Below are 115,343 nucleotides of genomic sequence, written 5' to 3'. Positions count from 1 at the left end.
ATTCCATTTCCGACATACCGGGCTTTACCGCCTTCATGGCTTCCGCGTGGGCGAGACACGATATATCCACCGCCTTGCGGAGCAGTTCCATTTCCTCCGGTGTTTTGATCTGCCTCAATTGTTGGGTCAGTTCGGCATATAAGGCTGCATTGATCTTTGACTGGCTGATAAAATTGATGATGTTCACCACCGCTGCTGAATCTTTTACATTCAGGATCGCCTGCACCAGCGAATCATTCGCATACCGCGGATTATCTGCTGCCATCCGCTGGTAATAATTCAGTAGTTTGGGTCGTCCCGCATCGCCCGCCAGCTGCGGATAATTCGGCAGCATGGCCACATTGGCAGCGATGGTCTCATCATAACTGGCAGGGATACCTGCTTTCTTCCGGAATACCTGCACCAGGTCATAGACATCGTTCCCGTTCTCCGGGTCGTCCGACAGGTTCTTCACGCCCTCATAGATCAGCTGGTCGAACCGGGTGAGGTCGAGCGGAAAGGATTTGAACTCCTGCCCATTATACACGGCCTGGATTCCCAGCTTCTCCCTCACGCCTTCTTTGCCCAGCCGCTTGCCGGTCCACCGTTCATTAGCGGAATCCTTTTCCTGCACGAAAAAAAGCTCGTTGAAGGCCTTACCCTCCCCTGTCTTCTGCTCCTCTTTAAAAATCAGCAGCACCGCTTCCGGTTCCGTATAACCGGAAAAATAATAGAGGTCCGGGTTCGGGTGATACCGGTAATCCACATCATTGGCGAAATTCCTGACCGGTGCGCTGAAAAATACCGCAACGGAATTGGCCGGCATCAGCGCCCGCAGCGCTTCGCGGCGTCCCTTATGAAAGGAAGCGGGCAGATAATCTTTTGGTTGGGGCAACTGCGCCTGGATGGCATCCGGCGTGCATACTGCCACGGCACTTGCTGCCAGGGCAATCATCAGGAATTTTCTCATGTAAAGCTGTTTTAACGTCTATTAACTTCCGGTACCACCCATCCGCTTCCCCCTTCACTTACCGTCTTCTCTTTATACCTTCTCTTCGTACCTTCTCTTAGCATTTTCTCTTCGTTCTTTCTCTTAGCACCTCCTCTTTGCTTCTTCACTCGGCATCTTCAATTAGCAACTTCTCCTTACAACCTTTCGTAAACCCAGTTCAGTGCCATTTTGAGCTGTTGCTCCATTCCGATATGGGAATTGTCCAGCACAATGGCGTCGGCAGCCTGCCGCAGGGGACTCACCTCGCGGTGGCTGTCGATATAGTCCCGCATTTCAAGGTTGGCCTTCACTTCATCGATGGTGATGTTGGGATTCTTTTCGTATAGTTCGCGGAAACGGCGTTCCACGCGGATCGCGTTGTCGGCCGTCATAAAGATCTTCAATTCCGCAGCAGGAAACACGACCGTCCCGATATCGCGGCCATCCATCACGATGCCCTTCTTCTTGCCCATCTCCTGCTGTTGCCGCACGGCAAATTCACGCACTTCCCGCAGGGCCGCCACATCGCTCACCTTTTCTGCCACCACCAGGTCACGGATCACATATTCAACATTTTCGCCATTCAAAAAGATCTCCGACTGCCGGTGTGCCTCATTGTAATGAAATTCCAGCTGGATCTGCGCCAGCGCCTCATGCACCTCCTTTTCGTCGGTCCAGTCCACATGGTTTCTCAGGAAATACAGCGTGATCGCGCGGTACATGGCGCCGCTGTCGATATAGGCGTAGTTCAGCTCCTTCGCGAGTTGTTTCGCCAGGGTGCTCTTGCCGCAACTGCTCCAGCCATCGATGGTAATGATGATTTTCTTCCGGGACGATGTCATAGCCCAAAGATAGGGAAGCAACGGATGCCTGCGCTGCGCTTGGCAGTTGTTTCACGCTGGGCTCGCAGAGGAGCAGGGGCGGATGGAAGAAATTAGTGATCCGTGGTGCGGACGTCATTTCCGTTTGGCAGTAGCCGCGATCAGCACGGCAATCGGCAATAACGTCAGGGCACCTACGAAGATCCAGATGATCCAGTGGTTGGAAGGAACTTTTCCGGTGGTGGCCGAATTGATCACCATCCATTCGATGAAGGCGAACATGGCCGCACATAGGAGTGCGATGATATCGAGAAGAATGCTGTCACCACCGTACATCTTCTCTGCAAGTCCGGGCGTTAAGGTGAAGGGCCGTTTCCGCAGTGCCGGAAATTTGCGGACAGCATACAACAACGCAATCGTGCCAGTCCCTATCACGGGCAGAATAAAGATGGTGGCCTTACCACCCCGGCCATCGATTTCACCGCTGCCATTGAAATGCGTCGGAATGATCTCCGGTAACTGCTGCCATGCAACCAGCGGCAGGATCCATACAATCAGCAACGCAACCACCGTTGCCCCTGCCAGGATTTTTTTTACGCCCTGGTCACCGTTTGCGTTTTGCATAGATCAATAAGTGTTTTAATAGCAACAAAATATACTTTCTTTTCAGATCATGCAGGCAATCAAAACGCGCAAGCAATCGAATTACAAACGGATCTATTAGTTTATTTTTCTACAATTCAGTCTGGTGGCTCATTTCAACAAATTCCACAAATTACCCCTTTCCGAAAAAGCACACCCCTGTTCCATTTCCTATTCTTCTTGCGCCTTTGCTCCTTTGCGTGCTTTGCGCGAAAAAAAGGGAGCGCCAGCGACCGACACTCTCCTACCCAACTCCTTGCATGAAAAAAGCCGCCCAACGGGCGGCTTTAAATATATCAGCGAGCTTTTCTTCTATGCTTCGGACTTCTCTTTCCTTGGCGAGCTTGACTCCTTCATACGGAAAGTCAGCTTGTTCTGCTCCTTATCGAGGTCGGCAATCAGGATATCGCCTTCCTTGATCGTCATGTTCAGGATCTCCTCTGCGAGCGGATCTTCCAGGTATTTCTGGAGGGCGCGGTGCAGGGGACGGGCACCAAACTGAACGTCATAGCCCTTCTCTGCAATAAAGCTCTTCGCCTCTTCGGTCAGTTCCAGTGAGAAGCCGAGGTTGTTCAGGCGCTTCATCACCCCTTTCAGCAGGATGTCAATGATGGAGAAAATATGCTCCTTGGTAAGAGAATTGAAGATCACCACATCATCGATCCGGTTCAGGAACTCGGGGGAGAAGGTACGCTTCAACGCTTTCTCGATTACCGCCTTGTTTGCTTCGTCAGTGCTCGCGGTACGGGCTGCCGTTGCGAAACCAACACCATCACCGAAATCTTTCAACTGGCGAACGCCGATGTTGGAAGTCATGATGATCAGGCTGTTCTTGAAGTCCACTTTGCGGCCGAGACCGTCGGTGAGCTGGCCATCATCGAGTACCTGCAGCAGGATATTGTAAATATCCGGGTGGGCTTTCTCGATTTCGTCGAGCAGGATCACGCTGTAAGGCTTGCGGCGCACTTTTTCGGTGAGCTGACCACCTTCTTCGTAACCCACATAGCCGGGAGGCGCACCGATCAGGCGGCTGATGGTGAATTTCTCCATGTATTCACTCATATCGATCCGGATCAGGGAATCTTCACTGTCGAACAGGTAGCGGGCGAGGGAACGCGCCAGCTCGGTCTTACCGACACCGGTCGGTCCGAGGAAGATAAAGCTGCCGACAGGTTTTTTGGGATCCTTCAGGCCGACACGATTCCTTTGGATGGCTTTCACCACCTTCTTGATCGCTTCTTCCTGGCCGATCACCATGGTACCCATGTCGTCGGACATCTTCTTCAGTTTTTCGCTTTCTGCCTGCACCATCCGTTTTACCGGGATGCCGGTCATCATGCTCACTACTTCGGCGATATCTTCTTCTGAGATCGGGTAGCGTTTGTGTTTGCTTTCCTCTTCCCAATTGTTCTTGGCTTTTTCGAGTTCTTCCTGGAGACGCTTTTCAGTATCCCGCAGGGAGGCCGCTTCTTCGAACTTCTGGCTTTTCACCACGCGGTTCTTTTCGTTCTTCACATCCTCGATCTTGCGTTCGAGTTCCAGGATCTCTTCGGGAACGTTGATGTTTTTCAGGTGAACCCTTGCACCCACTTCATCGAGCACGTCGATCGCCTTGTCGGGCAGCAGACGGTCGGTCATGTAGCGGTCGCTCAGTTTCACGCAGGCGTCGATCGCGTCGTCGCTGTAAGTAACATTGTGATAATCCTCGTACTTGCTCTTGATGTTGGTGAGGATCTGGATGGTTTCGTCCACGGAAGGCGGATCAACCATTACTTTCTGGAAGCGGCGGTCAAGGGCACCGTCCTTCTCGATGTACATGCGGTACTCATCCAGCGTGGAGGCACCGATGCACTGCAATTCACCCCTTGCAAGGGCTGGCTTGAAGATATTGCTGGCATCCAGGGAACCACTCGCGCCACCGGCGCCGACAATGGTGTGGATCTCGTCAATGAAGAGGATCACGTCGCGGTTCTTTTCGAGCTCGTTCATGATGGCTTTCATGCGCTCTTCGAACTGACCGCGGTACTTGGTGCCCGCAACCAGGGCAGCGAGGTCAAGGGAGATCACGCGCTTGTCGAAAAGCACGCGGCTCACTTTGCGCTGCACAATGCGGAGGGCGAGGCCTTCCACGATGGCGGTCTTACCCACACCGGGTTCACCGATGAGGATGGGGTTGTTCTTTTTACGACGGCTGAGGATCTGCGATACCCTTTCGATTTCGTCTTCACGGCCAACGATGGGATCGAGTGCTCCGGTTTCTGCCAGTCGCGTGATGTCGCGGCCGAAATTGTCCAGCACCGGCGTTTTACTTTTCGTATTGCCGGCGGCTTTTGATTTCTGGGCGCTGTATTTCTTTTCTTCGTCGTAGTCGTCTTCGTTTTCGTCGGGATACTCAGCGCGCACATCGTTGCTCTTCACCACACCGAGTTCGTTGCGGAACAGGTCATAGTCCACGTCAAACTGGTTGAGGATCTGGGTAGCGATATTTTCTTTGTTTTTGAGGATGCTGAGCATCAGGTGTTCGGTTTCTACGGTCGGACTTTTCAAAGCTTTCGCTTCGAGTACGGTCACACGAATTACCTTCTCCGCCTGTTTGGTCAGGGGCAGACTGTTGATGTTGGCTATATTCTTTCCGGTTTTGTCCTTGACGGCCAGTTCAACTTCCTTGCGGAGCTCATAAAGGTCGACATTGAAACTCTTCAGAATACGGACAGCAGTATTGTCACCTTCCCTGATCAGCCCCAACAACAAATGCTCGGTGCCGATAAAGTCATTCCCCAAACGCAACGCTTCTTCCCTGCTGAACGAGATGATCTCTTTTACCTGGGCTGAAAAATTGTTGTCCATTTTATAAGTAGTTGTGTGTTATACAATAATAACGAATATTTTTGAGTTTAGGTTTGCCCTCAAACCCACAATATTTACGCCTATGCAGGTCAAAATTGATACCAGGGAAAAATTCCATGTCATAACTGTAGAAGACCCGCAGATCACTGCTAATATGACAGATGGTTTAACGTCCCGTTTAGAGACTTACTTACAAAATGACGTTAAAAACATCGTTTTCAATCTTTCCAAAGTAGAGGGTATGGATCTCGGAGCTGCTGAAGCATTGGTGAAGGTGCAGCAGTATTTCTATGAACATAACGCATCTTTTGTCATTTGTTGTATACAACCTGCCCTCGAAACTTACCTTGATGAGCAGGATCTCCTGGAAGTGATGAGTGCCACCCCTACCGAATCCGAAGCCTGGGATATCGTCCAGATGGAAGAAATCGAGCGGGAGCTCCTCGACGACGACGAACCTGGCTTCCAGGCGGATCTCTCGCAGGATAATTAACCTGCGGGTGTGGCATTTCGCGCAGGTGTGGTTTTTTGCTGTTTTTCGGGGGATATTGTTTCACACAGCTCTTTTTTTGAAGGTTTGCTTTCGGGTGGTCCTGTGTAATGCGGGCTGGTTTCCCGCGGAGATTTTTTTCACGCAATGGCGCCTTCGCCGCCACGCAGAGGGAGCAAAGGCGCAGAGGGTTTAATGGTGGATTAGTGTCGGAATAACCTTTAAAATGTGGCACGAATTGGGGAGGGAAGCGACCGGAGGACTTATTTAACTTCATGCATTTCCCCTATAAATACTTTCTAAACTATGCGGGAAACAACCCCAAACCTCAAACCCCCACCTTCGCTAAAAGCTTCTGTGGGTAAATACAAACTTCAAACCATCCCTTTTTATATTTTTGCCGGGATAATATGTTAGCAGTTACCATTCTTGGAAATAATTCCGCCCTACCGGCATTCGACCGGCACCCGACCGCCCAGGTGGTAACACTGGATGAATTCCTCTTCCTGGTCGATTGCGGGGAAGGCACCCAGATGCAGATGGCCAAGTACAAGATCCGCCGGAGCAAGATCCAGCACATCTTCATTTCCCACCTGCACGGGGACCATTACTTCGGCCTGATCGGCCTGATCACCAGCATGGGCCTCCTCGGCCGGGAGCAGGACCTTCACCTTTTCGCCCCCGCCGCCCTGCACGACATCATCCAGCTCCAGCTGAAAGTGGCCGACACCCACCTGCCCTATCCCCTTCATTTTCATGCCCTGGAAGAAAAATCGCTGCTCGTGGAAAATGACCGTTTCCGGGTAACCTGTTTCCCCACCAGCCACCGGATTCCCTGCTGGGGCTTCCGGTTCGAACAGGTCAAGGCCCCGCGCCGCCTTCTTCCCGAAAAGGCCCGCGAACATGGCATCCCTGCCATTTTCTATGATCGCCTCAAATGGGGAGAAAATTACCAGTCCAAAGACGGTACCCTAATTCAGAACGATTGGGTCACCGAAGCGGCACCCCGTGGAAAATCTTACGCTTACAGCGCTGACACCTGCTACGACGAACGCCTGGTGCCCCATATCAACGGCGTTGACCTCCTGTACCACGAAGCCACCTACCTCAAAGACCTGGCCGACCGTGCCGCCAACCGCTTCCACTGCACCACCCACCAGGCAGCCACCATCGCCCTGATGGGCAACGTCGGCCGACTCCTGATCGGTCACTTCAGCTCGAAATACGAAAAACTGGATCTCTTTGAACAGGAAGCAAAGGAAGTGTTCGGCAATTCGCAGCTGGCAATAGAGGGAGTGAGTTATAGAGTTTAGTAGTTTGAAAGTTTATTAGTTTAGCTGTTGCATTTCTGTATGACGGCAACCACGCTTCAGCACCAAACTTACCATTTGCTTCTACAAACCCATTTATGGACTTACTTTTCTCCAGGAGTTACAAATACACCGTTAAAAAACCAATTGATCGTGTTCTTGTTGATTTTTCAAAAGTTGCCAATAGAAAATGGACAGACATTTCTGACAATATCACCGGGGAAGTAACCGCAGAAAAAAGTTTCGGGTTTACACACAAGTGGACACCTGGATATATTCGGGGAATTTTCGGGAACGACTTTGCCTCCATTAAAGGAACTATCACTGGCGATGGACAAAGAACGATAATTCAAACAACCCTTCGGCCAAACCTGGGTTTGGTTTTCTTTTTCTACCTGATGGCTTTCCTTTTTTTATGTGAACTGTTTGAAATAAAAACAATGTTTAATGGAGCAAAGTCAGATATTTTACTGCTCCTTATATTCTTTGGACTTATCCTTTTTGGAATAATTCTCTTTATGACGAACGGGTTGAGAAATACGTTCGAAAAGGTTTTTCATTTGCGGAGTGGCCTTCAACAGAAAGTATTGTTTAAGCCTGGAAGAAGGTGAATTCCCGGCAGTTTTGAGTCACCGGTTATTGTCCAGGCTGACGCCGACCAGCCAATTTCCTCCGACCAGCTGATTCTTCCAACCAGCCAATTTCCTCCAACCTGCCGATTTCCTCCAACCTGCCGATTTACAACTTTGGCTTCACCGGGAAACACTTTTTATTTATTGTCAGTCACCTGTAGCTAAAATTTCCAATCAATTCGTCCTCCCCGGCAACAACTAAACTTCTAAACCACTAAACACCTAAACATTACCTATACTTCTCTCCTCCCGTAAACAGTAACGACGCGAGGCTCACATTAAAGTTGAATTCAACAAACGTTTCCTTCACGAGCGGATACGTACTGGTACCCCGCTGCCCTGCTTTGATGGCAAAATGATAGTGGTACAAATTGCTGCGGCTCGGAAGGGAAATGCCGGCAGTTCCTGCCACCGACACCACCTGCGTGCCATCGATGATCAGGTAGCTCTGATCGAGATTGACACCAACCGAGTACGTCGGACCATCCATATATCCGAAGATCGTTTTGCGCGGCTGGGTATAACTCAGCCCAGCGGAGTAATTGTTGGAATTGGTGGTCTGGAAACCGCTGCCCTTGTAATTCACGTCGTTCCAGTTCTGGCGGATATAATCTGCGCCGAATTTCCAGTTGTCGTTATACATCGTGAGTCCTGCTGACCACAGCGATGGATAGTCGAAATAGCCGTTCACCGATTCATCTTTCACCAACGTATTCCCCGATGCATCCGTTATCGAGTTGTCGATCGTCTGTGTCAGCCGCCGCTCCGGCTGATAGGTACCTCCCGCGATCCATTTCCACTTGCCCATCCTAAACTGGTACTGCGCGCCGGCATTGAAAACAAAATTGCCGTAATAGGTATTCTTGTCCACCGTCAGTGCACTGGAAACATCCGCATCAACAGTCTCTTTGCGGTTCACCGAGCCGGACAAATAAGTAAGGCTGAGGCCGAGGTTAAGGTGCTTTTTAATGCGCACCCCGTTGGAGAAAAAGAACTGGTTGAGCCCGCCCGTTCCATCGATCTTACTGGTCATTTTAGTATCGGTTCCGATAAGAAAACGACTACCCGAGGTCATATAGTCCACGGTGGAATATTTGCGCAGTCCGAATGCGGTGCCCCAGTTTTTGAAGAGGCTGAAGCCCATGGTAGCTTTCTGGATGGTAAAGTCACCCGCATTCACATTCTGCGTGCTGTTCACATAATTGGCAGTCTTCCCGCCAAAAGACAGTTCCATCATCATCCGGTTATGCGGCAGATAGCCGTAGCTCGCCGGGTTATTTTCATTCAGCGTTGTGATAGAAGGCATTGCCGCGCCAAGCCCGCCCATACCGTAGTAGCCATTGTAGTCGCGCAGTTGCACATCGCCGATGCCGTATGCCGAATAAATGGAATTGAGTCCATTCTGAGCATAAGAAAAGCCCGCAAAACACAGGAAGAAGCCCGCAAGGCACGCCCGAAGAATAAATCTTGCTGGCCGGGCCGATGTAGTTGTCACGCGATGGGTCACTGGTCTCATAATCTGTCAATTTTCACGCGATGCTTTTTCTCGCGATGGGGTTAAAGCCGGAACTCGTTTCCTGATATATTGGCGCTGCCTACCTACGCTAAAGCTCTAGTAGGCGCTGCGCGCCTTTCTCGCTATGGTGTACTTTTTTTCTCGCCAAGCACGCAAAGGAGCAAAGACGCAAAGAATATTTATGTTTTGTTTGTATAATTCCCGAGGTGCCGGTAAAATGTTGTTTATCGAATCAATTGTCCAATCGTTGATGTAGGTCCGAATCATATTTTCATTTACCGCAGGACTGCTGGTATCATTTTCACGTTTCCTCAAACCTCACTTTCATACGACCTACGATCTTTTGCATTTTCATGCCGCGTCTTCCTGCATAACCTGGTCCATTTCTCCTGTACTACTGCTTCCTTTATCCCAGCCATTACCTTCGCCTCATCCACCGCGCCGGATACGACCTTCTTCATTACTTCATGTAATACCAGCTGCCAATCATCCACACCAACTCATACTTAATCAATAACTTCCTCTCTGCGCCTTTGCTCCTTTGCGTGCTTGGCGAGAAAAAAATACACCCGCGTGAAAGGCGCGCAGCGCCTACTAGAGCTTTAGCGTAGGTAGACAGCGCCTGCCATATCATCATCAATGCAAACACCTCGCGCGAAACCCACCTACGCCAAGGCTTCAGCCTTCGCTATCGCTACGGCTGACAATGTCAGCGGGCAATGCACATTACTTATGATACACCAATAAAGAAAGCACCAGCCGCGAGCGATTCTCCGCCGCGAGCAAATCACCCGCGACCAAACGATGCAGCGTGCTATCTCCCCCTTCGCCGGCAATCACCAGCTTGGATGCCGAATAATCATCTGCCGTCAGCGCGCTCGTGATATAGCTGGTGATATCGTAGGTGTAGCGGGTATCCTTGCCGTAAACATTGTCGATAAACAGCGAGCCGTATTGTACACCGGCCGTCGTGGAAAGCGGTCCGTTCAGCGTCCCGTCTTCTTTCTGCTCATACAGCACCACTTTGGGTGGCAGCGGATAGCTCGTGAAAGAATTAAGCGCTGGTCGTAATTCTAGTTCCGCCCCCATCACTTTCACGAATGACGCTGCCTGCAGCAGCTGTTTGATGTCCGGGAATTTCAGCGTGGCGCGCACGCGGTTGGCTTCGAAGAGGAAGAACTGGTTGCGCGTATCGTTGGAGCGGACTTCGAGTTGTTTGTTCATCACGTCAATAGCGGTTCCTGCGAAATTCTGTTTGATCTGGTTGAAGCGGTGCGGGGAATAGTCTTTCTGAAAATCGATGGTCCTCGAGATATTGACCACATTGCGTTCGTGGTAGTGCAGGCGCATCGTGATACTGTCTTTGAATTGCAAAACCATGTTGCTTGCAGAAGAGTCGCCGGACAATTTCAGCCCCTTGAAATAGTCCTGGAATTTATCAAGGGAAATCACCGTGGCGCCACGTTCTCGGAGGAGTTCATAGAGTTCATTTCCCCAACTCTGGCTCAGGCGGATGTGGAGCGTATCGGTGGCTACCGGCCGGATCACCTCGCTGAAGCTTCCGAGCATTTCAGCAGTGGCGAGTGAAGAGGAATTGTAAAAAAGATTTTTGTCGTTCGTGATTGCCTGCGACAGGCGGTCTACCCGCAGGCGGTAGGGCTGGGTACTGTCACCACTCCACGAATGGGTGAGTTTCAAAATGAGTTCGAGGGAATCAAAGACAGCCGTGTTCGGAATATCTTCCCAAACCGGCAACGTATAACGAAAATAATGTGCAGCAAAAACAGAGCCTGTCACCGCGTCTTTCAGGTAACCTGCGGCAGCGTAGGGTTGTGATGACGTCACAAAAGAATCTACCCGTAGCGTGGTGAACGCGCCACCGAAGGTATCTACCTGGATCAGGTAGGGATTATCCGAAGGAGCGATCGTATCAATATACTGGCTGGTTTTGGAACACGCCGCCATTGCTGTAACGATCACGGCTGTCATCACTACCACTACTACTTTGCTGCTGCCTGGATCATTTGCCGTCCCCCTGGAAAATCGCATCATGCCTTCGGATTTGCGGCAAAGAACTTTCATCCATCAACAACCGATGTTTGCATTGCTACGAAATTGCAAGGCTTCGCTACATGCGCAGCGTAATTTCCGACATCTCTTCCGCTTAACAAGTCCTTAACCAAATCTGAAGCTTGTCGGCAAAAATGCGGACATGGTCGCGACAGTCTTTTTAGCTGCCGCTGTTTCCTCAAGTTTTGCGTAAAAATCAATAACACGTGAAAAGATTTACAGCAAGCCTCTTCCTGTGTGCATCGCTCTGGATGGCCGGATGCACCAAGAGTTCCAGCACAGATGATGATAAGATCGGCAACTGGGTGCGGCGCTCCGATTTCGAAGGCGTTGGCCGCAGTGAAGCCGTAACTGCCGTGCTGGGAGGCAAAGCTTATGTGGGCCTTGGCTATGATGGTACCAACCGCCTCAGCGATTTCTGGGAATATGATGGCACTGCAGATTTCTGGAAAAAGAAAGCGCCCTTCCCCGGTTCACCGCGCAACTCCGCCGTTGCCTTTGCTGCGAACAACCACATCTATGTGGGACTCGGCTATGACGGCGTCAACAACCTCAATGATTTCTGGTCTTATGACCCTGCGGAGGACAGCTGGTCACGGATTGCTGATTTCGGTGGCAGTGCGCGGTATGATGCCACGGCTTTCAGCATCAACAATGAAGGCTATGTGGTCGGCGGTTATGACGGCAACTACCTGAAAGATTTCTGGAAATATGATCCCGGCACCAATACCTGGGAACAGCTGGTAAGTCCCGGCGGCAGCAAACGCACCGCTTCCGTCGCTTTTGTGATCGGCAGCAAAGCCTATCTTACTACCGGCACCAACAACGGCGCCTACATCAACGACCTCTGGGAATATGATGCCGAACTCGACAAGTGGACCGAAAAAAGAAAGATCGCCAATATCAGCGACGACAGTTACGACGATGACTATGTGATCACCCGTGCGAATGCCGTCGCATTCACGATCGGGGGAAAAGGATATGTCACCACGGGCACCACCGGCGGACTCACCAGCAGCGTGTGGGAGTATGACCCTGCAACGGATGAGTGGACAGAAAAGACTGGCTTCGAAGGCACTGCCCGCGAAGGCGCGATCGCCTTTTCTATCAACGACCGCGGCTACGTGAGCACCGGCCGCAGCAGCAGCCTGCGCCTCGATGATCTCTGGGAGTTTTTCCCGGCTGCCGAGTACGATGAAAATGATTAGGAAATTGTTTAAAAGTTTGGATGTATAGGAGTTTAGAAGTCGGGCATCGCCTACGACATTGTTGCATGTACCGGCTCATTTCCTTTTTCGACTTTTCTCTTCAATGGTTATCCCACCCGGCGGATCAGTCCCGCCGGGTTTTTTGTGTACACTTCCGTTTTCGCCCACCGTCCTCCCACCGTCATTGTCAGCCGTCTTTGTCAGCTGAAGCGATAGCGGTGATGGGAGCTTTGGCGCAGGTAGTAACTTTAGTGAAAATGGGCAATTCATAAAACTGAGTGAAATGAGCCACCACACTGCGTTTCATAACCGTATGCGTAATACTCGTTTCCGTTAGTGTATTACCCGCTTAGCTGATGTCCTTCTAAAATACATTTCTTAAACGGGTAAACTTTGTGGAAGCTCCGCCAGCAAAATCCAGGGAACTTTGAAAGGAAAGGTCTTCCAGTCGGGCCGGTTAGTCGTTTAGTCCTTTAGTCATTTAGCCGGTTTAGCCGTTTAGCGTAGGCCTGCCTTGCCTTCGTACAATAACAGCATTTAACCGAATAATTTTTTGAAACACAGTCTGGTGGCTCATTTCACTCAAAAATATGAATTCCCCGATTTCAGAAAAGAAGCAACCTTCTACGCCAAGGCTACGAAGGTCAAGGCCCTTCTACGCTTAAGCTTCTACCTCCGCTAGCGCTACGGCAGACAAAGTCGGAGGGCAAAGCCAAGTTCGCCAAAGCAACGAAAGCCAAAGCCCTCCTTCGCAACAGTGAGTTCAACGCTTCAAACCACGGGCCGCTGGAAGCATTATAACGGACTTTGTCCTCCGGGCTTTTATATTTCCCATATAATAGGTTTCTTTATGAAAACCTTATCGCGATGGTGTATGTTTCGATCAGCGATCTCTCCTTGTTTCTGTTAGACATGGTTTCCCGGCTGGCGACCACGCTGCACGACAAAACAGTCACGCTCTCGATCGTCCGGGCAGATGAAGTTCCTTTTTTGTCCGTTGATGGTGATCCCGCTACACTGGCAGAAATCAGCCAATCCAACAGGTTGCCGTTCTCCCAAAACAGGTCATCACTTTTAATCCCACTCAACGCTGCCATCAACACGCCGCCACAAACAAACGCGACACTCCTTTCCGGGTCTGCCAGAATACCAGCTGCTTTCAAAGTGCCTTTGTTTTATGCCGAGATCCGAAAACGGCTCCAGGCGCACCTGACAGATGCCGACAGCCTCGTAACACTTACCAGGGTCTTTGATCCATCCAGTGCGCAATTCCTGAAAAAAGTGAATGAACTGATCGTTGCGCATATCCGTGATCCGCAATTCGACTGCATCCACCTCGCCGACGCACTTCACATCAGCCGGTCACAGCTCTTCCGCAGACTCAAATCCATCATCGGTCAGGCGCCGGCCACCTATATCAAAATCATCCGCCTGCAACAGGCCAAGAAATTGCTGGAGACGCAGGATTACCGCGTCAGTGAAGTTGCCCTCGCCACCGGGTTCGAATCAGCCAGCCATTTCACGAAAGTGTTTACCGAACAGTTCGGCATTAACCCTTCACTGGCTAAAAGAAACAGGCCACGCTTTTGAGATCAGCACCAGTGAGATCCGCTGCGTGTGCAACAAATGAACAATTAATTGCAACGGTTACGCTACCACTTCCCTGCTTCCGGCTCCTACCTTTAAGAAAAAAGTTTATGTACGACAATAACGCTATCCGCAGTTTTGCCAACCGGTACATCAATGCCCTGAATACCTTGCCCAAAACCAGGACCAGCCTCGATCTGTACATGACGGATCAGCACCTGATTGAACACATCCTTTTTTTCGAAAGCGTGTTTCCGCATTACCAGCTGCAGGTAGATGAACTGATTTGTGAAGGCAATAAATTCGTCATCCTCGCCCGGTTCCAGGGAAAACACGAAGGCGATTTCAACGGCCTCACCCCTACTTTCAAAAACGTGGAAATGCCCGTGGCTGTCCGTTACGAAGTGGTGGACGATAAAATCGTGAGTCACTGGCTGCTTGCCGACCAGATCACCCTCCTCGAACAACTGGGTGTTTCCGCTGCGCCGGCCGCTGTCTGACTTAAACAAAGCGCGCAGCGCTTCCCCTGCGTGCTTTGCTCCCTTGCGTACTTTGCGCGAAAACCGGGCATTGGGCGCACTTCAGCAAAAAGTCAAAAAGCGCCAGCGCCAAACCCTCTCGCGAAACACTCGTGTGCCATTCGTATAATCACTCACCTCTCGCGTGTAAGCTCACCGGCTTGCCGATGCTTCCGCGCGGAGATCACCGACTGCAGCAACACCGAAGCAGCCACAAAACTGATCCCCACATAGAAAGCGCCATTCACTTCCTTACCCTCCGCGAAAAACACGAAAGCCATGATGATCGCATAAATCGGCTCCAGGTTGAAACTCAGGTTGACAGTAAACGCCGGGATCCGTTTTAAAGACTCTGCAAAAAGTATATACAGACCTACAGTGCAGAAAAGCGACAACAACAACAACCAGATCGTGTCTTCCAAACCTGGGTACAATTGTGCGGCCGGGAAAAAATAGAGATACACCGGCATCAGCAACCCGAGTCCGATGGTGCCGCCGAGCATCTGGTAATAATTGATCAGCTTGCTGTCGTACCGCTTCACGAGCCGTTCGTTGTAAATCGTGTACAATGCGGCAAAGGCGGACGAGATCACCCCAAGGCCGATACCCAGTTGGTAATCCGCATCAAAATGGAAGATCAGCGCGATGCCCATCAGCGTCAGCAGGCTGAGCAGCAACTCTGACAACACAAACTTTTTCCTGTTGATGAGCGGCTCAAAGATTGCCGTGAAAAAACTCGTCAGGCTGTAGCAGATCACGCCGACGGATATATTCGCATATTTGATACTGCCGTAAAAAAAGACCCAGTGTATCGTGATCAACATGCCCACGCGGGCAATGTTCAGTTGCTCGCGTCCGGGTAGGCGCGTATTCACGTTAAAAAGGCGCACAATCAGCCACAGCCACACAAAAGAGAATGCCACGCGGTACCATACGAGTAGTCCCTCATTGAGACTGATCAGTTTTCCGAAAACGCCTGTAAATCCGGCCAGCAATACGGCCACATGCAAAAAGAGAAATGATTTTTTCATGATGAATTGTCCGTCGCCCCGCCGATCCGTTTAGATCCGGGACAACCAGTTTTAATACGCTTAAAAAGAAAAAAGCTGAAGCTGCATCGACCGCTCCAATCAAAGTCCGATTGGCGGTTACTTTGTCTGTTTTTCCACCGGCATTTCCCAACACCGGGGGCCTGCTTCAGCCAGCCATATTAAAATCCCTTTGGAGGGGACCAACTCATTCGACAATTCATGCAACAAGTGATTTTGCCAAATATAGGAAGAAACTTTTGGAATCCCACCCTGCTTAGTCCTGACGGAAGAGGTGTTGTTTTTAAAAAACGGGGGATTTACAAAACTCAGTGAAATGAGCCACCAGCCTATGTTTCACCAATTTAAACATTTGCAAACGGTTATCGAATATTTTACCAGGACAACCAGTACCAACATACTGCAATCGTTTATTAAACAGAAAAATTGCGTTTATTTTTCTGAAACGCAGTCTGGTGGCTGATTTCAGTAAATTTCACAAATTGCCCCAATCTCCAAAAGCACATACCCACGCCAAATGACAGCCCCGGGCAGCCAAACTTCAAACCGCAAACCCTCTTACAAAATATTATTCCTGTTCACCCTATCCATCAACATCTCCTTGTAATGTTCACTCACCGGGATCTCGAGCTCCCCGATCTTCACGAAACTCTTGTGGATCGATTCTACCCGTTGCAGGGATACTATATACGACTTATGCACGCGGAGGAAATCAAACGGCGCGAGCTTTTCCTCGAGGTGTTTCATGCTCATCCGGGTAATCACGGGTCGCTTGGTCGAATGCAGGTGGATCTTCACGTAGTCCTTATAACCTTCGATCATCAGCACATCATCCACCGCGATCTTCACGATATTGTATTCCACATTTACAAACAAATAACGCGGATCGTCAGCCCCTCCCATCGAACCTCCACCTGCACCTGCTCCTGCTCCGGAACCCGCAGTACCTGCTGCACCAGCAATGGTACCAGGCGTAGCAGCACGCGTTTTAAACAGGTCCAGCGCCTTCATGCAAGCTTCGAGGAAACGATCAAAGGGCACCGGCTTCACGAGATAATCGATCGCATGCACATTGTAACTCTCGAGGGCATAATGGTCGTAGGCAGTCAGGAAGATCACACCCGTTTTGCCTTTCAGGCTAGCAGCCAGCTGCATGCCCGAGAGTCCCGGCATCTGGATGTCCAGGAACACGAGATCAACAGGCGTCTCCTGGAGCAACCGCAGCACTTCCATCGCATTCCGCGCCGTTCCCACCAACTGCAGGAAAGGCACCTGCGAAACATTATCCACCAGGAGATCCAGGGCCAGCTGTTCATCATCTACGGCAATACATTTGAGCATCATGACAGGGTAATTTTTAAAGAGACACTGAATACGCCATCCTTATCGGAGATCAGCAGCGTGTGATCGCTGCCATACAACAGGTTCAGGCGGCGGCGCACATTCTGCAGGCCGATCCCGCTCGTGCGGTCGTCGGTGCGGCCATCGCCACGGCCTTCATTCCGGTTATCGAGCCTTTCCTCGCCGATCAGATCTACATTCGGCTCGTACTGGTTGTTCACCCGGAAATGCAATACGCCTTCATCACTCACCCGCAGCATCACGTCAATCAGCGGCCGGTTCATATAGGACGCGCTGTGTTTAAACGCATTTTCCACGAATGGGATCAATAACATCGGCTCGATATACCAGGGCGACTCCGGCACCTGCAGATCCACCTGCAGGTTCACATCATTGCCGAATCGCAAACTCTGCAATTCAATATAGCTGCGCAGGTATTCCACCTCGCGCGTCAGCAAAACCTTCTTCTCATCCGATTCATACAGCATGTACCGCATCAGCCCGCTCAGCCGCAACAGGCTCGGCTCCATGAGGTCCGATTTCTTGCGCGCCAGCGACACGAGATTATTCAGCACATTGAAGATAAAATGGGGACTGATCTGCGACCGCAGAAAAGACAGCTCCGTCTTCAGTCCCTCGTTCTCCTTTTCCTTCTGGTCCTTTTCGCCCCGCACCTTATCGACGATCAGCCGGTAGGCCAGGCTCCCCGCCTGCACGAATAAAAACGGAAAGATATTCAGCAGCAAAGGCATCGGGAAACGCATAAACGGCTCATGGAGGTTGGTCTTCAGCAACAAGGATACCCCCAGGGAAATCAGGGTAAAAAAGGCGATCTGGCAGAGAATGTAGGAAAAGATCTTCCGATTATAAACGAGTCTCGGGATCAGGTAATACGCATTCAGGTAGAAAAGCACGATCCACAACAGGTTCAGCCCCATCGCGAGATTGCTAAAGAACCCGGGATCCATTTTTCCTTTACCCTCAAATCCGCCCCGTCCGTGACGGTCCCGCTGCGGCCAATCCCGTTGCCCGGAATCCGGCGGCGGTTGAATTATATCACCCGAAGGTGCAATGGCGGAATCACGGCTTTCCCGGTCGCGCCAGTGTCGGGTCCGTTTGTCAGCATAATCGCGGTTGCCATGATCACTGTCGAAGCGGGGCCGCTCAAAACGGGTACTATCCGGACCGAAACGGGCGTCCCGTTGCTCTTCCAGGTAGGTCCGCATGATATACGGCAGGAACAGCGTGACCGTCCAGGTCAGGATATGGTAAAACACCACCGCCGTTTTAGACGTATACCATTGATTCTGCTGCATCCCGCAAATGTCTAAGAAAAGATGTTAAAACGGGCCTTTAAGCGACAAGGGGCCGCTTTACGGCTACCGGCCCGGGCTCGCGAGGCCTGGAGGCGCTGCGCTTTTCACGCTGGTGTATTTTTTTCTCGCAAAGGCGCCAAGGTGCAAAGGCGCGAAGATGGGGTCATCGCCGCTTTGACTGCAGTAGTGTTAGCGTAGGCAGTAGCATTAGCGTAGGCAGGCGATGCACGCCAGTTTTCACGCTGTTTTCTCGCTGTTTTTCACGCAAGTGCGCGAGCTACCTACGCTGAAGCTACGGTAGATGAAGCGCGCCCCGCAAAGGAGGCGCAAAAAAGTAGTTGGATAGTTGGGGTGGTATATTTTTTATCATTACAACACCTAAACAACACATCGAATTCTTTAAATGACTTGATTATTTTTTCATCGCCAGGTCACTTGCCGTCTTTGACTGCCGACTTTATCTGCCGAAGCGTTATTGAAACAGTCACTTTAACACAAACAGTTTGTATTAGGGTAGGCTGTAAGCAATGAAACTTACCATTTGCGCCTTTGCTCCTTTGCGGGGCGCCTGCGCCCTTGCGTGAATCCGTGCAACCAAGCCCCAATACAGCATTGCGTGAAAACATCGCACCTGCGATGCTCCGCGCGCTTTGCCTGCCTTCGCTAATGCTTCTGCCTCCGCTTCGCTTCGGCAGACAAAGTCAGCAGGCGAAGCCTACTGCTTCACGACCTTGCGCACCTCCACCCTATCGTCAAACACCGCCTTCAGCAAATAAACGCCCGCCGAAAACCGCGAGAGATCAAACGAATAGGTATTGCTCGCCGTACCGGAAGCAACTGATATGCGCGAAACCAGCGCCCCCTGGGCATTAAACAGCAACAAAGCTTTCAGGCCGGTCGGCTGCGGATAGAACTGCACCTGCGTGAGCCCATGCGTGGGATTGGGATACACCAGCATCCCCTTCGCCTTCAGGTTCGGGAATACCCGCACCTCGCGCAACTGGATATCATCGAGGTACACATTGTTCTCGAATCCGGCTGTATGCTTAAAGGCGACCAGGATCTGCCCCTTGCCCGCATACGGCGTGAGGTCCACCGAATCCTTCCGCCACTCACCGGGAGCCGGCACAAAATCAGCCTGCCGCCCGCCGGCAACGGTCACGAGGGTCGCGCCCCATTTCTTGTAGAGCGACGTATAGGTAGCGCCGCAATCCGTTGAAACGACCACTTCCAGCGTATCCCAGTTGTTGCCGGAAACGACCGGATCCGTATACGTGGCGGCCGCCACCTGGAAGCTTAAAAAGGCGGAATCGATGCCGGAAGATAAATCGAGTTGTGGCGGGCGGAGCCAGTCCACCGCACCGGGACGATCATATTCAAAGTTGTGCATGCGCACACTCGCAAATCCTGTTTTGCCCGCGCCGACGAACCGCTCCCAGCCCACGCGGCCATCGGGGTTCAGGGTATCCCAGGCGACCGGCGGGAACAGCAGGTCCTCAAAGCTTTCCGTAAAGCCGGTGGTCAGGGCCGGGTAGTACTGCACGGTGGACGTCAAAAAGTTATTAGCCGGATCGCCGTCGTCGGTGACGCCGTTCACGGACACGAGTTCCACATACACCGGGTGGATCCCCTGCAAAGCAGGTATAGCCGGCAGGCTCACCACCACGGAACCGAGACTGGGAATGGAACCGGTGAAATCAGCCGTTGTCCATTCCTCCTCTTCCGTTTTGTAGCGGATCACGGCGGCGGTGATCGTTTGGGTACCACGATTCCGCAGCTGCACCTGCAGCGCGATCGAAGGCGTACAGATCCGCTTGCTGTAACCGACAAAGCTGTACAGTTCGCCATCCAGCGGCACCAGGTTTACGGGCGCGCAGCCCTGGGACTGGGTCAGCGAGAGCCGGTACTGGGTCAGTGCCAGTTCCATCCGCGCGACCTGACCCGACGTAAAGCCGAGCAGGTCCACGTCATCCGTATAATCCAGGAAATTCTGGTACATGATGCCCGGCGCCGTAGTGGTACAGCCGTCGGTCACCACACCCACGCGGAAGCCATAGGTGGCCGCGCCCTGGTTCGGGGTATCGGCCACATCGTCGGAACCGGAGCAGCCGTCCTCATCGCCCCAGATATGGATCAGGTTGAAAAAATGTCCGCATTCGTGTACCAGTGTCTTGCCCTCGTTGTATTGGGGGTTGGTGGATCCGGGCATCGCGTCAGGATCCACCACCACCCCCTGGTTGTCGGGGTCGCCGTCATCGGGGAAACTGGAAAAGCCCAGGATCCCGTTGCTCAGGTTGGTAATCCAGATATTCAGGTATTGATCCGTATCCCAGGCCGCGCTGCCGCCTTTAGACGGATCCTTCATGTCGTTGGTGCCACTTTCGTATTGCGCAATATTGGTGGTCTTCCGCACGATGCCCGTGGCAGGCAATCCATCGGGACCGCGTTGCGCTAAACAGAAAGAGAAATTCGTACTGGCGAGGCGGCTTTTGAAACCGGCCAGCACATTGCGCTGATCGTTCTCGCCGGCAAAACATTTGTTCAGGGTATCCAGCTGCGCCATGATGGTCGCGTCGCTTACACTGGCAGGATTCTGAAGCACGATATGAAAGACGACCGGGATCGAATAGATCGCGGCGCCACTCAGGCGGTCAGCAGAAGGACGGTCCGCCGCGGCGCGGGAGGCCCGTTCGCGGACTACCTTTTCCACCTTATTCCGGAACGCTTCGCGCCCGGACAAAAACCGACGGCGAAAATTCTCATCCTTCGCGAAATGGGCTTTTAAACGGGTATCAGCGGCACAGCGGTTGATGCGCGCGGGTATGCGTTGACTGCCCTGGGAAAACACCGGGCCGGGCAGGGCGAGCAGGGCCATCGTGGCCAGGAGAGAACAGAGGGTCAGGAGAGTCGGTAAGCGCTTAAACATGAAATGGAAAGTAGTAAGCCAAAGTACTACTTTCCATTCAAAAGCGATATAGACCGCGACTTAGTTGCGCAGGTATGCGACAACTTTTTCGCGCAGACTTTCACTGAGCGGGACCATCGGCAGCCGCAGGTTATTTTCTATGAGTCCCAGTTCGCTTAAAAACGCCTTCACGCCGGACGGGTTGTTCTCGGCAAACAGCAGGTAATACGCTTCCAGGAGGGTGTCGTTAATTTCTTTCGCCTTGCCAAAATCGAAGGCCAGCCCGGCGCGCACCATATCGGTGAATTTGCGGGGCAGGCAGTTGGCCGCCACGCTGATGACGCCGTCCATGCCGCAGCTCATCTGGGGCATCACGAGATCGTCGTCGCCGCTTACCACTAAAAAATGCTCCGGGCGATCCTTCAGGATCTGCATGCACTGCACCATGTTGTTGGCTGCTTCCTTGATGCCCCCGATATTGGGCACTTCGTGGGCGAGGCGCAGCGTGGTGGCCGCTTCCATGTTCCGGCCCGTGCGGCCCGGCACATTGTACAGGATGATGGGCTTCGGCGACGCTTCCGCGAGGGCCTTATAGTGCAGGAAGATCCCTTCCTGGGAGGGTTTGTTGTAATAGGGACTCGCGCTGAGGATAGCCGTAGCTTTTTCCAGCGGGTAATGGTGCAGGTCGTGGATCAGTTCCTGGGTATTGTTGCCCCCCACACCGGCCACCACCGGCACGCGGCCGTCCACCTTTTCGTAGGTGAATTGCAGGATATCGATCTTTTCTTCCTTGCTCAGCGTCGGCGTTTCGCCGGTGGTGCCGAGGGAGACGACGTATTCCACGCCGTTCTTGATCACGTAATTGATGAGGGTCTCGAGAGCGAAGAAGTCAATTTTACCACTGGCGTTAAAGGGAGTGACGAGGGCAACACCAGTACCACGGAGCGTTTGTCGGAGCGACATGTATCTAAAGAATTTTGAATTTGAAATTATTAAACAGATCACCAGGTCTCATCATAGGTGTATGATGAGGGACTGGCCTCCTTTGCTTTTCCACAGGTGGTCCTGACAAAAATCAGGTTTTGGAGTGGAAAAGCTTCGAAGGCCTAAGCAGGCAACTCATCCCAGAAGCCCATTTTGCTGAACTTGGAAATACGTTGCCTAACCCGCTCTTCTGCGGGGACCTGTTTTATTTCGGCGAGAGTTTCCTTGATCACCTGTTTAAGGTTGCTGGCAGCTTCGTCGTAGTTCCAGTGGGCGCCGCCGAATGGTTCGGGCACCACTTTGTCGACGAGACCGAAGGAGCTCATATAGTCGGAAGTGAGTTTCAGTTCTTCGGCAGCCTTTTCTTTCTGGTCCCACGAGCGCCAGAGGATGGAGGAGCAGTTTTCGGGGGAGATCACCGTGTACCAGGCGTTTTCCAGCATGAGTACCCTGTCTCCTACCCCGATACCGAGCGCGCCGCCGGAGGCCCCTTCGCCGATGATCACGCAGATCACGGGCACTTTGAGGCGCATCATTTCGTAGATATTGCGGGCGATCGCTTCGCCCTGGCCGCGTTCTTCGGCTTCCATGCCGGGGTAGGCGCCGGGCGTATCGATCAGGGTGACGATCGGCTTGTTGAATTTCTCTGCCAGGCGCATGAGGCGCAGCGCCTTCCTATACCCTTCCGGGTTGGCCATGCCGAAGTTGCGGAGCTGGCGCATTTTGGTGTTGATGCCTTTTTGCTGGCCGATGAACATGACAGTCTCCCCATCCAGCGACGCGAAACCGCCGACCATGGCTTTATCGTCGCGTACGTTGCGGTCGCCGTGGAGTTCGATGAAGTTGTGGGTCATCTTCTGGATATACTTCATCGTATAGGGGCGGTCCGGGTGCCGGCTGAGCTGAACCTTTTGCCAGGAAGTGAGGTGCGAGGTGATGTCCTTACGTTTTTCGATCACCTGTTGTTCGAGGTCAGCGATGACCTGGCTGACGTCGAGTTTGGTGTTCTTCTCGGCGGAGGTTTTGAATTTCTCTATTTCGTCGAACAGTTCTTTGATGGGTCTTTCGAATTCCAGGAATTGTCTGTTCTTGTTTTCAGGCATTGGTCAATAGGTCTTAGTAAACGTTGAGTCTATTGGGTAGACTGTTTTGGTTGAACGGTGTAAAATTAAGGGTTGAAAAAAATTTGAGAAAAGATTTTGTTTGAAGGGTTTAATGCCCTTATCTTTGCCATCCAATTTTGAACAAGGGGTCTGGAAATCAGGCCACTAAGCTCAGAAAAAGGATCGGTAGTTCAGTCGGTTAGAATGCCGCCCTGTCACGGCGGAGGTCGCGGGTTCGAGTCCCGTCCGGTCCGCTTTCGCAAGAAGAATTGCTTCAGCGGATAAGATCCGCAAGAAAAGGATCACCAGCAATGGTGATCCTTTTTTGTTTATTCAAATCAACCGAAAATCAAGCACACGATTTCAACACTTCTATTTGCCTTGCTGTTTGTCCGGGACTGAAGTTTAGATTTGCAGATAATGCCTGGAGACAAAATCTTTTTATCATTGACGATAGTTTATTCATCGCAGCATTTAACGGATTTTCCCAGGAATTTTAGATTTATTCAATTGTACTAATTAATTTAGCTTATTTCAATGGCCGACGTCCACTCATCAGAAAAGAGAAGCTACAATATGAGTAGGATAAAGGGAGCAAACACTAAACCGGAAGTTATAGTCAGGAAGTTTCTATTTGGACAAGGTTATCGATTCAGGTTGCATTCAAAGAAGCTGCCCGGTAAGCCAGATATCGTACTGCCGAAGTATAAAACAGTTATCATGATAAATGGCTGCTTTTGGCATGGACACATTAATTGCAAATATTTTGTAGTTCCTAAAACCCGGTCAGATTGGTGGTTGGACAAGATAAATAATAACATTTCGCGTGACGCATATGTCGAAAAATCATTAAACCAGTTGGGATGGAAAGTAATAAAAATTTGGGAGTGTCAGTTAAAAACCGAAAAGCTGCAAGAGACTCTAAAATCAATAGTCCACAGGTTAGTTCAAAATTAACTGGAGGGCTGGTCTTATCAAGTGCAAAGGTCTATGAGATTGCTGGTAAAATTATCAAAGCTGCCCTTTATGGTCCGGATAACTACAAGGCTGCACTGATCAGCCACTACATAATATCAGAAGACAGAAAGCTAAGGAACCAGGCTATTCAATTTGCAACTGAAATATTGGAAAGTTATCTTCCCGATGAAGATGTAACCAGTTCAGTTGCTGAAGAGGCAATGCAGTTGCTTTTTAAGTTTGATAACATTCAATTTCCGGATCCTGAAAAACCAAAGTTTACTTTTATTGATTTGTTCGCAGGCATTGGTGGATTCAGAATTGCAATGCAAAACAATGGGGGGAAATGCGTTTTCTCTTCGGAGTGGGATAAAATGGCTCAAAGAACATATGCTGCCAATTTTGGAGAAATTCCATTTGGCGATATAACTAAGGAAGAGACAAAAAGCTGGATTCCTGAGAAATTTGATGTTTTATGCGGAGGTTTCCCTTGTCAGCCTTTTTCAATAGCTGGAGTATCCAAGAAAAACAGCCTGGGCCGGAAGCACGGATTCGAAGACGAAAGACAAGGTAATTTGTTCTTTCACATCGCAGATATAATTGAGCAACACCGACCCAAAGCCTTTTTTCTGGAAAATGTAAAAAACCTTGTATCGCATGATAGGGGGAATACATTTAAAGTTATAAAAGAAACACTGGAGGGGCTTGGCTATACATTTTACTCTAAAGTTCTTAATGGGAAACATTTCGTGCCACAACACAGGGAGAGAACTTTCATGGTTGGCTTCGACAAAAAGATTTTTTATGGAAAGGAAACCTTTTCCTTTCCCACTCTACCTGAGCCCGCTATTAAGATCAAAGACATTTTACAAAAGGATCCGTTAGAAAAATATACCCTTTCTGATCTATTATGGAAATACCTGCAGGACTACTCAAAAAAGCATAAAGAAAAGGGAAATGGATTCGGATATGGGCTTGTAGATCTAAATGGAATATCAAGGACATTGAGCGCCCGCTATTACAAAGATGGTTCAGAGATTCTGATACCTCAAAAAAATAAGAATCCTCGTCGCCTGACTATTGAGGAATGCGCGTTATTACAAGGGTATCCAAAGGGTTTTGTAACAGACAAAGTTTCTATGAATCAGGCATACAAACAATTTGGGAACTCGGTCGTTGTGCCATTGGTTCAAGCTATTGGAACTGAAATAGCAAAAGTTCTGAATCAAAAGAAAATACGTGCCGGTAGCTGAAAAAATATCTTCCTATTTTTCCGGAATAGGTGCAAAAAGATTGAGTCGTGTTGAAGTGAAACCAGACAATTCCAATCAGCATGAATTCAATGGAATAAATGCATTTAAGGAATTTTTTGGCTCAGATAAGATCCGTTTTAAAGGCACGTTTATTTTTTTAAGTGATGATCAGGATAAAGTAGACAAGATTGATGGGACACTTACCTGGTACGATGCGCGAGCAAAACACCCAACCAGAAGTGAGTTTAGACTATACTACACCTCAAATATTGTCATTGAAGCTGCCAGTCAGGATGATCTGCTGATAATTGCCAGAACCAAAGCAGACTCCTTAATGATAATCGTTGCTCCCGAAGGTTCGACATCGGAAAAACAACTACTTTGGTTATTTGGTCTGGATGAAGTCGGCGACAAATTCATTACCAGGGACTTTGAATATGAAGATCGCGAACTGGGATTTGCCGGAAAATATATATTGTCAGAATTAGGGATAGAACTTGTTGAGAAGGATACCAGTTATTTTGATGAATTGTTCAACCGATTCGGAAACACATTCCCGACAACAAAAGTGTTTTCAGAATTTTCCAGGTCAACTGTAATTGGCGTATCAGCCATTGAAGAACCAGATAAAACACTTTTGGCTTGGTTAGAACGTGAGGAACTCCTTTTTAAAGCATTGGAAGCTAAAATCGTATCTGCAAAATTAAAGAATGGATTTGGCCTTGTTAGCAGCGAAGTTGAAGAATTCATCTCTTTTTCTCTAAGTGTACAGAACCGTAGAAAGTCAAGAGCGGGCCACGCTTTCGAAAATAACCTGGCAAAAATATTTGAAGTCAATAATATCTATTTTGCCAAGGGAGCAACAACAGAAAGAAGTAACAAACCTGATTTTCTGTTCCCGGGGCTATCCGAATATCAAAACCTGACTTTTCCTGCAGACATGCTCACTATGCTTGGAGTAAAGACGACAGCGAAAGATCGATGGAGACAGATTCTCATGGAAGCAGATCGAGTTTCTTTAAAACATTTGATCACCCTAGAACCATCCATTAGTAAAAATCAAACCGACGAAATGATAGCCCAGAAAATACAATTAATCTTGCCAGAACCCTTATTGTCAACCTACACTCAATCCCAGCAACAAACACTAATTACTCTGAGTCAATTTTTGAACTTTTTAAAGATTCGACAACTTAAGACATTAGGTATTTGACATCCGGCTAGTAGATGTGACCAGAATAATTGCTCCTATTTCATAAACTAACTAATAAGTTCCGCTGCTTGCGACTTCATTCGAATGCAGTAGACAATGGACCTCCTATAATTTGGATGGCATATTTTCGAGTTTCGGAGCTGATGAGCACTCCCATACATCGAATTAGAACAAATTAAACTTTCAGGGCTTATTGGACTTATTTTTCTTCATCTGGTGTGATAAATTCTCTTTTACTGCTTAGGTGCAATCTTTCGCTACAAAAATCATCATTCTAGGTGAAGACACGCCCCAGCGGGGCCTTAATCGCATCATAGATACGCGTTTGTGGTCGTCTTTCTATATTCCCGTCGCAACAACGAAAAAATATACTTCATGCTGTACCGAATCTGAGCATCAGCAATCTCTCACAGCCCTACCCGAAGTGCCTTGTCGTCCCGGACCAGGATAACTCGGCCAACCTCCTTTACTGGCGTACATTCAGATTCCTTTTTATAACATCCTGACTAACCTGCCTGTCGAAGGTTGGGTACCTTCTGTTAGATTTCATATTCTCTTCCTTCCTTTGTCGCAGTTCCAAAACACCCGGCCGCTATACTTGTAACACGTGGCTTCGCTTTCACCCCTGTCTATTAATTCACCAATACCCTACCGAATGCTCAGACTGCTCGATCACAAATATTATCTGCATCTTATTAAACTGTGACTTCTTCATGAACAATGTTGCGAATATTTGCCCCAATTCTCGAAATTCCAACCGACATTCTTAAGAGAAATCAAATTCTCCAATTGCAATCATAACTTTTCTAATTGAATTATTGTATATTAAGGCGTGACTTATACGCTTTATCGAGAACAAAATAATTGGTAAGTTTCCAACTAAATTGTATGCCTAAACTTCCATCCAATGTAACACGCAAAAGAAGCTCCCAATCCGATTGGCAAATAAAGAATCAATTATAAGCCCATTTAAGTATAATGTATATAAAGCACCTTTTTACCAACTACTTATGCCTGATGAACTATCCAGCGTAATTAATTCAGTAAAAGCTAATAAAATCAGCTTTTTCAAATTTGTTAGTGCCAATGACGCCGGCACAACTGGCGGGCATCAGCTTGGTATCTATATACCAAAAAAATCCTTTCCACTACTTTTTGACCAGCCGGGCAAAAAAGGACAAAACATGGAACGTTTTGTTGAAATCAATTGGTTTGATGGAACAGTTTCCAATGCATGTTTTAAATATTACGGCTCAGGAACCCGCAATGAATATCGAATTACAAGAATTGGAATCAATTTTACTGAGAATGAACTTATTGTTATTGTCAAAATAGATCAGGACAGTTATTCAGGATTTAGATTGCAAGAAGAAGTCTCCATTGACCTTTTTTTAAAAGAATTTGGCATTGCTAAAGATAATATGGGATCCTTAATCAATTTGAATTCCGAAATGTCTATTGAGGACAATTATGTTGAAAATAGTCCGTACATCAATCTCGATTTAAGTCAGAACTCAAAATCAATAAGGCAAAACGAAGTAAGCTTCAAGCCAAAGGCACATATACTTACACTTCTCGGAGATGAGCTGATTAAAGACCCTGTTATGGCCATTTACGAACTGGTCAAAAATGGCTACGATGCAGATGCTACCCAAGTAGAAGTATACTTCAATTCAATAACAGAAATTGAAAATGCCAATATTATAATTAGAGATAATGGAACAGGAATCACTGAGGATGTTCTCCAAAATGTATGGCTGGAACCAGGAACAGCATTCCGAAAACAAATCGATCAAACTGGTAAGAGAATTCCAATTCGTAGCCCAATATTCAAGAGGATTCCAATGGGCGAAAAAGGGGTTGGACGCTTTGCAGTTCATAAACTGGGAAGCAGAATACTATTAATCAGCAGACCATCTATTATCGAAACTGATTCGGACGGAACATTCATTAAAAAAACACTACATGATTACGAAATAATTCTTGAAATAGATTGGAAAAGCTTTACACAAGCAAAGTACCTATCTGATGTTAAAATTGAATACAAAAGAAACACCGATCCAGAAAGCTTCTACTTTAAAAATGATTCAGGAACTTTTATTAAAATCTCTGATCTAAAAGAAGTTTGGAATAGGGGAATGGCAAGGAATCTGAAAAGGAACACAATTTCAATGATTTCTCCACGGAAAGTAAACGAAAATAAATTTGAAATCGAACTTAATTTCAACAATAATTGGCTCGACAGATTTCCTGATATAAGCGAGTTGTTAAAACAAGCACCTTATAAACTAACTGCTCATATTGATAGTAGCTACAATCTGATATTCGACTACGAGTTTAGATTGTCAAATAATAGCACAATTGGATCGCGAACGATAAGAAATGATGCTAAATATGATACCAATATCGCTGGAGATATTCGACCGTTGTTTAGAAAGTATTTTGAAGATAAAGGGTATGACATTGTTACAATTGAATATATTCTTGAAAAAGTAACAGCGAAACCATTACCATTCGGAGCTGTTATGTTGGAATTATATTCTTACGATCTTGATAGCATTTCATTGAAAGATATCACTTATTCACCAGATATACTAAAAAGGACATTGCGAGAACAACATGGCATTAAGGTGTTTAAAGACGACTTACGCGTCTATGACTATGGTGAAGCTGGAAATGACTGGCTCGGATTAGATCTTAAAAGAGTCAACAACAAGGAATGGTTCTCAAATAATCAAAACATTGGCTTTGTGTTCCTTGACTCGGAAACTTCTGTTTCATTAATTGAGAAAACAAATAGGGAGGGATTTGTTAATAGTGAAAGTTTTGATCTTCTAAAAATCGCACTTGAATTTATATTAGGACTATTCAAAGTTGAACGACAAAAGGATCGTCAACAATGGATGCAGTTTAATAAAAAAGAAGAAAATATTTCATTTGGTGACCGGGTTACCGACTTTGTCAAAATGATAAACGAGGCGGAAATTGAAGATGAGGAAAAAAGACAAAAACTACTTGAACAAGCTTCTTCCATGGGAGACGAATATGAAAAAGCTCAGGAAACCCTTTTACTTCCAGCGGGTGTTGGGATGACTGCCTCGGTCGCCTTGCATGAGATAGAAAAATTGGTACCCCGAATGGAAGAAACCGTGGAAAAAAGTCCAGTTAACGAAAACATCATTCGCAATCAAGTTGATGAACTTGACGACTACGTATCCGGTATCCTATCGGTACTTAAGCAAGCTGGCACGAAACCGGTTGATGTGCTTGAAACAATTAATCAGGCAATCGGAAACTACCATCTGAAACTTGAAATTAGAAATATTAAAATCGTTGTAGAAGTTGCAAATAATGTAACTACAATAAACTGCGATAAACGATATCTAGTAACTATGTTAATGAATCTTGTTGACAATAGTATCTATTGGCTTGACACTGTATATAAAGATCCCAAAGTGATCCTAATAAAGGTTACCAAGACAGGAAACTCAACGAACATATTAGTTGCTGATAACGGCCCAGGATTTAAGGATTCTGTAAATGAAATTCTCAGACCATTCTTTTCCAGAAAAGAGGGCGGTATCGGAATCGGCATGTACTTGATAGATACCATAATGATGAAATATGGTAAGCTTAAAATTTATATGAACAATAGTAATGCAGAAATAGATTCCTCCTATTCAGGAGCAATCGTTGAACTAATATTTAACAAAAATCAATAATCAATGACTTCTGTTATTGGCCCACAAGTAGCTTTTGTAGACGACATTGAGAGTGAAATAACACCAATAAAAATCGAAATTAATCGACTGGATGCAAGCACAATATTTTTTAATGCAAAACCAGAAGAAACAAAATTCCCACCACAACCCTATGACACTGTAAAAATTCTATTTCTTGATCTCTATTATAAACGTGATTTTGATGCTGAAATATCCGCGCAATGGGTGAAAACCATTATACCAAAAAACTCTGAATACACACTAGTAATATGGTCAAAAGATACACACCATACAACAGAGCTGCTAGAAATGCTCAATAGACTGGATTTGAAACCAACACATGTAGAAGCTTGGCAAAAGACAAATTTTAATTTACATACTCACAATTTCAATAAAGATATTAATCGTCTAATTAACACTATCTCATCCGAAAAAATTAACGAGGAAATTATCTATGGAGAAGTTCTGGAAATTGAGGAAGATGGCCTATTGGTTAATTGCCTACTTGATGTAGATAACCCAGCGTATCAAGTGCGCAGATTTGATAATGAGCTATTTGGAAAAGTTGAAAAAAAAGAAGTTGGGACTTTTGTAAGAATTTGCATTTATACAAAATCCGGATCTCGTTTGATTAATATTTTCGAAGAACAAAGTGATATGAGTGCTGCATTTAAACGTCTAGATTTTTTCAAAGGCCTTGAAGGAAACACCTTTTTTATTGAAGATTAATCTATGAAAATTACTTTTAAGGATGTAGGTCAAGGTGATTCCATTTTGCTTGAATGGTCAGAAAAAGCAATTAATAAAATAATTATTATTGACTGCAATAAGAAAGACAAGCAAAATCCTGTATTAAACCACATTAAAAGTATCTGTCATCAAGAAATTGAATGTATGATACTTAGTCATCCACATAGTGACCATTATTCAGGAATGACAGAAGTGCTCGACTATGCCGAAACTAAAGGAATTATTATCCGACAATTCGCACATACACTTCATTTCCTAGCTAACGACTATTATAAATATCTCGGCGCGGTTGAAATTGACACAGAGGCGCTAAAAGGCCTGCAGGATCTCATCGATACAGTAGATCGATTGAAAAAGAAAGGGATAATAAAAAAAATAGGTTTTATTACTGAAGGATGGCATCTTGACATTTTAGATAATGTACACATCAAATGCCTATCACCAGGTCCTGAGGAAGCTAGAAGATACATGGACCTAGTCGACATGGAACCAATTGCGAATAAATCTGCGGCGACTAGAGCAGCTAATTACCTATCTACAGTTTTTGTACTTACAGTTTTACAAAAGTACCACATACTGACATCTGATTGCGAAATTCCGGTGCTAGAGAGGCTTATATCTCAAAACTCACATACCTTCTTGCATAGGAATTCAATGGCTATTTGTCAACTTCCTCATCACGGTTCTTTAAAAAATCATTTACCAGATTTCTGGGACTTTATCACAGTTAGTGAAAAACCTGTTGCTGTAGTATCCGCAGGATTGCATGAAAAATACAAACACCCTCACTTTCCCGTTCTTGATAGCTTTTACAGGAAGGGGTACTTCATCAAATCAACAAATATTGTATATGGCATGGTAGAGTATGCAGAATACCTCAAAAAACTTAGGGTCACTAGCAATAAACTCGATTCATTTGCCGATTTGGTTAGCTATCATACTGGCGGGGATCAAAGTTTTGACCTTAACTAAGAAAATTAAAAAGAAATATATAGAGTAATGGGTAACCCCTTAGGCATTTTAGGCAATTCCCGAGCTCAATGCCACACTACCTGTGGGAAGAATCGGATAAATTGGCGGTTGGCTTGAGAAAACTGAGAAAATAACTTTCCCATTTCGCGCGCAGTTATTGTTTCTTAAACCTAACACATTGGGATGACCTGCATTCTCCGGGGGCAGAAACCAAAATTTGGCAGGCTGCAATGACAATCCTTCAACGTCAGTCTGGAAATCTAATCCCATGGGCTGCTTAAAAGCAACAACGCGCAAGTCCTCAATTTTCGGTGCCGCACTAACCAGTCTTGCCACATTTTCAAACTGGCTCGCTTCTCCTTCAGCTGTTATACCCAACTCGTTCCCGAACATATCTTCTCCAGAACCGATCTGGAAATACAGGTGATCGTTATACCGGTGCAGCGCAACCAACAAATCTTCGAGCAATTCTTCCCTCCTTTCCTCGATTAGGTTGTCGAGCCCAGAATAGCTGTCCTTATTTGCGATAAACCAATTCCAAAATTGTTTTTCGTCCATAGACCGCAAGATAATCCTCCCGCTCAGTTGCTCCCAAGCAGGCGTCTATCATTTCTGGGAAGGCGTTGAAGCCAATAATAATAAGTAAATCCCGGCGAATACCGCCGTAACATTGCTCCACATTAATGTCGTCCATCAAGTCAACGATACTGAAGCTAATACTCAAAGTTCATTTGGTAGCAACTTTCCTGCATTGCCACAAATTATTATTATACCCAGAATTAAATTCATAGTATTCCACCTGGCCGGATTCAGAAAAATCGATTTTTGAAAAATGAGGCAGATCAGGATTTCTCCCCTCAAATAAATAACTATATACATAGCTATTTATGGCTCGATAGAAATATCGTTCTAAGAATGTAAGTGAACTAAAAAAATTCGTCTTCTCAGCTAATGGGTAATTTACTTTATTATTGTTCAACACACATAAAATTTGTTTCTGTTTAATAAAACCGGAATTCAATGTATCGTTGTAACCGCCAATGACAAAAATGGTATCCTTATTCATAAACAGATAGTCATAAAAGCCTCTGATTAATTGCGCATTGTCATACACCTTCCCGTAATGGTCAAAATAAAATTTCTGTACAATTTTACCCTCCTTAATTACAGGCACCTGTTTTAACGAAGACTCAATAATGCTATCCCCGCATGTACATTTAAACGCTGACATAGAATCTTCCAGATGGCTTCCCTGATTCGCAACCGAACTACTTTTTCAACAAACAAAGGTGAAGATTGTAACCAGTGGAATACAATACAGTCTTACAAGCCTGACCGTTTTACTGATTCCCTGGAACATATTTATCTGGTTGCATTTTTAATTGATTCGCCGCGCGCGGCACCTTGGTAGTTACGACCGTCGGTCATCAAACGACTATTGCGAGACTCTTCACCAGGCCTTCATAATATTGCGCGCCGACGGGGATGTCCTTCTGGCCCATGGTCACATTCTTCTTGTTGACCTTCAGGATGTAGGGAAGTGCAACCGCGAAGGACCGGTGTACCCGGATAAAGAGGTCCTGGGGGAGGTTATTCAGGACGGCATTAAGGTTGCCATTGGCCTGAAAACAAGTGTCGTTAATCAAATGCACTATCGTATAGGCTTTATCTGCCTCAAGCACGATAATATGGGCAGGGTCCACGCCGTGAAGTTCTCTTTCCAGCCAGAAATAGACGAGCCTATTGGTGGTCATTTTCAATAGTTTAAGGTTTATGAATGGTTTAAAATAGCAATTTTTTTCCCTTTTTCCATTCCCTTGCCCGGACCGCCGGAAGCGTACCCCAGGCTCCTTCTACCCCGCTACCGGCCTTTTCACCCCCAATTCACCCTCTGTTCAACCTCGATTCAACCTTAATGCTACCGGGATTCCTGGCCGATTCGTTCGTGGATCCCGGACAGGTATTCCCGTGGGATTGCAATTCCATTGAAGTTTCATTCCAGTATCATTCCGGTAAAAACGGCTTTCATGAGATTTTTTCCCGAAGCCCATGAGATTTTTTAGAGAAGCCCGTTAAGTTTCGCTGAAATTCCGGCGAATCCGGTATCCTGTTTGTTGCTATCCCCGGACCTGCGCTATTGCAGGTATTAAATATTAAAATCAATATCCTATGGCAACAGCTACAGGACTTCTTGCCAGTATGCTCAGCGGAATGATCGGACATGAGCTCGTGTTCCGCAACTGGGAAGGAAAAATGATCGTTCAGAAAGCACCCGGGAAGCGGAAAACCAGGCCCACCCGCGCCATGGCGGTGCAGAACAACAAGTTTAAACAGGGCATGGTCTACGGCGTCAGGATGAACCAGGATACCGATATGAAAGAACTGTATTACCGGAAACGGGCACCCCGCCAGAACGTTTGCAGCCGTGCCCTGCAGGACTACCTGACGGCCCCGGAGGTAACGGACATCAACGTGAGCCAATACAGCGGCAAGCCCGGTGACACCATCGAGATCCGCGCCCACGACGACTTCCATGTTGCCTACGTGCAGGTGGACATCTGGTCAGCCGGCGGGGTCCTGGTAGAACGCGGCGATGCCGTGGTGCAACCCAGCGGCCTGGTGTGGACCTACACCGCAAAGGCAGCCAACCCAAACCTGGCGGGCACGAAAGTGACCGCCTATGCGATGGACATTCCTAACAATGAAGGGACGCTTTCGGTAACAATCGACAAGGCTCCGGAAACGGAGAAACCTGTTGCGTCGGAAAAAAGCATCCCGCCAACGTCTGTGGAAACAGGGGAAAGCCAGCAACGCGTAGCGTTCGGCGGCCAGGGACACCAATCCTGTATGCCGGCGGCGTATAGCCGGAAAATGGCAGCTGATTCCAACTGTGCCTGGTGTGATATCGGTCGGGAGATGCAGGACCTGGTATTCACGGGGCGAACGGAATTGGCAGCATTAAATTGACCGTTAAAGTAGCCGATTAATTTTCAGTTTATCTTGAGTCAATGGCTGCAGGAAAACTGGAGATATTCAAATCGTTGTTCAAAGGCCGCGAGGATGTCTTTGCTATCCGCTGGAAACGTGATGGCAAGAGCGGTTATATGCCTGCCTATGACCTGGACTGGGAACAGTTTAGACTACACCAGGCAAAAGGTAGCAAGTTGAAGGATTTTAAAGAAAAATCTTATGCCCCGCTCAGCGATCAGCGGTTATTGAATCATCTCGCGGGTAAAGAAGTCCTGGGTATCTACCCGCTATTGCCGGACAATTCGTCCTGGTTTATTGTGGCTACGGCGAAGGATATTCCGGAAAATGTAGAAACGTTAGAGGTAACTTTGTAACCCTTCATAGTATTTGATACCCCAGCTATTCCTAGCTGGGGTAAATTGTCTTGTTAGTCGAGCCAAATAAAACTCTACATAACAATAAATCTGTACTTCTAAGAGATCAACGTCTTAATAACAACCTCTTCTAAAACTAGCCATAAGGAACCAAAATTGCTAAAGTTCAGTTACTCCAGGCAACTATCCTCATTTTTCCCAGCAACTTATATTAAGTGTAATGTTCAACTCTGCCATCTCCTTTATAAGAGAAAGGGGAAACTCTATGTTACATTGCCCTTCGTATTCATACATAAACCATATAGCAACACGCCCATCATCGTTATGTGGTAGAATGTTCTTTTCATTCATTGATCTAAGAATATTAAAAGCACTATCAAATGCTTTATTGAATCCCATTTCATCAATATCAAAAAGTACTGACCAAGATGACTCAAATTCTCTCTGGGAATCCTCAAATTCCTTTTTTATTGTAGAAACTACCTCAGAAGTTCCTTTTACTTCAAGCTCTATATAGGTTGACATACTCAATTTGTTAAATAATCTGCTGCCCTTAACTTCCTACTACCTTTTCATAACCTCCCGCCACTGCAATTGCTTTTTGGTTTTAATTACCTTATGAAAAACTATTGCATTATTATTTCTAGTCAAATATGACTCCCTTTGTTAAATTTGCTTTGTTCTTTACCTTTGGTCTCGAACTTAAAAAGGTTTCAAACGCTGAGCCAGTTAATCAGCGTTTTTTATTTCAAATCAGGTCCACGTTTCACTTTCTCCAAGACTTCGTCGTTTCTAGTTGAAAAGCAGCCATTGATGCCATTCAGCGCGACATTTTCACCCCTATCAAATTCTTACCTTTTTTTGAGCTGCACCAGCGGCAAAATTATTCTCGTTGATTTTCCCGTATCCACATTGGTCCAGTGAAGAACAAATGTAACTTCTGCGGCGGCGAGTTGATACCCCTTCTGGTACCACCCCTCCAACGTGGATTTAAATGCGGATGAGAATTTCAACACGGCTTCACCTCTATACGCCAACGCGCCATCGGGCAAAATGGTCAACTGCTGGCCAGATACGATCTGCCGGGTGCGGTGCTCCACGTATTCGAAATAGCCCAAATGCACGTCTTTGTGAGTTAATTGCAGCTGGATAACTGAGGGTGATTCAAGGGCGTCGGGGATAAAGCGATCGGAGCGGTCGGCAACAGGCATATGATTGAAATAAGTGCCGTTGTAATGGACGGACAACCGCCGCTTCGCGCGGGTCATGGCAACATATAAGAGCCGCTTGCTCTCGTCGGTATTGGGATCGAGGTCGTCGAGCAACAAGTACACGTTATCGTACTCGCGGCCCTTGGCCTTGTGCATCGTGCTCAGGTGAACAGCCTGCTCTCCCCTGTCAACAAAATCGGCGAGGCTCACTTCACTGAGGTAGGACTTCCAGTCCGATTTATAGAGGGTAGGCGGATTGCCGGCACGGAACGCATGGATCAGGCGGTTACAGGTATCGAGCAGAGTGCTGGCTTTGTAGTTGTCGCGGATCATGATCAATCCATTCTCCCAGGCCTCTGAAGAAATGGTTGGCCCTTCTGCATAGTCGCAGATGAAATTTGAAAACGACCGCAACTCCGCCAGGTTATACAAAGAGAAGCCTTCATTGCCCTGAATCAGCCGGCAGGGAATGCCGCGCTGTTTCAGCACCGCCTGCACCAGGTAAGCCTCCTCATTGGTGCGGGTAAGGATGGCCGTGGTGCCGTCGCCCAATGCAGCCGGCAGCCGCGCCGCTGCGCCGGAGGCGATGTCTTTCGCCGCGTATTGTAATATGTCTATTTCGCCGGGGGTGTTGCTGTGTGGCTGTATGGCGTCCAGCTTCAGTCGGCCGGATAACTTGCTGATCCACTGGTTGCTGAAATCCACGAGGTTTGCGGCGGACCGGTAATTGGTGAGCAGGTTGAAGATCCGGGCGACCGGCTCATCACACATCGCCCGCATGAAATGATTGTTCGCACCGCGAAAGGCAAAGATGTTCTGATCATCATCCCCTACAACCAGGGTCCGCATGTTCTCATTGTGGTCCAGCAACAGCCGGATCAGCGCAAACTCCTCATCGTCCACGTCCTGCGCTTCATCAATCACCAGCACCTGTTTGGTGATCCGTCCCGGTTCGATCTCCCCGCTCCGGATCTTCTCCAGCGCCAGCTGAATGATCTCCTTCGACTTTTCCAGGTTACCCTGTTTGCCAAGGAGATCAAAGCAAAAAGAATGGAAGGTCTTGATATCGATATAATGTGCAGCATTACCGATCAGTTCCAGCAGGCGCTTTTTGAACTCCATCGCGGCGGACCGGGAAAAGGTCAGCATCAGCAACTGCTCCTGCTTGATGTCTTCCATCATTACCAGGGATGCCATCTTGTGCACCAGCACCCGCGTTTTCCCACTGCCCGGCCCGGCTGCCACCACGATGTGCTGGTGACCGGCATCAATGATCGCACGCTGCTGTTTGTCCAGCGCCCCGAAGATGCGCTCGAATTTCTCATTGCTGACATTGCGCTTGAGCGCTTTCGCCTTTTCTTCCGGAAAATATTTCCGCACAAACTGATCTACCGGAATGCTGAAATAATCTTCCGTAAAATCGATCGCTGCAGCGTTGTCTTCCTGCGCCATCTTCCGCGCGTACTCTCCTACTATATGGATCTGCTGCACTTTCTGTTCGTAATAGCGCGCAAGCGGCGCATAGTCTTCTGCTTTGTATTGCAGCTTGGCATTCTCCTTCAGGCGCTCCAGCTGGATCTTGTTGTACGTCACCATAAAACCACCCTCGATCCGCGCAGCGCCAATGCGGCTCAGATACAGCAGGGCATCTTCGATATCGGGGAGCGTTGCCTTCCACTGGTACAGCGAATGCTGGCTATTAAAGCCATCGCGCAATTCAATGATGGAAACGGTGGATGCAGTGACCGCTTTTTCCACGATAAACCTGCAGATCTCCGATCGCCGTTCGATTTGCTGTTCCATGGTATCCTGATCCAGGCTAAGGTGCAGTTGCAGGTGGTTACGCGAATGCTCAAGTAGGTGCCGTTTGCACCATTTCCGCACCACCCAATAGTTGAGGATGGTCAGCAACTGCTGCATCGGAACGTCCTTTTGCGCCGCCGCTGCCATGGCAGCGATCAGCTCTTTGATGTTGTAGCTTCTGGACTGCAAAGACAGGTTGCGCAGGAGCAGCCGTTCCACCTGGATATGGGCGTGCAGCAGTTTGCTGGCCCGCGCGAGTTCTTCTTTATCAATGCCCAGTTCGATCTCACGGGCATCAGCAACCACCCTTTCTTCCCGCAGCAGATTGACCAGGTCGATGGCTTCATACACGGTGATGCCCAGCCGGTCCGCCAGGTAATCGACACGCGCGCCATTGATCTCTCCGTTGGTGATCTTCCGGCTGGAAGAAACGAGCGACTTCGCCAGGCGGACAGCGTTTTCCTTTTGTGCAGCCGGGATCCTGTCCGACTCATTGATGCGGCGGACGGCCTCGTCTACGTTCCCCACTTCTATACTCGTCGCAAAAACCTGCGGCAGGTTCTGTTTGCGTTTGACGTAATCGGCATTCTCCAGGGCAGCGATGGCCGTGGTTACCCGCGTTTCGATATCGCGCACCTGTTCGTCCCATCCGGCTTTCCGTGCGATCTCGAGCGCCGAATGCGACACCGTCATTTTCTTCTTCGTCAGGTCCTTCACTGCTTTCCAGATCTGGTTGATCTCCACCTGCGTCATGCGCGTCTGGTTGAGGCGGATAAAATGTTTGTCGATATCCTCGGGATTGAACAGCACAAAACAATCTGCCTCGATGTTTTCGTCACGCCCTGCCCTGCCGGCTTCCTGCACATAGTTCTCGAGGGAATCCGCGATATCGTAATGGATCACAAGCCCCACATCCTTTTTATCAACGCCCATGCCGAAGGCGGAAGTCGCCACCATGATCCGGGTATCGCCGCCCAGGAATGCATTCTGGTTGCGGGTCTTTTCCTGGCTTTCCATTTTGCCATGGAAAGGCATTGCCGCGAAGCCATCCTGCGTAAGGCGCGCTGCCAGTTCTTCGGCCTTTTTCGTGCGGGACACATAGATGATCGTGGGACAATCTTTTGCAGCCACCAGGTTGCGCAAACGATCGTACTTGGCTTCTTCGGATTCCACTTCGATGACCTTGTAGTGCAGGTTGCGGCGGCGCACACTGGCCTGGAACAACTGCAGGTCCAGTCCCAGCCTGTCTTTAAAATACTGGCGGATATCGTCGATCACCTGGGGTTTCGCGGTAGCCGAGAAACAGGAGACGGGAATAGGTGCCGGCAGCTGTTTCTTTTGTTGCAGGTTTTTGATGAATTCCCCGATATAGAGGTAATCAACGCGAAAATCGTGTCCCCAGGAGGAGAAGCAGTGGGCTTCATCGATTACAAAGCGGCTGATAGTGCGGCCGAGCAAAATGCGTTCGATGGTGGCGGAGCGCAGCATTTCCGGGGCGATATACAGGATGCCGGCTGAGCCATCTTCCACGCGTTCGAGCGCTTTGGCCCTTTCGATGGGGTTCAGCAGGCCATTGATGGTTTCCGCAGCCGTGATCTGTTTCAAGAGGAGATTGTCCACCTGGTCTTTCATGAGGGATTGCAGCGGCGAGATGACGATAGTAAGGCCTTTTTCAGCTTCTGCGCTGATGAGGGCAGGCACCTGGAAGGTGATGGACTTTCCGCCTCCCGTGGGAAAGATAGCCAGCAGCGATTGGTTGTTGATGGCGGCGTTGACGGCGGACAGCTGCAATGTTTTGCCTTCATAGTTCCGGAAGGAATCGTAACCGAAGAAGCGCCTGAGGGCTTCGTGGGCGTCGAAGGAAGCGGCGCAGTATGGGCAGTGACCGCAGGGTGTTCCTCTAAGTATTTTGATGACCGTTTCAATGGCAGGAAAACTGCGCGTCAGCCATTTCGGGAGGATAGAGTATTTGTCCTGTGCCCGGATAAGCGCCAGCGCATAAGCCAGTTCTATGGGTTGTTTCCAGACCATTTCGGCGAGGGGTGCCTGGGTGCAGATCTCCTGTCCGAAGCAGTTCTTGATGAGGTGGACGGTGGGTAATTGCTGAGCGTCGCTGAATTCGAGGTAGCGAAAGAAGTCCGCATACTTAACATCAGTGGAGAGCAGGCGGAAAAAAATGGCTTTTAGTTCAGACGGCAGCTGGCGGAAAGCGGCGACTTCTTCTAAGAATAGGTCCCTGGCTTTGATGGAATCTGCCAGCGGATTGTTCGGTGCGTCGTCAGCGATCTTATCATCTTTCACGAGGCGGTGGTACGGCCGGGAGGGAAAGAGCAGCGGCGATAGCAACAGGGTATCGATGACCTTCCATTTATTCCAGTCGACATCCTGGAATCTTCGTTGTAAGACCGGCAGGTCGTGTGCGAAAACATTGTGACCAGCGATGAAAGAGCAAGCATTGAGGCCGTCGAAGAATTTACCTGGCGATGCGCCGCGGTATTGCAGGCCATTGTCCGTAACAAAACCGCAGTCCACGACTTTGCGGGATTTGGGATCCACTTCCAGGTCAAAGAAGGCAATGGCGGGCATTCAGGAGAAGGCTGGTTTCCCAATAATAGCAAAAAAAGCCGGCGTAGGCAAGGTTTGAGCAGGAGGCGGGAAACCGGCAACATCACAATGGGTTGCCGAGTTACGCAACTCTACTGTATCCGGAGAGCCAGGGGAAAAGTCGGCAAAGACTCGTCTACAAGCAAAGAGGCGATGAGACTTGCGGGCTGTATGGTCACAGCTACGGCAAAGGATATTCCTGGAAATGAAGGGAAGTTGGAGGTTATTCTGCCATAGTTGATATTGATTACCAAGTGATTTGATTCAATTGCAATCAAATTAAACCGCCCCCGTCAATACTGGCGGGGGCAATTTTAGATAATAGGCGATGTTCAAAACTAATACTGGTTACTTCTTCCAATCCCGATCCATACAACCAAAGTCTATCGGGCTCATCGGAGCATAGTCACCATTCACTAATCTAAATATTATATTGGATCCAGAATCCTTACGAATTTCGTCGCCAACATTTATAATCCCGAATGCATTAGTGGTATCAAAGTCAAGTCTTAACCTAAAATCGATCCCGGACAACTTATCGCTGATTAGGACAATGCGATATGAATGTTGTGAATAGTCAACAAATTTATCTTCAACAACACCGGAAAATTTCACTTTTTTAAATTCATGAAGAAAATTGCATGCTGCTTCACTGTCTGATGTAGCGAAGAACAGAAAATAAATAACCCAAAAAGATAGTACAACTAATACTGAATATTTTCTCATTCACCGATAAAATTAGCACCTCCAGGAAATTTGCAGTTGGTATCTTACTTCTTAATTCGGAAATAAAAACTTCTGTCGCCTTTAATTAATTGGATTGTGTCTGAATTCTGGTTTTTAAAAATCCGATCCCCTTTTCTTGCCAGCTCAAAAGTAAAATCAACGTTTTCTGGTATTGCAGACGAACTCAAAACATAATCATGACTATCATCGGCAATCTTGAAACTTTTTCTATGATACTTTGCAGACAACTGGACAATTTCACCATCTAATGCAGTAGTTGTAATAAGCTTATACTCATATGCTATCCCTTTGTCCATATTTGGAATACCAAAAAAGATGAGGCCTAAAACAAGTAGAAACACAATTCCTAATACTACTACTTTCATACTAATGACCAAAGTTATACTTTCTCCTTTCGGAAATCGTAAATCAAAAATATAATGTTCACACCACCAACAAATTATGCTGACATACCCCTGGCAATAAAATCCTCGACGACTTCTCCATACCCACATTTGTCCAGTGAATGACAAATGCAACTTCGGTTTAAAGTCCAATTTTTACCGTCTCATACCAGACCAAACTAATATTAAATCGCCAAGACTCGGAATCTTCCCGGGCTACAAACACACCTTTTTTTCCATTTCCAACATCCAGTTATCTATACAATCAAAAAATGAGTTAGGACCCCTGCCCTTAAAATAGGTACGACAAAATACTAAAACATCACCACGGCTTACCAGAATTTGGTGGATTGATGTGGTATCATCTGAAAACAATATCTCATTTTCATCGCCCCAATATATCGAACACCCATTCCCATGAAAACGATATCTAACGTTTACGTTTGAAATCATTTCTTCACCAGCCCTGGGAAAATGCTTTCCTGCGACTTTATAAGGAATGTCATTCAGATGGTACTTCTGATCTATATAATCAAATAGTAAGTGAATCCTATTCACTTGTTAAAATAGAAGTTCTTCGAACTCCATGTTACTATTTTAGGCTTTAATCGTTTGGTCGAAGTTTAGCATTGTAACCATAATACTCAATAGTCAACTAACCGCTTCACCGTTATAATCCAACACCTAATTACTATTGCGTTCGAATCTTATTCAAATTAGAAGAAATAGAATTAGGTGAACCAATACCACCACAAAAACGAATAAAGACTAATAACAATTACTGCTGTTAAGAAGAACGATTTAAAATCCCCCTTTCTTTTTAGGCTAACCACCACCAAAGCGATCAAAAGGTGAACAAATACAAATTTTAAAACCAATCGCTTCTGATCTATAACATGTGTCTCATTCGAACCATAACCAAGTAAAAACGAACTCAGGTAACAAGCGGAAGCCGATACAAAAACAGCCAGGACATTACAAAAAACTAATTTTTGCATATCATTCAATCTTTTATCGTTTAATGTCTTTTAACCGGCGTTGGTCCTGCCCTGAAATGGGTGACCAGCATATCCATGGCGATGACGATCATCAGGATATAGTAATCCAGGATAAAAAGTCGCTGCCACAGCCCCTTCAAAGGCAGGATGTTTTGCCGGGAGAGCATAAAAACAAAAACCAGCAGCAATCCGCTCCACCCCACGAAATGAATACAGGCATTCATCCCGGGGAACTCCTGCTTTGGAAACACGCGCCACAGCGATAAAGGCAAAAGCACCAGGGCGGCAACACCGATGCCGCTAAATACATTGTGCAGTTTGCCGGACAGTGTGAGCCCGCTGGCGGTGTGATCGTAGGGGAACAAACCGGAACCTATTCCCTCTCCCAATCCGTAAATGACAATGAGCCAGACGGCTGCATGTTGCCAGAAGCCCTTTTTTTGAAAATATCGTTTTCCGCAAAGCACAGGCATACACTAAAAATAATATACTAAAGGCTATTCCCCATGCTTTCATATATGCCGCTACAGGGCTTCCGGCCCGGCCCAGGTAGCTTTCCGCCTGGTTGAGAAAGTCATATCCTCTGAACATCGCCCCGATGATGAAAGTAACTGCAAAATCGCCGCCGCAGGCAACAATGCAGCTGATGGCTGCAGCTATTACCAATATCGTTGAATGCCTTTTTTCCACCCTGAAAGGGGATTGTTGAAGGCAAATATAAGTCTGCCGACTGGGTTTGCCTTACCTGCCAACTACTCCCACACCCTGATTTGACCCGACCGTACCTGCTCGCCTCTTATAACCAGAATGATGGTATCCTTTAGATGCGGGCTTTTTAGATAGCCCCAGACACTGTTTGAGCTATCAAACTTAACCAGCTGATCTTTCCTGATAAATACACCGAACTTTTCATTTGGTATGATATTGAAACCGAGTTGCCAGGGATATTGGCTGTCAATTAACGGTACAGTCTCTTCCGACGAATGATAGCCATACCGAAACCCCCTTTCCATATAGGGTTTGAAGTCGCCTAATGAGCCAGCAAAACTATCAACCTGGAAATTCAACACCTTCTCAAAGACACCACGACTTTTAGATTCATCAATACTGTGTGTTGCTACTCTATTACGCCATTTTTCATACCCATACCAACCGACATAGGAAGACAAGTAACCAAGCACCGATCCCAACAGTAGCGACAGCTGCAATTGCCAGCAATAGATATCTTCTCATAAATAAAATATCGAATTGAATCCAACCGGGAAAATTGGGCAGCAACCTCCTGCAAATAAATTTTTTTTCCTAATTTAAAGGTGCTGCTTCTCCCAATTAGTTATGAACTGTCTCTCAGCTGTAACGCACAAGCTGGATTGGAGCGGCGCGTTTCCTGGTGATTTTGGCGGCGTTCGATTCCCCGGAGGAATCGTTCGATCAGCCAGGGGTGACTTTGGCGAGCTGTGCATCCAGGAATACCAGGGAGAAGACTATCACTTCTTTTACCAGTTTTTTTCATTCAGGAAGACTTCGTTTTAACCAGTGAGCATTGCAAGCAAGGGCTATATGCCCATATTGTTCTGAATGGAATTGCCGATCAGATCATTTCTCCTGAAGCTACGTTGTGTTCGAAGGAAGGCCATTGGTGGATTGCCCGTGGTCTAAACAGTCCATTGGATACAAGACTGTATGCAGGCAAACATTACCAGGCGCTCACCGTACATTTTACCCCATCCTTTGTAGCGCGGTTATTACCGCTTTTTCCGGTCGTTGATAAAAAGCTGCAAAGCGAGGGAACTGTTTTCCTGCTGCAAGAAACCGTATGCGCAATTGATCATGAATTGAACCGGCTGGTACAGAGCATTTTGACCTGCCGTTATGAACCAGCCTGGCGGGAGCATTTCTTTGATAGCCGGGCAGAGGAGCTGTTGTTTAAGTTCAACGTAGCCATTAGCCGCGACGATCCGTTGAAATTCCCATATACTGCTGCTGAATTGGAGAAAGTAGTTGCGGCTGAAAAGCTGATCTGCCAGGATATCACGAAGCACTTTATTATTCGTCAGCTCTCTAGGATGGTGTTAATGAATGAAGCGCGGTTTAAAATGGTGTTTAAAAATGTTTTTGATGTGGGACCCTATGAATACCTGCGGAAAATCCGGTTGGAGAAAGCAGCGGACATGATTGCAGGTGGATGCCTCGTCAAGGAAGCGGCAGCTGCAACCGGCTGGCGGCCAACAGACCTCATTGTCGCTTACAGGGAACGGTATGGTATAACCCCAGGGCAGCAAAAGCCACGCAAATGATTCACTTCCACGGAGTAGCCTGAATCCGGTATTTCTATTCCTGAAAGCGGTATAAAGAGATTTGGACAAGGGGTGTAACCGTAGCGAACTTCATGGTACAAACAAGCATCATGAAAATTCAACACAGGCAAATTATAGCGCACTTGTTGTCTGTGGCATACAGTTCGCTTTTCATGTATACCGCGGTTCATAAAATTGTGCTGCATGCCGTATTCGAAAACATCCTGATCCAGGGGCTTTCAGATTCTTTTCCAGCAACCGTTTTAGCAGTGGCAGTTCCACTTTTGGAAGGTGCCGTGGCACTGCTGCTGCTTTTTTCAACTACACGATTGACTGGCTGGCTCCTGGCAATATTTCTGCTTACGGTTTATAATGGATTTATCTGGTATATGTCGTTTACTGGTGCCTTACCGTGTTCCTGTGGCAGCGTGTTCAGCGGGCTGACCTGGCGTGAGCATCTCTTGCTGAATTTCATGCTGATACTCCTGGCAACAGTTGGTGTATGGATGGATCGAAACCTGAAACAGGCAGTGCTTCCTGCCCCTTCGTCATAAAATTTGGTTGCAATCAAACTGCTTTCTCCGGCCGGGGAATGCAGCAGGGTGATAGCTGAAAACCTGCAAAAGAGTAAGCAATTATTTTCTTCATGTTAAAGATACTTTCTATGAAAAAGTACATCACAGGAATCGCTGCTGTGGTAATGGCAGCATCTTTAAGCGCATTCACCTATGCGCCGGCAAAAAACGGGCGGAGTACAAATACCTACCATTATGTAGGCAACTTGTACACAGACGCTGAGTACAACAATGAACAGAACTGGGAGAAAGGGGGAACTAATTGCGGCGCCGTCGGCACCAAAATGTGTACGATCGTCGCACCGGACGATGGTAGCGATAACCCGGATTTTTCTGCACTGCCGGGCGGTGGAAATGTTCGTACGGACAACACGATCATTTTCAGCAAGGTTTTCAAGCAGTAAACACAAAAAAGGGAGCGACTACTGTTGCTCCCTTACCTTTCACCTGGGGTTTTGATTGAGATTTGCAGTTTGGATAATATTGTTGGGGATCGGCAGCTGGTAGGGATTTGAATTGGGAGCAAGACTGATCTGCTGACCTTCGATACTGCGTTTCAGTGTAGTCGCTGTCAGCGGATCCTTATTCAGGCGTTTCAGGTCCGACCAGCGCGATCCCCGCAATATCAATTCTTTTCTTCGTTCCTCCAGGATCATCAGCAATGCCGCTTCCGCCGAACCTGCATCAAACGGGGTGAAATCCTCCTTTTTCCACCGCCTTTGCATCAGGTGGTTGAGATCATCCATCGCCCCGCTTACATTTCCCAGCCTGGCCCGGCATTCTGCGCGGGTCAGCAGTACTTCATCCGTTGCCAGGCCGGTAAAGTTCAAATAATCCCCTGCGTAGGAACAGGAGAAGGTATTATAGGTTCCATCGCCGTTGGGCCGGAAGTAGGCCTGCTTGCGGAGGTCCGCGTCGTCATAGCTATTGTACAGGATGGAGTCTGCATAATAAGAAAGCCAATAGACATTTGATTGCATGGAGAAATGCATGATCACCTCTTCGTTGAATGCCGGAAAAGGAAGGTTCGCCGTAAGGTCAAGGTTGTTCAGGTCCATCAGTTCGTCCTTGTTCTGAAGTGCTTTGTCCGCATACCATTGTGCGCTGTCATATTGCCGCATATCCAGGAACACCCGGCTCAACAGGGCAAAGGCTGCTGTTTGGGATGGCCTTTGAACATGTAACGGCACAATAGGCAACAGGGGAATACTGCCACGCAGATCTGAAAGGACCTGGTCGAAGCATTGCTGTACAGAAGCTCTTTCCGTAGGAATATTAAAATCGGCCGTCAGCCTTAGGGGCACACCAGGGTCAGTGGCAGCGGTTAACACGTCATAGGATTTTGACCAGAGGGTTAAAGCGTCGGAAAAATATTTTGCCCGGAAGAAAAGCGCTGACCCTTTGGCATTATCCCAATCGGACGGGTTGCTCTCGGTGCGGTCGATCTTATTAAGACCTTCCAAAACAAGGTTCGAATAATTAACAGGGAGATAGATGAGCGACCAGTCATTGGGAAGATCATCCGGAACGCTGTTCTCGGACCAGGTGTAAACATAACGCTGGTAGGGTTCAAGGGATTCAAAAAAGTTTTCCGGCAGAAAGTAATTGTCTGCACTGCCTTCCCCTGACCAGCATGTATTCCGATTCATGATACTGCTATTGTCCAGCAGGCTTTGAAAGTCTACTATTGTCGACGGTACATCCAGCCTTGAATCCGGTTTTGCATCCAGGTATTTTTTGCAGGAAGCGTTAAACAATACCAGTGTTATATAGATCAGCAATTTCTTTTTCATGATTGAATGTGTTTAAAAATGAGCCCTGAACCCGATGGTAAAGCGCTTTGGATTGGGGATGGATGAAGGGAAGTCGGGATCGAGGCCCTTGTGATTGACGCTCCAGATAATACCAAGGTTGCTGGCATTACCATAGACCTGCAGCAGCCTGAATGGTGACCGGCCAGATTTTGCCGTTGGCAGGTCCCAGCTAAGAGACACAAACTGCAGCCGGATATGGTCGGCTTTGGTGGCCAGTACTTCAGATGCCTGGTAGAAAGCGTCCCGATTGCCGTCAGCCGGGTAAGGCATGGACGGTACTGTAGTGAACGCTTCATCTCCTGGTTTCTGCCAGCGGCGCGCGTAGTCTGCATGCCCTGCCCAGCTATAATACAAGGCATCGTAGGAAATTGACGGGCGCTGAAAATAATAGCCCAGCTTGTACTGCAGGTTGATGGATAAGGAAAAGTTTTTCCAGCTGAAAGTATTCATGAAATTTCCGTAGCAGGTCGGCGTAGCCGGACCGGCATAGGCCAGGTTCTTGGCGGAATCATTCTGGATAGCGATATAGTCGTTACCCGGCTTGCCGTCTACATATCCAAGAGGATCGCCGGTTCCAGGATCAAGTCCCGCCCAGGAATAATTCAGAATGGAATAGATGGGCTTACCCACGAGCGGACTAATGGCCGTTCCATTGCTCACATAGATGCGTGCCAGCTGGGTCGCGTTGTAATACTGGGTGATTCTTGACTTATTGAAGTTGAGGTTTAGGGACTGGAACCATTTCAACGAACGGTTCAGGAGGCGGGCGTTGAGCTGCAAGTCTACACCCGCTGATTTCATATCCGCGACATTGCGTATGACCGCGCCGGTTGAACTGCCCACACCGGTCGTGTAGTCAACGGGCGCCAGGCCAATAAGGTCCGTTCCGGTTTTATTGAAGTATTCTATACTGCCCGACAGGACATTATCCTTCAATTGGAAATCGAGCCCGACATTAAATATTTGCACTTTTTCCCAGCTCAGGCTGGGATTAGGATATTGCGCAACGCTTGAGAAAGGCAAATTGGAATAGGTGTCGTTGCCAAGGTGGAAAATACTGGTGACGGCTGATTTTGAATTGTCAACATTGCCATTGATACCATAGCTTGTCCGGAGCCTGAGCATCGGCAAAAACGTGCTGTTGTAAAATCCCTCTTTTGAAATGGTCCAACCCAAACCTGCCGACCAGAGTGGTATGCCCTTTTCATTGGACTTTACCCCAAACAGGTTGGAAGCGTCTTTCCGGATGCTTCCCGTCACCGTATAGCGGTTGTCATAGGTATACGCCGCATTGGCAAAAGCCGCTGTGAAACGCTGCACCTGGAAGCCAGCGCCATAACCTTTGGGAATGAACTGGTTGCCCCGGATAAAATTCGGATAGGGTTTGGTATAGTCGATCGCACCAATGGTCTGGGTCTCGGGGTCAAAGCCATAATACTGGTAGCGATTGGTTTCGGTTTTTGTTTGCCTGATCTCCATACCGGCCAGCGCCGCCAGTTCATGGCGGCCTGCTGTTTTGGAATAATTCAGCTGGCCCCTGCCCTGGTGGGCGGTGAGATCTGTTGTACTGGTGTTGTTGATGGCTCCCAGTGGTACAATACGGTATACAATGCCGGTTGAATAATCCACCTGGGAAAAGCTGTTGATCAGGTCGCGTGCCACATAACTTTCCTGTTCCTGGAGGTTAAGCCGGGAGACCAGTTGTTTTTGAAACTGGTAATTGCCTTCCAGCGTGAGTCCCTTCAACAGTTCATATTGCAGGGATACATTCGCGGTTATTTCATTCAGGTCAGATTTCGCAGTGTTGTACCGATACTCCTCCAACGGGTAATATTTCCAATCCAGCAATAATCCCTCTCCTGCCGTATCAATATAAGGCTGACGGTTCATGTACAAGGGTACCGGGTTGCCATCACCGTCCCTGAATTGCGCATAAGGATATAGTTTTTTGGTCCCTACCCTTATTGAATTGTATCCGGACTTGCCACTCTCCGTCTTCGATTGGCAGTAGGCAAGGGCTGTCTGGACCTGGAATTTGGGAAGCGGCCGGAAGCTGTTGCGGACTCTTAGGTTGATCCTTTCATACTCCGCGGATAGCGCATCACTGTTGCGGTCGTAGCCACCTGAAACAAACCAGGATGCCTTTGCTGTGCCGCCCTGCAGGTTCAGGGCATATTGTTGCATTATGCCCGGACGGTATAGATATTCATTGAAATCCCGCCGGACATCCAAATCGCGATAGGCGTTTACCTGGCGCGTGGCTTCTTCTGCGGTGAGTTCTCCGTTGGCTTTTTTGACCAGGATTTCTTCCACCGGGCTCAATGGCGGCCTGCCCCTGTTGCTGATCTGGCTCTGATAGAAACCGCGATCAAACAATGCCTGTTCAACGTCTATAAAATCTGATGCATTTATCTCCGGCAGGTAAAACAGGTCAGGTTTACCAGTGACGGTTACGTTGGCATTCAACTCGATTTTCAGCGGCTGATTGAGTTTCCCTTTTTTGGTGGTGATCACGATTACGCCATTGCCTGCCCGGGTACCCCAGATAGATGCTGCGGCAGCGTCCCGAAGTATTGTTATAGATTCTACATCATTGGGATTGATATTGTTGATGTCACCCTCGTAGGGAAAATTGTCCAGCACGATAAGGGGATTCTTTGGGCCATTGATGCTGCTGTAGCCCCTGATGGTGACCGGTGGTCGGTTGGGATCCTTGTCAAACAGTACACTGTTTGCAACGCCTTCCAGCCGGTTGATAATGTTGGTACCGGGTTGCAGGTTCAGTTGCTTTTCATCGAGAGAAACATATGAGCCTGTGGAACGTTCTTTCGGAATATATTGGTAACCTGAATTCAATCTTACCGTTACATTATCGAGGCCCTGGGCTGTCCTTTGCATCACGATGACAACCGGGTTTGTGCCGGACCATAAGTATACTTTTTGCTCGTATCCGATACTGGTGATGATCAGCCTGTCGCCCTTTCGGAAAGTAGTGACCTGAAATTCGCCTTTTGCATTGGCAACAGCCGATTGTCCCGTTCGAGGGTTTAGTATCGTTGCGCCGGCGACGGGTTCTCCAATATCATTAGTCAGTTTACCGGTCCTGGTCGTGTCGGGTTGTGCATTTAAGATATCCGGTGATGCGATCATTGCCAGCACCAGTAGCGTCACCAGGAATAAGGACAGACAGTTGTGTCGGGTGAAGTTATTGCATAAAAAACTCGTTTCCATTAACTTTGGTTAGTTTGGTTTAATAAATACTATGCTCTTCCGGAGCTATTCAACAGTTATTTGTTTGCCATTCAGCAAGCCGCTTCGTCTGATTCACGGAGCGGTTTTTTATGACCGTATGGCGAGTTTAGTGCATAGGCGATTATTTAAGAGTAAACAATACGGGCAGCGAGACCATTTTTTGTAGTGGATTTTTCCATCCTACAAGGCCGCAATTAATTTTACCAATATCTTTTGCCTGACGGCCTCTGAATTGATCGAATCAAAGGCCTGAAATTCTTTGCTGGCATTTTGCTTATCAGTGAGGTCAGCAAACAAACGGATGTTTTGATCGCTGGCGGTGACCCACGCATCCAGTTCATCTCTTTCCTGGTCGGACAGGGTACTACGGATGTAGCCCGTGATCAGGTAAGCGATCCGCTTTGCCTGAGCATAATCACCTTCATCGAAAGGTTGCTGCTGCGCGTTCATTGGAGTAAGATCAATAGTATATGAATCAGTCTTTCTGGTTTTCGGTGACTACCACCACGTCAGTATGCCGCCATTCAGGGACTAGTTTCAGTCCGTTTTTCCTGAGTGCGCCTGTAACAGATTCGTTGTTCAAAGGTCCGGCTAAACTTAATGTAAATCCGGGTGAAAGACCTGTTTCGTCGATGCAAAACTGCGTATGTTTTATCTTTTTCAATTCATCCAGGCATTCAGTCAAAGACATCCGGATGTTGCCTGCACGAACATTTTTTTTCTTTCCCATATTCTCCCTGTCGCTGACCAGTATCCATGAAAGCATCGGCCGTGTAGTGATTTTAGCGGAGAGGCAGGAATAGTCATTGAGGTAGGTGAGCATGCGTTCGAGCACAACAGCAATGGGCAGGCCTGGTGCCACAAGGTCAATGGAGTAAAGATGTTTTGTGTACCACGCTTCAAAATCTGCTGTATCGTTGGGAGCGAAATAGCTGGCGCTGTCTAATCCTTCCAGGATGAATTGATCCGGTCCAATATTGGGATTAAGTTGCCCGATAAGCAATTCGTAAATTTTCAGAAGGGGCATATTGGTAATGGCAAGGCCATTTTTTATGCCATTGGCTGACCGGTAAAATATGCCTCCGGGAAGGCCTTTCTGCCATCCTTTCAGCAAAATGGTGAATTGCTGAACCTGGGCCGGATCCGGTAGTCCGGATAAATAAAGGGGGTTTACCGGGTTAATGTCCTGTTTGCCGGTAAATAATACTTGCTGGCTACTGAGTGCGGCCCGGATAGCCGGTTCAGTAAGATCTGCTGATGCCGAAGTACCCAGGATCTTTCCGCCCTGACCGATCCAGACATAATGTGGAAGAATATTATGGGCGAATTGGTGACTGAGTACAGAGTCTCCTACAATGATGGGCAGTTTCAACTGTCGGCCATTACGGGCTTGCCATGAACGTAGGAATTGCGAGACCTTCTCTTTTGAATCGCCGGATGCCTTTCCGTTGACCAGCACTATTTGCAGCTCATCCTTAAATGTTTCCTGGAGGTTTTCCAGTTTCGGGAAAGCACTCAGGCAGGAGCTGCACCAGGTAGCCCAAAAGTCAAGGATGATCAGTTTGGTCTTAAAGTCAGACAGCCGCATGTTGAACTGGGAATAATTGACCATGGAGAAACTGGTGTTGATAATATCGCCGGTAATTGAGTCTGGCCGGGGTTGCGCAGGCAAGGGTCCGGGAAGGCACAACTCCAGCGCCAGGAATGCAGCAACTACTATTTTAGTACCGCCAAAAAATCTCCGGAATAGTGGCATACCAGACCCTTTCAAGGTGATGCCGGGACTATGCAGGAAGCCGTTTAAGAATTGGCACGATAGCGCATACCGTTCTCGTACGGGCACAGGATTCCCGCTGACAGTTGACAGCATAATTTTGGTTAATGGTTAAAAATTAACAGCTTCCGTTACGGATATATAACATCCCTATAGATGCTATTGTCTAAAGTTTTACAAGAAAACCGGGAATAAACGGCAGTTTTGAGTTATCAGAAGGGAATGACAATACTGGGAAATCCCTATCGTGCGCCAAAAAAGGGTAATTCTACGGATAGAAAGTCGATTCCAACTAAGTAATTTAAAAGGTGAAGATCAACTTGTGGACATCATCTCGCACCGCCTGCCTCGCCCACGACAATCCCTACCAATTGAAACCTTCACTTCCAGTGCTTTATGGACCCATAAATAAACACGGCAATGAAATATAGAACTATCACACCGCTCATGGCATTTATTCTGTTCGCCTGCGCCGGTCAGGCGCAAACCTTTTCCATCATTGATTCCAGCATATTTACCCCTGAACAAAAAACAATCTATCTTTTTAAAAATCAAAGGGAAGACAAACTGATACTGTTTAAAACCGATTTAAAGGTAAACACCGATGGCATTCCCACTTCTTATCATCCACAGGATCTCAGAGGTGATTCTATAGCTTTAAACTCAATACTCAATGCAGTATTTGTGTATCGTTCCAGGGACAATATAAACTTAAGCGTTCCAAGACCACTTACGAAATACTCAAAACCGGAAAGGTCAAAAATGGCGGCAGAAGCGTACTCGGTAATCGAACAGTGGCGAGACGCTAATTATGATAGTATACTACCGGGATATAGAATTGCCTGGAAAAACGTGTTGGTTGAATCAAAAGGGAAACCTTGCATTTTGACCTCAGGGCCCTACAAAGGGTACTACGCATCTGCCACAGCATTAAAAAATAATTTAACAACCAACAAGGGAGAATGTAGCTGCAATGACCAGGTGAATCCCTTTGAAGTTCCAACTATTGTTTTAGCAAAAAACGGAAAGAACGCTAAAAATCCAATCAGAACTTACGGAGGATCAGTAGGAGATTTGGCGATCGCCTATAATACGAAAAACAAGAAACTAGTCTACGCTATCGTAGGTGACGTGGGTCCGGCCGGTAATCTGGGGGAAGGATCAGTCATTCTAAACATGAAACTAAAGGGGAAAGACACATTCCCTGTAAAAAGAAAAGATACCAATAATCTAACGATTAGCGGTGACGTTGTCATTTGTATAATACCGGGTTCAAGGAATTACAACCCCGAAAAACCATATTCCCAGGCTAATATCCAGAAAAGAATTCTGATGTGGCTGGATCAACAAGGTTTTCCCAATGAATCTGACCTGATAGCCTTCCTTGAAAAACAAAAATCAGCTTTGTAGTTAGAGATCCTCGTGCACAACCACTTCCAATATACCGACTATATAATAAAACATTATTGTCGCATTGTCAAGGGTATTAATACTGAACTTTTTTTCGAACTATTTACCCATTTTTAAAACTTCATCTGAACAGATCAAATAGTCCCCTGCCCTGCTTTCGAAACAACCCAAAACCTGCTACGACCCGATGCCAAAATCAGTCAATCCTCCATTGTCATACAAACCCCTTCAATAAACCGACTAAATAACTCCAATTATGCCTACTTATGGTTTTGTCCCAGACATGAGACCCAGGATGACCGATACAGAACTAATTAATTTATGCAAGGACCGACAAGCGCCTTTGGATTTCGAAAAACACCCTATCTGGGTAGTAGGCTTGCGTGGCTACTATCTTCAATCAATGGGAGACCCGACAAGAAATGACAGGGGTATCTACGACGACGCCCTTTTTATCATCACGAATCGCATCTTTCTCGCTTTCAACGCAAATACAGATCCGGCAGTATATAAAAAAGGAATGCCAACCTTACTGCCAGGAATATGGACAGTTTACAGATTAGATGACCACCGCCCGGTAAGCGGTGCTCCCCATTACCCCGCGCTATGTCAGCGAGGTGGTCCTGTTACAGTCGAAAGAGATCAAACAGGTCCGGATACCGGCAACCATGGAATCAATATTCATAGAGGTGGTTATGAAAAAGTTTCAAGCGTAGGTTGCCAAACCATTTACCCCGACCAATGGAAAGAGTTCATCAATACTGTCACAGCCCTTGCACAGGAATATTTTGGCAAGGAGTGGAAGAGCACAGACATCCCCTACAACCTATTAAAGGTAGGCTGAAAAGAAATCGGCAGATATCTACTAACTTCTTTAGTTTAATTATCCGTAATAATCCCCTACCACGGATCAAATTAAAATGCAATCTTAGAAACTGTTAAGCAACAACCTAAACCCACCCCGCATGGCAACCAAATGGCTTCCCATCGATAAAGCTATTGTGTCTTCATTGACCGGCAACGACAAAACTATCCTAAATCGAATAGAAGAATTGTCAAATGAAACGATACCTAATGATGACAAAACGTTGACAGAATTCAAAACTTATCAACGGCAGGTATCCAAAAATTTCAATACCGCCATCAGTATATCTCCATTCTTTAAGGGTGACGGAAGTTATGACGATTTCACCTATACCTATTTTCTGGGAGCTTTCTCGGACAAATACAGGTTCACGAAAGGAAGTGGCTCGTCAATCATTGCTGAGCGTTTCGGATTGGGAATTGAAATTGAATTGAAAGTCACCAATTTAAAAACATCCATTAAAGGAGGTTTTGCATCTATTGGCGCTGCAATAGACATGGAGCTGGCTGATGCTTCTTACAAATACCATATCCGATCTCTCCCTGATGGCGATTTCAACACATTACTCCCTCCCATTGGTCAATTTAATTCGGAAGCCATTGAAAAGTTCAAACTACTGGTTAACAAACTCAAACAACTATACAAATCAGCTAATGGAAATATTGACCTGGTGGCCATAGAAATCCTTTTAGATGAAGCACCAATGAATAGTAATGGAGCAAATGCAGCTTCCTACTATTTCGCCGCGAAAAGGTTACTAGATGACCAAACATTATCTGATGCTGTACTGTCAGCACGATCATCACCAGGACGATACAACGAAGATGCGATACAATATGTCTATGCCCGATGCGGTGTCAAATCGCTCAATGAAAAACCAACCAGCACATCTAAAGATGCTGCCAAAAAATTAATCAACAACTAATTGCAGTCATATGCCTCCTCTTTTAAAAGTGATTCCTGTAAATCCTCTCTTGAATGATACAGGTGAATTTATTTCACTTAAACAATACACAAATTCTCCAAGACCTGATGCTTTACAATATGCCACAGGCGCACCCAGCTATTTTGGCGAAGAATACAGGTATAATCTGTCAACATCCTCTAAACTGGAAATTGCAGCTATTGGTGGTATCGAGGCAAGTCACGGTACAACAACATTTATACATGATTCAATAGTCTATAAACTTTCGAGAGACCCGAATCAGAACAGTGATCTGATAAAAGGTACCTGGTGGGGATACGGACTACGGTTGACTATAGTCATTAAAAACGCCGAGTTTGGGCTCAACATTAACTGGGGGGCGGTTGCCGCTGCAGCCCAACTCGGTTACCTTGATGCTGAATTTAATATTGACTGTATCGGCATATCGGATAGTGTACTTTTCGACCTCCTGCCGGCACCAATAGATCTCAACATCAAATCCTATAAAGAAATATTAGCGATCGGAGATCAGATACGCGCTTTCGCCGTCAAAAAAGATCCGGTTGGTGTCATCTACAAGCCTTTAAGAATTCAGGTTCCCTCAGAAACAAGTATAGATCCAATAGCAGACGACCGAACGTTAATCTTTGTTTATCAACAGGTAGGTGAAAGAGCAAGTATTGTAGATGCACTGAAAACGGCTGCTGGTTTGGGGTTAAATACCAGTCTGATCCCGAAATATTACCAGGAAAAATTCCAGATAACCAACGTCGACGACCGCCCAAGTCCGTCAGATAAACGAAAAGCCAGAGACTGGCTCGATATGTAAGTGACCAAAGTGGATTTAAAGCAACAATCACAGACATCACCTTCATACCTGATATTATGAAATCTCCATTGTTGTCGATTGAAATCTTATCCATCTATAAAAACAAATTAGGCGACCGGCTCCCGCTGCCGAGCAGGATGGCAAAATGTACTCCGGACACCTACAATGCCATTTATAAAATCGCCCAGGCTGTCGCGAAAAATGGTGGCAAACTAATTCTAAGTGATCTATTCCGTAGCCGGGATATGCAGTGGCAATCCTACCAGGATTATATATCAGGAAAAAAAGAAGCTTTCAGCCCCCCACCAGGAGGCAGCTTCCACGAAGCAGGACGGGCGTTCGACCTCGATCTGGGTGCACTAAAAATGCGTCTGTCTGAATTCTGGAAAATAGCAGCCCAATTCGGCGTGATACCAATCATCAAAGAACCGAAATCTACGCTTGACGAGGCATGGCATTTTGACTGCAGGGGAAGCCATCAAATTGTCTATCAATACTACGCTGACAAACACGGAACTAATTTCAAACCTTACACTGCAGCGGCTGCAAGTGCTATTCTCTCCGATGGCATATTAGTTGACGCATTTGGTGAAAATCAAAGCGAAGCTGCCCTTCAATCCTGCTTGATCCGGTTAGGCAAAAATATTGGAAACCTGGATGGGCTTATTGGCCGTAAAACGCAAAAAGCATTAGAAGAATTGGGCATTGAATTTGAAATAAACGCAGTTTCAAATATGCTAATAAAGGCTGAGAACTTAATCCAACAAAAATTTCCACAAGAGTTTCAAATGCCTAATGGCTAAAAACCAATTCGACACCAATATTATGGACGCTAATATGAAAAAGGTGAGCCAACTTTTATTGATACTATCAGCAAGTATTCTGGCGACAGCAAACATTTCATACAGCCAGACGATACGAATCCCAATCATAGTCCACGTTATTTATACTGACAGAGCCCATCAAGCTGAAAATGACAGAGAAAATACCATTGAAAATATTTCCAGACAAACGATTCTTAATGAACTAAAAGACCTGCATGATGACTTCCTGTTATTGAATGCAGACACTTCTGGCGTGCTCCCCATCTACAAGCCAAAGATTGCAAATCCAGACATAGAATTCTACCTGGCAGACACTATTATTCAGGAAGGTGGCGAGCCTGGAATTAAACGCATCAATAAAAACAACAGGTCAAAGTTGTACAATAAAAGCCGCATCATTAACCATGAACGATATCTAAACATCTATATCGGCAACATACCAGGGAGTTTTTCGCCCAGCGATACACCCTGGGAATTTCCCAGAAAAGACGCGGTTTATGTAGAATTCAAATGGGTGGGGCATGGATACAGGATCTTTACGCATGAAGTTGGGCATTGGCTTGGCTTACTGCATCCCTGGGGAACAGGCAATGCCACCGGAGACGCAGAAAGCTGTTCAACAGGAGATGGACTTCGGGATACTCCGGCCCAGAAAGAAGCCACCGAACTTGATGCCAAGTGTGAAACCTGCCCGCCACCTTTCGGGAATGCTGTTGACAAATCATGCACTCCGGGAGAACCTTCCAACTATAACAATTTCATGGACTACTCAGGTTGCAGAAAGATGTTCACCAAAGATCAGGTAACATTAATGCGGGATAATATTAATAAACACAGACAAACTCTCCTGTTTACAGATCATTTCACGAAGGTCGAATAGCCAAATTAGTTTTCAGAACCTAAAACCCAAAACGATGAGCTTCAAATTCACAAAATCTTCCGATGACCTCAAACGTGAAAAAGAAGAATCAAAAATAGACGAGACCTTATATGGTCTGTTTGTGTTTCTCAACGCGGTAATTATTCTACTGGTATTGCTCATCCTGTTTGCTTTCTGGGCAAAATACTCTTTCAACCAGGCACTTACTGCTATAGCTGGATTGCTAATGATAAGCGGTGCCTATTTATTAGGAGGCGCCATTGTTGGATTTCTATTCGCTATCCCCAGAAGTGGAACTTTTCGGTACAAACCCGGAAATGAAAACCCAAACTCCTGGTATGATGACAATACCAACCTGGAAGAAATATCGGATTGGCTGACCAAAATAATAGTGGGCATAACTTTAGTTCAATTTGATAAAATTCAGTACCTGCTGGACGTATCCGCACGCAGTATAGCAGCATCATTTTTATTACAGGATTGTAAATCAGGTTGCGCCTACTATTCATGGGCTTATGGTCTCATTATTTTCTTTGTTGCCATTGGGTTTGTCATCAGCTATTTATGGACCAGGATAAACTTCGCTTTGATTCTAACTGTAAGCCGAAAGAGATTAAGTGAAATTACCACATTTGAAAAGAAAAAAGAACAGCTCGAGAATGCTGTAGAGCAGAAAGAGGCGCTCCTGGAAAAGAAGCAAACTCAACTGGAGCAAATAAAAGGACAGGAAACAGCGCTTACCAATACAATTTCCTCAATTGCCTCTCAAAATGCAGTTCAAATGGATGCAGATGTTGTGGATATTGACCAGCTTGATGAAAAAACAGCTTTGGGCGAAGGAGCTACACCTGAGTTTACTAAAATGGTAGCAGAAAAACTGGCTGCCAAACCAGTAACCGTATCCGATGACATGCAAAAAAACCGGTGGGGAGGCAAAGTAGAAAATGGCGGCAAAAAGATTGAAGCAACAGTTACTGCGAGCAAACTATATGTTAAGTTCTTCGATATCAGGATTCGGGTTTACGCAGATGAGAATAGTCCAACGCTTAAAGGATGGGTGGCATTTTTTGTTCACGATAGCCTTGGCTTTAAAAATGATACGGTGTACGCAAAAGTGAACGAAAAAGGCATTGCCGAGATTCCCCTGGTTGCTTATGAAGCTTTTACTGCAGGTGCATTGACTGAAGATGGAACGGAGTTGGAAATAGATTTAAATGAGCAACCCGGCTATCCTGATGACTTCTACTGGGAATAACATGACCGACCGTTTTATAATGGAAAGTTTCTGGCAACATCCGGAAGCATACAATTGTGCTGTTGTTGCAGTGATTAAGACGGCCATCCTGCAATATGGTATCGGTAAAATATTTTCTCTAAGGAAGACCAACAAAAACTATTTAGTCAGGTTACGCAACGGAGAAAGCCTGAACCTTACAACACTGGAAGTCGACCAACTTTATAAAGGCTGTTCATTTGTCTATAGTCGGTATACATCGGGGAATAAACAAAAAGACCTGAAACGACTGAAAAAATACGTCAAAATTTGCTACGCTATTATGGTTAAGTATCTGCATGAAATCGGATTCAGAGACCAACACTTCAAAATATCAAAAGCAAAAAAACTACTGCAGTTCGGGTTTGGCAAAAAACATCCTTTTAATACCGACCATTTGTACTTATTTCTAGGTCTGACAAGAAATGACGAAATAACGGACTTCAAAAAAAAGCACTTACCCTATATCAGGACCGCGAAAGCATTGATCTTATATAGTCCGACGCATGTTGTAGCGGTATCGAACGGGTATTATGATGACTACGGAACGCCAACCAAGTTGAAAAACGATAAGGTCCCGAAATTAGGTAAGGCGAAAGCCGAGTGGTGGTATGAGTTGAAAGCATAATATTGCCTGCGACCGTGGAAAAGAGAAGGACAAGCTGATCGAGGCGTTGTATGCCCAAATCGGCAAGCCGAGGTCCGGGCAATCGACATCAACTACATTCCAATGCCGATTAATTCACGGTAACCACAGTACTGGTTGTAACAATCGTCTGTCCGCTGCAGGTTACCTTACGCTGGTAGTACGTCGTTTTGGTTATACCACTGCTGAAGGTCAGGTTCTGTGACACAGCACCGCTGATGTTCGAAAAGTAAATATTGTCCGTCGAACTCATCCATTGGTATGTATAACTACTGCCACAGGTACCCCCCGTGGGCAATGACGCCACGATGGTGGCCGGCGTAGCGCCGGAAGCGATCGTCTGGCTGCCGCTGGTGATACAGCCACCATTGAATGGTGGAATGGCCACTGTGACCGTCGCTCCATTGGTCGTATACAACACTGTTGCACCGCAACTGGATTTCCGTTTGAAATAAGTAGTTATAGTCAGGTTACCCGGCTGGTAGTTCTGGCTGGTCGCTCCGGATATGTCGGTATAGGTTGTCCCGTTGGTAGATTGCTGCCACTGGTAGCTGGCAGTCCCCCCGGTTGCTGCGCTGGCCAGGATTTGCGCCGGACTCGCATTGTAGGCAATGCTTTGGGTGGGATTGCTGATGGTTCCACCGCCGGTGATGGCTGTTACTGTAACTGTCGCGGTATTGGTCGTATAGGCTACTTCATCAAAATAGGTGGAGGCATCCTCAGAAGATTCCTCCATTATACCGGTGTTAGGCCCATTAGGTTGTTCATTGTGATGCTGATCTGCTGATGTAAACAATTCTCCTGGTAAAAGACTTTCGATTTTACAGGAGGTGCAACCGCAGGTCACCATCCTCCGGAAATAAGTAGTTGCGCTCAGGGCGGGCGGTTGATAGTTTTGGGTGGTTGCACCGGCAATATCTGTAAACGTTACGTTGTCGGACGATTGCTGCCATTGGTAACCGTAGGTGGGTGAACAAATACCGCCGGTAGCCACCGATGCCAGGATCTGTGCGGGAATGTTGCCACAACTGATGGATTGCGTCGGGTTACTGATGGTACCACCGGCCAATGCCGATGTAGTAACTGTAACCGTTTTGGAAGCAAGTAACGCCCCTGACGGATCATAAGCCCTGATAATTGAGCTGGTACAGCCTATAACATTGAAGCGCACGTCAATTCCCTCAGCATATAGGTTTACTATAGTACCGCAGGAAATCGTCCAATAATCAGCGAGGGTGCCATCTCCGCAGACCAGTTCATAGTTGTAGAGCGTACTTCCGTAACTCGCTGAGTTGGGACCCACTATTGAGCATCCAGGAGGGACGAGCAGCGCTGTTGCTGTCGCTGCTTTGGTTGTTGCGGTTGAACTGCTATTGCTAGCAGGTCGCTTCTTTGTTTTGTCGACGTAGTATTTTTTTAGTGCTGTTGTATCACTTTGACAATAACTACTCATTAATATTCCGGAAAGCATCAAAAAAATAGTTATTAAGATAAATCTTATCAACATCATATCAATTTTCCGATTCATAAATTAAGTGTGGTATTCTGGTTGTAGGCTGTTGAAATCAGTTTTGTTAACCGCGGCAACTTACATATCAAATATCGTTGCTACTTAACACTCCACAGTCTAAATAACTAGTATCAATCACCGATAAATAAAGTAGGATCAATGCGTTTTGCTAATTCATATTCCTCTAATACAAACGTTCCATAAGTATCACCCTTTTTTGTTAACTTCTTTCTTTCAACCACAAACAATCTTTGAACTATCTCACCGTAACCCTGAATTGTGAATTTAATTTCCAGAATATCGCCATTCTCTAGTTCCACGAAAAAGACTTGCCCGTTAGTATGCCTAATTTCCTTTACACTAAGTCCGCTCTTGTCCTTGATGTCGATTGAATATTTTAACTCCCCGTATTCCCCTATATCAGCTATTTGTTCGAAGAAAATAAAATAAAACTCATCACCACTGAAAAGCAGGTTTTTTTGCCCAGGCTGACCTAAAAACAGCAAGGACAATTCACCTTCATTATTTGTTTTGTATAATATTCTGTTCATATTACTATTCTTTACCCGAAGGAACCCAACCGCTTGTTTCCAATTTCTCATAAATAGTTTCAGTAACCTTCTCACCAGACCAGTAACCGATTGCTCCTCCAATTATTGCTCCTGGAATCGCTCCCCAACCACCAAACCAGGCACCAACGGCTGCACCACCTTCAGCTCCCAATGTAGCCCCAGCCCATCCTCCTGCTTTACGAGTAATCGTTTTAGAAATATTCTGTGTAGTTGCAATTTCATAAATATCCGTCGCTACACCAACGACGATTAAGGTTTTGCCCGCGTATTTAAGACCGTTCAACCCTTTAGCTAAGACACCTGCAGCTTTTCCTTTAAAACCCCACAGCTGCACCTTACCTTTTAAAGCAGCATCACTAAAAGCAAATGTTCCTTCAGATTCCAAAAAATAAGAAGGTTGCTTCAAATTATCCATGAACTGCCCAAGTAAGTTGTATTTAGTACCATAAAACCTTCTTCGAAAGGCGTTATATTTATTACTACTCAGCGCACTTTTTGCCTCGTCCAGTGAGTTGAAACTTCCAAATTCCTGTGTTAAAGATTTAAATGCTTGTTGTTCGATTTCGGCAACTTTAGAATTAGTAATTACATAAGCGCCTTTTGTATCAACACCTTTAACCTTAATTTCTACATTTTTTTCTTGATCAAAAGGAACTCCTGTTCCTGTAGCTGAACTCTTTGGGCTAAACCAACTATAGTTTGAATACGTACCGTTTTCAGTGGCATTGAAACCCTTTTTAATTATGGATTCTGCATTTTCAGGAGTAGTAACGTGATATAAATTTGTTGTCGTAGGGGCTCCATTTGATGATCCACCTTCTAGTCCATCTATATCAATATTCTGAATGGGATTATCTGAACTAAACTGAAATGGCGTCAACATCGGATACTTCTCAGAAATAGGATCTACACTTAAAAAGCGCCCTATTCTCGGATCATAGATCCGCATGCCATAGTCCTGTTGATTACCAATACCCTTTACATCATTATCATTTTCCTTTCCATTAAAACCATACTTATATAAATCGGCATTATATGTTCTTCCTGGCATCAACATGCCAAACGGATAGCAATCCTGCGCAGTTACCACGTTCGCCGTATAGAAATCCAGGTTGCCGTCGGTAGCTGCATCCACAGGGGTGCGCTTATCCGTTATCGTCACCAAGACATTCCCCAGGTGATTGCTTAGCTCAAAGACCTTCTCACTGCGTGAGAAGACGCTTACTTTGGCAGGATTGTATCCGGAAGCCAGGGCAACAGCTGTTGGCGCTACTGTCAACTCATTCAAGATCCCCAGCCGGCTGCTGCCGTACAAGTCAACTTCTGTTTGCTTTATCGCTGTTGACGCTGTCTTTTCATATACCGCCAACACATTGCCACTGGCATCCCGTACATATAAGGTCGTTTTGCCTGATGCTGTTTTGGTGATCCGGTTGCCTGTAGCATCATAGGTATAAGTAATAATATTCCCGCCTTTGTTGATCGTGGCAATTTTGCCATACACCGTCCAGGTCACCGCCATATTGCTTTCCGAGGAATCCATTACCAGGTTACCCGTCGAATCATACAGGTAATTATTGGTCTTCGCCTGGTGATTGATATCCTCCGTATAATTGCTGGTATAGCCCGAGTTGTCCCTGATCTGCCTGAGTTGATTCGTTCCACTCCAATACACATAAGAGAGACTATCCATGAGCAATGGCTTGCCGATTTCGGGGGCACCTCTGCGGTTGTAGTAAACTATATTCCCGTTTGGATCATATTTTACTACCTCCTTATAATCATTAAGCGGTTCCGGCGTCCAGGTATTGGTTGCGGGAGTCAGCCCTTTGTAAGTTTGCATTCCCACCAGCCGGTTCAACTGGTCATAGCTGTAGCGGTACATTAAGGGAAGCGAATTGGTATTCGCCGGTACGCCCCGCGTGAGCCCCGCATTGTTCACCGTCATGGCACTGATATTCCCATTGTACAATGAAACGAAACTGTGACCTGCATCCACCCGTGCAAAATTGCTGGCCGTTCCGATGGGCAGGTAGTCCACCCAGGTGTTGCCGTTTTCCACGCCATCGTAATAATGTAACGCAAAACCGAAGATATCCCGGGCAGTGTTCACGTTCGATGACCCGGACTTTCCATCCTTGCCGACATCATAAGTACCATCGGAGACCGTAGTGCTGTTCACTCCTTTCAGCCAACCCTGCAGGGTATACGCGTAGTCCAGCCCCTGCACTTTTAATTGCCCCAGTTCTGTCCGGGCGAGCGGGCCGTGTTTAAAGTAATTGTAACGGGCATCCTCCTCCCAATACACTTTGTCGCGGCTCGTCTCCACCCTGGTCAGGCGGTTCTCCGCATCATAGGAATAGCGGTGATAGAAGGCATCATCCAGGTCCGGCTGATACTGCACGGTATTCACCTTCCCGCTGACCAGGTCATATTCATAGACCACTTTCTTAAACCGATCCGTGGTACCGGTTTCCGCCACACCGTTATAGTCCTGCAACAGGGTATCCACATTGCCATGAACATCGTACGTGTAGAAGGTGCCCGTATAATGCAATGGATCCGTGGCCAGGTTCATCGTGGTCGCGTAGCTCACGCGCCCACGGAGATTGCGCTGGGTGAGTTTGGCGCCATACAGGATCCCCTGCGGGTATTGGGCGCTGTAGCCATAAGGCAGGTCATACACCGTTTGGGTGATCTGTTCACGCACTCCGCCAGTCGTCAGTACCCAGTCTTTCAGCGCCGTGGTATCCTGGCTGATGGTTTGGGTCATGACCGTGGTCTGGGGCTTCTGCCCTACTTCTGTAATGCGTCCAAAAACATCATAGAGTGTGTAGGAATATTCTGCATCCAACGCCTGCTGCGCGTTCTGGCTCACGGCCAGCCTGCCCAGCCGGTCATACCAGAATTTGGATTTTTTGGCATCCGGGCTATTCTGCTGAACAGGTGCATTGAGACTATTGTACCGGTAGTTGGTAACCAATAAATGGGTGCGCGGTACAGAAGTTCCCGCAGCCCGGGCTGTTTTGACGCTGTTCAGGAAGGTTGCACCAAAATCCGGACGCACACCTGCAGGCGGAACTGTTTTCACCAGGTTTCCGGCCATGTCATAGTAATACAGGGTATAATGATATTCCTTCACCGTATCGCTGACCGCAAAGGTCTCAATGTTTTTTGCCGACATACATTTATCCCGGTACAGGGAATCAAAGCGGGCCAGGAGGAGATCCTTTCTCGCCTGGTAGATCCCCTGCCCGGCAAACACTGCCGTATTGTAAGTTTTCTCGCAGGCGCTGTCCAGCACAAATAAACCGGTTGTATCCGTAAGTGGTTTTACGGGACGGCAGATGACGCTCTGGTGCAGGGCTGAATTGCTGGCATAGTTGGCCAGGTTACAGGTTGCTGCAGTGGCAGCTTTGGAATATTCGATCCAGCTGTACTGGTAACCAGTACGGTAATTCACAAACTGCTCGAAAAGGATATTGTTGCGCAGGGTAGCGGGTGTAAGATTGGTGCCAGCAAAATCGGGACCGCTATCATAGGGTGCAGGATAAATCGCCTTAAATTCTGTTACCAGCGCACTGATCTGTGCACAGTCGAAACATTTCGACGCAGTCATACTGCCACACTTGAGAAAATCCGGGAAGGGTTGCGGGGCGGACAAAGCAAAACTTGATCCGGTGGTCGTACAAACCCGCTTCACGCAATCTTTGTAACAGGTTCCGGATATATTAACCAGTGCGCAATCACAGGTAAGTACTTCTGCGCAGCTGATGGGCGTGCGGATGATGGAATCGATACAAGCTGTAGTGCTGAGTTTGGAACAGTTCAGCACCATGGCCGAATACAACGCTGTGGTAAGGGTATCACCGTAAGCAGTACTGAGGTACTGGTTCATACTGGTCAGCACGTTAGGATCTTTTCCGGCTGCCGTAGCTTCAGCTTTCAGTTGTGCAAACCGGTTGCAGTTACAGGTATCTACTATCGTTACCTGGTCTGCAATGAAAGCCGTGCCTTTTCCATAGGGCTTAGGAAACTCCATCACAAAAGGGTTGCAGAGCGAGTCGATGGAAATGCTGTTCGCCGCAAAGACTGCATTGATCACTTCCTCGAAGCTTCGCGGTGAACCATCTACCGGCGTAGTGGGTGCTACGTTGGAAGAACCATAAGGGTTGGCCGCATCGCTGCCCTTGATACATACAGCTTTCATACCGTCGGTAATGGAGGTAATGATGGCATCCTTATTGGGCTTTGCCGCCAGCACCGCGCAACGCTCCAGGGCTTTTTTCCACTGATCTATATAACTGGCGCACCGGCTGGCATATACGTCCTGGGGTGTTGAGCCGCCGGGAAGACCCGCGAGATTGGGGGCACCGCCGGTAGTAGCAGGATACCAGTTCCAGTCAGCGCCTGCCTGTTGCGCCAGCTGTTTGTTGCTCAGCGGGAACTGGAGAATATATTTTTCGTCCACCAGTGTTTGTGCGTCCGTCAGTGGATTGTTTGAATTGATATACGCTATCAGGCTGCTGTCTCTTTCATTGCCGTACAAGGTTTTAAATGTCGCCCAAATCTGGTCTTTTTCGGCGGTGGTCAGGTCGTTATATGGAGGGATTTTCGGTGCGCCCAAATAACAGGCTTTCTGGTGGTCGGGAGAAATGATGTCCTTGCATTTTACATTCCCGTAAGCCATCTGCCATATACTAAGTCCGCCGGAAAGATCAGTTCCTACTTTGGTAGCCATGATCGTTTTGTCTGCAGCCGGCACTTTGCTGTACAAGGGGTCGGTGATGTTCGCGGCACTGGTGAAAATATAGCCCTTTGCTGTCGCATCAGCATACGTGGTTACCCGGTTAAAATTGGTCATCCAGTTGTAACTCGCTGCAAGATTGGCTTCTGCAAACAACAGTTTGTCATATTCGGGATGGTAAGGCAACAGCTGTTCCGCCCATGAGCTGGTAAACATTGCTTCAAATTCTGCCTTCGTCGTAACATTCAGTTTAGCATTGAGGTTGGCTGGATCCGGGTGGATGACAGGATCGATAATCATGTCATCTGTGCGGTAATAATCCACCACCTTGTTGCCATTCTTAGGCTTCTTGTAAAACGGCTGTGTGGCCGGTGTATAGGTAGAGAAAATATTGTACTTGTTGTAAAGGTTAATGGCATTGGTGCCTACAGGAACAAAGTCCCGCGCATACTGCCCCGAATAGGGCATCATATCGGCCAGCATCATCAGCCGCTTGATTTCGAGGTCATGCGAAAGGGTGTCGCACATCCGGCTGCAGGCAAGACTATCCGCTTTATAGTTGTACTTGATGCTGGAATCCATTTGCGGTGTAACTGCTGGATTTCCGATCGAATTCAGGTATTTGGTTTTGTAAACACCCAGTGTTCCCAGGGAATCAAGACAGGTTTTACAGGTAACCACGGGAGGTGCTGTGGCACAACCAGACGCTACCTTCATCACTGCATGCAGGGAATCAATGACCTGCTGCTCTGTTTTACCAATGGCTTTGGTCAAATACTCCTCCCGGTACTTCTGCAGGGAAGCCTCACTCAGGGTGAGTGATTTGCGAACAATATAGGAACCAGGCTCCAGGGTCACAGCAAACTGGGCAATATTGGAGACTGTGCCGGTCGTGTCATTCTCGAATTGCTTGATGGCGGTGGCGCAATTGTCGTCAGCAGTAGGATTGATATTGTTGTACTTTTTAACGATGGGTGGAGTATCCCCTGACTCATCCGTTATGGATATTTCAAGGTTATACATGCAGTCGTAACAAACGGCTGTACCTACCGTCAGCTGCAGGCTCTGCGGATTGAGTTCGTACCGGAAATTGTACAATCCCCTGGCTGGCACCAACAGTGTATTGATCGCTTCGATGCTGTTGTTCTTCACCAGGTTCGTGCTGCCGGACAACAGGTTCTGCGTAACATACCGGCCGGCCTGGTTCGGATAACTGGTGGCATTCAGATCCAATGCTGCCAGGTTCGCGGGACTTTCGCCCGCCAGCGCAGTAGCAATCGTTCTGCCGTGCATGTCCACATAGCTGATACTCATCTGGCCGTTGGCATCGCGCACCATGTTCTTAAAATAGTGGCTGTAAATACCGACTTCGGTACCGAATAGTCCATCGAGCATTTCCTGGGATGCAGAGCCATAATAATATTTGGTTTCATGTCCCTTGCCCATCTGGAAGGCAGCTCCCACACCGCTTTTTGCCATTACCCTCCCGGTGCCATCCGGGGTATACCGGGTATAGGTATACGGAAACCCTTCGGCTTTAGGGATGGTATTGTTGGACCCGGTAGCCAATTCCGGGTTGAGTGCACTGTAGTATTTCGCGGCTCCCCTGGTAGTATCCATGGGTGTGGTCAGGCTGTTCGGGGTAGCAATCGGCTGGAGGTCAAAAAACTTCCCCGGATCCTCGGCCAGCGTCAATTGCCCGCTGAAAAAGTTCAGGTCATTGGTATACTTGATGGTTGTGCCGGTTCCCGGTACCGGTAACACCTGCACCGCAGGCCTTCCCTGCCCGTCATAGAGGGTCTCGCCGGAAACTACCGTATTGGTTACGTTGTCTTTGGTTACCGTTTGCCGGCTGCGTAAAGAACCATCATAATATTGCATCACCGCTTTGCGCTTTCCTTCCTCCGCAAATGTGATCGTAGACTGCCAGTTGAGGGTGCTGTCATGGCCGTTAAAGGCCTGTGAGCGCACCCAGGACCAGGGACCATCCGTCCTGGTTCCTGAAGTCCGTTGGTTGACTGGCCTTACCCGGAAAAACAATTTTCCCTTACCGCCATACAAAAGCGGAATCTTATAACTGTTCCGGTTATACGGAAGGTCGATGCGCGTGGCATTCAGCTTGAACAACAGGTTGGAATCGAGTGATCCTCCCGAATAGTAATTGGTAATCAGTTCGTCTTCCACCCAGCTCCACTCCAACTGTGCTGCATTATGTCCCGTACCGGCCTGCCAGGTCCAGGCAACATCCATTTCATCTGCGCCGGCTGCCGGCGCGGTATGCGTAAACGTCGCAGGCTTCAGCGTGGCCAGGTTGGTGGACAGTTTGTAATACCGGGTCACCCGCATTTCATTTTCCACGTAAATCAGGTTCCGCACATCAATGGTTCCGGATAAATTGGAAGGCACTTCCACCAGGGTAATTTTTACATAGGCGGCGCCATCAAAATGAAAATAGTTCCGGGCATTGTACTTTAATCCTTCCGCTTTGGTATAGGTAACGGTCAACGTCTGCGAACTGATGGTATTGACGGAGGAGGCGTTGGGGCCATACTCGATCTTCACCTTCACCACAGCAGTGAAATCGGCAGGAATCACCAGGGGTGTTTCTTCCTTGATGCCCAGGGTAATGATGTTTTTGATCGTTTTGCTGCTTTCCGTGCCGGCAGCAAAAGTGATGGCAGCAGTGTTATTGAGCAGCAGGCCGGTCGATCCGGATGTGCCCGTTAACCGCATCACCACCGGATCATCTTTGATGCCTTCGTCTCCCCCGGCCATTGACGGAGAAGAGATCATACTGCCCAGCAGCAGCAGCGCTGCTGCAATGCCCCTGAAGCGATTTGCTCTTTGAAAGGAAGTCAGGCGATTTATTATAGAAAACATGGTTATCATTTTACTTTAGGGCTGAATCTGATTAACTTTTCTTTGCTTGAAGCTCCGGGTCTCGTTGATCGTTTTCACGCCTTCCGCCGTTTCCGCCTTGGTCCGGATCAGGGTTCCTTCTTCATCATATTCATAATAGCGGCCATAGTTGTTTTCATCCAGCTCCCCTACCAGCCGAAGCGTTATGGGATCGTAGACATAGCTTTTCATATTGGCATTAAAGGGATGCAGGCGGATATCATCAAAGTAGAGCGGCCGGTTGTTTGAATTGACGAAGTCCATGGTCATTTGTGTCGCCGCAGGAGGTGGTACAAAATAGCCTTCGTACCGCTGCCAACCCTCGATGATGGCGCCGGACGGATATAAGGTATCCCGCTGGCTGCTGCCGGTGTAGGACAGGATCACTTTGTTTTTGACATAGCCGGTATCGGAACAGGAGACACCACCGATGGGACTGGCACAATCTTCCCGCACCCAGGCACTGAACACCATCCGCTTACCAACGGGCACACTGAATACCGGGTTGATCATCGAATCGGTCGCTGCCACCGGGATGGTGGAAATACATCCATTTTGCGTGGTAAGTGATTTGTACCGGGTAAACGGCGTTTGCAACTGGAAAACCACATTATGTGAAACCTGGCTGCAGTTGTTCGGCGGCGGATTAACATTGCCGCAGGTAAACATCGACGTCAGGTTCAGGGTTATCTGGTAAGTGCCTTTACACAAATAGACGGTTCTGCTTGTATTGTCCGACCCGCCACTACAGCCTGTATTAGGATAAGTCCAGAAACAATTTTTTGCATAGAAGATCATCCCGGTAGGCCCTTCTCCTGACAACGCACTTACTGTACAGGTAGCCGTTACATCATCCGTATGATCAGTACCGCCAAAATTGAAACCAAACGGATAGTTACCACTGGCAGGTACGTCCATATAAAAGGTATAGTCGATATTGAACCGGTGATACTTGCCATAGGAGGTATTGGAATCCAGGGGATGTGCCTCGAAATTGAGTAAGGTATTGGTTGACGCAAAAACAAAATCTGTGGAATTGGAAAGAGAATTGGCCGGTTGCCAGGACTTGTTGCCCACGTTTTGTCCTGTCTGGTACAGCGATTTAACCGTATCCTTTTTACTATAGTCAAAGGAGAAATCAGTCAGGATGGGCACGTTCACTTTTACCTGTTTCGAAGCCGTACTGCTGGCAGCTACCGACAGTACGTAGTTGCCTGAATGCGCTTTGAACGGCTGAAGGTCGGTGTTGACGATTGACGAATTCGACAGGTTGCGCAGGTCCAGTTGGGGCTGTGCGCAGGTATTGTACAGAGCATTGTTGATGGTTTCTTCGTAATCAAGATCTTCAAATCCTTCGTACACGGTTTCATTGGAACGGGCGTTGGTGGTGATTGCCACCGGCAGGGTGCGCTTAAATCCGTACTGCGCGGCGGTATAGATGTTCAGCGCGTCTCTTGTTTCCACTTCAAGCCCCTTTGCATTGACACGGGTCACTTCGGTATTCCAGACCCATTGGGTGTTGGCGAGGTCAGGCACCAGGTTATTCGACGCATTGAAATCCCAATACAGTTTAAAATTTTCCAGGAATCCGTTGGCAGGCAGATTGGTTATCACCAGCGGGTCTTTTTCCAGGCGGCTGCCATAGAACAGCAAAGCCCTTCTTGCAGCGAAATCACCCAGCAATCCTTTTTTATAGGGATTGATATGCTTTTCGAGGTAACCACTGCAATCGATTATTTCGGATGATGTACAAGTGCTTGAATTAAAAAGCAGGCTGCGTTTCTGAATAACACCATCATCGGCCTGCCATTTTTCGCGGTATTCAGTAGCCGATGCACTGATCACCTTGTGCGTGGAGGGTATGGACAGTTCTCTCACCGGGCCAACTACCACCACTGGATCGGTCATGCTTACCACACTGGCAGCGGAAGTTCCCAACAGATTTCTTTTCCCACTGCGCACAATGCGGACCGTTGCGCCACTCCTGGAAAGAAAGGCACCTGCGGAATCCATAATTATAAAATCAGTAGTCGTATTGGTGAGGCCAGAGGAGTTCTTGTTCTTGTCTACGGCCCAAACCAGCCTGTTCGTCATCGGAACAGCAGGCTTGTTGCAATTCGCCGGAATCGTTCCAGGATTCACAAGGTAGAGTTCATCACCACTTTCCAGGTCGCCTGCCGGTACATTGCCACTGGTGATCTTTCCATCCAGGAAAATGACATTGGAATAAACAGCGTCAATATTTTTATACGCCAGACCCATGCCGCTGTATGCCCAATAGGCGGGATAGTTGATGTTGTATACCGGCTTATCGAACTCGTTGTTCGTCCTGGTAACCACCACTTCACCCGTCTCCGCATCATACACAAGATTCCTGGTAGATACCTGGCTGCCTTTATCGATTACCACTATACTGTCCAGCACACCATGGTACTCCACAGTCTTGGTGGTGGTCACCGCCCGGTAATTGGTTTCGCTGACTCCATTTACTTTCCAGATAAATGGCAGCCAGAAAGAAACAGGTCCGAACACAAACCAGTCGAGCTGACCCTGAACCTCCAGGCTTGACGTTTTTACTGCGAATTCACGGGTATCGGTCATCAATTCTACATCTATGCCCATGTTGCCCGCTTCCACCAAACCTCCCTGTGCCGCATATACAAAATCAAATTTGTCATTCAATCCCCTTGCGCCTGTATTCCGATAAAAATTTTCGGTATAGTTGATCCGGGTTGCGGTATCATTTTCTGCATAGGAGGATTGCGACTTCATTTTACCGTGCATGTCATTCGTTTCCACCAGGAAACCCTGTGACAGGGCACGGCTGTCGAAAGCATATTTAAAGAAGAAATTGGTCATGGAGTTTTTGTGCTCCTGTTTATCAGAAGCGGCATCCAGGGTGGTGTGGCTGTAGTAAACCGGGAAATCTTTGGCAGTATAGAATTCAGTTACCTGCCTGCCGATGCCTGAACGGGATTTTTTGGTCACGTCGGCGGTCGCCTTCTTTAAAGCCGTTACCGTGACCTTGCTGTAACCTACTACAGCAGCAGGAAAGAAAGCATCCAGCACCGGCATCTCAATGGCGCCATAGGACGCTGGTCCCAGTGGAAGGGTATTGGTTACCTGTACAATGGTTTGAAAAGGATTTTCCTCTCCCCCGATGGAAGGCTCATAGGAAGCCACACCACTGCTGATCTTACGGGTTACGCCATTCAGGGTTTCCGTCGTCGTATAATCATAGACCTGCCCATATTGCGCCGAATCCTGTGCAGACATCAGGTGCCAGTTATCTTTGAGGATCACCGACTTTACGCGATAGCCACCGCCATATTTGACACCGTCCGGGTCATTCAGGCGCACAAAGCTTTTGGTGGTGTTGATTGTTTGCGCCTTGCCAACCTTACGCAGGTAATTCACCGGGTCTTTAAACGCACTGGTGAGCGCTGTACGCATACCGTCGAGCACCTTGGCGGTTTTTTCCAGGCTGTTTCCTTCCGATACATCATAACCGGGAAACGCCTGTCCAGGCAGGCGCTGCCGCAAATACTCCAATGCTGCCAGGGACAATGGCGAGAGGCCGTCCATCTGGTTCAGCTTCACCCAGATCCGCGTGGCATCAAATACACCGTAGTCGGCGATGGTTGCATAACATGGAATAAACTCCGGACCTTTCTCCATGTTTACGGAGAGTTTGAACGCCAGCTGCTGAATTCCCAGCAAATATTTTTGAAGCACTTCCGCTTTAGTGGTGCAGGCCTCCGGCACTTTGATGAATACATAATCATGGTCCGTTGTAATACCAAGGCCATTTACTGTATACAAATTACTGGTAATGGTCGTTGCATCTTTTCCCAGACCCGCGATCTCCATCATGTCTGTCGCGCGGCGATTCTGAACAAACGCGTAATCATCACTTTCATAGGAAACTTCCAGTTGAGCCCCTGATGGCAGGAGGATCTTCTTCAGGTTCCAGGCTGCTGCGTTACTGTCGATGGCGGCTTTTTGCGTTTTATCCTGGATGGCATAAGGATAGTCAGCATTTTTCAGTCCCGCAGGGTTCATGGACTTGGGCTTGTAATTTCCCCAGCGATCAGAAGCGTTGAAAGCGTAGGCAGGATTGGTACCTGTGCTGCCGTAAGAAAATACATATTTGTTCTTGCTGCCGCGGTCCTTTCCGTTGTAGGTAAAATAAATGCTGTCCAGTGTCAGTTTGCCACCGGAAGCATTATCCGGCGTACCGGAGCAAAGCGAATAGCTGTAGGCAAACCACACGGTCTTGATCGGCTTTGCCGATGAAAGGCCGTTCTTCTTCAGGTCTGCCTTATTGTAGAGGTCAATTTTTTTCAGGCGTTTCAAAGAAAGGTCTGCAGTATTGACACCTGCTACGGGGCTGGTTGCCCCCTTGCCGTCATTGCGGTCTTCCAGTGTAAATATGGCTACCATCGACTTGGACTCAATGGAATGGACATACCAGGATTCCCTGATGCCATAAGAAATGATGCCCTTATCATCTTTGGTTTCGGTGCGGTTGCCGGCATTGAAGTTGGCTGTCGGAGTAGTACCGGTGGTGTGCGGACTTCTCCAGGCATGCTCCGCCCATTGTGCACCTTGCTTTGTACGTGAGTAGTTGAATTTAACTGCTGTACCCAGGTCATCCTCTGTGATGCCGTCGCCTGTAATATCGATGTAGTCGGGAGACAGGAGACCCGTCAGCAGGAAGGAATGCGCATAGGCCGGTGTTTCCGTGATCTGGATCAGTCCTTCCTTACCGTTAGCCGTTTTGACATTCAGGGTATCGGCAGCATTGAAAGTCACTTTGTCGTCTGCGATTTCTGTATTGTCAACAGAAAAACTGAAATCCCGTTGCGCGATATTATAGACCGGGATGCCATAGACGTAGCGCCGGCCGTTCGCCTCTGTTACACTGATCTGGGAGATATGGTGCTTTTTCCGGTAGTCGCTCACCCGGGAAATATTGTCAAACTGAAAGTTTTTGGCGGCGGACATACCAGTCAGGTAACTCCTGATCGATGTATCCAGTCCGATCAGGGTCGCTTCCTCTGCAGTCAGGTAACTGGTGACCTGCGTCCGTTTTTTCCGTTCAGTAACGGGGAGTGTAGAGAGCAGGCTGGTTGCCGTTAATTGTTTACTGTCCTTTGAAAACTGTTCGAGGTAGGGTTCGATCGTGGGATTGGTGGTCGATGTCCCTAAACGGAAACGCACCAGGTTTGTACCACCGATATAGTCGAACTGATTCTTGTTCAACACACTTGTTTCACCGGGATTTCGGAAGTATACATTTTCATCAATACCTTTCGCGTCACTGAAGCCAATGAGATTTTTCAGCTTATTGCCCCTGATCCATTCACCAATTACCGATGGTGTTTTAATGATATTGAAATTGCCGCCATAATGACCAGGGATACCGATGTCACCCCCCGCGCTCAGGCTCTTATCTTTTGATTTGGTAAGGTTATCCCGCACAGTTCCCAGGTCATCGCGGTAAGGCCGGATCGTTCCGCCGGTTCCTTCACCCTGGATGGAATACACATCATAGCTGAATTGGGGCGCAGAGATAATGGGTGTATTGTTGGTTACCTCGTTATCGTTGAAACGGGTGAAATCCATTACGGCATTCGGGTCAGATGCTGCCTTTTGATAATAGAGGTAACCTACCATTGGTTTGGTTTGCACTTCATCTTCAGGAGCGATCTCGGATTTTTGCTGGTAGGCTTCTACTTCTGCGGAAGCGTAAATTCCCCACATGGCACCTCCCAGTTGAAAATGTCCGGCATAAGCTTCATTGGTAATGGGAAGTCTGATGGAAGGAATATAGCTGGGCTTGTTGAAGCTAATTGAGGTTGAACGCAAAGAAGCGCCGGCAGAAGTGCCTTTTTGAAGCAGGTAGTAATCATCCTGATACTTCGAATTGGACATATTAAAACTCGCCTGCTCGGCAATCTGAAGTTGTTTGATGCCAGTGCGGGAATTGTAACTGGTGCTGAGGCCGATACCTACTGACAATCCCTTGGCATTGGCGAAAGACTGAGATGTCAGCGATACATTGGGAGATAAAGAAAGACCATCTCTTGAACTAACCGTAGCGCTCAGTCCGGCCCCGACTCCCATAGCTGATTTTTCCCCAACCGTCTTCTTTGCTATTGAAAGATTAACGCCGCCTTTTGTGCTAAGTTCCAGGGCAGGTCCCAGGTAGCTATTGTTCGAAATTCCAACTGACCCGCCAAACGAAATACCAGCCATGTTTTTGACACCTCCCATTTCAAAGTCTCCCGCAAGGCTCACCCCCCACGTGGTGTTGGGCTTCATTTTTTGCCGCTGTACCATCAGGTCTTCGCCATTAAAGTCGTCTGGCACGCCCCGCATGTTCCGGTTGATGTTCCCCGGATTGATGTTCCAGCCTAGTCCAACCCAGCTGGCTTCCTGTTCCATCGAAATACCGCCGTTATAAAAAATATTGACGGGATAGCCACCAACGTCCAGCAAGGGAATGTTATAACTGAAGTCCCCGGTAAAGAGGTTCACCATATTGTCCGTTCCTACAGATTTGAACGAACTCATTTCAGGTTGTGAGGGTCCACCGATAGCACTGCTGTCAGGATGCCTTTTAACCAGGCGGTTTGTACCCGCAGCAGCGGGTGTTTTGAAAGCGGGCGCAGGTGAAGGCTTTTGATCACGGGGCTTATTGCTGGCAGTAAAGCGGTAAGGTTTGCTGGCGGAAACAGGCAAAACATGTTTGTTGCCCATGGCGGGTACAAACGAGTAACTAAACAGGATCAGCATAAAGCTGGCGATATGCCTGGGGTACCTGGACGCAAGTATTTGAATCATACGATAAGGCTGTTGGAATTTATTTGATGCTGAAAGCGATGGAATGATGGTTGTTTTTCAGATCGGTGATTTCCAGTTGATAGGTCTCCCCTTTCTGGTATTTGTTGCCTAACCGCAACTTCAAAAAATTATCACCGTAGATCACACGCAGTTTACGTTCTTCAACGATAGCACCGTTTCTGCCTGTAAAGCGGATAACCGCTTCAAACGCCGGGTCAAAGGAATAATACTTGAGATAGAGGTTGCTTTCGTTGAGATAGTTGATACCACTGGCAGCTGTTTTACCAGTCAGCACAATGTAGGCGGCGTTGACAGTATCTGCTTTTGCCGTATCAGTGGGCAAACTGAATGTGAAGGCTTCTGTTGTGGCTGCATAGTTGACACCATTTTTTGCGGTCACCTGCCATACATAGGTTTTACCGGCCTCCAGCTGGCTATAGCTGGCGGGGTAATTGTCAGTCGTTACCCTGAGCATGCCCCGCACATACAACGGCGCATTATAAAGGATGGCTTCCGGGGCGGATTGCCCGGGCAGCACTTCGGCGACGGAAAGATCATAGCTCAGGTCGTCAAACATGGTCACCGGTGTCGGAGGCATCCATGTAAACTGGGGATATGCTGTGGTGATCACCGATTTGTCAGCCGGGCTGGTTAACAACGGTGGACTCAGGGGAATAATATTGAGCCGCACACATTCTTCGGCCAGCACGGGATGTTCCTTGGAGTCGATCGAATTAACCTGGTAACAGGCGATATAGGAGCCCAGCGGCAGAAGGGTGTTGTTAAATGCCATCGAGCCATAATTGTATTGTACAGGTTGAACGTCTTGCACTGAAAGGAGTTTCATTCCTTTATTCAGCAGGAAGCTCCTGGTTGTGGCTGACAATACCGGTTGTCCGGATACTGCATCCTGCAGGGATAACGATATACTGACTGTCTCGGCAGCATTCCCATTGTTCACCAGCGCCAGGTTCCACAACTGGTCTTTGGTCACCATCCCCGCTGCCGGCAGCTGGATGCTGACCGTCACTTGTGCTTCAGCCATCAGCGGCAGCGCCAGCAGGCAATAAAAAATGAGTTTCTTGATCATGGTTAAAAAAATTTAGTCCAGGTAACCCTTCCCATCTCTACAGGAAAAAGGGTTTGGTATATCGTTGGTAAATAAGATTTATCGTATTGAAACTGGAGCATACCAATCGCTTTGAGGGTAAGCGTCAACTGGCCCCTCCCCCCCCAGTACCCGGCACCCTCCAGGATTTTATTGTATTTGGCGCCAGCCCCTACCCGTATAGTTTGTAACACTGTCCAGTCTCCGGATAATTCCATCGTGTTGTATTGCATCTGCTCCTGGTCGGTAAACATGTACAAGCCCTGCAATTGCAGTTTGGGGAGGATCACCGATTGAGCAGCCATATAGTTGGTGCCGCTATAGGCGATGAAGCCGGTATCTGTGCCTTTGGAAGCATAACGGTTATACAAAAGCGAAGACAACATGCGGACGGAACCGGCTTTATATTGATGCATCAGCGAAGCATTCATCACATAGTAAGCATTCTCCCGGATCCTGTCTTTGTCGATGATATACAATTGGGAACCAGGATAGTATCCTACTGAAAGCACCGGGTATTTTGGTACCCTTATAGTAACCTGGAAGCTTTTGAATACTGTACTGGTCTTAAATGTTTTTTCGGTAAAGGGATTGGTGAAATCATTCCTGCGCAGGGAGGCTACGATGCCGATCCTGTTTTTAAAAAGCGATTGGTCAGCTTTAATCATCCAGGCTGTCTGATCGGTGTTGTAGGAGAATAAGCTGAAGGACTGGAAATGCTCGCCGCTTTTCCTGAAAAACCCGCTCAGTCGCGTATCAGTGGGTTGGATGACCGTCTGCCCCTTAAGACTGATGGCCAGGTTAGACTGATCAGAGAAATTCACCAGGCTGTTCAAACCATTGTTTTCCTTAAACGAACCGCTCATGGGGATGGTCGTTTTAGCCACTTCAACAGAAGCACCGGTATTGTTGTCTTTCTTCAGGATAGCTTCCAGTGCATACCCCATTACATTCACATAGTTGTTGACGGAATCAGACACCACACTGCCATAGGAATATTTCCGACCGCTGAATACAGAGAATATAAGTGCCTTCCTGTCGATGTCACCCACACCAAACCTGACCATGGCGAGTTGTTGCCCGTTCTGCCGGGTATTTTTATTGAAAAAGTCGCGGAAGCCATAGTCAATCTTACCCACGGCCACAGCAGCATAAATATTCTTGTTGTATTCGATATGCCCACCGGTCAGGGCCACATTCCACGCCGTCAGTTCGGAATAATTGATCATTGTACGGCCGACACCAATTGATTTTATATTCGTCAGGAATTTTTTAAAGCCTGTACTTTCATCAGGCAGCTCATTGCTTTCGCCGATTTGATTTAATTCCTGCAAACTCTTTGCTTTATTTACCTGTTGGCGAAGTTTTGATAACCTGCTGCCGACACTATGCTGAAGACTGTCATATTTGCCCTGCAGCTGACGGACAGCGGCTTCCAGGCTATCGATGGTTTGCTGCCGGCGGTTCGCTTCCCGTTGAATCTGCTGCAATTTTTCATTGTCTGTCAGGGCAGCTTTTCCTTTGTTGAGCACTATCCTGTCAAAACCATCCAGCCCGGATGGTAGCGACAAATCAGCCAATTGAGTTTCAGCGGAACCTTTGTCCAGCCGGAACAATTCCATTTCCCGGTCTTTAATGACCTGCTGGTTGGGATCCGGTGATTTAAACTTCTTCTTTAATGCGTTGATTTTATCGGCCTGGTCCCGGATCTGCTGTTGCAGTTGATCCAGATCAGGTAATGCCATCAACTTCCTGGAGGCTTTTTCCAGCAACGCCTGCTTTGCATGGTTCAGATAAGTACTTTGATCGAACTGTGCGCCCACATCAAAAAAATTGGTGAACCAGGGTGAGTTGCTAAGGCGAAGGGCGGTATTGAGCCGGATCGGATACTGGTCCCGGACGGTGATTGTCAGGTTGGTCCGGACAGTATGCTGTTGATAGTCTTTTTGGGAATAGGGCGTATCGATGAAAGAACGGTAGAGAAAATCGTATTGAACATTTCCATGTATGGAGATCGGCAGCGGCTTCCCGGGTGTGGTCTGCCTTTGGGCAACCTGGACAACTTTATCCCCGGTTTTAAAGTGAATGGGGGATGGCGCCTTGCAAATAGTGTTATTGCTCCAGATGGTGTCGAGAACCGGCACCACGCGAACGTGTTTCGGGATTGATTTTTCCTGGCAAAAAGCCTGCGTACCGGCGAATACGACTACAAGGATGACAATAACGATTTTCCGGAAGTGGTCGATAAGGTTTGCAGCAGAATCTTTCCTGTCGGAAAGCCGGGGGGCATATCCATATAGGCATGGCACCAGGGTACACACCAGGATAAGGTTTCTGCGCATAAACAGGTTTGTTGGTCTGGTTGTTTTTGGGTAGCAACAACCGGAAACAAATGAAATAACAGAACCCGAAATTTGCAACCCGTATTAATACGGATTGACTTTTTGTAGTTTTTTCCTTATGAGGCAGCGGATTCAATTTTCGGGTACACCAGATCGTAATACAGGCTCGTATTGGTTTTCCGTTGATTTCTGACGGCTAAAATCCCGATCCTGGAAACCTCTTATATTAATTAAATAAATATTTGTTACAACAGTATTTTTACGGGAAAGTGTTTCAAGGGCAATAAATTTTTTACTGAAAATCCTTCAGAATCGAACGAATAACTGGTATTCTATTGCCTCCTTTTTGCTGCTCAGAAATATGCGGTGCCAATTCCATCCGGTCAGTCAAACTTGTGTTCTTTACCTGCGCTTTGCCGGAAAGATTTCACGACAGTAAGTCGCCCCCCGGACTTGCTTCATAGCAGTTGGTTCACACCCTCGTTTAATAGTCTTTCTTATCATAAATAACAACGGGAAAAATCCCGTTGTATGTTAATACTATTCTTACTAGTTTACGTGACACATTTACATCCCTCCCCAGTTAATACAACAAATCTGTACACTTTTTTAATGAAGTTAATCTAAGCCCTTAATGGGCGAGCGTGCATTTCCTGTCTATCGGTTAAAACACGTTAAGTGGATAATGGATATCAAGAAAGGAAGAACGAACTGCGGAACTACGCCTTACCAAATGACATTGAATCGCTTCCAGGCGCAGCTCAAAGTCGTGTGGCACTCATTGATGGTATGCCTGATCTGTCGCATGAATGCTTTACCGGTGCCAGGATCATTGTGGATAGCTCATTAATCAGTGAACCTGATGTGGCGAGCCAGTTTCATGGAACGGCAGTTGCGTCTATGCTGACTGGTAATGTTGGAGATTCCCTGGGCCTATGCAAGGACTCCACCTTGATTTGCATCCCTGTGCTCGACCGCATGTGGGCAAATAATTTGCTGGGCGTCAAAGACCTGGACTTCCGGCTTTCCAATGCCATTATGCTGGCGGTGAAGCAAGAAGTACAGGTTATCCAGATGAGTCTTGATTTCAATCCTGATTATACCGGTGGCTTCTGCTTTCTCATCCGTGCAATGCAATGTGCTGCAGAAAATGGTATTCGGATTATAGTATCGACTGGTAATGGTAGAAGGATCGGGTATAATAAAGTTTTGGCCACACCGGGAGTGGTACCCGTATGCTCAAATAACCAGGACCAAATGAATTTGATCACTACCAACCTGGGGAACACCGTAGGATTGCGGGGGTTTCAGGCGCCTGGTTTTAACATACCAGTCGCTGTACCGTCGAATGAATATACGCTTGAAAGTGGCAGTAGTTATGCTGCTGCATTTGTTACAGCAGGATACCTGGTGACCAGGCAATATTTGCATATGGAGGCGGATCACGCCTGGGATGTCATTTACGAAAGCCACTCCATCGCAGCGGGAAGACGCAGCATAGTACCCCCGTGCTTCAATATAAAACATGTACAAACATTTCTGCGTAACAATAAAAAATGCTTTTCGTTAAAAAACTAATATAAACTTATAAACCTGCTATTATGGAAATCCAGACTCCTGTACAGACTAGTATTGATTTGTCCCGGGTGGCAACACAACATGACGGATGTTCCTGTAATAAATCAAAAGGACTGCAGGAAGAGAAATACGTGTATGCAATAGGTAAGTTATCTGTCAGGTGGCCATCGATGGGCCTGGAGAGAGAGTTTCAGCAACGCCAAAGAGCATTGCTTCATGGATCTGAAGGCAGCAATGCAAGTATAGCCCAGGTTCTTGCAGCAAACTTCCACATAGCAAAATTCTCCTGTTTTGTGCTGTCGATCGATGGCATACCTGCTTACATCGTGAGACCAACCGGTTCATCTATTCTTGAAAAACTGATTGATGCACTCGACCCAGTAAATAACGAAAAATGGATCACGATCATTGGTAAAAGAGGGCAATTGGCTGATCCTGCCCATACAAATGGAGTCATTGCGCCGGAAATGTTCTGTGATGTTGCATATGTGTTCACCGTATCACAATTAATGGATAACCTGGTGAACCAGGTAAAACAAATCCTCGGCTCCAGGAAATGGGACAAGAGCGTGTTTCAGCAAAAGGGCAAAAACGTGTTTTACACCATTGTTGGTTCGCCTGATAATCTTGGGTCGATGGATGGCCAAAGAGCGCTCAATTATTTGGCTGTTCAACATCCCGGGCCATATCTGGCGGCCATGGAATTTGATGAGAAAGCCATCCTCGAGTCGATCGATACGAGGGTAATGGAGGGACCATCCGGTCAGCGGATTGCGACAGTGATCCTTAGGTTTATTGACAGATTAACAGGGGTGCCACAACAGGTATATACCAAGGTAGATGTAACCGAGGAATGGCCATTTACTGTGGGGGCAAACCTGACCGATACAGCTCCCCTGGCTATGCTGAACTTTACGGACGCATCTTATTCCTGATATTTTCAACAGCATCGTTAAATGGTAACAAGTTCAGAACCTTTTTTGGAGAAATTCAGATTGCAGCTGTTCGACCTGGTAGAGATCAGTGTGACTGAAGATGCAGATAAACTTGGAACCCTTGTCTTTGGGAATTCAAAAAGCTTTGTCAACAAATCCATCGAGTGTGCAACTGGCCGGAACGGATTTGAACAGTGGAAAGAATTGATACAGGAAACGCTGGAGCGAACAGCACCCACTTCCTTTCTTTTTAAAGTTGATTGGAAGAATAACAAGTCGAACAATGAAACTTTATATTTCCGCTATGTAACCGGAGTTAGTGAGGAATCGATGGCTCACCTCCTGGCGCGATATGAAGCGTTGAGAACTATCCCGGTGGCGATTTCCAAAAAATATGCAATTGGTCTGCCAGTATGTATTAGCATAAGGATTCATCGAAGTGAAGCGATGTCTGTTTCGATATACTATGAAATTTCAGGGAAAACGGCTGGCGAAATAGAAAATATCCTGACGGGTATTGCTGAGATGATGCAATGGCCTGCAGATGCAATACAAAGCATGCTTTGTAAACTTGATTTCATGACTGGCATTGGGCATCCTCAGTATATGGCTATTGGCATACCCGATAAGGCGATCAAGATCAGTTATCCAAAAGTATCTGTCCGTGACTTCGGAACTTGCCTTGATAGTTTTACTACACAGGAGTGCAGAAAAAAAGAAATGAAATCGCTTTGCCGGAAATTAAGGCAACCAGCGCTTAATTACCTGGGGCTAAAATTTAACCAGCAAGGATGTGGCTGGAAAGCTTACCTGGTGATTTCAAAAAAACATGCAGCAAATTCTATTAACTACAATATAACCTTTTAACAATGAAAAATACAGAGATCCCAGGGAGCCTGCTTCCTGGTTTTACCGCTGTTCCAACAAAGTTACCATCAACTGCAATCGTGTCCCCGGCGGGATTCTGGGATTGGTTAACAGGGGGAGACAACTCCCAGGGAAGGAACTGCACGTTTTCAAGAACGGAAACAAAATGTATTTTATTTACGATGTGGTGCAATAACATTTTCGCATGCGGGTATGACAGTAATTTGAATGTCATTACAAAAGATAGTGGATGGTATATCTGCGGAGCATGTGGCAATCCCTTTGACTGGTAGGGTAGCGCTATGAAATGTTCTTTCACGGTTTTTGAATTCCATATAACATAAAAAAGTAAGAATATGCCTGATACACCACTTACTGATTTTCTTGCCAGTCTTGCAGACCCGGTCAAACTTGAGCTTTTTACAGAAAATCCTGTTGCATACCTTGAAAAAGCCGGCCTTTCCCAGGAGCTTACGAATCTTATTCTTAGGGGTCATTCGGGTGCCATACGAATCGAGGCGGTGCGGGAACTGGAACGGGCAGGCCTTTCACCTGTTGTTAGCGATAAATTCAATCCTGCAGACCAGGTAAGTCAGCAGCCTATGTCCATTTCGATGAACTCCTATACATCCAGCACATACACTGCAAACAGTTCTACCAGCACAACATTTACTTCTAACACAACAGATTTTGTAACGACAACCAGCGATACCACCACAACCACCACGCACAACAAATTTCCGGGCGATTTCACAACAATCGACATTGTTGAAGAAGCCATTCGTTACTTCGAGGAAGGCCGATCGCGCAAAGCCGGACAACTTGTTATTGTTGGTAGTGGCATCCGGGCTATTGCTGATCTGACCTTTGATGCTGAAGCCCAGATACGGACGGCCCAAAAAGTTTTGTATTGTGTAGCCGACCCGGTAATTGAACGACGGCTCCACTTACTGAATTCAACCGCTGAATCGTTATACGGGCTGTATGGTAACAATAAACCCCGTATCGAGACCTACCATGCTATGGTGGATGCATTGCTTGCTCCTGTAAGAGCTGGCTTACGGGTATGCGGAGTTTTTTATGGACATCCGGGGAGTTTTGCCTGGCCTACACACCAGGCCATAAGAGTAGCTCGCAGAGATGGTTTCAAGGCGGAAATGCATGCTTCGGTTTCGGCCGATGCATCACTTTTTGCAGACCTTGGTATTGATCCATCCCAGCCAGGCTGCCATTCACTTGAAGCTACAGAATTCCTGATTCACCGGCGTGTACCGGATACTTCATCACATTTACTGGTGTGGCAAGCTGAATGTGTAGGTGATCCGGGGTTCAATTTTGCAGGATATAAACGGCATAATTTTGACATACTTATTAATCAGCTACAGAAATTTTACCCGGCAGATCACCCGGTATTTATCTACGAGGCAGCATCATTACCCCAGGGTCGACCTAAAATAATTAAGAGCACGCTTGACACCATTCGAAAAGAAGACCTTACCGGCATTTCCACACTTTACCTGCCCCCTTCGATTTTTAATGAAATTGATCAGGAAATGTGTTTGAAGCTTGGACTTTAAAAAAGCGCGTTGAAATATTTGGCCAAACAAGCTTTGCCCACTCTAGCTTTAGCGACAGAGGGCAACTTCCAAAACTCAGTGAAAAAAGCCACTGAAGATCCAGGCTATTGACTGTTACAACTCCGCTGCCATCCAATAGGCAGTTCTTTGGAGTGAAGGAAACCCCGTATTGAGAGGCCTTCGTTTTTCAAACATTCATATACGTGTGAGAGAACCTCCAGCTCTTAGACACTGGAATAACAATAGCTTACTGAAAGGTACCCGTTTCTATATTTTATGAGCCAGGTATATTGCCGGGGGTTCCTGTAGTTTCTCCGGTACCAGACGACCAAATTCGAGGATATAGGGTTGCTGGTTGTGCGCAGCCAACCCCTCTTTGCTCTTCCAGATTTCATAGAAGATGAAAACATCAGGGTTCTCCGTTCCCTGGTGCAGGTCATACTGGATACAGGCTTCTTCCTTCCTGCTTTGGCTTACCATATTTTGCAACACCGCAAGGACTTCCTGGTGATGCTCCGGCTTCGCAGTGATGATTGCTGTTAAATAAATGTTCATGATAATTGCATTTCGCTGGTAAATACTGCTTTTAAATGCCTGGTATAGTCCCGGCGGTAGTTTTCAATGCGTTCTTCGGTGGCATTCTTTTCAAGGTCATGGAAGTGAAAACCATTGATCCGTTCCATGCCCACAAAGCGGTTCATTTTATGGAACCCAAACAATACGCCATCATCCACTGAGGTTTCCCCGAAAAACTCTCCCGGTAGGGTAAAGGCCGTGTCCGGGGCATTCCAGGTAGTCGTGACCATATATTTTTTGCCCTGCATTAATCCGCCAGTTCCGTAATTGATCGCCGGGTTGGTGCGGCTCCGGCCATCGCTGGTGTACATCCCGTTCTGGTGGCCTGCTGTAAACACATCGTCAATGTATTTTTTCAACCGGTTGGGCACCTGGAACCACCATATCGGCGTATGGTAAATGACCACATCAGCCCATTTGAAATGCTCTACTTCGGCGAAGGGATCGAATTCATCATTAATATTCGAAATGCGCACCTCAAAGCCCTCGCGCTCCAGGAAGGCAGTGGTCCAGCCTGCGAGGGTATTGTTAAACAGCCCGCCGGAATGTGCGAATACCTGTCCCCCGTTGATAATGAATATTCTCATTTGTATAACTATTATTATTGATAGTGCAAATTTCTATCAGAAATAATGATCATACAAATAACTTAAATTGTACCTTTGTATCATAATAATGATAGTTATGGGATGGAACCTGGAATGGCTACGTACTTTCAAGGCCATATATGAAACGGGAACTTTGTCGGCAGCGGCGCAGGTGTTGTTTGTGTCCCAGCCGGGGGTGAGCCTGCACCTGAACTCGCTGGAAGCCTATACCGGTTATAAACTGTTCGACCGTGCCGCCAGGAAAATGGTGCCGACAGAAAAAGGGAAGATCCTGTATAATTATATCCTGGAGCCACTTAAAAAGCTGGAGGCAGGTGAACAGCATTTCCATAAACGCGCCAATGAAGAAAGGGCAACGATCAGCGTGGGTATGTGCTTTGAAACATTTCAATACACCCTGGAAGAACATATCAACGAATTGCCGTTTAACCTGATCATCAAATTCGGTGAATACCCGCAGATGCAGCAAGACCTGGATAACGGGTTGCTCGACCTGATCGTGACGCCGCAAAACGGCACCCAGCAGAACCTGGAATATGTACCCTTTTCCAAAGAGCGCATTGTACTGATCGCCGGGAACAAAACCGATACCACCGCACTGGAGGCTTTGCTGTCAGCAGGCGATACTACTGGGGCAGCCCATAGCTTAAAGCAGCAGCTTTGGTACAGCACGGCTGCGGACATGGAACACCTGAAGAATTTCTGGCTGAAGCATTTTGGTGCACATCCCGATTTCAGTCCCAACTATATTGTTCCCAATATCAGTTCCATTATCCGCTGCCTGAGCGATGGTACCGGATTTTCCGTTGTGCCGGATTTCCTTTGCCGGGAAGCTATTGAATCGGGTAAAATAAAACTCGTGTGGGAAGGTAGCGACCCGGTGGAAAACACCCTGTATTTCGGTACCCGGAAAAAAACCATGTACCAGAAGGAAATTCAACAGTTGGAAGCCCTGTTTAAAGACAAATGGGAATTGGTTACTGTTTGATCGGCTGATTCGACCGGCTTCGCTATATCGGGTAGCAGCACAAACTAAAGCGGCCATATTAGGGACGTCGGATACCTGATAGCAGACTTATTAAATCTCATATTCAACTTACTCTTGCCGCCTGCAAATCGTCGAACCCTGTCTTTGTAAAAGACGATACGATCTTCATAAATCTTCGCATACATCAGGAAAAATGACTTAAGGCTATAGTCATACATTTCAAGCACAAGTTCATCATCAATTACTTTATAATAACAATATTGACCTCCTATTGTCTGGACATTTTCATTAGTAACCGGCACTCTGCTAAACCGACTAAATAGCACTATTCCATTACTCTTAAACGCTAAAAAATCATAAGTGTTAACTTTTTCAGACTTACCGCTCCTAGTGGTAAATACCAGCTCCCCATAATAGATATAAATGACCGAAGTATCAATACTATTGCTATATCCAAAATCGACAGATTTACCTAGTGAATAAGAATCTGCGTCAGGCTGACCAGGTACTGTCTTGGAATATTTTACCGGATTACAACTGGTCAGAATCAATATCAAAGCCAGACAACTATAAACCATTCGCGTCCGGAACAAACGCTTTCTCTTTACATAACGCATGACTCTCATTTTGTGAAGCCATCATTTCCAATGTTGCAATAACAAGATTGCCCTAAGCTTTTCAACCTTTGCTGCAATTTCTTTGTCATACGGAAAGAAATAAACCCACCCCCGCACCTTTGAATTGTCGACATTGTAATAGGAAATGATCAAAAATACCGAAGACAAGTAATTGAAATTACAGCTACCCTGAAAACTTTTCGCCAATATTCATAACTTAGTGTGACGCATATTCATCTCTCCCCTCTGAACTGAAAGGCCGTTACTTTTTCTACCCGCAAGACAATCTTCGCCATACACCCTTTCTTTAATCGCCTGTTATGCCTTTATACACTTTAGTCGGACTGCCTGTTCCGGTTGGCTATGTAAGTGCTACCCCAGCTGAGATCAATTCAACCGGACAAATTGCAGGAACCTGCCACCACTATTACGGTACCACTAAAGCTATGGCCTGGGATGCCGCCGGCTATACCCTCATCGGCCCGCCCGGATTCTATTCCCACGCTTCAGGACTAAATTCGAAACAGCTATTGACAGGAAACTATGTGGACGACAAGCATATCGCCCATCCCTTCGTTTGGGATAGTGCTACCGGGACATTAACCCTTTTAAACTTACCCCCTCAGAACAGCAATAGCGGGGGTGCCATCGTGAACGCCATTAACGACAACAACCAAATGGCTGGCTATGCAGAGCAATTATCAGGCTCCCCTTCCCTTTTAGATCTATTCTGGAGCGGATTAAACAGCAATCCTGTCGGTTCCGCAAATCAAATTGTCGATTCATGGGCTGTTGGCATCAATAATAACGGGATTATCATCGGATCAATTTACAATTCAACCGGGTTCCAGGGCTTCATTGAAGACTCCGCGACACAGATCAAAACACTGATAGCCAATTGTAATGGCTGTATTGCGATTACTGATCATCCAAAGCCCCAGGTACTGATCTACAAAAACACGAACAAGTATAAATCGTATATGTTTGATACGCTAAACAATAAAACAAGTGACCTTAATGTACCCGGTGACGACAGCTATGCCTATGACATCAATAACCACGGTGTAATTGCCGGAGAATCTGCTAACGATGGCGCCGTAACCTGGAAAGGCCTGGTAAAAGTGAAACTGAACAGCCCGTTGATCAGCGACGCACAGGCAAAAGGGTGGGATCTTACCACTGCGTTAAGTATCAATGACCAGGGCCAGATCGTTGGCACAGGGATCGTTAATGGAAATGAATCGCCCTGGATGCTGCAACCTAACCCCAAATTAGTATCCTTCAGGATTCCGCTTGTTGTTGATTATATGTTGCCGCATATTTTATGGCCGGGACAGGCATATGACGCACCCAGACCCAAAGGCTGGCCGGAAGAATTTCCTTTCCCTTTGCCCGACCCGCTGCCCTTTGACCTGGTTGGTGAAGCCTTTACCATGCAACAGGAAATTCAAAACCTTACTAAAATCCAGGAACTAGTAAATAATCTTTCAGAGAAAAAAGAAAAGGACGCATTCGAAAAACTGATCACCCGCCTCACGGAACAGAAGTTGAAAAATCTGAAGGATCTTTTGAAGGAAGGGTGGGTTGACAGGTCCGGGGATTGATACATAATTCCAACCATTTCATTCTACCCTGATCCGGCGCATGATATCACCGAACTCCTGGGTGTCGAGAAAAGCTTCGACACGAACAATTTTATCGCCGTCGAAGGTCATGTTCCAGGAATAGGTGGAACGGTAAGGCCGCCCATCCAAAGCGGTGGCCTGCCCGTCCCAGATTACGATAACTGTGTTGCCATCCTGGTAAATGCTACGCACAGTCGGTTTGATCTTTGCCGATAACTTCTTATTCAAGGGAATAATCACCTCCTCCATAAACTGCTGTTTGCTGGTATAGGTCTTCGACCAGGGGGTACTGCCGTTGATCCGCCAGTGCAACTCATCCGACAACAAATCAAATACATCACTCGTGCCGTTTGCCGCCCATGCATCAAACGCATTCCGCACAATCTCCTTTTTTGTTTTGGCTTGTTCCAGGCCAATACCGGTAAACACAGTAATCATCATGACCAGTATTATCGTTTTCATCGTACCTATTTGAATTTCCGCTCCCCTTCTGTTATCTCGGCATCGTTGATACAGGCGAACCGCCGTTGCATCAGGCCATCTTCATTGAACTCCCAGTTCTCATTACCATAAGCCCGAAACCATTTCCCGGCTTCATTTTGGTATTCGTATTCGAACCTGACGGCAATCCGGTTGCCGGCATGCGCCCAATACTCTTTCCTGAGTTTGTAATGCAGTTCCTTTTCCCATTTTCCGGTGAGGAACCCGATGATCTCCGCCCTGCCGTTGATAAACTGCGTCCGGTTACGCCACTCACTGTCGATCGTATACGCCAACGCCACTCTTTCCGGATTGCGGCTGTTCCAGGCATCTTCGGCCAGTTGAATTTTCTCGATAGCTGTCTCCAAAGTGAATGGAGGCAAAGGATGTCTCTTTTCCATGGTATTTTATTTGCTGATTGAATAGGCTGTAGTTATAAATGCCGGTTTTCGCCAAGTTCTATGGTCGTCATGACAAATAACAGGTTAACATTGTTGTAGTACCGGTTATATTCCCGCAGCCAGGTCACTTCCAACTGAAACCATCTTGCCGGTTTAATGACCAGACCCGCTGCTACCCGGTTTCTTGTAAAGCTGCCTTCAGTAAACGAGAAAGTCAGCTCATCAAACAGGTAGGGTTTGAGCTGAACAGCCCTGTTTGGTATTGGCCAGCTGACGCGCAGCCGGTTGCGGTAAAAGTGCAGATCCTTACCGTACCGGCGAAAACGATTCCAGATCATATTCCGGTCATCGACCACCAGCCGGTGTACCGGGAAATAAACAATCACAGCATTCATCAGGGTATGCTCCTGCAACCGGGGTTGACCCGGCGGTTTGTTGTTCAGGTATAGGTAGGCGGGATTAAGGATAACATGTTTGCCCGTTTTGATATAGGCCTGCAGGTACAAAGCCTGCAGGTGTAACGGCGGACTAACACCATATTGCGCCCAGTAAGCTGTTTTGGCATCCGGCTTGTAATTGATTCCCGGAAACATCCAAGTGAAAACTGGCGGTTGGTCCGGCTGGGCACTGGCAGTACAAACAATACCTATCAGGCCGAACAGAAAAAGATGCATGCGGTTAAAAGCATGAAAAAAGTAATTCCCGGTCTGCAACCGCAACCGGGAATTGGTGAACCAGCTGTCAGATAGTAACATCCCAGGCTTTCAACTGATGCTCCTTAAGCATATCTTCTACAAACTGCGGCACCACATTCCTGAACTTGCCCTTGTCCGACGGCACGATACTGATCATCGCATCAATCATTTCGCGGGGATCCAGTCGGCCCTGTGGCGTTCCCAGCAGCGCATCAAATGTGGCTTTCATTTCCGCGCGCTTGGTGAAGTTCTTGCTGTCATCCAGCCAGCGGAATGGATTGTCGGCCATGGTTTCATTGTAACCGGTGAGATAAGCACCCGGGTTGATCGTCTGGATCTGGATATTGTATTTTTTCAGCTCAGACGACAGTGCTTCGGCAATTGCTTCCAGTGCATGTTTGGTGGACACATAGATCCCGTAGCCATCCGGCGTAAACAATCCGCCCATGGAAGAGGTGAATACCACTTTGCCTTTTCTTTTCTCCTTGATCCACCCGGCAATAAAACGCTGCGCGAGTGCCAGGGGTGCAAATACATTGGTTTCAAAATTTCTCCGCACCAGGTCAACAGGGATTTCAAATACTGGTCCTGCCTCACCGATACCAGCGTTGCTGAACAGGATATCCACATCCCATGTGAGCGCATAGCTGACATCATAGGGATCAAGAATATCCAGTTTTTCTACCCGGAGATTATCTGTCAATCCCAGTTCTGCCACTTTCTGACGCAGGGCGGTAACCTGGGGTGAGATCTGCACCCCTGCAATTACCTTGTGCCCCAGCTTAGCGAGTCCAATTGCTGTGCCTTCACCGAAACCGGAACCTGCGCCGGTAATAAGGATTTTTTTGCTTGCCATAATATTAAATTGAATAGTGAATAAATTACCTGCCTTAGAGTGCGCTGCCTGCTGAAGCGATCTCGGCATCCTGGGCAGGTGCGCCACCCGATACACCGATATACCCGATGATCCGGGAATCGCTTACGATGGGCTTTGCTCCCGGAAAGCCGACCAGTCCGCCGTTGGTATTTTCCAGTCCATAGGCAGCAGCCTGAGGTTTCAGGAACTCTCCTACTGCTTCCGAAGGCATCCGGAACAACATAGCTGTTTTAGCTTTCTGAATCGCGATATCTATGGAGCCCAGGTAGGCATTGTCCATGCGTTCAAAATACTTCAGGTAACCTGCCGTATCGAGCACGACAATATTGGCGGCCACATTGATTTCCCTTGCCTTTACCTGTGCCTGTTGTGCGGCATCCATGGCCGCTTTGAGTGTTATGTTCATGATTGTATTGTTTGATTGACAACACAAATCTGTAACAATCGCCTCGCTTTGATTTTCCTGTAAAAGCCGATTCTGTTGATTATTTCGTTCAGGATTTTCGCAAAGTGCTACATACACCGGCAGCAAATTGTCCAGGCCTTTTACAGCATACGCTCCACCATAGTGCAACCGCGCTTTTCCCCCAGGTGAAAGTCCGTCCGCAATTGCGCGGGACACCAGCAGGGGAAAGGATAGATGTTTGGCGAGTTCAGCGATGCGCGCCGCGATGTTCAGCACTTCGCCCTGGTAAAGGATTTCTCTTTTTGATCTGCCTACCCAGGTGGCGACGATCTCTCCGCTATGCATCCCGGCTTTGAAACGGGGAACGGTGCCATACCGGGAATGATAAGAATGTTGTCTTGCTTCAATCCTGCGATAGAAGGCGGCAAAGCTGTTCACAGCGGCATCATAATGCCGTGCGGAAGCAGGCCAGTGAATAATGACTTCGTCGCCGGCATACTGGTACACTTCGCCACCATAACGCCGCGTTACACGGTCCATCTCCAGGAAAAAGTCCTTTAACAGCCGGCTGAATTTCCGGGCACCCAGCTGGTGGGAAAGCCTGGTTGAATCTGTCAGGTCAACAAACATAAAAATCCGTTCCTCGACGTGGGGATGCCGATACTTTCCGAGCACGATTTTTTCGAACCAACGGTCGCCGACCACTTTTGTCATTTCGTAAAACGTACTGCAGCAAACAAAAAGCAAGAGGCTGCAAGCTGTCAGCACCAGGGAAATAGCGTAGGGAGCAGTATGGATAGTCATGCACCAATATTATCACCGTGGTGAGGCTCACGTTTGACCGGGTCATCCAAATAAATTGATCAAATCAATCCCGATATATCGGGACTGAAAACAGGGGTATTCCCGAAATACCGGGACAAGCCAAAAAATCATCAGCCATAGGGCATTGAGAAACTGTCTTTTAGAAATCGGCACGGGTTTGGGAAAGCGAATTTCCAGAAAAATCATGCTTATGCTAACGTCCACGCAGCACCGAAAATTAAAAGACGCCATTGCCGCCACGTTTCAGCCCACTCCCGCGCTGCCCGTACAGTGGGTCAGCCATGCGGACTGCCGGGAAGATCTCGTGCTGGTAACCGGTAATGTGCTCATTTATGTAGTGGAAGGAAGTTTTATGTTCCGTTTTGGTGACCAGCAATTTGAAGCACGGAAAGGGCAGTTGGCCGGCATCAGGAAGAACGTCCTGCTGCAATACCAGGCCAGTGCCGCAGATACCGGTGCGGCATGCGTCGTGATGACAGTGAGGAAAGAAACACTGATGGAGTTCACTAAACTCGCTTCCATCACTACTTCAAACGGGGTAAACAGTGGTGTGATTGAAATTTGTAAACCGGCTTTGACCGCCCTGAACTGCATGCGTTCGCTGATGCCATATTTTATTGACCATGAAGTACTGACCGCCGGCCTGGTAAGGATCAAACTGCTGGAGTTGTTGTTTTGCCTGTCACAATCGCACCAGGCCTTATTCAGTCAGCTGCTGGACATCAGGGAACATTACCGACCCGATATCACTGCCATCGTGGAAGAAAATATTATGGCGGCGGTTTCGTTGACACAGCTTGCGCGCCTGGCCGGAAGAAGTGTATCGAGCTTCAGGAGGGATTTTCTCGCGATTTACAACATGCCACCTTCGCGGTGGATCCGGCAGCGGCGGTTGGAAAAAGCAAAGGAATTGTTGTACAGCACCAACATGACGGTTACGCATATCTGTTATACGATGGGATTCGAAAACCTGGCACATTTCTCCCGTGCGTTTAAATCATACTTTGGCAATTCTCCTTCAGACCTGCGGCTGAAAACATTAGTTGCCTGATCCCGTGGCCGGTGCATAATCTTCCTTCGTTATGCCGAGTTTTTTCATTTTTGATTCCAGTGTGCTGGCAGGCAGGTTCAGGAGTTGCGCAGCGCCACCAGCGCCACTGATCTTCCCGTTACATTGCTTCAGCGTGGATATGATATAGGCTCTCTCGTTCTCCTGCAGGGTTTGTGACGCGGCAACCGGGGCGATATTGTTCCCGGAATAATGAATGAAGTCGCTTCCGGATTCAGCACCCAGCAACACAATTCTTTTGACGACATTTTCAAGTTCCCGGATATTGCCGGGCCAGTGCCAGCCCAGCAGCTTCTCACGGAGTGCAGGCTGAAGCTGGATGGGTTCCCGGCCTTCGATCTGGCAATATTGCCGGATGAAATGTTCCGTGAGCGCGATGATATCCTGCTTCCTTTCCCGCAATGGTGCTACCTGGATCGGGAAAACGTTGAGCCGGTAATAAAGGTCCATCCGGAATCTTCCTTCCGCTACTTCCGTTTCCAGGTTACGGTTCGTTGCAGCGATCACCCGCACATCCGTTTTGATCAGTTCTCTTCCCCCGATCCGTTCGATCTCTTTTTCCTGCAATACGCGGAGGATCTTCACCTGAACCTCCGGTAACATTTCACCGATCTCATCGAGGAAGATGGTGCCACCATGTGCCTGTTCGAATTTGCCGATCGCCCGGCTGGTGGCCCCGGTGAATGCTCCTTTTTCATGACCGAACAGGATGGATTCAACCAGTGATGCCGGCATGGCAGCGCAATTCACTTTAATGAACGGGTTGTTTTTTCTGCGGGACAACAGGTGAAGGGCGGATGCTATTTTTTCCTTACCAGTTCCGCTTTCCCCGAGGATGAGCACCGTGGTATCGGAAGGCGCAACAATGCCTGTGAGCCGGAGGGTTTGTTGCAGCGCTTCACTCCCGCCGACAATGTCTGCAACCTGAGTTTCCGGCGATCCTCCTATTGCTGCAGGCTGATGCCGGTTCTCCTGCTGGTAGGCTGCGATCTCCATCATGGCCAGCACGTCCTGTTCGCGAAAAGGTTTTACCAGGAAGCCGTATGGGCGTGTTGCCTTGGCTGCATCGAGTGTGGACTTATTGGAATTGGCAGATAAATACAAAAACGGGATACCCTGTTCTTTCAATATCCCAGCCAGCTCAATGCCGGTCTGGTCCCCTTTCAGGTAGATATCCAGCAACACAAAATCGGGCCGTACGGAGTTCAGGATATCCAGCGCTGCTTTTACGGAACGGGCAATTCCGCAAACGGAATAGCCTGCTTTCACCAGCATACGCTCCAGGTTAGCCGCCTCAACGAACTGGTCTTCCACGATGAGGATCTTTTTCATGCCTGCAAATTTGAAGGATTTAACGGATTGTTGATGGTTGCCAGCGGTGCCATTGTTTTAAAGCGGACGGACACTTTTGTTCCGTTCACCGAAGCAATATGGGGTTCGCCATCGATGTCTTCAGCAAGTCCTTTTACCAGGGTGAGTCCCAAACCTGTCGTGCCATTTTCGACACCGGCGGGAAGCCCTATGCCGTTATCGGCAATATCCAGCAGGGCTGTTCCGTTGGCATGGGTCGCCAGCGACACGCTGATCCGTGCCTGCGGGTGACCATCCGGAAACGCATATTTGATAGAGTTGGTAATGGCTTCATTTACGATCAGGCCGACCGGCACCGCCTGGGACACATCCAGGTCGATGGAATCGATGTTCACCGTGAATTCAATTTCGTTCCGCACGTGAAAAGCCTGTTTCAGGTGGCAAACCAGTTCCGGCAGGTAGCTTCTCATGTTGACGGACGAGATGGTGTCATCCTGGTAGAGCTTTTGGTGCAGCAGTGAAGTGGCATAGATCCGGTTCTGGCTGGCCTGGATCGCGGCAAGGGCATCACTGCTCAGCGAATCGGCCTGGAGTTCCAGCAGACTGACCACTGTTTGCAAATTATTCTTTACCCGGTGGTGTACTTCCCGGAGCAGCAGTTCCTTTTCATTGATCAGCCGCTCGAGTTTGCCATTCTTTTTGTCCAGCTCAACACTGGCGGCTTTCTTCAGGCGGTAACTGTTGTATACCAGCAGCAGGATAATGAGCAATAACACGGCCCCGGCAACGCTGCGGTTGCGCGTGATGTTGGCCTGCTGGAGATTGTTGCGCTGCAGCTGGCCATCTTTCTCCAGCAGTTCGATATTCTTTTTCTGCAGCTGGATATTTTTGTCTTTTGCCCTGGCTTCCATGCCGGCCATCTGGAGCTGCTGCTGTTTGTCGCGCGTTTCATAATCCAGCTCAAGCCGTGCGCGTTCCAGGTCTTTCTGGCGCAGTTCGCTTTGCCGGGAGAGCAGCGTGATCGATTGTTCTTTCAGGCGGAGGTCCCGGTCTTTCTTTTCCGTTTCATATTGCACCAGCAGTCCGCGAATTTGTTTTTCCTTATCAAGGTTATTCATGGAGTCATCCAGCTGTTGGGATCGGCGGAGGTATTGAATGGCGGAAAGATAATTGCCGGTAGCAGAGTCGAGGAAGAATAGTGACCGGTTAACGGAAGCCTGGAAGTGGGGCGGGGTGCCTGGTTGCACCACTGCTTTCTCCAGGTAGTAACGTGCTTTACTGAATGCCTTCCGTTCCAGGTAGAAGTTGGCGATCCGGTTGTACAGCTGTGCGTCGATGATCCCGGTTTCTTCAACCAGGGTCACCAGGCGGTTGATGGTCTGCTCTGTCAGGACGGCCTGTCCCGTTTTCTGCTGGAAGTACGACAGGATCCGCAAGTATGCGATTTCCTCGTTCGTGTTGGTATAGCCAACTTCATGTAGCGTTCGTTCGATGATCTCTAGTGCCTTTTCCGGCTCCTTCAGGTAAATATAGTCGTACACCATTGATTCGCAAACATTCCAGATCCTGTTGGTTTCACCAGCCGCCTTGTAGATTTCCCAGGCCCTGGTGAGCGCATCGATGCTCTTTTGGTATTGCTTTTCAGTAAAATGGATCACACCCAGCAGGTTGTAGAGTGCTGCAGTACTTAAATCTGTTTTTAGCGCCTTGTTGTCTTCTGAAAGCCGCAGCCCGGTTAACGCCATGTCGAGGGACTGCCGGTACACCCCATTGTTAAACAAATACAGGGCGACGTTTTCGTAGTGGCCGAGGAGCGCCCTGGATGAAACGCTTTTTTGCAGTTGAACGACGCGGGCTTGCTGTTCGGTAAAGCTGGCGTTTTTCCGGGCGTCGATATACCTGGTGGCCAGGTCACTGCGCACATGAAATTCCAAAGCAACAAAACCGTGCGATTTTGCTATGGTGGCAGCTTTTTCCAGGCACAGGATGGAACTGTCGAGGCTTTGGCTGATTTGTCCGCCGTAGAAATAATAGCGCTGTAACGCGTAGAGCATTTCCGCCTTGGTAGAGTCCTGGGCCTGTTCGATGAGCTTCCAGGCGGACCGGCTATCGCCTCTTTCGATCTGCGTCAGGCAGAGGGCCTGGAGGGATTGCTGGTAGCCAGCGTCATACTGCAGGTGTTGACTGAGTTTTCCGGCCTTAGCGGCAAGTTGCCAGGCCATATCGAGGTCGGTTATATTTTCTCCTTCTTTGTTGATGTACTGGTTGCTCAGGTCGATGAGCCGGTGCACTTCTGCCGGGTTTCTTTTGGAGGCCGGGATGTTATGCAGCCATGCTGAGTCAGCGGGCGATGAGGCGCCGCGCTGGGCGAACAGCGGGAGGGCGAATAAGATCGGCAAAACTCCAATGAAACTTTTCTTTCGCATAGTTACCCTGGCAGTGATTCAGTGGCCGCCAGACGAAGATATTGTTTATGGCCGGTTCACAGGGTGATGGCGCTATGGAGGTGCCTGGCAATTTCAAAGCTCAGGTGGTCATTGTAAACGCCATACCCGTCCACTACGGTACCTCTCCTGCCGCTGGCGTCGGAGATGGCGTAAAGGACAGCGTCGTTGCCGGGATCCGAGTCTACTTCGAACCTGTAGACCGCGTCGATAGTAAATTCGTCTGTATGTAAACTCAGTTCGGAAGCAGAAAAATCCGTTGTGTATCCTTTCTTCCGGAGTTCTTCGAGCGCTTCGATCAGCGAATTATAATTTTCCATGCTGAAAAATAGCAGCCCGGTACGCATTTCATTTGACCGGGGTGTTCAATTGATTTGATGTTTTCGGTCATTGTGTCTGACAATTGATTTCGCTGCATCCAAAGTGCTGTCGTCCCTTCGAAAAGATTTTTGATTTATTATAGCAATGCAGCGGGTCATCGCCGGGGAAAACAGGAAGAACTTAACTACCGAATAATCCGCCGCACGACCTGCTGCAGCGCATCGGAGAATCTTAAAAACCCGAGGTCGGTCAGGTGAATGCCGTCAACGGTTGGTTCGCCGTCGGTGCCGATGAGTGTTGCGGCGGACAAATAATAGATGTTCCTGTCTGTTTTTCGCAACAACTCATATTCCTTGCGCAGGGCCTTGTTTTTGTCGGTTACGGTGTTGAACATCTGTTGATCAAATAACGAATGGGGAAATATGATGGATTCAACCATCAGGATCGGGATCTCCGGGTTGTGCGCGCGCAATTTCCGGATGAAGGTTGCCGTTCTGCCCTGCACCTCTTCCAGCGTTACATTGGGAATAAAATCCAGGATAAAAAGCCCGGCATCGGTACGGCGCGCCATCAGCTCTGCAATCTCATAGTCCAGGCGGCCATTGCCGCTGAATCCCAAATTGATCACCTCACGGTTCAGCTTTCGTTCCAGGATACTGGTATAAGACATGCCGGGCCGGGTGGCACAGCCGCCCTGCGTGATGCTGGTGCCATAACAGACGACCGGGTTTTGGGTAGATGGCAACTGCAACAAAGGCTTTCCGATAAAGGCTGTTGAGTCAACGCCGACCTGTAACCCCACTACCCCATCATATAGCGGCAGGTAAAGCAGGTACTCCCGCTCGCCGGCTGCCATATGGGATATGATGGTCTGCTGGTTGCTTTTGCCCCCGGGCCGCGCACTGTTCACAAACTGCCATTTCCCGTTGGTCCAGGCATACAGGTCCAGCCCCTTGATTCCTGTAGCGGTCATGTGGTTCATGCTGTAATCATTCAGCACTTTCCATTTCGCTGCGATGCTGGTACTGTTCGTCCGGAAACGAAGTGCCAGCCCCGAGGTATTCTTTCCCAACTCCCATACCGGTTGGCGGCTTATACCTTTCAATGAAGCGGGCAGACGTTCATAGCGGGTCTCCGTACTATCGTTGATCTTCCCGAGAAGGGGAAAATCAACGGCATCGTAAAACCGGACCTGTGCTAAACCCGGCAGCAGGAACAACAGGAATAATGGCGTAACGTACCACTGCTTCATAAATAAAATTAAGCCTCAACGGCAACAGCTTTCAGCGATTCATATACTTTGTACAGGCCGCGCGGCACATGAAAACATCCTTTCCACTTCCCTCCCTTTAACGTAAACAAGGGTTCGCCACGGCGGTCGAGGTAACCAAACCATTCCCCGTACTGCGGGTCAGAGAAACGGGAAAAAGTATAGGCATCCAGCCGTTCAAACCAGTGCCGGCAACGCAGGTCGCCGGTATAGGCAAAAGCCTTCGCCATGCATACCAGCGCTTCCACATGCACCCACCACAGTTTCTGATCCCACTCCAATTGCTGCAGCGGCTTGTTCAGGATATCTTTAAAATAGAGGATCCCGCCGTGCTCATCATCCCAGCCATAATCCAGGGCCCGCAATGCAATGTCAATGCTCTTCTCCATCAACACGCTGTCTCCCCTGCGATAAGCGATATCCATCATAAACCACATGGCTTCAATCGTATGACCCGGGTTGACCAGCCTGCCTTCAAAACTATCTGAAAAAGACCCGTCGAGGCCTACGCTTTCCATGATTAAACCGGTTGACGGCTGGTAAAAGACTTCCATCACTTCCTGCACTACTTTATCGATCAGCTCCTCTACCATGGGTGTACCCACAATATGCTCCAGTTCCAGCGAAAGATTACTCAGGATCATCGGCAGGGAAAAACTTTTCAAAGGCCGCGTTCCGGGAAATGTTTTGTTGAACTTGCCCTTGGGATCCTCCTGCCGCGCCAGGATCCTGTTGAACGTTCTGTACGCCACATCGCCATATTCATCCTTCCCGGTAATTTTATACAATGCCCCCAATCCCATGCTGGCAAAGCAATCAGAAAATATGTTGTAGGGCTGAACCAACGGGCGCCCGCTGCGGTCCAAAGAAAAATACCAGTCCCCCTGTTCATCCCGTCCGTGTTTCAGCATGAAATCAGCGCCGTGAATAGCCATGGCTTTCCAGCGTTCGTTTGTTTCCAGTTCGCTGTACAACGATGACAGTGTCCAAACCTGCCGGCCCTGTAACCACATAAACTTGTCCGTATCGAATACCTTCCCCTCCCGATCCAGGCAACTGAAAAATCCGCCATACTGCTGATCAGGAGAATGCTTTTCCCAAAACGGCATCACATGCTGCAATAATTCATTCTTATACTTCTCCGCGTAACTATTCATCCTGCTTTTTTTAAGTTTATTTCAACGTTAACGTGTACTCTTTATAGCGGTTATACAAATGGCCCGCCTGCAGATAAGCCGACTGGGGACTCATAAAATGTGAAAACTCAAACGTAATGGCTTTATCGTATCCCGCTTTGCGGGCAGCTTCCAGTTTTAACCGGAGCTTTTCAAACTTGATAGGCAAAAACTTTATCGGCATATCGCGGTCAAAAGATTCCGCATTCGTCCAGCATTGCATCGCATATTTATCCGCCAGCATTTTATTTACCGAAAAGAAATCTTCCAGTTCGTTGTAATCAATATGTCCATCCTGGAAGGCTACTGCGTCCACGGCTGTATGGATCTCGTGAAAGATCTCGTCCCATTCCTGCTCATGTTCGCGCAGGGAAACCGCATCTTCCCTGGTGAGTGCTGAAGACGCGGCCATCACGGCTTTTTTCCCATCGATCCAGGGCGAAATGAAAGTGGGCAGGTTATTGCTGATTCCTTTGCACTGTTCTCCCAGGATGCGGAATGCCCGGGCGGCACCTTTGGTCTTGCGGCTGATCTCCATGCTGAGGTACCAGCCCCCAAAGCTTTTGTAATGACCGTAGCGCTGCCACACTTCATCGATTACATAACGGTTGGCATCAATCTCGTGCTGCATGTTGCCGGTATCCCAATAGCTGCCGCTGTCGTACAAGCCGAAATAGAATGTCATCCCGTGTTTCTCTGACAACTGCAGGAACATTTCCACCAGGTCAACCGGCGGTGCGTAGCAGCGCATGTTGTGCTGCAACCATGCAGAGGGATAGGTAATAAACCGGCGGTAGCCACTGCGGATCATGATCACGGTATCAATGCCGATGGCTTTCATGTGTTCAAAATCCCGGTCCCACTCGGCACGCCCCCAGTTCTGATGAGGAATATCGTGGGAGATCTCATCAATAAATGTTCCCGTTATTTTCATATAACAACTTTGTAATTCATTTTGTCAGGTTAAGAACGCCAGAACCATTTGCGTTGTGTGGCAAAGCCCGTGATCCCGATCATCAACCCCATATACACAGCGGTACGGATCAATCCCAGGTAAGGGCTTTTGCCGGCAAGTGTATCCAGTACCGGCCGCAATTGTAAGAGGCCCAGTACCGGCACTACAAAAAACAGCACCACACAGTAGGCCAGCATAGGGTTTTGTCCGACCCTGATTACGGTTGCATTTAACCGGGACTTCGGAAATTGCTTTACCAGGCTGTCGCATACCAGGTAAAACAGGAATGCCAATCCGCCCGTCACCAGCCAATAACCAAAGGAGGAAGGATCTTTTTTAATGCCGCCTTCCCAGGGTTCCACGCAAAGGCCGATGGTGATCAACGCAAATCCCCAACCAAACAGATTTTTATAAAAAGCCGGCTGGCCGGTGCGCCATTTTCTACACAACAACCCAGCGGCGATTCCCATAAGCAAATGACCGCCAAGATCAAGCCTCAGCATTCGGGTATAGAGCATCACCAGGTGAAATACCAACAGCAACAGGCTAACCGATGCCAACAGGTGGATCTGCCTCGTTTCCTCAGCGGTGCCGGAAGGGGTATTGTCTTCGTTATCCCTGACCAGCAGGTCGCCCAGGATCGAACCAGGCAATACAATGCAAAGATATTTCAGGAAGGAAAAATCATAGATCCAGCTCCATTGCTTTCCCGCATGCGCAATCACCGCCGGCCAGCTTCCTTCGACATCTTTGGTTAGCCACAGTGCAGCCACGACGCCCATGACGGCGATCCTTGCGAGTATGTTGTTTGCTGTAAACAGCCATACCAGCGAACCGAAGACAGCCATATTGGCCAGGATCAGGATGATGATATCACTGTTGGCCTTATCGAAAGGATGATGGAATACCTGGCTGTGACAATAGCCGAGTGCTGCAACCAACAGCAAGCCGGTAAACTGGATGGCATACCGTTTCACCGCAGCACCTTCAAAACGCATAAAGATGAGGAACCACGCGATAAAGACCAATATCGCCGTGATATAATTCACCCATAGGGGTCCATCCAGGTTACCCGGATTAAAATAAGCCAGGGTAATCGCGAAAAAGACGAGCAGGAAGCCTCTTCTGACTATACCGGGAACGATCACACGATAATTCCCGGTATCGAGCTTTTTCTTTAACGCCAGGGGAAACGCTGCGCCCATGGCAAACAGGAAAAACGGGAATACCAGGTCTACCCAGGTAATACCGGCATGATCCGGGTGAAAGGTAAAATCGGGTGGCCCCACCTGTGCATGGTACATCCATCCCGGAAATTCCCTGCTCCAGGGGATCACGGCAGCTAACACCATCCCGATAATGGTGAACCCACGGAACAGGTCTATGCTATAATTCCTTTTCATTTTGTAAGGGTATACGAAAATGGAGCAGCTGGCAGTGCGAAGTTGTTCACCAGGTTACCGGTTTTGTAATTCCGGAAGCAATAGCGCACCTGCACGGGCATGGAAACAGCTTCGTTCCATACTTTAACCACGGCGGTTGCATTGATGACAACCGCCTGTGCAGGCAGAAAATGCCCGTCACTTCCGGCAATTTCAAATCCTTCAACCGGGGCGTTCTCAGGGTTCAATCCAAACTCACCATACTTAAAGGTGACTTCAACTGCGCCGTCTTTCACGCTTGCTGACTGGAATACAGGGCCTGTGGGCGTAAAACCTTTAACGCCATACGCATCCGCCAGTGCCCATAGGGCAAGCCGCTCTCCCACTTCTTTTTTGCGCGGCGGATGAATAAATACCTCGTCTCCCAAATCAACTGTATGTACCATGCCTACATGGGTCAGCTCCTGCGACAATTCCAGTTGTACCTGGCGGAACTGTGCCCAGTCCAGTGAATCCTTATGGTCCGATTTCCAGGGAGCCAGCTGTACAAAATAGAAAGGCATTTGCTGCTGGTGAAAGAATGCCCGGTAACCTTTCAGCATTTCCGGGAACAGTTTTTTATACAACTGCGGGTTGCCTGTATTGGCTTCTCCCTGGTACCATAACATTCCCCTTACCGGAAATCCTTGCCAGGGCTGCACCATGGCATTGAACAGCAAGGTGGGTGTGCCTGCCGTCCAGCCAAATTCCTTCTGCTCCGGGTCGGGCATGGCGATGGCCGGGAAGCCAGCCAGCATTTCCCGGCTCATCCATGCTTCTATTTTTGACATGCTCCAGGAACAGTTGATAATCCCGATGGGAATATCCACTACCTGGTTCAGCTTGTTGGCGAAGAAATAAGCAGCTGCACTGAAATCTGCAACAGCTTCGGGACCGGCAGCAGACCATTTTCCTTCCACGCTGTTAAAGGCTGGCGTGGTGCTCCAGGCATTCTTCACGGTAAATAACCGGATGCTGCGGGTAGCCTTTGCCGTTACAATCGCATCCAGTGACCCTGTTACCGGTTGCCCCCTGAAGCCTTTGACGGGCATTTCCATATTGGACTGACCGGAACAAAACCACACGTCGCCAACCAGGATATTGTTCAGGCACAGCGTCTCTCCATCATCAAAACAGACCTGGTAATATTGCTGAGAACCTTTGGGGGTTAACAGCTTTGCCTGGAATGATCCGTCTTTGTCCGCATACACCACCACCCGTTTTCCCGGGTTCCAGGAGGCTGTAACAACCACTTTTGATGCGCGGTTGGCAGTGCCGCTGATGAGGATCTCACTGTTCTGTTGGATCACAATATTGTCTCCCCAGATAGTACGCAGCGTCACGCGGGAATAGGCTGTTGCGTTGAACAACAAGGTGGCTGCCAACAATACCATGCCCGCAACATTCCTGATCATTTCTTTTCGAGCCATGCGTCGATGCCTTTTTTCAAGCCGTCCCAATAGTTATATTTTTTTATGTGAACCAGGTCGAACACAAAATACCCGTCGCATGCGCCCATGGCCGCATCTATAGATTGACCAAGCTCTGTTTGTTTTCCGCCGTCACCCCAGCCGGCACCATTGCCAACATCCGGCCCGCCGATTACTACGCCTTTGCCGATCTTCGCCTTCGCCTTTTTGCAAAATCCTTCCACGGTCCACTCCTCGCTGCCATAAATGCTCGTGGTTCCTGCATAGGCACCAATCATCGTAATATCCATCAGGTCGCCATAGCCATAGTTTTTGTAATCCGCGCTTGCCCAGGTGGGATAATCCTGTGCAGTGTTGTAACCTGTACTTGCCCAATTCACGCCTACATCGTAGTAGGTGGAATACCAACCGCCCACATACACGCCAAATTCGATCTTACTGTTGACGGATTTTACTTTGGTCCGGGCTTTCTCCATGAAGTCCCGGGTTGTTTTTGCCCTGAATGCCAGCCATTGCTTAAAGTATCTGGGCAGGGTTGCGGGCAGCGGGTAACTGGGTGTACCCGGCACAATCACATCATTGGGGAAGTTGGCTACCGTTTCCCCGATAAAGGTTTCGAACTTCGATTTGGCGATCGGTGAAAAATCGGTATTGAAGTTGTTAAACCGGCAACGGTCAAGAATAATGCCGTCCACATTGTAGGCAGCCAGGTCGCCCAGGATGTTCAACAGGTATTGTTGTACTTCATCGTTATGCGGGTTGAGAAATTTGGTACCGTAACTGTTGTCCGGATCAGTGGTGGCATCCACATCCATTACATTGGTGAGCCCGGAGGGAAGGTTCAGGGTAGTGGCCCAATCCTTTTTGGAGGCATCTCTGAACAGCAGTCCCTGCTGCCCGAGGCCATAAGAATACTTGTTGCCCGCCACGAAAGTATTAATGGTAGCATATACTTTCAATCCTTCCGCATGGCCTGCATCAATAAAGGCCTGGAGGTAATCCCAGGTTGCGGTTCGTTCGAAAAAAGTATACCCGGCATCGCTCCAGTAGTCCAGTTTGTGCACCGGTTCTGCATGGGTTGAATTAAACAACACATCACCCATTGACGGACGCACATCCACCACGAAGCCAGTAAGCCCTGCTTCTTTCATCTTCTTTACATCCCGCTGGATATTCGACTTATCATTGGCATAGTCGGGGAAATTGGCAGCCGCATCGATCCATACGATCCTGGGCATACTGTTTTTATCAATGGCCGGGTCACCATCCCAGGTCCATTCAGGATTTTTGTATTCCTTTTTACAGCCTGCTGACAATATGGTCAGCAGTGTCAGCGCCAGCAAAAAGGCAGTAAAGTGATTACGCTTCATAAAATAATTTTGATTATTTGTCTACACAATCAAATTCGTAGCTGGCAAAATTGCCCACGCTGAAATCAATGGTAAATACCTGCATTTTGTAGCCATCAGCAGTTGGTGCAATCAGTACATCACCGGAAGCGGCAACGTTGGCGCCCAATTGTCCATAGCCCGAAGCAAATACCAGCGCATTGGTGGAATTGACATTGCCGGAAAAATTACCCATGGCTGACACATCATACACATACAATTCAGAGTTGATACCCCAGTAAGGGAAATGACTCGGGCAATACAGCACCATGTATTTGGCATTATTGAAGGTTTTGGCATCGGTGAGGTTGTTGTTGATCCCCCAGGCATTTCCTGATGTCTGTGGCCCCAGTGTCAATGCTTTTGCACCATTCTTATCGAGGTAATACAGGTTATCGTTGCCACCATCATAATAGCTCACGAAAGAACCATCATTCACATCATCGGAGCGGGAAGACATCTTGCCGCCATTGATGCCCTCACCCCAATAAGGAATACCATTGGCATCCACCACTTCAGCATTACCTGCCACACCACCGGTAACGGTCCAGCGCACAAAAGATTTGGAGCCGGCCCCACTGGTACCCTGGCAGGAAGCAATGATCACGGCTTTGCTGTTCAGGTCACCGTTCACCGACAGCCTGCTACCCACGGGGAAACCGGAAGTATTGGTCCAGGTGATAAAAGGCGCAGGCGCAGCGGTCATTGCACTGGTCTTGTAAATTTTTACCGTTCCGCCCACAGCAGCCTGGTCTATCAACAGGATATTCCCTTTTGCATCACTGGTGATAGCGCCGTCGCCTTTCGCAGCGCCCAAAGTCATCATCCCCACATAATTGCCGGTGCTCCTGTTATAATATTTCGGTGCATTGCCATCACCAGCAGAAATGGCAACAAAATTTCCGGAAGCAGCAAGACTTGGTTTGGCGCTGTTGCTATAGCCCAGGTCTTCCAGTTTCAAATTGAAAGCCTGGTTCTGGGAACCGCTTCTGAATCCATAAGGAATTTTTGGCGGCGCTGACTTCTGCACCTGGTACACTGTTTTGGAAATGCCATCATGGGCCAGCACCGTAATAGATGTTGGGCTGTTGAGGTTCATTCCTGTTAAGGACTCCACCACGCTGGCATGCGGAGATACGGTTACGGTAACATTAACATTGGACAGGTCCTCCACCGTGATCAGCGAAACCGTTTTGGCATTCTGGTCGATCAGCCCGGTTACGCCCAAATCTTCAATGGAGAAAAAGGTCAGTTCCGATTTCTTTGATTTCGTACGGACGCCCGTAATCGTTATCTGCCTTTTGGATCCGTCCGCACCGGTGAGCGTGTACGTGTTCTCTTTGGTGAGATCGACGATGCCCAATGCCGGGGAAATTGACGCATTATTGGCCAGCGCTGCTTCCAGCTTCATCGCTGACATATACACATCGGTTTCGTCATTGGCGGATTCCGGAAAAAACCAGGGTATAGGAATAAGAATGGTATTCTCTGCGTCAACCGGGATGGCATAACGCGTCGCCTCCTGGCCGGTATTGGGGCCGGAAGTAAATTTGGCGGTGATGCTGCCTAAAGTAGCTTCCGTTCCCGGATCGGGAACCAGGTCAGCTTTCTGGCAGGACACAAACATTGCCATAACGGCAATGAGTAGTGGATATATATTCTTTATCATGGTAAATGACTATTCTATTGAATTAATTCCATTCCGGAAATTGACTGATGGCAGTGTTATTGGTAATCTCTGAAACAGGAATAGCGATCCTGTACATTTTCACCGGGAAATTGCGGTCCTGCTGGTCACAGTCCACATAGGTATATACAAACTGCCCGCTGCCATTTTTTTCGATCTTCAGGCCATGCACCCTTGTACCGGTAAAGGCAGTCTGCGCCAGCTCCCAACGCCGCATGTCCCAGTAGTACTGGCCTTCATAAGCCATTTCCACTTTACGTTCCTGCCGGATCTGTGCCATCAGCGCATCTCCTGCCTTATCGGTGTAGGGCAGGCCGACACGGGTCCTGATTTTCCTTACGGCATCGTTGGCCAGGTCAGCAGCGCCGTTTTGATAACAGGCTTCCGCATAGTTCAGCAGTACTTCTCCCAGGCGCAATGCTATCCAGGGCTGGGTGGAATTATCGGAATTAAGGTCCAGGTTTTCATCGAGCAGCTTGCGCAGGAAGTAACCGGTAACTGTTCTTCCTGCAGGAACTGCATCTGTTTTCCAATTGGCATAGCCGTCTTTTCCATTTACAAAGGCTTCAATGGTGCGGCCTTTCCAGGTGGCACCGTTGTACAGCACAGATGCCTGGAAACGTGGTTCCAATTGTTCATAAGGCGGCGTTTCCGTGGTACCGGAAGTGTTATGCCACACGGACCAGTCGGGAAAACCACCCGTGCCGGCCAACTCGTAAGATTCAACCATTTCCTGCGGCGGTGTACCATAAGCCCCGCTGCCTTCTTTATCTCCACCGGGTGAATAGTAAAAATCAAAGCTGTGCGTGAAGACCCGCTTGTCGTAGCTATACTGGATAATGGCTTCACTATTGCCGCTTTTGAATGCATCAGCATAGTTTGCCGTGAGCGAATAATTCATGTCCAGCACTTTCTCGGCCGCAGCCTGGGCAGCAGGCCAGCGTTTGGCATATAACATTGCCCTTGACATAAATCCATAAGCAGCCCCGGATGTCAGCCGGCCCATGGCATTGTTGGAAACAGGCAGGTGTTCACCGGCAAATTGCAGATCCTGCTCAACAAAATTCCAACCATCTGCTTCTGAACTCAGCGTCGCTGTTTTGGAAATCTTAGTCAGGTCTTCATCATAAATTATTACTTCTTTGTATCGCTTTAACAGGTCGAAATACAGGAACGCCCTGAAGAAACGCAGCTCTCCTTCCAGGCGAACAGCATCGGCTTCAGCCAGTGAAGTGCCGTATTTTTTCAGGTTGCTGATGGCTTCGTTCACCCGGCGCACTTTGTCATACACAGTTTCCCATCCACCCAGGTAAACCGAAACATAGTTGGCCGTCAATACTGGTCCGCCATAAGCCACTTCATTGGGAATGTACATGTTGGCATTGTAGGTCATGGAAGAATATTTCAGCATGTCTGTAAATCCTTCCGTCATGCCGGCACTGCTCTGACCCGAACTGAAACTTCCAAAATAATTGAAGTCGTGATAAAAACTGTTTACAGCCAGCTCAGCATAATCAACCCTGCTCCAAACCAGTTTATCGGAGGCAGCATTGGTGGGTTCGAGATCCAGGTACTTTTTGCAGGAAACCGCTCCCAGCAAAAGCCCCAGCATCATGGTATTTATAATAAGCTTTTTCATCCGAATGCTATTTAGTATGATCGGGATTATTGATTATTCAGGTTTAGAAGGTCAGGGTTACACCTGCTGCAAAGATTTTTTGTTGCGGATAGTAGCCATTATTCACCCTGGGAGATTCAGGATCTACCCCTTCAGGCAAACCAGAGATGGTAAAGATGTTGGAACCTTCAGCGAACACCCGGAAACGGTTTACACCGATTCTTCTGGTCATGGATTCCGGGATACTGTAGCCGATCTGCGCAGATTTCAGGCGCACATAAGTGCCATTTCTAAACCAGAATGTTGACGCCAGGCCATTGTCCCCACCGTGTGTGGTAGAGCTTAAGGTGATCCGGGGAAATGTTCCATTGGGATTGTCTACGCTGTAGGCATTCTCTACGAGGAACAGCGGCGAGTTGGCACCTTCTTTAAATGTCTGCGTCCAGATGGTGTTATCATCGTATCCATTGAAATAGGTACCGGTGAGCGATACTTCAAACAGGGCACCGCCGGTAAACTGTGCATTGATATCAAAGCCGTTCCAGGAAGCGCCGAGGTTCAGACCATACATCAGTTCCGGGCGGTTCGGGCGACCAATCAGTCCCCTGTCCTGGTAATCAATCTTACCATCACCATTCAGGTCCTTGTACCGGATATCACCGACGTTTGGCCGGCTGCCATACCATGCGGCTTCATCAATTTCCTTTTCAGACCGGAACAAGCCATCCGCTACCCAACCGGAAATAACGCCAGTCTTTTTGCCGGATACTTTCTGAATTTCCGGTGAATTCGGGCTGTCATTATACTTTATCCACCTGGCTGTGGCATAGCTTACGTTAGGAGAAACAGAGAATCTCAACGCTTTGCCGCCCAGCTGCACTGCGTGCTGGTACTTCAGCAACAACTCAAATCCCTTTGAATCTGTTTTTCCATAATTCTCGTAGGTGAAATAATATCCTCCCATGGATGGCGGGTAGCCGGCGGACATCGACATTAAGATGTCATAGGTATAAGTGTAGAATACATCGAATTCGGCAGTGAGTTTTCCTTTCCAGAAGCTCGCATCAAAACCTGCGTTGTAAGAAAGTGTCTTTTCCCAGGAGAGATTGGGATTGGCAATCACGCTGGTGTACATGGAGTTGTTCAACACCCCGTTCAGCGGCAACTGGCTTCCAAAGGAGTAGGTGCTCAGGTAGGAATAGGGACTTACATTATCGTTACCCAGGAGGCCGGCCGAAACTCTGATCTTCAGATCATCCAGGAAGGATGGCTTTTCCATAAACCGCTCTTCGGTGATCCGCCATGCCAGGGAAGCAGACGGGAAAAATCCCCAACGATTACCATCTACATTTCCTGAAAATTTATACGAGCCATCATAACGTCCGGTAAATTCTGCCATGTATTTATTGGCATAATCATACTTGGCCCTGAATACATATCCTACGGACCGGGCCCTGTCGCTCCAGCCACCATTGGGAGAATTAGCCGGTGTACTTAATCCCAGTTCCGGCAGCTCAGGAAACATCACATCTCTTGCATAAGCGGAAAGGCTGTTCGATTTGGAATCCCGCACTTCGGCGAGCAGCAGGGCATCCACGCCATGCAGGCCGAACTTTCTTTCGTAAGCAAGACTACCCTGTCCGACCAGTTGCCGGGAATTGGTTTGCCCTTCTCCCAGGGAGTTGTAGGTGACACTTTTTGCATCCAGCATTTTCACAAACTGGTGCGCGCTGGTGCCATCGGGCAGCCGGACCGCATTGGTGTAATAGAATTCATCGAGGTTCTTATTGCGTGAAGTCCATGCGTCATACGCCCCATAGGCTCTTAGTTTCATTCCGGGTACCCAGGGCAGGTTATAGGTTAATCCAATATTGGTCTGGATGTCGACGCCGCTTGTTTTTTTGTACCCGGACTCATAAATAGCTGCCAGCGGGCTATTTGGAATGGAGGAGTTGTTCCGTGGTGTTACGCCTGTATATAATCCCTCATATTGTACGGGCAGGTAAGGATGCATCCCAATGGTCTGCTTTGCAATAGAGAACCACCCCTGCTCTCCCAGGTAGCTGTTGGCGTCGGTGCCACCGGCCACATAACCGGGCGTCTGTTTACTGGTGACGGCACCCGCAACACCCAGGTCAAAAGTTACATTTTTGGCTACCTGGGCCGACACATTTGTCCGCAGGTTGTAGCGCTTGAAGTTAAAATTATCGATGTTCCCTGACTGGTCCTGCATGCCCAGCGAGGCAAAATATTTGACATTGTCCTTAGCACCCTGCAGGGACAGGCTATGCCTGGAATTGCGACCGTTACCAAATACCTTGTCAATGTAATTCACATTATCCCAACCATCCGTGGGATCGTTGTTCAGCATCTTCTCCACATCTGCACCGGTAAATATGGGAACGTATTGACTTTTATCGGTTATCGTGCCATTGGCCAGCTTGTCCATCATGTCGGCCATATTGTAATAATGGGCGAACTGCGGACCGTTCATAAACTGCGGGAAATTGGCGTTTACGGAAACGCCTGTTGAACCGGTATAACTGATGGTTGGCTTAACGCCGGAACCTTTCTTCGTGGTTACTATTATTACTCCACCCGCCGCCTGGAGACCATATACGGCAGCAGCGGCACCGTCTTTTAATACAGAAATACTTTCTACATCATTAGGGTCGATATCATTGATTGAGCGCGGGATCCCATCGACAATATAGGTTACCCCTACCCGTGAACCACGAATAATCAGGCCAGCCTGGTCGCTGCCGGGTTCCCCTGATTCCTGAACAGAAGTTATGCCCGGTAAACGGCCGCCCAGCAAACTGGAGATGTTCGTAGAGGGCGATTTCAGCAGTTCAGTGCCCTTGATGGTAGACACGGCACCGGTCACCGCCGTTCTTTTTTGGGTACCGTAACCCACCACTACTACTTCACCCAGGGCAGCGGATTCCTGTTTCAACACGACAGCGGGCAATGACCCGCCTTTAACTGCTACCTCCTGGGGGGCAAGGCCCACATAGGTAAACACCAGGACGCTTCCTCCTTCCGCTTTGATTTCATATTCACCCTTGCTATTGGAGACTGTGCTCCCGTCGCCGTTTTTTATACTGACAGTTACCCCTGCCAGCGGCTTCCCTTTATCGTCACGAATCACGCCTTTCACTGTTTGTTGTGCGAATGCAGAAACACCATACCCGGTAACCAGTACAAGCACCAGTAACCAGCGTCGAAAGCCTGGATGATCAATAATTGATTTAAAACATAGCATAATATTTGGTTGAGCTATTAAAAAATAAATAATCGGAATGCTGTGATCAGAGATCCACTGGCACCAGGATCAGCGGCGTAGGCAGGCAGGATGCGCCCGGCGGTGAATAGGTAAAGTTGATCTCCTGGATTTCTTTTGTCGGGTCAGGTTTGTATACCTCAATAAGAATCGCTTCCGGTGCGCCTTTGGTGATCAACTGTTTTAGGGGATATTGCCGCACCGTCTTTTGCATATGCTGATCATAAAGTGCCATGGTTAGTCCCATGCCGCCACACCACTGGCCATTGTCTGATCGCGCATTCCAGGTTATTAATGCCAGGCCCTTCCCATCGCTGCTCTTCCATTTCAATCTGGCATTGTACAGCACGCCGTAGTTGCCATCGTTCTTGGCATCTTCTTTCTCCGGTCCGATGGTACCCCTGATCCACGGATCATCTTCACCGTCGGCGACAACCAGTTGAGATACGCCATTTTTGGTATCGATAATGTCGTTGTTGGTGATTTTGTAATTGGCTACAGGAAAGACGCCCCGCCCGGCATTCACATGACTGAAAGGAATGATCGTATCGATCGCCGGATAGGCTTTGGGACCTGACTTTTGCGGCGCTGTCTGCAGTACGCTGACCAATGCCGGCTGATCCACCACGAACTCATAAAAGCCATGCACCAGCTCATCATAGTTGACGATTTGTTTTTCCAGTTTCTCGTCTATAGCGATTACTTCTCCGGGTTTTACGGTGCGGACATGCTGCTTTACAGTTGAGTTGAAATAATCTTCGAGTCCCTGTTTTCCAATTTGAAAATAATTGGTGGATGGCTTTTGCGAGGAGTATTTCAACATGCGGATGCGCATGTTTTCGTGCCCGAGATTTTTAATCACTGCAGAAATCTTGCGGGGCATCTTTTCAGGAACAGTTACGCCATTAACATTGTATACATACAGGCGTACGGCACCGGGACTTACTTCTTCCTGCAGTACGATCGCCTCCGGGATCCGGATGTATTCGGGATCATCAGAAATGATGAATTGCGGTCCGGGTTGTACTTTTTTCTGGTAACTGATCCTGGGGAAACTCTCCTTCAAAAATCCATCAAGCAGCACAACATCCCCCGGTTTTGCCGTTACAAGCTTTCCGGATACCTGTTCCAGGCTGCTTTGGGCCTGCATTTCACATGCAAAAAACAATGTCACCAACGACAACAAACTGATTCGCATAAATAACAGTAATTAACAGTTGAATGAAAAGATCAAAATGGTTTGCTGCCAGTTATTCCCTGGCTGTAGCGAGCGGTACGAGCCACACCACGATAAAAGCAGGGATGGTAGCCACCAGCACCCAGATGAAAAAGGTTTTATATCCGAGGTAGTCACTGAGAAGTCCGCTGATCATAGATGGGATCACAAACCCAAGGTTTACGATACCGCTGGCAAAAGCATAGTGTGCCATTTTATACTTACCGGGTGCGATATTCTGCATGATGAAAAGAATAATCCCGATAAAGCCAAAGCCGTAACCGAAATATTCGATGGCGACGGAGCCGGCAATCACCGGGAGGCTTTGCGGTTGGTAAATGGCCAGCAGGGCGTAGGCGACGAAAGGAACATTGAAAAAGGCGCATAGGATCCAGAGCCTTTTCCTGTCGAGTCCTTTTTTGGCAACAAAGTGCCCGGCTACAATAGATCCCAGCACAAAGGCGATGGCGCCGATGGTACCATAGAGCAGGCCGATTTCAGCCGTGGTCAGTCCTAATCCGCCTGCCTGCCTGTCCGCTTTAAAAAACAGGGGCGTTATTTTAATTGCCTGCCCTTCTGCAAAGCGGTAAAAAACAATGAACAGGATGCTGTAAGCAATATTTTTCTTTTGGAAGAAGGTAATGATGACATCTTTCAGTGTTGCCATTCCTTCTTTCAATGAAGTAGATTTCTTCTTTGCTTCGTTTGAAGGCAATACGCGTATGGTGTACAGGCCTATTCCCAGCATGATGATGCCATAAGCGAACATCACCAGCATCCAGGCAGTTTTTATCCCGGTTCGCTGCTCCAGTTTACCGGCCAGGTATACCAGGACCCCGCCTGAAAACACTTTGGCGATATTATAAAATGCGCCTTGCCAGCCGACATATTTTGCCTGTTGCGTGGCATCGAGTTCATTCAGGTATACCCCGTCTGCGGCGGTATCATGGGTTGCCCCGCTGATTGCTATGACGGTCAGTAAGGCGATCGAAATACTGAAGAACTGATCGAGCTGAAGCGACAGGCCGACCAGGCCAAACAATA

87 protein-coding genes and 1 tRNA gene (2 of these 88 cut by a window edge) are annotated in these 115,343 nt (G+C 47.8%); 33 read left to right on the top strand and 55 right to left on the bottom strand.

Annotated elements, in window-relative coordinates:
- The 4 genes from FPE01S_RS16295 to FPE01S_RS16280 all read right to left on the bottom strand — a co-directional run.
- Nucleotides 1-949 carry the 5' portion of an aminopeptidase P family protein gene (locus FPE01S_RS16295; protein ID WP_052955912.1) on the bottom strand. Its footprint begins 698 nt before the window's first position, so only the first 949 of its 1,647 coding nucleotides appear in the window; its start codon is at nt 947-949; the stop codon falls past the left edge of the window.
- 176 nt (nt 950-1,125) lie between these two features.
- Nucleotides 1,126-1,812, bottom strand: a complete 687-nt coding sequence (gene cmk, locus FPE01S_RS16290) for a (d)CMP kinase (RefSeq protein ID WP_046370120.1) — start codon at nt 1,810-1,812, stop codon at nt 1,126-1,128.
- Nucleotides 1,813-1,926: 114 nt separating this feature from the next.
- Entirely contained in the window at nt 1,927-2,415 is a 489-nt protein-coding gene (locus FPE01S_RS25010) for a DUF1648 domain-containing protein (RefSeq protein ID WP_052955911.1), read from the bottom strand.
- A 330-nt stretch (nt 2,416-2,745) separates the two neighbouring features.
- On the bottom strand, nt 2,746-5,280 hold the full coding sequence (locus FPE01S_RS16280) for an ATP-dependent Clp protease ATP-binding subunit (protein WP_046370119.1): 2,535 nt from the start codon (nt 5,278-5,280) through the stop codon (nt 2,746-2,748).
- An 82-nt stretch (nt 5,281-5,362) separates the two neighbouring features.
- Here FPE01S_RS16280 and FPE01S_RS16275 point away from each other — a divergent pair, with 82 nt between their 5' ends.
- Together FPE01S_RS16275 and FPE01S_RS16270 are read left to right on the top strand one after the other, a co-directional pair.
- The gene (locus FPE01S_RS16275; protein ID WP_046370118.1) at nt 5,363-5,773 is read left to right on the top strand and encodes an STAS domain-containing protein; all 411 of its coding nucleotides are present in this window, start codon (nt 5,363-5,365) and stop codon (nt 5,771-5,773) included.
- Nucleotides 5,774-6,180: 407 nt separating this feature from the next.
- Nucleotides 6,181-7,083: a ribonuclease Z gene (locus tag FPE01S_RS16270; protein WP_046370117.1), complete on the top strand. Its 903-nt coding sequence runs from the start codon at nt 6,181-6,183 to the stop codon at nt 7,081-7,083.
- Nucleotides 7,084-7,941: 858 nt separating this feature from the next.
- Here the strand turns inward: FPE01S_RS16270 and bamG are convergent.
- The 3 genes from bamG to FPE01S_RS16255 all read right to left on the bottom strand — a co-directional run bounded on the left by bamG (nt 7,942) and on the right by FPE01S_RS16255 (nt 11,280).
- Nucleotides 7,942-9,228, bottom strand: a complete 1,287-nt coding sequence (bamG, locus tag FPE01S_RS16260) for a BamG family beta-barrel-assembly machinery protein (protein ID WP_157474065.1) — start codon at nt 9,226-9,228, stop codon at nt 7,942-7,944.
- Nucleotides 9,229-9,539: 311 nt separating this feature from the next.
- Complete coding sequence (locus FPE01S_RS25930) at nt 9,540-9,689, bottom strand: hypothetical protein (protein ID WP_157474064.1); 150 nt, start codon at nt 9,687-9,689, stop codon at nt 9,540-9,542.
- A gap of 265 nt (nt 9,690-9,954) precedes the next feature.
- Nucleotides 9,955-11,280 carry a DUF4270 family protein gene (locus tag FPE01S_RS16255; protein WP_169749183.1) on the bottom strand — a complete coding sequence of 442 codons (1,326 nt, stop codon included), beginning with the start codon at nt 11,278-11,280 and terminating at the stop codon, nt 9,955-9,957.
- Nucleotides 11,281-11,504: 224 nt separating this feature from the next.
- Between FPE01S_RS16255 and FPE01S_RS16250 the strand changes: the two genes are divergently transcribed.
- From FPE01S_RS16250 to FPE01S_RS16240, 3 genes are all read left to right on the top strand, one after another.
- Nucleotides 11,505-12,506, top strand: a complete 1,002-nt coding sequence (locus FPE01S_RS16250; protein ID WP_052955909.1) for a Kelch repeat-containing protein — start codon at nt 11,505-11,507, stop codon at nt 12,504-12,506.
- Between the two features lie 867 nt (nt 12,507-13,373).
- Complete coding sequence (locus tag FPE01S_RS16245) at nt 13,374-14,096, top strand: helix-turn-helix transcriptional regulator (protein ID WP_046370112.1); 723 nt, start codon at nt 13,374-13,376, stop codon at nt 14,094-14,096.
- Between the two features lie 107 nt (nt 14,097-14,203).
- The gene (locus FPE01S_RS16240) at nt 14,204-14,593 is read left to right on the top strand and encodes an ester cyclase (protein ID WP_052955907.1); all 390 of its coding nucleotides are present in this window, start codon (nt 14,204-14,206) and stop codon (nt 14,591-14,593) included.
- Between the two features lie 152 nt (nt 14,594-14,745).
- Here the strand turns inward: FPE01S_RS16240 and FPE01S_RS16235 are convergent, their stop codons facing one another.
- The 6 genes from FPE01S_RS16235 to FPE01S_RS16205 form a co-directional block, all read right to left on the bottom strand.
- On the bottom strand, nt 14,746-15,642 hold the full coding sequence (locus tag FPE01S_RS16235; protein WP_046370111.1) for a DMT family transporter: 897 nt from the start codon (nt 15,640-15,642) through the stop codon (nt 14,746-14,748).
- A 576-nt stretch (nt 15,643-16,218) separates the two neighbouring features.
- Entirely contained in the window at nt 16,219-17,004 is a 786-nt protein-coding gene (locus tag FPE01S_RS16225) for a LytR/AlgR family response regulator transcription factor (protein ID WP_052955906.1), read from the bottom strand.
- Nucleotides 17,001-18,317 (bottom strand): sensor histidine kinase, encoded by a 1,317-nt coding sequence (locus FPE01S_RS16220; RefSeq protein WP_052955904.1) that lies wholly within the window; start codon nt 18,315-18,317, stop codon nt 17,001-17,003. Before FPE01S_RS16220 ends, FPE01S_RS16225 begins: the two co-directional genes overlap by 4 nt.
- A 715-nt stretch (nt 18,318-19,032) precedes the next feature.
- Complete coding sequence (locus tag FPE01S_RS16215; protein ID WP_052955902.1) at nt 19,033-21,243, bottom strand: M43 family zinc metalloprotease; 2,211 nt, start codon at nt 21,241-21,243, stop codon at nt 19,033-19,035.
- A 60-nt stretch (nt 21,244-21,303) separates the two neighbouring features.
- Nucleotides 21,304-22,185, bottom strand: coding sequence for a 4-hydroxy-tetrahydrodipicolinate synthase (dapA, locus tag FPE01S_RS16210; protein WP_046370109.1), 882 nt, complete (start codon nt 22,183-22,185; stop codon nt 21,304-21,306).
- 143 nt (nt 22,186-22,328) lie between these two features.
- Nucleotides 22,329-23,309: an acetyl-CoA carboxylase carboxyltransferase subunit alpha gene (locus FPE01S_RS16205; RefSeq protein WP_046370108.1), complete on the bottom strand. Its 981-nt coding sequence runs from the start codon at nt 23,307-23,309 to the stop codon at nt 22,329-22,331.
- Between the two features lie 180 nt (nt 23,310-23,489).
- Between FPE01S_RS16205 and FPE01S_RS16200 the strand changes: the two genes are divergently transcribed.
- The 7 genes from FPE01S_RS16200 (at nt 23,490) to FPE01S_RS16170 (ending at nt 32,176) form a co-directional block, all read left to right on the top strand.
- Nucleotides 23,490-23,563: transfer RNA gene (locus FPE01S_RS16200), tRNA-Asp, on the top strand.
- Nucleotides 23,564-23,846: 283 nt separating this feature from the next.
- Nucleotides 23,847-24,266 (top strand): very short patch repair endonuclease, encoded by a 420-nt coding sequence (locus FPE01S_RS25525; RefSeq protein ID WP_072054008.1) that lies wholly within the window; start codon nt 23,847-23,849, stop codon nt 24,264-24,266.
- On the top strand, nt 24,173-25,519 hold the full coding sequence (gene dcm / locus FPE01S_RS16190; RefSeq protein WP_083990302.1) for a DNA (cytosine-5-)-methyltransferase: 1,347 nt from the start codon (nt 24,173-24,175) through the stop codon (nt 25,517-25,519). Before FPE01S_RS25525 ends, dcm begins: the two co-directional genes overlap by 94 nt.
- On the top strand, nt 25,506-26,732 hold the full coding sequence (locus FPE01S_RS16185; RefSeq protein WP_046370106.1) for a type II restriction endonuclease: 1,227 nt from the start codon (nt 25,506-25,508) through the stop codon (nt 26,730-26,732). Before dcm ends, FPE01S_RS16185 begins: the two co-directional genes overlap by 14 nt.
- A 1,010-nt stretch (nt 26,733-27,742) precedes the next feature.
- Nucleotides 27,743-30,454 (top strand): EcoRII N-terminal effector-binding domain-containing protein, encoded by a 2,712-nt coding sequence (locus tag FPE01S_RS16180; RefSeq protein ID WP_046370105.1) that lies wholly within the window; start codon nt 27,743-27,745, stop codon nt 30,452-30,454.
- A gap of 3 nt (nt 30,455-30,457) precedes the next feature.
- Nucleotides 30,458-31,183, top strand: coding sequence for a hypothetical protein (locus FPE01S_RS16175; protein WP_046370104.1), 726 nt, complete (start codon nt 30,458-30,460; stop codon nt 31,181-31,183).
- Between the two features lie 3 nt (nt 31,184-31,186).
- Entirely contained in the window at nt 31,187-32,176 is a 990-nt protein-coding gene (locus FPE01S_RS16170) for a ComEC/Rec2 family competence protein (protein WP_046370103.1), read from the top strand.
- Nucleotides 32,177-32,224: 48 nt separating this feature from the next.
- On the opposite strand, the gene FPE01S_RS16165 is transcribed toward FPE01S_RS16170, so the two are convergent.
- The 3 genes from FPE01S_RS16165 to FPE01S_RS16155 all read right to left on the bottom strand — a co-directional run bounded on the left by FPE01S_RS16165 (nt 32,225) and on the right by FPE01S_RS16155 (nt 33,930).
- The gene (locus tag FPE01S_RS16165) at nt 32,225-32,734 is read right to left on the bottom strand and encodes a hypothetical protein (protein WP_046370102.1); all 510 of its coding nucleotides are present in this window, start codon (nt 32,732-32,734) and stop codon (nt 32,225-32,227) included.
- A 169-nt stretch (nt 32,735-32,903) separates the two neighbouring features.
- Complete coding sequence (locus FPE01S_RS16160) at nt 32,904-33,407, bottom strand: hypothetical protein (protein WP_046370101.1); 504 nt, start codon at nt 33,405-33,407, stop codon at nt 32,904-32,906.
- A 196-nt stretch (nt 33,408-33,603) separates the two neighbouring features.
- Nucleotides 33,604-33,930, bottom strand: a complete 327-nt coding sequence (locus FPE01S_RS16155) for a LytTR family DNA-binding domain-containing protein (protein ID WP_046370100.1) — start codon at nt 33,928-33,930, stop codon at nt 33,604-33,606.
- Nucleotides 33,931-34,345: 415 nt separating this feature from the next.
- On the opposite strand from FPE01S_RS16155, the gene FPE01S_RS16150 reads away from it, so the two are divergent.
- Together FPE01S_RS16150 and FPE01S_RS16145 are read left to right on the top strand one after the other, a co-directional pair.
- The gene (locus FPE01S_RS16150; RefSeq protein ID WP_052955900.1) at nt 34,346-35,143 is read left to right on the top strand and encodes a hypothetical protein; all 798 of its coding nucleotides are present in this window, start codon (nt 34,346-34,348) and stop codon (nt 35,141-35,143) included.
- A 41-nt stretch (nt 35,144-35,184) separates the two neighbouring features.
- Nucleotides 35,185-35,520, top strand: a complete 336-nt coding sequence (locus tag FPE01S_RS16145; RefSeq protein ID WP_046370099.1) for a TOTE conflict system archaeo-eukaryotic primase domain-containing protein — start codon at nt 35,185-35,187, stop codon at nt 35,518-35,520.
- 189 nt (nt 35,521-35,709) lie between these two features.
- On the opposite strand, the gene FPE01S_RS16140 is transcribed toward FPE01S_RS16145, so the two are convergent.
- The 7 genes from FPE01S_RS16140 to FPE01S_RS16110 all read right to left on the bottom strand — a co-directional run bounded on the left by FPE01S_RS16140 (nt 35,710) and on the right by FPE01S_RS16110 (nt 44,474).
- The gene (locus FPE01S_RS16140; RefSeq protein WP_046370098.1) at nt 35,710-36,045 is read right to left on the bottom strand and encodes a hypothetical protein; all 336 of its coding nucleotides are present in this window, start codon (nt 36,043-36,045) and stop codon (nt 35,710-35,712) included.
- 326 nt (nt 36,046-36,371) lie between these two features.
- Nucleotides 36,372-41,120, bottom strand: a complete 4,749-nt coding sequence (locus FPE01S_RS16135) for a RecQ family ATP-dependent DNA helicase (RefSeq protein ID WP_046370097.1) — start codon at nt 41,118-41,120, stop codon at nt 36,372-36,374.
- Between the two features lie 366 nt (nt 41,121-41,486).
- Nucleotides 41,487-41,864: a hypothetical protein gene (locus tag FPE01S_RS16130; RefSeq protein ID WP_046370096.1), complete on the bottom strand. Its 378-nt coding sequence runs from the start codon at nt 41,862-41,864 to the stop codon at nt 41,487-41,489.
- A 44-nt stretch (nt 41,865-41,908) separates the two neighbouring features.
- Nucleotides 41,909-42,250 (bottom strand): hypothetical protein, encoded by a 342-nt coding sequence (locus FPE01S_RS16125; protein WP_046370095.1) that lies wholly within the window; start codon nt 42,248-42,250, stop codon nt 41,909-41,911.
- A 234-nt stretch (nt 42,251-42,484) separates the two neighbouring features.
- On the bottom strand, nt 42,485-42,826 hold the full coding sequence (locus FPE01S_RS26475; RefSeq protein WP_046370094.1) for a DUF6896 domain-containing protein: 342 nt from the start codon (nt 42,824-42,826) through the stop codon (nt 42,485-42,487).
- A 460-nt stretch (nt 42,827-43,286) separates the two neighbouring features.
- Entirely contained in the window at nt 43,287-43,739 is a 453-nt protein-coding gene (locus FPE01S_RS16115; protein ID WP_046370093.1) for a DUF998 domain-containing protein, read from the bottom strand.
- A 279-nt stretch (nt 43,740-44,018) separates the two neighbouring features.
- On the bottom strand, nt 44,019-44,474 hold the full coding sequence (locus tag FPE01S_RS16110) for a hypothetical protein (protein WP_046370092.1): 456 nt from the start codon (nt 44,472-44,474) through the stop codon (nt 44,019-44,021).
- 127 nt (nt 44,475-44,601) lie between these two features.
- Here FPE01S_RS16110 and FPE01S_RS16105 point away from each other — a divergent pair, with 127 nt between their 5' ends.
- From FPE01S_RS16105 to FPE01S_RS16090, 4 genes are all read left to right on the top strand, one after another.
- Complete coding sequence (locus FPE01S_RS16105; RefSeq protein WP_046370091.1) at nt 44,602-44,799, top strand: hypothetical protein; 198 nt, start codon at nt 44,602-44,604, stop codon at nt 44,797-44,799.
- Complete coding sequence (locus FPE01S_RS16100) at nt 44,724-45,563, top strand: AraC family transcriptional regulator (protein ID WP_500778446.1); 840 nt, start codon at nt 44,724-44,726, stop codon at nt 45,561-45,563. The genes FPE01S_RS16105 and FPE01S_RS16100 overlap by 76 nt, the downstream gene beginning before the upstream one ends.
- Nucleotides 45,564-45,673: 110 nt before the next feature.
- Complete coding sequence (locus FPE01S_RS16095) at nt 45,674-46,117, top strand: MauE/DoxX family redox-associated membrane protein (RefSeq protein WP_157474063.1); 444 nt, start codon at nt 45,674-45,676, stop codon at nt 46,115-46,117.
- Between the two features lie 110 nt (nt 46,118-46,227).
- Entirely contained in the window at nt 46,228-46,542 is a 315-nt protein-coding gene (locus tag FPE01S_RS16090) for a hypothetical protein (protein WP_046370088.1), read from the top strand.
- Nucleotides 46,543-46,581: 39 nt separating this feature from the next.
- Here the strand turns inward: FPE01S_RS16090 and FPE01S_RS25005 are convergent, their stop codons facing one another.
- The 4 genes from FPE01S_RS25005 to FPE01S_RS16070 all read right to left on the bottom strand — a co-directional run bounded on the left by FPE01S_RS25005 (nt 46,582) and on the right by FPE01S_RS16070 (nt 53,074).
- Nucleotides 46,582-47,931, bottom strand: a complete 1,350-nt coding sequence (locus tag FPE01S_RS25005; RefSeq protein ID WP_052955898.1) for a RagB/SusD family nutrient uptake outer membrane protein — start codon at nt 47,929-47,931, stop codon at nt 46,582-46,584.
- 12 nt (nt 47,932-47,943) lie between these two features.
- Nucleotides 47,944-51,183, bottom strand: a complete 3,240-nt coding sequence (locus tag FPE01S_RS16080) for a SusC/RagA family TonB-linked outer membrane protein (protein WP_046370087.1) — start codon at nt 51,181-51,183, stop codon at nt 47,944-47,946.
- A 201-nt stretch (nt 51,184-51,384) separates the two neighbouring features.
- Nucleotides 51,385-51,654: a hypothetical protein gene (locus FPE01S_RS16075; protein WP_046370086.1), complete on the bottom strand. Its 270-nt coding sequence runs from the start codon at nt 51,652-51,654 to the stop codon at nt 51,385-51,387.
- A 25-nt stretch (nt 51,655-51,679) separates the two neighbouring features.
- A complete protein-coding gene (locus tag FPE01S_RS16070) occupies nt 51,680-53,074 on the bottom strand; it encodes a TlpA family protein disulfide reductase (RefSeq protein ID WP_083990301.1) in 1,395 nt (464 codons plus the stop codon).
- Between the two features lie 324 nt (nt 53,075-53,398).
- Here FPE01S_RS16070 and FPE01S_RS16065 point away from each other — a divergent pair, with 324 nt between their 5' ends.
- The 8 genes from FPE01S_RS16065 to FPE01S_RS16030 all read left to right on the top strand — a co-directional run bounded on the left by FPE01S_RS16065 (nt 53,399) and on the right by FPE01S_RS16030 (nt 60,612).
- Complete coding sequence (locus tag FPE01S_RS16065; protein ID WP_046370084.1) at nt 53,399-54,388, top strand: glycoside hydrolase family 75 protein; 990 nt, start codon at nt 53,399-53,401, stop codon at nt 54,386-54,388.
- 256 nt (nt 54,389-54,644) lie between these two features.
- Nucleotides 54,645-55,232, top strand: coding sequence for a hypothetical protein (locus FPE01S_RS16060; protein WP_046370083.1), 588 nt, complete (start codon nt 54,645-54,647; stop codon nt 55,230-55,232).
- 121 nt (nt 55,233-55,353) lie between these two features.
- Complete coding sequence (locus tag FPE01S_RS16055) at nt 55,354-56,178, top strand: hypothetical protein (protein WP_046370082.1); 825 nt, start codon at nt 55,354-55,356, stop codon at nt 56,176-56,178.
- Nucleotides 56,179-56,188: 10 nt separating this feature from the next.
- On the top strand, nt 56,189-57,007 hold the full coding sequence (locus FPE01S_RS16050) for a hypothetical protein (RefSeq protein ID WP_046370081.1): 819 nt from the start codon (nt 56,189-56,191) through the stop codon (nt 57,005-57,007).
- Nucleotides 57,008-57,063: 56 nt separating this feature from the next.
- Entirely contained in the window at nt 57,064-57,810 is a 747-nt protein-coding gene (locus FPE01S_RS16045) for a D-alanyl-D-alanine carboxypeptidase family protein (protein ID WP_046370080.1), read from the top strand.
- Nucleotides 57,803-58,711 (top strand): M43 family zinc metalloprotease, encoded by a 909-nt coding sequence (locus FPE01S_RS16040; protein ID WP_046370079.1) that lies wholly within the window; start codon nt 57,803-57,805, stop codon nt 58,709-58,711. Before FPE01S_RS16045 ends, FPE01S_RS16040 begins: the two co-directional genes overlap by 8 nt.
- Nucleotides 58,712-58,745: 34 nt before the next feature.
- A complete protein-coding gene (locus FPE01S_RS16035) occupies nt 58,746-59,966 on the top strand; it encodes a pYEATS domain-containing protein (RefSeq protein ID WP_046370078.1) in 1,221 nt (406 codons plus the stop codon).
- Between the two features lies 1 nt (nt 59,967).
- Nucleotides 59,968-60,612 (top strand): hypothetical protein, encoded by a 645-nt coding sequence (locus tag FPE01S_RS16030; protein ID WP_046370077.1) that lies wholly within the window; start codon nt 59,968-59,970, stop codon nt 60,610-60,612.
- A 109-nt stretch (nt 60,613-60,721) separates the two neighbouring features.
- Here FPE01S_RS16030 and FPE01S_RS16025 read toward each other — a convergent pair whose 3' ends face one another.
- The 6 genes from FPE01S_RS16025 to FPE01S_RS16000 all read right to left on the bottom strand — a co-directional run bounded on the left by FPE01S_RS16025 (nt 60,722) and on the right by FPE01S_RS16000 (nt 80,656).
- A complete protein-coding gene (locus FPE01S_RS16025; protein WP_157474062.1) occupies nt 60,722-61,933 on the bottom strand; it encodes a DUF8696 domain-containing protein in 1,212 nt (403 codons plus the stop codon).
- A gap of 338 nt (nt 61,934-62,271) precedes the next feature.
- Nucleotides 62,272-62,691 (bottom strand): hypothetical protein, encoded by a 420-nt coding sequence (locus tag FPE01S_RS16020; protein ID WP_046370075.1) that lies wholly within the window; start codon nt 62,689-62,691, stop codon nt 62,272-62,274.
- Nucleotides 62,692-62,695: 4 nt separating this feature from the next.
- The gene (locus FPE01S_RS16015) at nt 62,696-70,339 is read right to left on the bottom strand and encodes an RHS repeat-associated core domain-containing protein (RefSeq protein WP_046370074.1); all 7,644 of its coding nucleotides are present in this window, start codon (nt 70,337-70,339) and stop codon (nt 62,696-62,698) included.
- 15 nt (nt 70,340-70,354) lie between these two features.
- Nucleotides 70,355-77,206 (bottom strand): hypothetical protein, encoded by a 6,852-nt coding sequence (locus FPE01S_RS16010; RefSeq protein WP_046370073.1) that lies wholly within the window; start codon nt 77,204-77,206, stop codon nt 70,355-70,357.
- A 19-nt stretch (nt 77,207-77,225) separates the two neighbouring features.
- Nucleotides 77,226-78,296, bottom strand: coding sequence for a hypothetical protein (locus FPE01S_RS16005; protein ID WP_046370072.1), 1,071 nt, complete (start codon nt 78,294-78,296; stop codon nt 77,226-77,228).
- A gap of 2 nt (nt 78,297-78,298) precedes the next feature.
- Complete coding sequence (locus FPE01S_RS16000; protein WP_046370071.1) at nt 78,299-80,656, bottom strand: hypothetical protein; 2,358 nt, start codon at nt 80,654-80,656, stop codon at nt 78,299-78,301.
- Nucleotides 80,657-81,334: 678 nt separating this feature from the next.
- Here FPE01S_RS16000 and FPE01S_RS15995 point away from each other — a divergent pair.
- From FPE01S_RS15995 to FPE01S_RS15980, 4 genes are all read left to right on the top strand, one after another.
- Nucleotides 81,335-82,234: a S8 family serine peptidase gene (locus tag FPE01S_RS15995; protein ID WP_046370070.1), complete on the top strand. Its 900-nt coding sequence runs from the start codon at nt 81,335-81,337 to the stop codon at nt 82,232-82,234.
- 23 nt (nt 82,235-82,257) lie between these two features.
- On the top strand, nt 82,258-83,169 hold the full coding sequence (locus FPE01S_RS15990; protein ID WP_046370069.1) for a cyanobactin maturation protease PatG family protein: 912 nt from the start codon (nt 82,258-82,260) through the stop codon (nt 83,167-83,169).
- 21 nt (nt 83,170-83,190) lie between these two features.
- Nucleotides 83,191-84,036, top strand: a complete 846-nt coding sequence (locus FPE01S_RS15985) for a hypothetical protein (RefSeq protein ID WP_046370068.1) — start codon at nt 83,191-83,193, stop codon at nt 84,034-84,036.
- Between the two features lie 356 nt (nt 84,037-84,392).
- The gene (locus FPE01S_RS15980; protein ID WP_083990299.1) at nt 84,393-85,613 is read left to right on the top strand and encodes an SAM-dependent methyltransferase; all 1,221 of its coding nucleotides are present in this window, start codon (nt 84,393-84,395) and stop codon (nt 85,611-85,613) included.
- A gap of 267 nt (nt 85,614-85,880) precedes the next feature.
- Here the strand turns inward: FPE01S_RS15980 and FPE01S_RS15975 are convergent, their stop codons facing one another.
- Both FPE01S_RS15975 and FPE01S_RS15970 read right to left on the bottom strand, forming a co-directional pair.
- Nucleotides 85,881-86,168, bottom strand: coding sequence for a putative quinol monooxygenase (locus tag FPE01S_RS15975; protein ID WP_046370067.1), 288 nt, complete (start codon nt 86,166-86,168; stop codon nt 85,881-85,883).
- Nucleotides 86,165-86,776 (bottom strand): NAD(P)H-dependent oxidoreductase, encoded by a 612-nt coding sequence (locus tag FPE01S_RS15970; protein ID WP_046370066.1) that lies wholly within the window; start codon nt 86,774-86,776, stop codon nt 86,165-86,167. The genes FPE01S_RS15975 and FPE01S_RS15970 overlap by 4 nt, the downstream gene beginning before the upstream one ends.
- A gap of 97 nt (nt 86,777-86,873) precedes the next feature.
- On the opposite strand from FPE01S_RS15970, the gene FPE01S_RS15965 reads away from it, so the two are divergent.
- Nucleotides 86,874-87,785 carry a LysR family transcriptional regulator gene (locus FPE01S_RS15965; RefSeq protein ID WP_046370065.1) on the top strand — a complete coding sequence of 304 codons (912 nt, stop codon included), beginning with the start codon at nt 86,874-86,876 and terminating at the stop codon, nt 87,783-87,785.
- A gap of 44 nt (nt 87,786-87,829) precedes the next feature.
- On the opposite strand, the gene FPE01S_RS15960 is transcribed toward FPE01S_RS15965, so the two are convergent.
- A complete protein-coding gene (locus FPE01S_RS15960; protein WP_157474061.1) occupies nt 87,830-88,402 on the bottom strand; it encodes a hypothetical protein in 573 nt (190 codons plus the stop codon).
- Nucleotides 88,403-88,722: 320 nt separating this feature from the next.
- Here FPE01S_RS15960 and FPE01S_RS15955 point away from each other — a divergent pair, with 320 nt between their 5' ends.
- Nucleotides 88,723-90,006, top strand: coding sequence for a hypothetical protein (locus FPE01S_RS15955; RefSeq protein WP_046370063.1), 1,284 nt, complete (start codon nt 88,723-88,725; stop codon nt 90,004-90,006).
- An 18-nt stretch (nt 90,007-90,024) separates the two neighbouring features.
- On the opposite strand, the gene FPE01S_RS15950 is transcribed toward FPE01S_RS15955, so the two are convergent.
- Genes FPE01S_RS15950 through FPE01S_RS25690 form a run of 5 tightly spaced genes read right to left on the bottom strand, consistent with a single transcriptional unit; the run spans nt 90,025 to nt 93,690 of the window.
- Nucleotides 90,025-90,489 carry a nuclear transport factor 2 family protein gene (locus FPE01S_RS15950; protein WP_052955894.1) on the bottom strand — a complete coding sequence of 155 codons (465 nt, stop codon included), beginning with the start codon at nt 90,487-90,489 and terminating at the stop codon, nt 90,025-90,027.
- A gap of 5 nt (nt 90,490-90,494) precedes the next feature.
- Nucleotides 90,495-90,908 (bottom strand): nuclear transport factor 2 family protein, encoded by a 414-nt coding sequence (locus FPE01S_RS15945; RefSeq protein ID WP_046370062.1) that lies wholly within the window; start codon nt 90,906-90,908, stop codon nt 90,495-90,497.
- 32 nt (nt 90,909-90,940) lie between these two features.
- Nucleotides 90,941-91,663, bottom strand: a complete 723-nt coding sequence (locus tag FPE01S_RS15940; protein WP_046370061.1) for a DUF2490 domain-containing protein — start codon at nt 91,661-91,663, stop codon at nt 90,941-90,943.
- On the bottom strand, nt 91,650-92,459 hold the full coding sequence (locus FPE01S_RS15935; protein ID WP_046370060.1) for an SDR family oxidoreductase: 810 nt from the start codon (nt 92,457-92,459) through the stop codon (nt 91,650-91,652). The genes FPE01S_RS15940 and FPE01S_RS15935 overlap by 14 nt, the downstream gene beginning before the upstream one ends.
- A gap of 34 nt (nt 92,460-92,493) precedes the next feature.
- Nucleotides 92,494-93,690: a heme-binding protein gene (locus FPE01S_RS25690; protein WP_083990298.1), complete on the bottom strand. Its 1,197-nt coding sequence runs from the start codon at nt 93,688-93,690 to the stop codon at nt 92,494-92,496.
- A gap of 211 nt (nt 93,691-93,901) precedes the next feature.
- Between FPE01S_RS25690 and FPE01S_RS25000 the strand changes: the two genes are divergently transcribed.
- Nucleotides 93,902-94,762, top strand: coding sequence for an AraC family transcriptional regulator (locus FPE01S_RS25000; protein WP_169749182.1), 861 nt, complete (start codon nt 93,902-93,904; stop codon nt 94,760-94,762).
- On the opposite strand, the gene FPE01S_RS15915 is transcribed toward FPE01S_RS25000, so the two are convergent.
- The 14 genes from FPE01S_RS15915 to FPE01S_RS15850 form a co-directional block, all read right to left on the bottom strand.
- Nucleotides 94,751-96,112 (bottom strand): sigma-54-dependent transcriptional regulator, encoded by a 1,362-nt coding sequence (locus tag FPE01S_RS15915; RefSeq protein WP_046370059.1) that lies wholly within the window; start codon nt 96,110-96,112, stop codon nt 94,751-94,753. The genes FPE01S_RS25000 and FPE01S_RS15915 overlap by 12 nt on opposite strands.
- Nucleotides 96,109-98,517 carry a histidine kinase dimerization/phosphoacceptor domain -containing protein gene (locus tag FPE01S_RS15910; RefSeq protein ID WP_083990297.1) on the bottom strand — a complete coding sequence of 803 codons (2,409 nt, stop codon included), beginning with the start codon at nt 98,515-98,517 and terminating at the stop codon, nt 96,109-96,111. Before FPE01S_RS15910 ends, FPE01S_RS15915 begins: the two co-directional genes overlap by 4 nt.
- A gap of 56 nt (nt 98,518-98,573) precedes the next feature.
- Nucleotides 98,574-98,855: a hypothetical protein gene (locus FPE01S_RS15905; protein WP_046370057.1), complete on the bottom strand. Its 282-nt coding sequence runs from the start codon at nt 98,853-98,855 to the stop codon at nt 98,574-98,576.
- Between the two features lie 185 nt (nt 98,856-99,040).
- Nucleotides 99,041-100,108, bottom strand: a complete 1,068-nt coding sequence (locus FPE01S_RS15900; protein WP_046370056.1) for an SGNH/GDSL hydrolase family protein — start codon at nt 100,106-100,108, stop codon at nt 99,041-99,043.
- 8 nt (nt 100,109-100,116) lie between these two features.
- Entirely contained in the window at nt 100,117-101,283 is a 1,167-nt protein-coding gene (locus FPE01S_RS15895) for a n-acyl-d-glucosamine 2-epimerase (protein ID WP_046370055.1), read from the bottom strand.
- A gap of 16 nt (nt 101,284-101,299) precedes the next feature.
- Nucleotides 101,300-102,235, bottom strand: coding sequence for a DUF4434 domain-containing protein (locus FPE01S_RS15890; protein ID WP_046370054.1), 936 nt, complete (start codon nt 102,233-102,235; stop codon nt 101,300-101,302).
- A 29-nt stretch (nt 102,236-102,264) separates the two neighbouring features.
- Nucleotides 102,265-103,659 (bottom strand): DUF5009 domain-containing protein, encoded by a 1,395-nt coding sequence (locus tag FPE01S_RS15885; RefSeq protein ID WP_046370053.1) that lies wholly within the window; start codon nt 103,657-103,659, stop codon nt 102,265-102,267.
- Nucleotides 103,656-105,107 (bottom strand): sialate O-acetylesterase, encoded by a 1,452-nt coding sequence (locus FPE01S_RS15880; RefSeq protein WP_217998228.1) that lies wholly within the window; start codon nt 105,105-105,107, stop codon nt 103,656-103,658. The genes FPE01S_RS15885 and FPE01S_RS15880 overlap by 4 nt, the downstream gene beginning before the upstream one ends.
- On the bottom strand, nt 105,089-106,477 hold the full coding sequence (locus tag FPE01S_RS15875; protein ID WP_046370051.1) for an alpha amylase family protein: 1,389 nt from the start codon (nt 106,475-106,477) through the stop codon (nt 105,089-105,091). The genes FPE01S_RS15880 and FPE01S_RS15875 overlap by 19 nt, the downstream gene beginning before the upstream one ends.
- 13 nt (nt 106,478-106,490) lie before the next feature.
- The gene (locus FPE01S_RS15870; protein WP_046370050.1) at nt 106,491-108,164 is read right to left on the bottom strand and encodes a DUF5018 family protein; all 1,674 of its coding nucleotides are present in this window, start codon (nt 108,162-108,164) and stop codon (nt 106,491-106,493) included.
- 22 nt (nt 108,165-108,186) lie between these two features.
- The gene (locus tag FPE01S_RS15865; protein ID WP_046370049.1) at nt 108,187-109,821 is read right to left on the bottom strand and encodes a RagB/SusD family nutrient uptake outer membrane protein; all 1,635 of its coding nucleotides are present in this window, start codon (nt 109,819-109,821) and stop codon (nt 108,187-108,189) included.
- Nucleotides 109,822-109,864: 43 nt separating this feature from the next.
- Nucleotides 109,865-113,065, bottom strand: a complete 3,201-nt coding sequence (locus tag FPE01S_RS15860; protein ID WP_046370048.1) for a SusC/RagA family TonB-linked outer membrane protein — start codon at nt 113,063-113,065, stop codon at nt 109,865-109,867.
- Between the two features lie 46 nt (nt 113,066-113,111).
- Complete coding sequence (locus FPE01S_RS15855; RefSeq protein WP_046370047.1) at nt 113,112-114,281, bottom strand: hypothetical protein; 1,170 nt, start codon at nt 114,279-114,281, stop codon at nt 113,112-113,114.
- Nucleotides 114,282-114,333: 52 nt separating this feature from the next.
- A protein-coding gene (locus FPE01S_RS15850) for an MFS transporter (protein WP_046370046.1) crosses the window boundary here: on the bottom strand, nt 114,334-115,343 show its 3' portion. Its footprint extends 265 nt past the window's final position; only the last 1,010 of its 1,275 coding nucleotides appear in the window; its start codon lies off the right edge, out of view — the gene reads right to left on this strand; the stop codon is at nt 114,334-114,336.

The organism is Flavihumibacter petaseus NBRC 106054 (assembly GCF_000974785.1).
GTDB classification, from domain to species: domain Bacteria; phylum Bacteroidota; class Bacteroidia; order Chitinophagales; family Chitinophagaceae; genus Flavihumibacter; species Flavihumibacter petaseus.
The sequence above is the reverse complement of the archived record's forward strand: the minus strand, read 5'-3'. Positions and strand labels throughout refer to the sequence as shown.

What these genes read in the sequence shown, in the direction of transcription:
- bamG (WP_157474065.1), bottom strand. Translation starts at nt 9,228, where the DNA reads ATGAGACCAGTGACCCATCGCGTGACAACTACATCGGCCCGGCCAGCA.
- FPE01S_RS15980 (WP_083990299.1), top strand. Translation starts at nt 84,393, where the DNA reads ATGCCTGATACACCACTTACTGATTTTCTTGCCAGTCTTGCAGACCCG.
- FPE01S_RS15985 (WP_046370068.1), top strand. Translation starts at nt 83,191, where the DNA reads ATGGTAACAAGTTCAGAACCTTTTTTGGAGAAATTCAGATTGCAGCTG.
- FPE01S_RS15915 (WP_046370059.1), bottom strand. Translation starts at nt 96,112, where the DNA reads ATGAAAAAGATCCTCATCGTGGAAGACCAGTTCGTTGAGGCGGCTAAC.
- FPE01S_RS16115 (WP_046370093.1), bottom strand. Translation starts at nt 43,739, where the DNA reads ATGCCTGTGCTTTGCGGAAAACGATATTTTCAAAAAAAGGGCTTCTGG.
- FPE01S_RS15940 (WP_046370061.1), bottom strand. Translation starts at nt 91,663, where the DNA reads ATGTTACTATCTGACAGCTGGTTCACCAATTCCCGGTTGCGGTTGCAG.
- FPE01S_RS16225 (WP_052955906.1), bottom strand. Translation starts at nt 17,004, where the DNA reads ATGATGCTCAAATGTATTGCCGTAGATGATGAACAGCTGGCCCTGGAT.
- FPE01S_RS16135 (WP_046370097.1), bottom strand. Translation starts at nt 41,120, where the DNA reads ATGCCCGCCATTGCCTTCTTTGACCTGGAAGTGGATCCCAAATCCCGC.
- FPE01S_RS25000 (WP_169749182.1), top strand. Translation starts at nt 93,902, where the DNA reads ATGCTAACGTCCACGCAGCACCGAAAATTAAAAGACGCCATTGCCGCC.
- FPE01S_RS25690 (WP_083990298.1), bottom strand. Translation starts at nt 93,690, where the DNA reads ATGACTATCCATACTGCTCCCTACGCTATTTCCCTGGTGCTGACAGCT.
- FPE01S_RS16175 (WP_046370104.1), top strand. Translation starts at nt 30,458, where the DNA reads ATGACTTCTGTTATTGGCCCACAAGTAGCTTTTGTAGACGACATTGAG.
- FPE01S_RS16095 (WP_157474063.1), top strand. Translation starts at nt 45,674, where the DNA reads ATGAAAATTCAACACAGGCAAATTATAGCGCACTTGTTGTCTGTGGCA.
- FPE01S_RS15910 (WP_083990297.1), bottom strand. Translation starts at nt 98,517, where the DNA reads ATGCGAAAGAAAAGTTTCATTGGAGTTTTGCCGATCTTATTCGCCCTC.
- FPE01S_RS15970 (WP_046370066.1), bottom strand. Translation starts at nt 86,776, where the DNA reads ATGAGAATATTCATTATCAACGGGGGACAGGTATTCGCACATTCCGGC.
- FPE01S_RS16015 (WP_046370074.1), bottom strand. Translation starts at nt 70,339, where the DNA reads ATGTTTTCTATAATAAATCGCCTGACTTCCTTTCAAAGAGCAAATCGC.
- FPE01S_RS16125 (WP_046370095.1), bottom strand. Translation starts at nt 42,250, where the DNA reads ATGAAAGTAGTAGTATTAGGAATTGTGTTTCTACTTGTTTTAGGCCTC.
- FPE01S_RS15960 (WP_157474061.1), bottom strand. Translation starts at nt 88,402, where the DNA reads ATGCGTTATGTAAAGAGAAAGCGTTTGTTCCGGACGCGAATGGTTTAT.
- FPE01S_RS25010 (WP_052955911.1), bottom strand. Translation starts at nt 2,415, where the DNA reads ATGCAAAACGCAAACGGTGACCAGGGCGTAAAAAAAATCCTGGCAGGG.
- FPE01S_RS16090 (WP_046370088.1), top strand. Translation starts at nt 46,228, where the DNA reads ATGAAAAAGTACATCACAGGAATCGCTGCTGTGGTAATGGCAGCATCT.
- dcm (WP_083990302.1), top strand. Translation starts at nt 24,173, where the DNA reads ATGGAAAGTAATAAAAATTTGGGAGTGTCAGTTAAAAACCGAAAAGCT.
- FPE01S_RS16240 (WP_052955907.1), top strand. Translation starts at nt 14,204, where the DNA reads ATGTACGACAATAACGCTATCCGCAGTTTTGCCAACCGGTACATCAAT.
- FPE01S_RS16075 (WP_046370086.1), bottom strand. Translation starts at nt 51,654, where the DNA reads ATGAACGCGCAGCAGCAACCTTTCGATGAAGGTGATTATGCTCAGGCA.
- FPE01S_RS15965 (WP_046370065.1), top strand. Translation starts at nt 86,874, where the DNA reads ATGGGATGGAACCTGGAATGGCTACGTACTTTCAAGGCCATATATGAA.
- FPE01S_RS16150 (WP_052955900.1), top strand. Translation starts at nt 34,346, where the DNA reads ATGGCAACAGCTACAGGACTTCTTGCCAGTATGCTCAGCGGAATGATC.
- FPE01S_RS16160 (WP_046370101.1), bottom strand. Translation starts at nt 33,407, where the DNA reads ATGTCAGCGTTTAAATGTACATGCGGGGATAGCATTATTGAGTCTTCG.
- FPE01S_RS16055 (WP_046370082.1), top strand. Translation starts at nt 55,354, where the DNA reads ATGGCAACCAAATGGCTTCCCATCGATAAAGCTATTGTGTCTTCATTG.
- FPE01S_RS16180 (WP_046370105.1), top strand. Translation starts at nt 27,743, where the DNA reads ATGCCTGATGAACTATCCAGCGTAATTAATTCAGTAAAAGCTAATAAA.
- FPE01S_RS16045 (WP_046370080.1), top strand. Translation starts at nt 57,064, where the DNA reads ATGAAATCTCCATTGTTGTCGATTGAAATCTTATCCATCTATAAAAAC.
- FPE01S_RS15945 (WP_046370062.1), bottom strand. Translation starts at nt 90,908, where the DNA reads ATGGAAAAGAGACATCCTTTGCCTCCATTCACTTTGGAGACAGCTATC.
- FPE01S_RS15905 (WP_046370057.1), bottom strand. Translation starts at nt 98,855, where the DNA reads ATGGAAAATTATAATTCGCTGATCGAAGCGCTCGAAGAACTCCGGAAG.
- FPE01S_RS15895 (WP_046370055.1), bottom strand. Translation starts at nt 101,283, where the DNA reads ATGAATAGTTACGCGGAGAAGTATAAGAATGAATTATTGCAGCATGTG.
- FPE01S_RS15890 (WP_046370054.1), bottom strand. Translation starts at nt 102,235, where the DNA reads ATGAAAATAACGGGAACATTTATTGATGAGATCTCCCACGATATTCCT.
- FPE01S_RS15870 (WP_046370050.1), bottom strand. Translation starts at nt 108,164, where the DNA reads ATGATAAAGAATATATATCCACTACTCATTGCCGTTATGGCAATGTTT.
- FPE01S_RS25005 (WP_052955898.1), bottom strand. Translation starts at nt 47,931, where the DNA reads ATGAAAAAGAAATTGCTGATCTATATAACACTGGTATTGTTTAACGCT.
- dapA (WP_046370109.1), bottom strand. Translation starts at nt 22,185, where the DNA reads ATGTCGCTCCGACAAACGCTCCGTGGTACTGGTGTTGCCCTCGTCACT.
- FPE01S_RS16255 (WP_169749183.1), bottom strand. Translation starts at nt 11,280, where the DNA reads ATGATGCGATTTTCCAGGGGGACGGCAAATGATCCAGGCAGCAGCAAA.
- FPE01S_RS15975 (WP_046370067.1), bottom strand. Translation starts at nt 86,168, where the DNA reads ATGAACATTTATTTAACAGCAATCATCACTGCGAAGCCGGAGCATCAC.
- FPE01S_RS16080 (WP_046370087.1), bottom strand. Translation starts at nt 51,183, where the DNA reads ATGGAAACGAGTTTTTTATGCAATAACTTCACCCGACACAACTGTCTG.
- FPE01S_RS15880 (WP_217998228.1), bottom strand. Translation starts at nt 105,107, where the DNA reads ATGGCTCGAAAAGAAATGATCAGGAATGTTGCGGGCATGGTATTGTTG.
- FPE01S_RS15875 (WP_046370051.1), bottom strand. Translation starts at nt 106,477, where the DNA reads ATGAAGCGTAATCACTTTACTGCCTTTTTGCTGGCGCTGACACTGCTG.
- FPE01S_RS16060 (WP_046370083.1), top strand. Translation starts at nt 54,645, where the DNA reads ATGCCTACTTATGGTTTTGTCCCAGACATGAGACCCAGGATGACCGAT.
- FPE01S_RS16155 (WP_046370100.1), bottom strand. Translation starts at nt 33,930, where the DNA reads ATGACCACCAATAGGCTCGTCTATTTCTGGCTGGAAAGAGAACTTCAC.
- FPE01S_RS16270 (WP_046370117.1), top strand. Translation starts at nt 6,181, where the DNA reads ATGTTAGCAGTTACCATTCTTGGAAATAATTCCGCCCTACCGGCATTC.
- FPE01S_RS16065 (WP_046370084.1), top strand. Translation starts at nt 53,399, where the DNA reads ATGAAATATAGAACTATCACACCGCTCATGGCATTTATTCTGTTCGCC.
- FPE01S_RS15935 (WP_046370060.1), bottom strand. Translation starts at nt 92,459, where the DNA reads ATGGCAAGCAAAAAAATCCTTATTACCGGCGCAGGTTCCGGTTTCGGT.
- FPE01S_RS15990 (WP_046370069.1), top strand. Translation starts at nt 82,258, where the DNA reads ATGGAAATCCAGACTCCTGTACAGACTAGTATTGATTTGTCCCGGGTG.
- FPE01S_RS16050 (WP_046370081.1), top strand. Translation starts at nt 56,189, where the DNA reads ATGCCTCCTCTTTTAAAAGTGATTCCTGTAAATCCTCTCTTGAATGAT.
- FPE01S_RS15855 (WP_046370047.1), bottom strand. Translation starts at nt 114,281, where the DNA reads ATGCGAATCAGTTTGTTGTCGTTGGTGACATTGTTTTTTGCATGTGAA.
- FPE01S_RS16040 (WP_046370079.1), top strand. Translation starts at nt 57,803, where the DNA reads ATGGCTAAAAACCAATTCGACACCAATATTATGGACGCTAATATGAAA.
- FPE01S_RS15860 (WP_046370048.1), bottom strand. Translation starts at nt 113,065, where the DNA reads ATGCTATGTTTTAAATCAATTATTGATCATCCAGGCTTTCGACGCTGG.
- FPE01S_RS16280 (WP_046370119.1), bottom strand. Translation starts at nt 5,280, where the DNA reads ATGGACAACAATTTTTCAGCCCAGGTAAAAGAGATCATCTCGTTCAGC.
- FPE01S_RS16205 (WP_046370108.1), bottom strand. Translation starts at nt 23,309, where the DNA reads ATGCCTGAAAACAAGAACAGACAATTCCTGGAATTCGAAAGACCCATC.
- FPE01S_RS16105 (WP_046370091.1), top strand. Translation starts at nt 44,602, where the DNA reads ATGAACTGTCTCTCAGCTGTAACGCACAAGCTGGATTGGAGCGGCGCG.
- FPE01S_RS16215 (WP_052955902.1), bottom strand. Translation starts at nt 21,243, where the DNA reads ATGTTTAAGCGCTTACCGACTCTCCTGACCCTCTGTTCTCTCCTGGCC.
- FPE01S_RS16145 (WP_046370099.1), top strand. Translation starts at nt 35,185, where the DNA reads ATGGCTGCAGGAAAACTGGAGATATTCAAATCGTTGTTCAAAGGCCGC.
- FPE01S_RS16140 (WP_046370098.1), bottom strand. Translation starts at nt 36,045, where the DNA reads ATGTCAACCTATATAGAGCTTGAAGTAAAAGGAACTTCTGAGGTAGTT.
- FPE01S_RS16130 (WP_046370096.1), bottom strand. Translation starts at nt 41,864, where the DNA reads ATGAGAAAATATTCAGTATTAGTTGTACTATCTTTTTGGGTTATTTAT.
- FPE01S_RS25930 (WP_157474064.1), bottom strand. Translation starts at nt 9,689, where the DNA reads ATGAAGAAGGTCGTATCCGGCGCGGTGGATGAGGCGAAGGTAATGGCT.
- FPE01S_RS16275 (WP_046370118.1), top strand. Translation starts at nt 5,363, where the DNA reads ATGCAGGTCAAAATTGATACCAGGGAAAAATTCCATGTCATAACTGTA.
- FPE01S_RS16165 (WP_046370102.1), bottom strand. Translation starts at nt 32,734, where the DNA reads ATGGACGAAAAACAATTTTGGAATTGGTTTATCGCAAATAAGGACAGC.
- FPE01S_RS16000 (WP_046370071.1), bottom strand. Translation starts at nt 80,656, where the DNA reads ATGCGCAGAAACCTTATCCTGGTGTGTACCCTGGTGCCATGCCTATAT.
- FPE01S_RS16070 (WP_083990301.1), bottom strand. Translation starts at nt 53,074, where the DNA reads ATGCTGTCAACTGTCAGCGGGAATCCTGTGCCCGTACGAGAACGGTAT.
- FPE01S_RS16005 (WP_046370072.1), bottom strand. Translation starts at nt 78,296, where the DNA reads ATGATCAAGAAACTCATTTTTTATTGCCTGCTGGCGCTGCCGCTGATG.
- FPE01S_RS15885 (WP_046370053.1), bottom strand. Translation starts at nt 103,659, where the DNA reads ATGAAAAGGAATTATAGCATAGACCTGTTCCGTGGGTTCACCATTATC.
- FPE01S_RS15900 (WP_046370056.1), bottom strand. Translation starts at nt 100,108, where the DNA reads ATGAAGCAGTGGTACGTTACGCCATTATTCCTGTTGTTCCTGCTGCCG.
- FPE01S_RS16035 (WP_046370078.1), top strand. Translation starts at nt 58,746, where the DNA reads ATGAGCTTCAAATTCACAAAATCTTCCGATGACCTCAAACGTGAAAAA.
- FPE01S_RS16010 (WP_046370073.1), bottom strand. Translation starts at nt 77,206, where the DNA reads ATGATTCAAATACTTGCGTCCAGGTACCCCAGGCATATCGCCAGCTTT.
- FPE01S_RS16245 (WP_046370112.1), top strand. Translation starts at nt 13,374, where the DNA reads ATGGTGTATGTTTCGATCAGCGATCTCTCCTTGTTTCTGTTAGACATG.
- FPE01S_RS15865 (WP_046370049.1), bottom strand. Translation starts at nt 109,821, where the DNA reads ATGAAAAAGCTTATTATAAATACCATGATGCTGGGGCTTTTGCTGGGA.
- FPE01S_RS16020 (WP_046370075.1), bottom strand. Translation starts at nt 62,691, where the DNA reads ATGAACAGAATATTATACAAAACAAATAATGAAGGTGAATTGTCCTTG.
- FPE01S_RS16170 (WP_046370103.1), top strand. Translation starts at nt 31,187, where the DNA reads ATGAAAATTACTTTTAAGGATGTAGGTCAAGGTGATTCCATTTTGCTT.
- FPE01S_RS16235 (WP_046370111.1), bottom strand. Translation starts at nt 15,642, where the DNA reads ATGAAAAAATCATTTCTCTTTTTGCATGTGGCCGTATTGCTGGCCGGA.
- FPE01S_RS16030 (WP_046370077.1), top strand. Translation starts at nt 59,968, where the DNA reads ATGACCGACCGTTTTATAATGGAAAGTTTCTGGCAACATCCGGAAGCA.
- FPE01S_RS15955 (WP_046370063.1), top strand. Translation starts at nt 88,723, where the DNA reads ATGCCTTTATACACTTTAGTCGGACTGCCTGTTCCGGTTGGCTATGTA.
- FPE01S_RS25525 (WP_072054008.1), top strand. Translation starts at nt 23,847, where the DNA reads ATGGCCGACGTCCACTCATCAGAAAAGAGAAGCTACAATATGAGTAGG.
- FPE01S_RS15950 (WP_052955894.1), bottom strand. Translation starts at nt 90,489, where the DNA reads ATGAAAACGATAATACTGGTCATGATGATTACTGTGTTTACCGGTATT.
- cmk (WP_046370120.1), bottom strand. Translation starts at nt 1,812, where the DNA reads ATGACATCGTCCCGGAAGAAAATCATCATTACCATCGATGGCTGGAGC.
- FPE01S_RS16220 (WP_052955904.1), bottom strand. Translation starts at nt 18,317, where the DNA reads ATGCAGCAGAATCAATGGTATACGTCTAAAACGGCGGTGGTGTTTTAC.